Here is a 115,343-nt window from a genome sequence, read left to right as displayed (position 1 = left end):
CACCTCGAGCGGTCTGGGTACGATGGGCTTTGGCCTGCCAGCAGCGGTTGGTGCGCAGGTTGCTCGCCCGAACGATACGGTAATCTGTATCTCCGGTGACGGCTCCTTCATGATGAATGTACAGGAGCTGGGCACCGTAAAACGCAAGCAGTTGCCGCTGAAAATAGTTTTACTCGACAACCAGCGGTTAGGCATGGTGCGACAATGGCAGCAGCTGTTTTTCCAGGAACGTTATAGCGAAACCACCCTTACCGATAACCCCGATTTCCTCATGTTGGCCAGCGCCTTCGGCATACCAGGTCAACACATCACCCGTAAAGACCAGGTTGAAGCGGCACTCGACACCATGCTGAACAGCGAGGGGCCATACCTGCTTCATGTCTCAATCGACGAACTTGAGAATGTCTGGCCTCTGGTACCGCCAGGTGCCAGTAACTCAGAAATGCTGGAGAAATTATCATGATGCAACATCAGGTCGCCGTTGAGGCTCGTTTCAATCCGGAAACGTTAGAACGTGTTTTACGCGTGGTACGCCATCGCGGTTTTCAGGTGTGCTCCATGAATATGGAAGCCGCCAGCGATGCGCAAAATATAAATATCGAATTGACCGTTGCCAGCCCCCGGTCGGTCGACTTACTGTTTAGTCAGTTAAGTAAACTGGTAGACGTTGCACATGTTGCTATCTGCCAGAGCACAACCACATCACAACAAATCCGCGCCTGAGCGCAAAAGGAAGAAAAATGACGACGAAAAAAGCTGATTACATTTGGTCTAATGGCGAGATGATTCGTTGGGAAGACGCGAAGGTTCACGTGATGTCCCACGCGCTGCACTACGGTACTTCAGTATTCGAAGGCATCCGTTGCTACGATTCTCACAAAGGGCCGGTGGTGTTCCGTCATCGCGAACATATGCAGCGTCTGCGTGATTCAGCCAAGATCTATCGTTTTCCGGTTTCTCAGAGCGTTGATGAGCTGATGGAAGCTTGCCGCGAGGTGATTCGTAAAAACAATCTGACCAGCGCCTATATCCGTCCGCTGGTGTTTGTTGGCGACGTGGGGATGGGCGTTAACCCGCCAGCGGGATACACCACTGACGTGATCATCGCCGCGTTCCCGTGGGGTGCTTACCTTGGTGCAGAAGCGCTGGAGCAGGGGATCGACGCGATGGTTTCATCCTGGAACCGCGTGGCGCCAAACACCATCCCTACTGCTGCTAAAGCGGGCGGTAACTATCTGTCTTCGCTGCTGGTGGGTAGCGAAGCGCGTCGTCATGGCTATCAGGAAGGCATTGCGCTGGATGTGAATGGTTACATCTCCGAAGGTGCGGGCGAAAACCTGTTTGAAGTAAAAGACGGCATTCTGTTTACCCCGCCGTTTACCTCTTCCGCGCTGCCGGGTATCACTCGTGATGCGATCATTAAGCTGGCGAAAGATCTCGATATCGAAGTGCGTGAGCAGGTGCTGTCTCGTGAATCACTGTACCTGGCCGACGAAGTGTTCATGTCCGGTACCGCGGCCGAAATCACCCCAGTACGCAGTGTCGATGGTATCCAGGTGGGTGAAGGCCGCTGCGGTCCGGTCACCAAACGCATCCAGCAGGCCTTCTTTGGCCTCTTCACCGGTGAAACGGAAGATAAATACGGCTGGTTGGATTCAGTAAACCAATAACAAAATTAATATTTCCCCAAAATAATTCACGTTGCAGGAAGACGGCAACGCAGCAAGTCCCAGGAGCTTACTGGAGTAAGTGACTGGGGTGAGCGAGGCGGCCAACGCACCTGCGGCGTGAAGTATGCAGGGGAAAGACAGACGGGAGTTAATCAAGCATGCCTAAGTATCGTTCTGCCACCACCACCCACGGCCGCAACATGGCAGGTGCCCGCGCACTGTGGCGCGCCACCGGGATGACCGATGATGATTTCGGTAAACCGATTATCGCTGTGGTGAACTCCTTTACCCAGTTTGTGCCGGGTCACGTCCACCTGCGCGATCTCGGTAAGCTGGTTGCCGAACAAATCGAAGCCTCAGGCGGCGTGGCGAAAGAGTTCAACACCATTGCTGTGGATGATGGTATCGCCATGGGCCATGGCGGCATGCTGTATTCACTGCCGTCGCGTGAGCTGATCGCTGACTCCGTTGAGTACATGGTTAACGCCCACTGCGCCGATGCGATGGTCTGCATCTCCAACTGCGATAAAATCACCCCCGGGATGTTAATGGCCTCTCTGCGCCTGAACATCCCGGTTATCTTCGTTTCCGGCGGCCCGATGGAAGCCGGGAAAACTAAGCTCTCTGACCAAATCATCAAGCTCGACCTGGTTGATGCGATGATTCAGGGCGCTGACCCGAAAGTTTCCGACTCACAAAGCGAGCAGGTTGAACGTTCCGCTTGCCCAACCTGCGGCTCCTGTTCCGGTATGTTCACCGCTAACTCGATGAACTGCCTGACCGAAGCGCTGGGCTTGTCGCAGCCGGGTAACGGTTCGCTGTTGGCGACTCACGCCGACCGTAAAGAACTTTTCCTCACCGCAGGCCAGCGGATCGTCGAGCTGACCAAACGTTATTATGAGCAGGACGATGCTTCCGCGCTGCCGCGCAACATTGCCAGCAAGGCAGCGTTTGAGAACGCCATGACGCTGGATATCGCCATGGGCGGCTCCACCAACACCGTTCTGCACCTGCTGGCGGCCGCGCAGGAAGCGGAAATCGACTTCACCATGAGTGATATCGACAAGCTGTCCCGCAAAGTCCCGCAGCTGTGTAAAGTGGCGCCGAGTACGCAGAAATACCATATGGAAGACGTGCACCGCGCAGGCGGCGTACTGGGTATTTTAGGCGAACTGGATCGTGCTGGACTGCTGAACCGCGACGTGAAAAACGTGCTGGGGCTGACTCTGCCGCAAACGCTCGATCGGTATGACGTGATGTTGACCAAAGACGACGCGGTGAAAAAAATGTTCCGTGCAGGCCCGGCCGGCATTCGTACTACCCAGGCGTTCTCACAGGACTGCCGTTGGGATACGCTGGATGACGACCGCGCTGAAGGCTGCATTCGCTCGCTGGAGCACGCTTACAGCAAAGACGGCGGTCTGGCAGTTCTGTACGGTAACTTCGCGGAAAACGGCTGTATTGTAAAAACCGCTGGCGTGGATGACAGCATCCTGAAATTCACCGGCCCAGCAAAAGTGTATGAAAGCCAGGACGATGCGGTTGAAGCCATCCTCGGCGGTAAAGTGGTGGCTGGCGACGTGGTTGTCATTCGCTACGAAGGGCCGAAAGGCGGGCCAGGCATGCAGGAAATGCTCTACCCAACCACCTTCCTGAAATCGATGGGCCTCGGTAAGGCTTGCGCGCTGATTACCGACGGTCGTTTCTCCGGCGGTACTTCGGGGCTTTCCATTGGTCACGTTTCTCCGGAAGCGGCCAGCGGCGGTAATATCGCGATTATCGAAGATGGTGACATGATTGCCATCGATATCCCGAATCGTGGTATTCAACTTCAACTGAGTGATGCGGAAATCGCTGCGCGCCGTGAAGCGCAGGAAGCTCGCGGTGACAAAGCCTGGACGCCAAAAGATCGTCAGCGTCAGGTCTCCTTTGCACTGCGCGCCTACGCCAGCCTGGCAACCAGTGCCGACAAAGGTGCGGTGCGCGATAAGTCGAAGCTCGGGGGATAATGACCATGGCGGATTCACAACCTCTATCCGGCGCTCCTGAGGGCGCCGAGTATCTCAGAGCGGTACTGCGTGCGCCGGTATACGAAGCGGCACAGGTGACGCCGCTACAGAAAATGGAAAAACTCTCTTCGCGCCTCGACAACGTCATTCTGGTGAAGCGCGAAGACCGTCAACCCGTTCACAGCTTCAAGCTACGCGGTGCCTATGCCATGATGGCGGGCTTGACCGAAGAGCAAAAAGCGCATGGCGTCATTACCGCATCGGCTGGTAATCATGCTCAGGGCGTCGCTTTCTCTTCTGCGCGATTAGGCGTGAAGGCGCTGATTGTCATGCCAACGGCTACCGCCGATATCAAAGTCGATGCCGTTCGCGGCTTCGGCGGAGAAGTGCTGCTGCACGGCGCGAACTTTGATGAAGCCAAAGCCAAAGCGATTGAATTGTCGCAGCAGCAGGGGTTTACCTGGGTGCCGCCGTTCGATCATCCGATGGTGATTGCCGGGCAGGGCACGCTGGCGCTGGAGTTACTTCAGCAGGATGCTCACCTTGACCGCGTTTTTGTGCCAGTTGGCGGCGGTGGTCTGGCGGCGGGCGTGGCAGTGCTGATAAAACAGCTGATGCCGCAAATCAAAGTGATTGCCGTGGAAGCGGAAGATTCGGCCTGTCTGAAAGCGGCGCTGGATGCCGGTCATCCGGTGGATCTGCCGCGTGTTGGTCTCTTTGCCGAAGGCGTGGCGGTGAAACGTATTGGCGATGAAACCTTCCGTCTGTGCCAGGAATACCTCGACGATATTATTACCGTGGATAGCGATGCTATTTGCGCGGCAATGAAAGACCTGTTCGAAGATGTACGCGCGGTGGCGGAGCCTTCCGGGGCGTTGGCGCTGGCGGGGATGAAAAAATATATCGCCCAGCATAATATTCGCGGCGAGCGTCTGGCGCATGTTCTTTCCGGCGCTAACGTTAACTTCCACGGCCTGCGCTACGTTTCTGAACGTTGCGAGCTGGGGGAACAGCGCGAAGCCTTGCTGGCCGTGACCATCCCGGAAGAAAAGGGCAGCTTCCTGAAGTTTTGCCAACTGCTGGGCGGGCGCTCGGTGACCGAGTTTAACTACCGCTTTGCTAATGCGAAAGACGCCTGCATTTTTGTCGGCGTACGTCTGAGCCGTGGGCTGGAAGAGCGTAAGGAAATCCTGCAACTGCTCAATGAGGGCGGCTATAGCGTGGTGGATCTGTCTGATGACGAGATGGCGAAGCTACACGTGCGCTATATGGTCGGTGGACGTCCGTCGAAACCCTTAAAGGAACGTCTTTATAGCTTCGAATTTCCGGAGTCGCCGGGGGCGTTGCTCAAATTCCTGCATACCTTGGGGACGCACTGGAATATTTCATTGTTCCACTATCGCAGTCACGGCACTGACTATGGTCGTGTGCTGGCGGCGTTTGAGTTGGGTGAACACGAGCCTGATTTCGAAACGCGGCTGAATGAACTGGGTTATGACTGTCATGATGAAACACATAACCCGGCGTTCAGGTTCTTCCTGGCGGGTTAACGACAGCCATTAAAAAAGGGTTCATGTAAAAACATGAACCCTTTTTGCTACTGTATCAGCAGATTACAGCGTGATAACGTCGAATTCGACTTCGGTATTCACGTCAGCATCGTAATCCACACCGTCGAGGGCAAAACCGAACAGATTCAGGAATTCCTGCTTGTATCCTGCATAGTCAGTTTCTTGCGCCAGGTTTTCGGTAGTGATCAGCGGCCACAGATCGCGACATGCCTGCTGAATGTCGTCACGCAGTTCCCAGTCATCCATACGGATACGCTGGTTGTCATCAAGCGCCACTTTATCGCCGTACAGGCTGGTGGTCATCAGACGGTTGATCTGCTCAATACAACCTTCGTGAATCCCCTGCGCTTTCATCAGCTTGAAGACCATGGAGATGTACAGTGGCATTACCGGAATCGCAGAAGATGCCTGGGTGATAACGGACTTCAGTACGGCAACGTTAGCGGAACCGTTCAGTGGTGCCAGCTGGTTACGCAGCTCACCCGCCGCGCGATCGAGGTCTTCTTTCGCTTTGCCCAGCGCGCCGTGCCAGTAGATTGGCCAGGTCAGGTCGGTACCGATGTAGGAGTAGGCTACGGTTTTCACACCATCAGCCAGCACGCCCGCTTCGCTCAGCGCGCCCATCCACAGTTCCCAGTCTTCGCCGCCCATGACGGTGACGGTGTTCTGAACTTCTTCTTCGGTTGCCGGCTCAATGCTGGCGGTGATGATCTGATCTTTGTTGGTATCGATCGCTTTAGAGGTGTAAACCTCACCGATTGGCTTCAGCGCTGAACGGACGATTTCACCGGTTTTCGGCATTTTACGCACTGGGGAAGCCAGTGAGTAAACCACCAGGTCAATCTGACCCAGGTCTTCTTTGATCAGTTTGATCACTTCATCACGGCATTCGTCAGAGAACGCATCGCCGTTGATGCTCTTGGAGTACAGACCTTCACGCTTGGCTGCTTCGTCGAAAGCTGCAGAGTTATACCAGCCTGCGGAACCTGGTTTGGTATCCGTGCCCGGTTTTTCGAAAAATACGCCGATAGTGGCGGCACCGCTGCCAAAGGCGGCGGAAATTCTGGAAGCCAGACCGTAACCGGTGGAAGCACCGATCACCAGCACGCGAGACGGGCCGTTCTCGATTTTCCCGTTCTGCTTAACATACTCGATCTGCTTTTCCACGTTGACTTTGCAGCCAGTCGGATGGGTCGTTGTACAGATGAATCCACGAATTTTTGGTTTGATTATCATAATGATGGCTAATTAAGTTTGTATTTTCGCTGTCAAGTGCGCAATGACACCGTCTGTTCTGGCCTGCTTAACGCGATGGTTAACAAGCCCCCCACTACAATGGATCACGACATTATACAGAAAAGGAGCGCCAATACTGAATCTACCACTGATTTTAGACCTGACGCTGGCGCTACTCTGCGGATTTACGTTCCAGAACAATCTTCCAAAACGCGTCGATCAGCGGTTCATGCAGCCGCTTTTTCGGCGCGCAGACGCCAAGCTCGAACGGTGTTTTTTCGTCACTTCGCTCTAAAATCATCACGCGATTACGTACCGGCTCCGGGCTGTTTTCTAGCACCACTTCCGGCAGCAGCGCCACGCCGCAGCCCAGCGCTACCATTGAGACCATCGCTTCGTGGCCACCCACCGTGGCGTAAATCGATGGGTTGCTGATTTTGTGACGGCGGAACCACAGCTCGATACGGCGGCGTACTGGACCTTGATCGGCCATGATAAACGGCACCGTCGACCAGTCCGGCTTATCGACTGATACCTGATTACGCACCGGGCAGGGTAACGCCGGAGCGATCAACACAACCGTCAGATTCTCCAGCATCGAGAACGCCACCGCGCCAGGCAGTGTTTCGGGCTTACCGGCAATCGCCAGATCGGCTTCACCAGTGACCACTTTATCCATCGCATCGGCGGCGTCGCCGGTGGTGAGCTTAATTTCCACTGACGGATGCTCGGCGCGGAAACGGTCAAGGATTGGCGGCAGATGGCTGTAGGCGGCAGTTACCGAACAGAAAATATGCAGTTCGCCTGACAGCGACGGCCCTTGTTGATCGAGAGTGTGGCGTAACTGCTGGTACTGCAACAGCGTCTGTTGGGCAAACACGCGCAGCTCTTCACCGGCTTCGGTCAGCGTAACCGTACGGTTATCGCGCACAAACAGCGGCTGGCCGAGGTCTTCTTCGAGGCGCTGAATCTGTCGGGAAAGCGTGGATGGGCTGACGTGCATTGCCCGCGCGCTGCGGCCAAAGTGACGACTTTCAGCCAAATGCAGGAACATTTTCAGATCGCGTAAATCCACAGACGAGCCTCCGATTTTCTACGTTGCATAAATTGCAATGTGACGTTGTGAATATATCAATTTCCGCAATAAATTTCCTGTTGTAATGTGGATTCAATCTCGCAAATACAAATCTGCGAACCGAATAATAAGCACCACAACACAACATCACGGAGTACACCATCATGGCTAACTACTTTAATACACTGAACCTGCGCCAGCAGCTGGCACAGCTGGGTAAATGTCGCTTTATGGGTCGCGACGAATTCGCCGATGGTGCGAGCTACCTTCAGGGTAAAAAAGTGGTCATCGTCGGCTGTGGCGCCCAGGGTCTGAACCAGGGCCTGAACATGCGTGACTCCGGTCTGGATATCTCCTACGCACTGCGTAAAGAAGCCATTGCTGAGAAGCGTGCTTCCTGGCGTAAAGCGACCGAAAACGGCTTCAAAGTGGGTACCTACGAAGAGCTGATCCCGCAGGCTGATCTGGTGGTTAACCTGACTCCGGACAAGCAGCACTCCGACGTTGTGCGTTCTGTACAGCCGCTGATGAAAGACGGTGCAGCGCTGGGTTACTCCCACGGCTTCAACATCGTGGAAGTTGGCGAGCAGATCCGTAAAGACATCACTGTTGTGATGGTGGCACCGAAATGTCCGGGTACAGAAGTGCGTGAAGAGTACAAACGTGGTTTCGGCGTACCTACGCTGATCGCCGTTCACCCGGAAAACGATCCGAAAGGCGAAGGCATGGCGATTGCTAAAGCCTGGGCTGCGGCCACCGGCGGTCACCGTGCTGGCGTACTGGAGTCCTCCTTCGTGGCGGAAGTGAAATCTGACCTGATGGGTGAGCAGACTATCCTGTGCGGTATGCTGCAGGCCGGTTCTCTGCTGTGCTTCGATAAGCTGGTAGAAGAAGGTACTGACCCGGCATATGCTGAAAAACTGATTCAGTTCGGCTGGGAAACCATCACCGAAGCGCTGAAGCAGGGCGGCATCACCCTGATGATGGACCGTCTGTCTAACCCGGCGAAACTGCGTGCTTACGCGCTGTCCGAACAGCTGAAAGAGATCATGGCGCCGCTGTTCCAGAAACACATGGACGACATCATCTCCGGCGAATTCTCTTCCGGCATGATGGCTGACTGGGCTAACGACGATAAGAAACTGCTGACCTGGCGTGAAGAAACCGGCAAAACCGCGTTCGAAACCGCTCCGCAGTATGAAGGCAAAATCGGCGAGCAGGAGTACTTTGATAAAGGCGTGCTGATGATCGCGATGGTGAAAGCGGGCGTTGAGCTGGCGTTCGAAACTATGGTGGATTCCGGCATCATCGAAGAATCCGCTTACTACGAATCACTGCACGAGCTGCCGCTGATCGCCAACACCATCGCCCGTAAGCGTCTGTACGAAATGAACGTGGTTATCTCCGATACCGCCGAATACGGTAACTACCTGTTCTCTTACGCTTGCGTACCGCTGCTGAAAGAGTTCATGACCACCCTGCAGACCGGCGATCTGGGTAAAGCGATTGCCGAAGGCGCGGTAGATAACGCGCAACTGCGCGACGTGAATGACGCAATTCGCGGCCATGCTATCGAGAAAGTGGGCCAGAAACTGCGTGGCTACATGACTGATATGAAGCGCATTGCGGTCGCAGGATAATTCCTCATAGAGGAATGGCATATCAACAGCGCTTCGTAGGCCGGATAAGCGAAGCGCTATCCGGCAAAAAAAGCCCGGTGTTTAAACACCGGGCTTTCTATTAGTTACGGTACAGCACTTTAATGATGTGGTAACCGAACTGAGTGTGCAGCGGGCCGGTTGGCTCCAGCACAGGGCAGGAAAAGACCACTTTATCGAACGCCGGAACCATCTGGCCCTGACGGAATTCGCCTAAATCACCGCCGCGTTTGCCTGATGGGCAGATGGAGTGTTTCTTCGCCAGTTTGCCGAAGTCGGCGCCGTTTTTAATCTGTTCCAGAAGATCCAGTGCCAGTTTCTCTTCTTTAACAAGGATATGCACTGCTGCTGCTGTTTTTGCCATGATCGTGCCTTCAAAAGGGGGTCTGTAAGGCTCGCGATTTTAGCATGGCTTACCGTCGATACAGCACTTTGATGATGTGGTAGCCAAATTTGGTTTTTACAGGCCCGTAAGGTTTAAGCAGTGGGCAGCTAAACACAGCGGCATCAAATGGTCCCACCATCATCCCCTGTTTGAACTCGCCCAGATCGCCTCCGTTGCGCCCAGAGGGGCAGCGAGAATAGCGTTTTGCCAAATGATCGAAGCTAATACCGCGATCCAGCTTGCTCAGGATCTCCAGAGCTAATTTCTCTTCTTTTACCAGGATATGTAGGGCTGCCGCGCTCTTAGCCATTATTTTGTTCTCATGTCTCAAAGATGTCCCATTACTTTATCACCCGTCTTAGTCGTGGACATATACTCTTCGCCATCGCGGGACAGATGTCTCGCCTGATGTATGGAAACGGGAGATGAGCGACATTTTCTCTGCCGCATTCCCTTTTGCCGGGGACCTCCGTCCTGTCCCTACAGCCATGGAGCGAGATATCATGGATACAATGAAAAAAACTGAATTTTCAGTCGGATGGCTTACCGGGCTGGGTGATATTGTTCGCGATCCACAGCTCTATGAATTATTGAAATATTGCCCTCTGGACATCATGCAGCGCTGGCGTTTTGAAGAGATCCAACGCGGTGCCTTTATCTGTCGGCAAGGGGAAATATGTCAGCGTTTTTCGCTGATTATTGCCGGTGAAGTCGATGTTTTCTATGAGGCTGAAGATGGACGTCGTTATCGTCAAGCCCGCTACCGGAAAGGCGATATGCTGGGCGAACTCGAGATTTTTGAGTCGCGCCATTACATCTGTTCGGTAGTGGCGGTAGGACATGTGCAGCTTCTGAGCTTATCGCAGGAATACTTCAGCCGCTGGCTGGCGTTAGATAACCATTTTAACCAGCGGATGCTGCGCTTCTTTAGTCAGCAATATTACCAGCTGTCGAAAAAGGCCAGCAGCGACAATCTTTACTCGCTGTATCAGCGAGTGTGCCAGGCGTTATGGCTGCGTTATCAACAAGATGGCACAAATGAAATTTTGCTGGATAAGCTAAACCTCAGCGAGGAGCTGGCGGCGACGACCCGTAGTATTAATCGTATTTTACATGATCTGAAAGCGTTACAGATTATTGATACCGATGGTGAAAGCATTGTGTTGTTAGTCCCTGAAAAGTTAAAGCAGGAGGCTGATATCGGATAACCGTAAGAGTGAAGGAGGCGCGAGAATGTCGCTGCAACCCCATATCCAGTTAAGCAAGGAGATGACAGGCGCACGCTATGCGCTGCTGCCGGGAGACCCGTTGCGAGTCGATCGCATCGCCAATTTTCTTGATAACCCAGAATCGCTTGGTCAAAACCGTGAGTTTCGCGCCGCGCGAGGTTGGTATCAGGGGATCGAGATTTTAGTGCTCTCTACCGGAATCGGTGGACCGTCTACGGCTATTGCCATTGAAGAACTGCGTCAAATCGGTGTAAAGACCCTGATTCGTATCGGTAGCTGCGGGGCATTGCAGGATAATCTTGCGCTTGGTGACGTGATTATCGCCCATGCCGCGGTAACGGATGACGGGACCAGCCGTACCTATGCGCCTGCGGGCTATCCGGCCTGCGCCGACCCGCAGTTAACCTGGGAACTGATGGCGCAAGCGCGGCAGATGAATATTCCCGCCACATGTGGCCTGGTGCGCAGCCACGATAGTTTTTATACCGACCGGGAAGCGGAACTGGATGCGCAGTGGTCGGCACTCGGCGTTCTGGGTGCGGATATGGAAAGTGCCGCTTTGATGACCATCGGTGCGCTGCGCGGGTTACGTACGGCGTCATTACTCAATGTGGTGGTTGCCCACAACGGTTGTCTGGATAGCAGTATCAATGATTATGTCCAGCAGGAAACGTTGTGCCAACAGGGCGAAGAACGGCAAATTACCCTGGCGCTACGCGCCATTCATTCCGATAGTCAGCAAGGAGGTCAGTGATGGACTTTTTTAGCATTAACAATGTAATGGTCAACATTCCTCTCGGCGAAGGCGGCTATGCACTATCTTGGATTGAAGCCATTGGTACCGTATTTGGTCTGTTATGTATCTGGTGTGCCAGCCGGGAAAAAATCATCAATTACCTGTTTGGCCTGATTAACGTCACGCTGTTTGCGGCAATCTTTTTCCAGATTCAGCTCTATGCCAGCTTGTTGCTACAGGTGTTTTTCTTCGCCGCTAACATTTACGGTTGGTATGCGTGGAGCCGACAAAACGAGGCGCAGGAAGCTGCGCTCAAGGTACGTTGGCTTTCCCGTCAGCAAACCCTGGTGCTGGGCGGCGTTTGTGCGGTGGCGATAGTTTTGATGACGCTGTTTATCAATCCGGTGTTTGCAGCGCTTACCCGCATTATGATTGCACTGCTACAAATGATAGGTATACCGGTCGCGATGCCTGACCTTCAGCCCGATGCCTTCCCGTTCTGGGATTCCACCATGCTGGTGTTGTCGATTGCGGCCATGGTACTGATGACGCGCAAATTCGTCGAAAACTGGCTGCTGTGGGTGCTTATCGACGTGATTAGCGTGGTTATTTACGCGGTGCAGGGCGTTTACGCCATGTCGCTTGAGTATGTCCTGCTGACGGCAATCGCGGTGATGGGATCCTACAGCTGGATCAAGAGCGCGCAGCGCAACGGCTATACACCACTAGCCGCGACGGCTTCCTGATTGACCCGATTTTCTGGCTACTCACAGGGGTAGCCAGTTACTCTTTTTCTCCCTCTTTCTGCTACAATCCACCTCCCCCGTGTTTACAGATTGAGCAATCCCTTATGCGTTTGAACCCCGGACAACAACAAGCCGTCGAATTCGTCACCGGACCTTGCCTGGTGCTGGCGGGAGCGGGTTCCGGCAAGACGCGTGTTATCACCAACAAAATAGCCCATCTGATCCGTGAATGTGGCTATCAGGCACGACATATTGCGGCAGTGACCTTTACCAATAAGGCTGCGCGCGAGATGAAAGAGCGCGTGGCGCAAACGCTGGGTCGTAAAGAGGCGCGTGGGTTGATGATCTCCACCTTCCACACCCTGGGACTGGATATCATTAAGCGTGAATACGCGGCGCTGGGGATGAAGTCTAACTTCTCGTTGTTTGACGATACTGACCAGGTGGCCTTGCTTAAGGAACTGACCGAAGGGCTAATCGAAGACGATAAGCTTATTCTCCAGCAGCTGATCTCGACGATCTCCAACTGGAAAAACGATCTGATGACTCCGGCGCAGGCGGCAGCCAGCGCAAAGGGCGAGCGCGATCGTATTTTTGCCCACTGCTATGGTCTGTATGACGCGCATATGAAGGCGTGTAACGTCCTCGATTTTGACGATCTGATCCTGCTTCCCACGCTGCTGCTACAGCGCAATGAAGAAGTACGTGAGCGCTGGCAAAACAGAATCCGCTACCTGCTGGTGGATGAATATCAGGATACCAACACCAGCCAGTATGAGCTGGTGAAGTTGCTGGTAGGGAAACGTGCGCGCTTTACCGTCGTGGGCGATGACGATCAGTCGATCTACTCCTGGCGCGGCGCCCGTCCGCAGAACCTGGTACTGTTGAGCAAAGATTTTCCGGCTTTACAGGTGGTGAAGCTGGAGCAAAACTACCGTTCATCAGGTCGCATCCTTAAGGCGGCGAACATCCTCATTGCGAACAATCCACACGTCTTTGAAAAGCGGCTCTTTTCCGAGTTGGGTTACGGTGCTGAGCTGAAGGTACTGAGCGCAAATAATGAAGAGCATGAAGCCGAACGTGTGACCGGGGAATTAATTGCCCATCACTTTGTGAACAAGACGCAATATAAAGACTACGCCATCCTTTATCGCGGCAACCATCAGTCGCGCGTGTTCGAAAAGTTTCTGATGCAGAACCGTATCCCGTACAAAATTTCCGGCGGAACGTCGTTCTTCTCGCGTCCGGAGATTAAAGATCTGCTGGCCTACCTGCGCGTGCTGAGCAACCCGGATGACGACAGCGCATTTTTGCGCATCGTAAACACGCCAAAGCGTGAAATCGGTCCAGCCACGCTGCAAAAGTTGGGTGAATGGGCGATGACGCGTAATAAAAGCCTGTTTACCGCCAGCTTTGATATGGGGCTTAGCCAGACACTGACCGGGCGCGGGTATGACTCTCTGACCCGCTTTACGCACTGGCTGGGTGAAATTCAGCGCCTGGCGGAGCGCGAACCGGTTGCCGCCGTGCGCGATCTTATCCACGGTATTGATTACGAATCCTGGCTGTATGAAACCTCGCCGAGCCCGAAAGCGGCTGAAATGCGTATGAAAAACGTCAATACGCTGTTCAGCTGGATGACGGAGATGCTGGAAGGCAGTGAGCTGGAAGAGCCGATGACCCTGACCCAGGTAGTTACCCGCTTTACCCTGCGCGACATGATGGAGCGTGGAGAGAGCGAAGAAGAGCTGGATCAGGTGCAGTTGATGACGCTGCATGCCTCAAAAGGGCTGGAGTTCCCTTACGTGTTTATGGTGGGAATGGAAGAAGGATTTTTGCCGCACCAGAGCAGTATTGATGAAGACAATATCGACGAAGAACGTCGTCTGGCTTACGTAGGGATTACGCGTGCACAGAAAGAACTCATCTTCACTCTGTGTAAAGAGCGTCGTCAGTATGGTGAGCTGGTGCGTCCGGAACCGAGTCGTTTCCTGCTGGAGCTGCCACAGGATGACGTTATCTGGGAACAAGAGCGTAAAGTGGTGAGCGCTGAGGAGCGGATGCAAAAAGGGCAGGCAAGCATCGCTAATATTCGGGCAATGATGGCGAAAGCCAAAGCAAAGTAGGTATTCTGTAGGCCGGATACGTGTAAACGCGCGCTATCCGGCAACCAACATCTAATGAACGTCCAGCGGCCAGTGGACATAGCTTTGCCACTGACTTTCCTGATCGATTAACTCTTTACCCAGCGGATGATGTTCCAGCCAGCCTTCTGGTAGCGTGACCGTCAGGTGCTCGTTTCTTGCATCCATTTGAATTTCCGGCACAAGATCGTCACGGCGACGGCTGGCGAAGATGATCGCCAAACGTAGCAAACGGCAAAGATGCTCCGCGATGCGCGGTGGCACTGCGTTTTGCTGGTGGAGCGAAGAGAGATCGACGGGGTTGGTCTGGTTGAGTAACAGCGTTGCTAGCAGTTTCTTTTGCGCAGGGGTAAAACCCGGGAGATCGAGATTGCGCACCAGATAAGCGGCATGCTGTGGTGCCTGTTTAAAATCAACGCTCAGGCCAATTTCATGCAGCTGACAGGCACTAATCAGTAGTTCGCGGCTAATCGGTTCAAGATGCCACTTTTTTTCTACCTGATCGAGAAATTTAGTCGCTAAATTGGCAACGCGATGTGCTTGCTCTGTATCGACCATAAAGCGACGCTGGATATTGCGTAATGTGCGGCTACGAATATCCTGATCCACCGCCAGATGCAGCATGCCGTAGACCAGACCTTCACGTAATGCGCCGCCGGCCAGGGTCATGCATTGAATGTTCAGTTCGGTGAAAATAGCAATCAGAATGGCCAGCCCGCTGGGGAAAACCAGCGCACGTTCCAGCGTTAACCCTTCGATTTCCAGCTCTTCCAGACGACCGCAGTGAATGGCGCGCTGCTTAAGCTGCTGAAGTTTGGCCAGCGTAATGCGCTCATCCATACCCTGCGCCATCATGATTTCCTGCAACGCCTGGACGGTACCAGAGGCACCAACGCAAACTTTCCAGCCATGAAAACGCAGTTTGTCGGCGACCGGGCGCAGAACTTCACGTGCGGCCTTCTCTGCCTCGTCAAAGTTTTCCTGTGCCAGATTACGATCGGTAAAATAACGTTCGAGCCAGGTGACGCAGCCCATCGACAGGCTGAACAGAGAGGTGGTTTGTGCGCCGGAACCGGTGACTAATTCAGTGCTGGCGCCACCAATATCCACAACCAGACGCTGATCGGCACCGCCGGTTGTGTGGGCCACACCTTGATAAATCAGTCGCGCTTCTTCTTCACCGCTAATTACCTGGACAGGGCAGCCAAGGATCTCTTGCGCTTTAGCAATAAACACATCGGCATTTACGGCGATGCGTAATGTTGCCGTGGCGACCACGCGGATTTGAGGATGCGGAATATCCTGCAGACGTTCTGCAAACAAGCGCAAGCATTGCCAGCCGCGCTCCATCGCTTCAACAGAGAGCTCGTTGTCACCGTTGAGTCCAGCGGCCAGACGCACTTTGCGTTTGATACGCGTGAGCGTCTGGATGCTTCCTGCCACCTCGCGTACAACCAGCATATGAAAACTATTCGAGCCGAGATCGATTGCTGCATACAGCGAAGTAGAATTCATACACTTCATCCTTCAACCTGTATCTGTGTTGGCTGCGTTCTCTCACCCGAATCATTTACTAAAATAAGCTCATCGGGATTCGTTTTCTTGCCGCCTTGATACAGGCTGAATGATTTTGTGTATGGCATAACTTTTCTTAACCTGAACGACGACGATTACGCGGAGCACCACCGGTACGGCGTGGGCCATTGCCTGTACGTGGGCGCGTTAAGCGCAACGGCTTCGGCAGATCGGTCATCAGCGCATCCGGGTTATATTTGCTGACCGGAATCGAGTGGCCGATATAGGTCTCGATTGCGGGTAAATTCAGCGCGTACTCTTCACAGGCCAGGCTGATAGAGTGACCGCTTGCGCCAGCACGTCCGGTACGACCGATTCGGTGAACGTAATCTTCACAGTCATCCGGCAGGTCATAGTTAAATACGTGCGTTACTGCTGGGATATGCAGGCCACGCGCAGCGACATCCGTCGCAACGAGAATGTCGAGATCGCCACGGGTGAACTCATCAAGAATACGCAGACGTTTTTTCTGTGCTACGTCACCGGTCAGCAGACCGACGCGATGACCGTCCGCAGCAAGGCTGCCCCAGATATCTTCACAACGATGCTTGGTGTTAGCAAAAACAATGGCGCGATCTGGCCACTCTTCTTCAATCAGCGTTTGCAGCAAACGCATTTTCTCTTCGTTGGAAGGGTAGAAGAGCTCTTCTTTAATGCGGTGGCCAGTTTTCTGTTCCGGTTCGACTTCAACGTACTCAGCGTTATTCATCTGTTCGAACGCCAGTTCGCGAACGCGGTATGAGAGGGTTGCAGAAAACAGCATGTTCAGACGTTGGGTGGTTGGCGGCATACGACGGAACAGCCAACGGATATCTTTAATAAAGCCCAGATCGTACATACGATCGGCTTCATCCAGCACCACGACCTGAATCGCGCCCAGATTAATGTGGTTCTGTTTTGCATAGTCGATGAGACGACCGGTCGTGCCGATAAGAATATCGACGCCGCTTTCCAGCACTTTCAGCTGTTTATCGTAACCGTCGCCGCCATACGCCAGGCCTAATTTCAGGCCAGTGGTCTGTGCCAGCGGCTCGGCATCGGCGTGGATCTGCACGGCTAATTCACGCGTTGGCGCCATAATTAACGCACGCGGTTGGTTCACCTTGCGATCGGCAATCGCGGGATGAGAGAGAAGATAATGAAACGTTGACGTCAGGAACGCCATCGTTTTTCCGGTACCGGTTTGCGCCTGCCCGGCAACATCACGACCAGCCAGCGTTAGCGGCAGCGCGAGGGCCTGAATGGGCGTACAGTTATGAAAGCCTTTATTTTCAAGGGCTTCTATCACCTTTGGGTGCAGGGCGAAGTCGGAAAACTTCTGTTCTGTTAAATGTGTTTTGCTCATAGTGTGGTAGAATATCAGCTTACTATTGCTTTACGAAAGCGTATCCGGTGAAATAAAGTCAACCTTTAGTTGGTTAATGCTACATCAACACGTCGTTGATTAATGCTACACCAATGCACCAGGCTTATTCCTGTGGAGTTATTATGAGCGATAAAATTATTCACCTGACTGACGACAGTTTTGACACGGATGTACTCAAAGCGGACGGAGCAATCCTCGTTGATTTCTGGGCAGAGTGGTGCGGTCCGTGCAAAATGATCGCTCCGATTCTGGATGAAATCGCTGACGAATATCAGGGCAAACTGACGGTTGCTAAACTGAACATTGACCAAAACCCAGGCACCGCGCCGAAGTATGGTATCCGTGGCATCCCGACCCTGCTGCTGTTTAAAAACGGCGAAGTTGCGGCGACGAAAGTCGGCGCGCTGTCCAAAGGTCAGTTGAAAGAATTCCTCGACGCTAATTTAGCGTAAGGAAGTCTCATGATCGGGCGACCCTACTTCGAAATGATTCGGATGACTGGACGCCCGACTTGAGTCGTGCTAAGTTAGTGTTGACTTCGTATTAAACATACCTTATTAAGTTTGAATCTAGTTATATCCAATACTTCCCGTTGTTTCTCGCGCGAGGAGTGGACAGATTCCTGGCTTGTCACTCAATCCGTCTTGTCGTTTCAGTTCTGCGTACTTTCCTGTGACCAGACAGCGAACAGACATGAGTTGATGGCCGTAAACAGGCATGGATGACCCTGCCATACCATTCACAACATTAAGTTCGAGATTTACCCCAAGTTTAAGAACTCACACCATTATGAATCTTACCGAATTAAAGAATACGCCGGTTTCTGAGCTGATCACTCTCGGCGAAAATATGGGCCTTGAAAACCTGGCTCGTATGCGCAAGCAGGACATTATTTTTGCCATCCTGAAGCAGCACGCAAAGAGTGGCGAAGATATCTTTGGTGACGGTGTGCTGGAGATATTGCAGGATGGATTTGGTTTCCTCCGCTCTGCAGACAGCTCCTACCTCGCCGGTCCTGATGACATCTACGTTTCTCCCAGCCAAATCCGCCGTTTCAACCTCCGCACTGGTGATACCATTTCTGGTAAGATTCGCCCGCCGAAAGAAGGTGAACGCTACTTTGCGCTGTTGAAAGTTAACGAAGTTAACTACGACAAACCAGAAAACGCCCGTAACAAAATCCTCTTTGAGAACTTAACGCCGCTGCACGCAAACTCTCGTCTGCGTATGGAACGTGGTAACGGTTCTACTGAAGACTTAACGGCGCGTGTACTGGATCTGGCATCGCCGATCGGTCGTGGCCAACGTGGTCTGATTGTTGCTCCGCCGAAAGCGGGTAAAACCATGCTGCTGCAGAACATCGCGCAGAGCATTGCATACAATCATCCTGACTGCGTGCTGATGGTGCTGCTGATTGACGAACGTCCGGAAGAAGTTACCGAGATGCAGCGTCTGGTGAAAGGTGAAGTGGTTGCCTCTACCTTTGACGAACCAGCCTCCCGCCACGTTCAGGTTGCGGAAATGGTTATCGAGAAGGCGAAACGTCTGGTTGAACACAAGAAAGACGTTATCATTCTGCTTGACTCCATCACCCGTCTGGCGCGTGCATATAACACCGTGGTTCCGGCTTCCGGTAAAGTACTGACCGGTGGTGTGGACGCCAACGCCCTGCATCGTCCTAAGCGTTTCTTTGGTGCTGCACGTAACGTGGAAGAGGGCGGTAGCCTGACCATCATCGCGACTGCGCTGATTGATACCGGCTCTAAAATGGATGAAGTTATCTACGAAGAGTTTAAAGGTACCGGCAACATGGAACTGCATCTCTCTCGTAAGATTGCTGAAAAACGCGTCTTCCCGGCTATCGACTACAACCGTTCCGGTACCCGTAAAGAAGAGCTGCTCACTACCCAGGAAGAGCTGCAGAAAATGTGGATCCTGCGCAAAATCATCCATCCGATGGGTGAAATCGATGCAATGGAATTCCTCATTAACAAATTGGCGATGACCAAGACCAACGACGACTTCTTCGATATGATGAAGCGTTCCTGATTCGGGCATCATCTGAAAACGCCACGTTTTTACGTGGCGTTTTGCTTTTGTGGATGTAATCTTAACGACACAATAATAATAATCCGGTATGACATACCGCCTGGCGACGAAGGGTTGTAATTCGTATTTTGTGGTTAATAATCATACAGAACCACCTGATATGGAATCGGGTTTCTCTTCTGAATAATCGCCTGGATGGTTATACTTCATATATTGATATTCTTTGAGAGTATGTATAGTGAATTTACTGACAGCAAGTACTGATCTCATCAGTATTTTTTTATTCACAACGCTGTTTCTTTTCTTTGCCCGCAAGGTTGCGAAAAAGATAGGATTGGTGGATAAACCCAACTTCCGCAAACGTCATCAGGGACTGATTCCGTTGGTTGGGGGGATTTCGGTTTACGCAGGCATTTGCTTTACGTTCCTCATCGCCGATTATTATATCCCGCATGCAACTCTCTACCTGGCTTGTGCCGGTGTACTGGTGTTTATCGGTGCGCTGGACGACCGCTTTGATATCAGTGTAAAAATCCGTGCGACCATCCAGGCTATCATCGGCATCATTATGATGGCGGTAGGTAAGCTCTATCTGTTGAGCCTTGGGTTCATTTTTGGCCCTTGGGAAATGGTGCTCGGTCCTTTTGGCTATTTCCTTACCCTTTTCGCCGTTTGGGCTGCAATTAACGCCTTTAACATGGTGGATGGGATTGATGGTCTGTTAGGCGGGCTATCCAGCGTATCATTCGCCGCAATGGGGCTTATCTTGTGGTTTGACGGCCAGACAAGCCTGGCTATCTGGTGTTTTGCCATGATCGCCGCCATTCTGCCTTACATCATGCTGAACCTGGGTATTCTCGGACGTCGCTATAAGGTCTTTATGGGTGATGCGGGGAGTACGCTGATTGGCTTTACGGTCATCTGGATCCTGCTGGAGACCACTCAAGGTAAAACGCATCCTATTAGCCCGGTCACCGCACTGTGGATTATTGCCATTCCGTTAATGGATATGGTGGCGATCATGTATCGTCGTTTACGTAAAGGTATGAGCCCTTTCTCCCCGGACCGCCAACATATTCACCATTTAATTATGCGCGCCGGGTTTACCTCCCGACAGGCTTTTGTCCTGATTACGCTGGCTGCTGCGATCCTGGCCTCTATCGGCGTGTTGGCTGAATATTCTCGGGTCGTTCCGGAATGGGTGATGCTGGTGCTCTTTTTACTGGCATTTGTCTTGTACGACTATTGTATTAAACGTGCCTGGAAGGTAGCGAGATTTATCAAACGCTGGAAGCGCAAGTTGCGTAGAAACCGTGACAGTAAACCAAACTTAACCAAATAAATTGAGGGTACGATGACACAACCATTACCGGGGGAACATGCCATGAGCGCTGAAAATGAACTGGACATCCGTGGGTTGTTTCGTACTTTGTGGACAGGGAAGGTGTGGATCGTCGGTATGGCTCTCGCCTTCGCGTTAGTCGCTCTCGCCTATACGTTTTTTGCTCGTCAGGAGTGGAGCGCGACGGCGATTTCAGACAGGCCAACGGTTAATATGTTGGGCGGCTATTACTCTCAGCAGCAGTTCTTACGTAACCTGGACATCAAGGCCAGTCTTGCATCTGCGGATCAGCCGTCAGTGATGGATGAGGCCTATAAAGAATTTATCATGCAGCTTGCCTCATGGGATACGCGCCGTGAATTCTGGCAGCAGACTGATTATTACAAGCAACGTATGGTGGGGAACAGTAAAGCCGATGCGGCGATGCTGGATGAACTGATTAATAACATTCAGTTTATGCCCGGCGATGCGGTTCGTAATACCAATGACAGCGTGAAGCTGATTGCCGAAACGGCACCTGATGCCAACAATCTGTTGCGTCAGTACGTCGCGTTTGCCAGTCAGCGTGCGGCGCGTCATCTGAACGACGAGTTAAAGGGAGCCTGGGCTGCGCGCACTGTGCAGATGAAGGCGCAGGTTAAACGCCAGGAAGAAGTGGCGAAATCGATTTTCTCTCGCCGAGTTCACAACATTGAGCAGGCTCTCAAAATTGCTGAACAGCATAATATTTCGCGTACTTCCACTGACGTTCCGGCTGAAGAGCTACCCGATTCTGAACTGTTTTTGCTTGGACGTCCTATGCTGCAGGCGCGACTCGAAAACCTGCAATCTGTTGGTCCCGATTTCGATCTGGACTACTTCCAAAACCGAGCCATGCTTAACACACTGAACGTTGGGCCAACTCTGGATCCGCGTTTTCAGACCTATCGTTATTTGCGTACGCCGGAGGAACCGGTAAAACGTGACAGCCCTCGTCGTGCCTTCCTGATGATTATGTGGGGCATCGTTGGGGCTCTGATCGGTGCTGGTGTCGCGTTAACCCGTCGCCGCACGATTTAGCAATATCGTTGCAGTGAGGGGCTGGGCCCTCACTGCCAATCCGAAGAGAATCGATGTGAAAGTACTGACTGTATTTGGCACGCGACCGGAGGCCATAAAAATGGCACCTCTGGTTCATGCGCTGGCAAAAGATCCTGATTTTGAGGCAAAAGTTTGCGTCACGGCGCAGCATCGGGAGATGCTCGATCAGGTGTTGAACCTCTTTTCCATTGTACCTGACTACGATCTCAATATTATGCAGCCAGGTCAGGGACTAACAGAAATTACCTGCCGAATACTGGAAGGATTAAAGCCAATTCTGGCTGATTTTAAACCTGACGTTGTGTTAGTTCACGGCGATACCACAACCACCATTGCTACTAGCCTGGCCGCGTTCTATCAGCGCATCCCGGTAGGGCATGTGGAGGCAGGCTTACGTACAGGCGATCTCTACTCTCCCTGGCCGGAAGAGGCGAACCGTACGCTGACCGGGCATCTGGCGATGTATCATTTTGCACCAACAGAAAACTCGCGCCAAAACCTGTTACGGGAAAACATTTCTGATAACCGCATCTTCGTTACAGGTAATACGGTTATTGATGCGTTGATCTGGGTACGCGATCGCGTACTGGCGAGCGATGCATTACGAGCTGAACTGGCAGAGCATTACCCATTCCTGAGCTCGGATAAAAAGATGATACTGGTGACCGGTCATCGTCGGGAAAGCTTCGGTCGTGGTTTTGAACACATTTGTCATGCGCTGGCGGAAATTGCCGCGGCCAATCAGAACGTACAGATTGTCTATCCGGTGCACCTGAATCCTAACGTCAGCGAACCGGTTAATCGCATTCTGGGTCACGTTGAAAACGTCATCCTGATTGAACCGCAGGATTACATGCCGTTTGTCTGGCTGATGAATCACGCCTGGCTGATCCTTACCGACTCTGGCGGGATTCAGGAAGAAGCCCCATCTCTGGGGAAACCGGTACTGGTGATGCGCGAAACGACGGAACGTCCGGAAGCGATTACTGCAGGCACAGTACGTCTGGTAGGGACCGACCCGCAGCGTATTGTCGAAGAAGTCACGCGTTTGCTGCATGACGACAATGAATATCAGACCATGAGCCGCGCCCATAATCCGTATGGTGACGGGCAGGCATGTGGCCGCATTTTACACGCGTTAAAAAATAATCGGATATCGCTATGAGTTTTACGACCATTTCTGTCATTGGGCTGGGTTATATCGGACTGCCGACGGCGGCTGCCTTTGCTTCCCGTCAGAAGCATGTGATTGGCGTAGATGTAAATCAACACGCGGTGGATACCATTAATCGCGGTGAAATTCATATCGTTGAGCCAGATTTGGGCGCAGTGGTGAAAACGGCGGTCGAAAATGGATTTCTGCGTGCGACCACAACCCCTGTAGATGCGGATGCCTATCTGATTGCTGTGCCTACTCCGTTTAAGGGGGAGCACGAACCCGATATGGTTTATGTGGAAGCCGCGGCTAAATCTCTTGCGCCGGTGCTGAAAAAAGGCGCGTTGGTGATCCTTGAATCGACGTCGCCTGTCGGGGCCACTGAACAGATGGCCACATGGCTTGCAGAAATGCGGCCTGACCTGACTTTCCCGCAGCAAGTCGGTGAACACGCGGACGTTAACATTGCTTATTGCCCAGAGCGCGTGCTGCCGGGCCAGGTGATGGTTGAACTGATTAAAAACGACCGCGTGATTGGGGGAATGACCTCCGTCTGTTCCGCGCGTGCTAGCGAACTGTACAACATTTTCCTGGAGGGCGAATGTGTCGTGACCAACGCCCGTACGGCGGAAATGTGCAAACTGACTGAAAATAGCTTCCGCGACGTCAATATCGCCTTCGCCAACGAGCTGTCGCTGATTTGCGCCGATCAGGGGATCAACGTCTGGGAACTGATTCGACTGGCAAATCGCCATCCGCGCGTGAATATTTTGCAACCGGGTCCGGGGGTTGGCGGGCACTGTATCGCGGTTGATCCGTGGTTTATCGTGGCGCAGAACCCGCAGCAGGCGAAATTGATTCGCACCGCGCGTGAGGTAAACGACGGTAAGCCTCATTGGGTGGTTGATCAGGTAAAAGCTGCCGTGGCCGACTGTCTGGCGGATACCAATAAACGGGCCAGCGAAGTGAAAATTGCCTGTTTTGGTCTGGCATTTAAACCGAATATTGATGACTTACGTGAAAGCCCGGCGATGGGAATTGCGCAAAGCATCGCGCATTGGCACAAAGGCGAAACATTGGTGGTGGAACCGAACATCCATCAACTGCCAAAAAAACTGGACGGTCTGTGCCAACTGGCAGCGCTGGATGATGCTCTGGCAAGCGCCGATGTGCTGGTCTTGCTGGTCGACCATAATGAATTTAAAGCCATTAAAGGCGATGCGGTTCACCAGCAATATATCGTTGATACCAAAGGGGTCTGGCGCTAATGAAACGAATTCTGGTTACCGGTGGAGCGGGATTCATCGGCTCGGCGGTTGTACGGCATATCATTCAGGAGACTCAGGATGCGGCAATTGTGGTCGATAAGCTGACCTATGCCGGAAACCTGATGTCGCTGGAGCCGGTTGCACAGAATCCTCGTTTTACCTTTGAGAAAGTCGATATCTGCGATCGAGCTTCGCTCGACAGGGTGTTTCAACACTATCAGCCGGACTGCGTGATGCATCTGGCGGCAGAAAGCCACGTCGATCGCTCAATTGATGGTCCGGCCGCCTTTATCGAAACTAACATTGTGGGAACCTACACGCTGTTGGAAGCGGCGCGCGCTTACTGGGGTGATTTAACCAGCGAGAAAAAATCAGCGTTTCGTTTCCACCATATCTCGACTGACGAGGTGTATGGCGACCTGCATTCTACGGATGATTTCTTCACTGAAACCACACCGTATGCACCGAGCAGCCCTTATTCCGCGTCGAAAGCCAGCAGCGATCATCTGGTTCGCGCCTGGCTGCGTACCTACGGTCTGCCAACGCTGATAACCAACTGTTCTAACAACTATGGTCCGTACCATTTTCCGGAAAAACTGATTCCGCTGATGATCCTTAACGCATTGGCGGGGAAGCCGTTGCCGGTTTACGGCAATGGGCAACAGATCCGTGACTGGTTGTATGTAGAAGATCACGCCAGGGCGCTCTATTGTGTGGCGACAACGGGCGCGGTGGGAGAAACCTATAATATCGGTGGTCATAACGAGCGTAAAAACCTGGAAGTTGTCGAAACGGTTTGCAGCCTGTTGGAAGAGCTGGCACCGCAAAAGCCGCAGGGTATCGCGCAGTATCGCGACTTGATCGCTTTTGTGGACGATCGCCCGGGTCATGATTTGCGTTACGCCATTGACGCGTCGAAAATTGCGCGTGAACTAGGCTGGATGCCGCAAGAAACGTTTGAAAGCGGAATGCGCAAAACCGTGCAGTGGTATCTGGCTAATCAGGCATGGTGGAAACCCGTGCAGGACGGCAGTTACCAGGGCGAACGTTTAGGTCTGAAGGGCTAACAGCCTGGTTTTGGCTCCCGGAGGAGACAACGCATGAAAGGTATCATTCTGGCGGGTGGCTCAGGTACTCGCCTGTATCCCATTACGCGTGGCGTATCGAAGCAGCTATTGCCTATTTACGATAAGCCGATGATTTACTACCCGTTATCAGTATTGATGCTGGCGGGAATTCGCGAAATCCTGATTATCACTACACCGGAAGATAAAGGCTATTTCCAGCGCTTACTGGGCGATGGATCTGAGTTCGGCATTGAATTGCACTATGCTGAGCAGCCCAGTCCGGATGGATTAGCACAGGCGTTTATCATTGGTGAAACGTTCCTTAACGGGGAACCATCATGTCTGGTGTTAGGAGACAATATCTTCTTTGGTCAGGGATTCAGTCCAAAACTGCGTCACGTAGCCGCCAGAACGCAAGGCGCGACGGTGTTTGGTTACCAGGTGATGGATCCTGAACGTTTTGGTGTCGTGGAGTTTGACGACAATTTTCGAGCTATCTCGCTGGAAGAGAAGCCGAAAGCACCAAAATCAAACTGGGCGGTGACCGGTCTCTATTTCTATGACAGCAAGGTGGTGGAATACGCAAAACGCGTAAAACCTTCTGAGCGTGGGGAGCTGGAGATTACGTCTATCAACCAGATGTATCTTGATGACGGACATCTGACGGTAGAATTGCTCGGGCGTGGCTTTGCCTGGCTGGATACCGGTACGCACGACAGTCTTATCGAAGCGAGTACTTTTGTGCAGACGGTGGAAAAACGCCAGGGCTTTAAAATAGCCTGTCTGGAAGAAATCGCCTGGCGTAACGGTTGGCTGGATGACGAAGGCGTGAAGCGTGCTGCCAGTTCACTGGCCAAAACGGGTTATGGTCAATACCTGCTGGAGCTGCTCCGTGCTCGTCCGCGCCAGTATTGAGCCGCTTAGCTGGGAAAATACGTTCTTTGGCGTGAATAGCGCCATTGTGCGTTTTGACCAACGCGCGCCGGTTCTGACTGCGGATGTGTTGCAGCCCTGGTCGCGGGTACAGGCAAAAATTCCTGCCGCCAATACCCATGAATTAGATGCCCTGCAACAGTTGGGCTTCTCACTGGTTGAAGGTGAAGTGGATTTTGTGCTGCCGGTGATGTGTGCGCATGGCGACCCCGGTGCGCAGGTAGCACAAACTACGGATATCCCTGCATTACGCCAACTGGCAGGACAGGCGTTCGCGCAAAGTCGTTTTCGCGCTCCGTGGTATGCCGCAGATGCCAGCACGCGTTTTTATGCGCAGTGGATTGAAAACGCGGTGCTGGGGACGTTCGATCATCAATGCCTCGTTTTTCGTACACCGGCAGGTGATATTCGTGGCTATGTCTCGCTGCGTGAACTGAATGCGACCGATGCGCGAATTGGCCTGCTGGCCGGGCGTGGGGCGGGAGCAGAACTGATGCAGGCTGCCCTTTGCTGGGCGCAGGCTCGCGGTAAAAAAACATTGCGCGTGGCGACCCAAATGGGCAATACCGCCGCGCTTAAACGTTATATACACAGTGGTGCGAATGTGGAAAGCACCGCGTATTGGTTATACAGGTGACACGATGATTCCATTTAACGCACCGCCGGTGGTGGGCACTGAACTCGATTACATGCAGTCTGCGATGAACAGCGGCAAACTGTGTGGCGACGGTGGTTTTACCCGTCGCTGCCAACAGTGGCTGGAACAGCATTTTGGCAGCGAGAAAGTATTGCTGACGCCTTCCTGCACCGCATCGCTTGAGATGGCGGCATTGCTGCTGGATATCCAGCCTGGCGATGAAGTCATTATGCCGAGTTATACGTTTGTCTCCACGGCCAATGCTTTCGTGCTGCGCGGCGCGAAAATTGTCTTTGTTGATATCCGGCCGGATACCATGAACATTGACGAAACGCAGATTGAAGCGGCGATCACCGACAAGACCCGCGCTATCGTTCCGGTGCATTACGCGGGCGTAGCCTGTGAAATGGATACCATCATGGCGCTGGCGACCAAACATAACCTGTTTGTCGTGGAAGATGCGGCCCAGGGCGTCATGTCGACTTACAAAGGTCGGGCGCTGGGGACGATTGGTCACATCGGTTGCTTTAGCTTCCATGAGACCAAAAACTATACCGCAGGCGGTGAAGGTGGAGCGACGCTGATTAATGATAAAAAATTAGTCGAACGTGCAGAGATCATCCGTGAAAAAGGAACTAACCGCAGCCAGTTTTTCCGCGGTCAGGTGGATAAGTATACCTGGCGTGATATTGGCTCCAGCTATCTGATGTCCGATCTGCAGGCTGCTTATCTGTGGGCACAACTGGAAGCGGCTGACCGTATTAACCAGCAGCGTCTGGCGCTGTGGCAGAACTACTATGATGCTCTCGAACCGCTGGCGCGTGCCGGACGCATTGATCTGCCTTCTGTCCCGGAAAACTGCGTGCAGAATGCCCATATGTTTTATATCAAGCTGCGCGATATCGACGATCGCACGGCGTTGATTAACTTCTTGAAAGAAGCTGAAATTATGGCGGTGTTCCACTATATCCCGCTACATGATTGTCCGGCTGGCGATAAATTCGGCGTATTTGCCGGTGTTGATCGTTTCACCACTAAAGAGAGCGAGCGTCTGCTGCGCTTGCCGCTGTTTTACAACCTGTCGCCAGTAAACCAGCGAACGGTCATTTCGACCTTACTCAACTACTTCGCCTGATATGTCGCTTGCTAAAGCGTCCTTATGGACGGCAGCCAGTACGCTGGTAAAAATTGGTGCAGGTTTGCTGGTCGTGAAGCTGCTGGCGGTATCGTTTGGTCCGGCAGGCGTGGGGCAGGCGGGTAACTTCCGCCAGATGGTCACCGTGCTTGGTGTCCTGGCGGGGGCCGGCATTTTCAACGGCGTCACGAAATATGTTGCGCAGCATCATGACGATCCGACCCGGCTCCGTAAGGTAGTCGGTACATCTTCCGCGATGGTGCTCGGATTCTCTACGCTGATGGCGGTGATTTTTCTGCTGGCGGCCGCGCCAATCAGTCAGGGATTGTTTGGCCATACTCATTATCAGGGGCTGGTAAGACTGGTTGCGCTGGTGCAGATGGGTATTGCCTGGGCGAACCTGCTGCTGGCGTTGATGAAGGGCTTTCGCGATGCGGCGGGTAACGCTCTGTCGTTGATTGTGGGTAGCCTGGTAGGCGTGGTGGCTTATTATGGCTGTTATCGCCTGGGAGGGTATGAAGGCGCTTTGCTGGGTCTGGCGTTAGTGCCCGCGTTGGTCGTTATCCCCGCCGCTATTATGCTGATTAAGCGTGGGTCAATTCCCCTGCATTACCTGAAACCCTCGTGGGATAACGGCCTGGCTGGACAGCTAAGCAAGTTTACCCTGATGGCGCTGATTACCTCCGTAACGCTGCCTGTGGCATACGTGATGATGCGAAACCTGCTGGCGGCGCAGTACAGTTGGGATGATGTGGGGATTTGGCAGGGAGTAAGCAGTATCTCTGATGCTTATCTGCAATTCATTACCGCCTCATTCAGCGTTTACTTGCTTCCGACGTTGTCTCGACTGACCGAAAAGCGCGACATTACGCGCGAGGTGGTTAAGTCGCTGAAGTTCGTGTTACCGGCGGTTGCCGCGGCGAGTTTTACTGTTTGGTTGCTGCGTGATTTTGCGATCTGGCTGCTTTTCTCCGCAAAATTCACCGCCATGCGCGATCTGTTTGCCTGGCAACTGGTCGGCGATGTACTGAAAGTTGGGGCGTATGTCTTTGGGTATCTGGTGATCGCGAAAGCATCGCTGCGGTTTTATATTTTGGCTGAAATTAGCCAGTTCATGTTATTGACGGTGTTTGCTCACTGGCTGATCCCTGCACACGGTGCGCTGGGAGCGGCACAGGCTTATATGGCAACGTACATCGTCTATTTTTCTCTTTGTTGTGGCGTGTTTTTACTCTGGCGTAGGCGGGCATGACTGTACTGATTCACGTTCTGGGATCGGATATCCCTCACCATAACCAAACCGTGTTGCGGTTTTTCAACGACTCGCTGGCCGCGACGAGCGAGCATGCGCGCACGTTTATGGTTGCCGGTCAGGATGCGGGACTCAGTGAGAGCTGCCCGGCGTTATCGCTAAGCTTCTACAGCGGGAAAAAGGCGCTTGCTGACGCTGTGATCGCGAAAGCAAAAGCGGATCGCCAACAGCGTTTCTTCTTCCACGGTCAGTTCAACACCAGCCTGTGGCTGGCGCTGCTGAGTGGTGGGATTAAACCGGCGCAGTTTTACTGGCATATCTGGGGCGCTGATTTATACGAAGTCTCCAGTGGACTGAAATTCCGCCTGTTTTACCCGATTCGCCGCATGGCGCAGAATCGTGTGGGCTGCGTGTTTGCCACACGGGGCGATTTACGTTATTTCGCAGAGCAACATCCCCGTGTGCGGGGTGAGTTGCTCTATTTCCCAACGCGAATGGATCCTTCACTCAATAACATGAGCAATGATTGCCAGCGCAGCGGCAAGATGACGGTGCTGGTTGGCAACTCTGGCGATCGCAGCAATGAGCATGTTGCCGCGCTTCGTGCCGTCCATCAGCAGTTTGGTGACACGGTGAATGTGATTGTGCCGATGGGTTATCCCGCCAATAATGCGGCCTATATCGACGAGGTTCGCCAGGCTGGCCTGGCGTTATTTAGCGCAGATAATCTGCAAATTTTGAGTGAAAAGCTGGAATTTGATGCCTATCTAACATTATTGCGGCAGTGTGATTTGGGTTACTTTATTTTTGCCCGTCAACAGGGAATCGGTACCCTGTGTTTGCTGATCCAGGCGGGTATCCCATGCGTGCTCAACCGTGAAAATCCCTTCTGGCAGGATATGGTGGAACAAAATCTTCCGGTGTTATTTACCACTGATGATCTCAATGAAGGCGTCGTACGTGAAGCGCAGCGCCAGTTGGCATCGGTAGATAAAAATACTATTACCTTCTTTAGCCCGAATTATCTGCAGCCGTGGCACAATGCGCTGCGCATTGCTTCAGGAGAAACCGTATGAGCCTGATGCAATTCAGCGGTCTTCTGGTGGTCTGGCTGCTCTCCACCTTGTTTATCGCCACGCTGACCTGGTTTGAGTTCCGCCGCGTGCGTTTTAACTTCAATGTTTTCTTCTCATTGTTGTTCTTGCTGACGTTCTTCTTCGGATTCCCGTTAACCAGCATCCTGGTGTTCCGCTTTGATGTGGCAGTGGCTCCGCCGGAGATCCTGCTACAGGCCTTGCTGTCAGCCGCCTGTTTCTATGCCGTCTACTACGTGACGTATAAAACGCGCTTGCGCAAACGAGTAGATGATAAGCCGCGCAGGCCGCTGTTTACCATCAATCGTGTTGAAGCCCATTTGACCTGGGTTATCCTGATGGCGATTGCGCTGGTAAGCGTGGGCATCTTCTTTATGCACAACGGATTCCTGCTGTTCAGACTGCAATCCTATAGCCAGATTTTTTCCAGTGAAGTCTCTGGCGTCGCTCTGAAGCGTTTCTTCTACTTCTTCATTCCGGCAATGCTGGTGGTTTATTTCTTGCGTCAGGACAGCAAAGCGTGGGTGTTCTTCCTGGTGAGTACCGTCGCGTTTGGTTTGCTGACCTATATGATTGTGGGTGGGACGCGTGCCAATATCATTATCGCGTTTGCCATCTTCTTGTTTATCGGCATTATTCGCGGCTGGATTTCGCTGTGGATGTTGGCCGCTGCAGGCGTGTTGGGCATTGTCGGGATGTTCTGGCTGGCGTTGAAGCGCTACGGAATGAGCGTTAGCGGCGATGAGGCGTTCTATACGTTCCTGTACCTTACGCGCGACACCTTCTCACCGTGGGAGAACCTGGCGCTATTGCTGCAGAATTACCACAATATTGAGTTCCAGGGGCTGGCGCCGATCGTCCGTGACTTCTACGTCTTTATTCCCTCCTGGCTGTGGCCTGGGCGGCCGAGTATTGTACTCAACTCAGCGAACTACTTTACCTGGGAAGTGTTGAACAACCACTCAGGACTGGCGATTTCGCCGACGTTAATTGGTTCACTGGTCGTGATGGGCGGGGCGCTGTTTATACCATTAGGCGCGATTGTTGTTGGGCTCATCATCAAGTGGTTCGACTGGTTGTATGAGCTTGGCAATCGCGAAACCAATCGCTATAAGGCGGCGATTTTGCACAGTTTCTGTTTTGGCGCCATTTTCAATATGATCGTTTTGGCACGTGAAGGGCTGGATTCGTTTGTCTCACGAGTGGTCTTTTTCCTTGTGATTTTCGGCGTTTGCCTACTGGTGGCAAAACTGCTGTTCTGGCTGTTTGATAGCGCGGGACTCATTCATAAACGAATCAAATCGCTGCCCCGGACACAGATTGAAGGATCGTAATGACAGATAACACAACTGCGCCGCTGTATTCGCTGCGCGGATTACAACTGATTGGCTGGCGCGATATGCAACATGCGCTGAATTACCTGTTTGCCGAAGGACACCTCAGGTCAGGAACGCTGGTGGCTATCAACGCTGAGAAGATGCTGACTGCAGAAGATAACCCTGAAGTGAGGGAGCTGATCAACGCCGCGGAGTTCAAGTATGCGGATGGGATTAGCGTGGTGCGTTCGGTGCGCAAAAAATTCCCACAGGCGCAGGTTTCACGCGTGGCCGGAGCTGACCTTTGGGAAGCGCTGATGGCGCGAGCTGGGCAAAACGGAACGCCAGTTTTCCTGGTTGGCGGCAAGCCTGAAGTTCTGGCACAAACAGAAGCAAAACTACGTGCGCAGTGGCGCGTGAACATTGTGGGTAGTCAGGACGGTTATTTTACCCCAGAGCAGCGTCAGGCGTTGTTTGAGCGTATTCACGCCAGCGGTGCGCAAATTGTGACGGTGGCGATGGGCTCGCCAAAACAAGAGATCTTTATGCGTGATTGCCGCAAGACTCACCCTGACGCGCTGTATATGGGCGTAGGGGGCACCTACGACGTCTTTACCGGTCACGTTAAGCGTGCGCCTAAAATCTGGCAAAATCTGGGGCTGGAGTGGCTGTATCGCTTATTGTCGCAGCCGAGCCGTATCACCCGTCAACTTCGTTTGTTGCGCTATCTCCGCTGGCACTATACCGGCAACCTCTGACGCTCTCTCCTCTGATAAGTAGCGTGATCTGCTAGTTACGCTACTTATTCACAACATAATCGCTGCTTTCTCGCACAATCTATTCATTTTTTGAATGCTTTAATTGCCATTTAAGCGATTTTAGGAAACCATTCGCAACAATCATTGCAGTGCCGTGGTGTTTTTGGCGCCAACCGTAAAGCGGTCGGTGCCGCATGGCCTGTTATGGCATAACAAGATGTACCCATAACGAGAACCGGTAATACCGGACAGCATGCAAACACATCAAGAGGATTTATGGCTGAGAACAAACCTGAGCTACAGCGTGGGCTGGAGGCTCGTCACATCGAATTAATTGCCCTTGGGGGCACTATTGGCGTTGGGCTATTTATGGGGGCCGCCAGTACCCTGAAATGGGCGGGACCTTCGGTTCTGCTGGCGTATATCGTCGCCGGGCTGTTCGTGTTTTTCATTATGCGTTCTATGGGGGAGATGTTATTCCTCGAGCCGGTTGCAGGTTCATTCGCTGTTTACGCTCACCGTTATATGAGCCCCTTCTTTGGCTATCTCACCGCCTGGTCATACTGGTTTATGTGGATGGCTGTAGGGATCTCAGAGATTACCGCCATCGGGGTGTATGTGCAGTTCTGGTTCCCGGAAATGGCGCAATGGATACCCGCACTGATCGCGGTCGGACTGGTTGCGTTGGCAAACCTCGCTGCGGTTCGCTTGTATGGTGAAATTGAGTTCTGGTTTGCCATGATCAAAGTGACCACCATCATTGTGATGATCGTCATTGGGGTTGGGGTGATTTTCTTCGGCTTTGGCAATGGCGGCCAGGCGATTGGTTTTGGCAACCTGACCGAGCACGGCGGCTTCTTTGCTGGGGGCTGGAAGGGCTTCCTGACGGCATTGTGTATTGTTGTGGCGTCTTACCAGGGCGTGGAGCTGATCGGCATCACTGCAGGAGAAGCGAAGAATCCACAGGTCACGCTGCGTAGCGCGGTGGGTAAAGTGCTGTGGCGCATTCTGATTTTCTACGTTGGTGCGATTTTTGTCATCGTCACTATTTTCCCGTGGAATGAGATTGGCAGCAACGGTAGCCCGTTTGTTCTCACCTTTGCCAAGATTGGTATTACTGCTGCGGCAGGGATTATTAACTTTGTGGTACTGACGGCGGCGCTGTCTGGCTGTAACAGCGGCATGTACAGCTGTGGGCGTATGCTCTACGCGCTGGCAAAGAATCGCCAGCTTCCTGCCGTTGTTGGAAAAGTATCACGCCATGGCGTGCCGGTTGCCGGAGTGGCTATTTCTATCGCGATCCTGCTGATTGGCTCATGCCTGAACTACATTATTCCTAACCCGCAGCGCGTGTTTGTTTATGTCTATAGCGCCAGCGTGTTGCCGGGGATGGTGCCGTGGTTTGTGATCCTGATAAGCCAGCTGCGTTTCCGTCAGGCGCATAAAGCGGCGATTGCCAGTCATCCATTCCGCTCCATTCTGTTCCCGTGGGCGAATTATTTGACGATGGCGTTCCTGATTTGCGTATTAATTGGCATGTACTTTAATGAAGATACCCGAATGTCGCTTTTTGTTGGCATGGGTTTCTTACTGGCCGTGACGCTCATTTATAAGGTTTTTGGTCTGAATCGTCATGGCACAGCCCATAAATTGCGGGAATAAGCGACAAAACGCACAAACCATGACCAAACGATAATTTATTTTAAAAAAGCACTAGACAGAAGACCGAGACCTCCGTAATATCCAGCCCCGCAACGGCGCTAAGCGCCCGTAGCTCAGCTGGATAGAGCGCTGCCCTCCGGAGGCAGAGGTCTCAGGTTCGAATCCTGTCGGGCGCACCATTTAGTAGGGTGCCAGAGCTGCGGTGGTTTTAATACCGCGTAAAAGATTTGCAGTGGTGGCTATAGCTCAGTTGGTAGAGCCCTGGATTGTGATTCCAGTTGTCGTGGGTTCGAATCCCATTAGCCACCCCATTAATTTAAAGTTGTGAAATGCGAAGGTGGCGGAATTGGTAGACGCGCTAGCTTCAGGTGTTAGTGTCCTTAGGATGTGGGGGTTCGAGTCCCCCCCCTCGCACCACGACTTAAAGAATTGAACTAAAAATTCAAAAAGCAGTAAAACGGCGAGTAGCGCAGCTTGGTAGCGCAACTGGTTTGGGACCAGTGGGTCGGAGGTTCGAATCCTCTCTCGCCGACCAATTTTGAACCCCGCTTCGGCGGGGTTTTTTGTTTTCTGATTTCCCTTCTTAGCCTTCGCATCTGCGAATTTCCTGAAGTCTTAAAAAGTCCGAATACCTGGTTTTTGCAGTGCAATCGTGGCATGCGTTGTGCAATAATATGCGGGTAGATGCTCATTCCATCTCTTATGTTCGCCATCTGGCCTCATAAACTCAGGAATGATGCAGAGCCGTTTACGGTGCTTATCGTCCACAGACAGATGTCGCTCAGGCCTCATCAAACACCATGGACATAACGTTGAGTGAAGCACCCATTTATGTTGTCATACAGACCTGTTTAACGCCTGCTCCTTACCGAGCGGGCGTTTTTTTATGCATAAACAAAATCCTTCGAGCGACTTCTCGAAGGATTTTGTTTATACGATTGAAAAATATGTAGGCCCGGTAAGCGAAAGCGCCACCGGGCATTCAGGAGTTACTGCGGGGGATTGTTGTTCTGCAGCGTCAACATCAGGCCATCACGGCGCATGGTGGCGGCTTCTTCCGGCTGGTGCAGTCTGTCCAGCGCGTCAGCAAGCCAGGCGTAGTCATAGGCATCCGGGCGCTGTTTGAGAGCGGCACGGAAGGCGAGCGTAGCTTCCTGCCATTCCCCATGCTTCATTAACGACTGACCCAGCGTACTCCACAGCAACGGGCGATCGCCCACGGCTTTAATCTGCTGGCGCAGCACTTTTTCTATCTGTTCCGGATTATTGGTTTTCAGACGCGGGATCGGCAGCACCAGGCGGTCATCGTACTGACGTTTCAAACCATCAATGATGACCTGCTGCGCCGTATCGTGATCGTCACACTCAATCAGATGTTCAGCCATCGCCACCTGCAGGGCAACCTGATGACGGGTTTTACGGCTCTGGTTTTTCCACCATGCACGCAGCCCCTCGCTGCCCTGATCGGCGCGGACTTGATCCATCAAGCCAACCCATGCCTGTTGTTCCAGCATGGCGCGGTGCTCGTCATCACCCACATGCGCTTTTGCCATGGATGGGATGATATCCAGCAAGGAACTCCATGCGCCGGTGCGTATGTAGGCCTGCTCAGCCAGACGCAGCACTTCCGGATGGCGCGGCGTCACTTCCAGCAGTTTGTCTACGCTGTGGCGTGCAGCGTGATTTTCATTACGCGCCAGTTGCAGGCGAACGCGAGCGATTTCTACCGGGATCGTATCATTTCCGGCCAGTTCGGCAGCACGCTCAAGGTGTTGGTTGGCGCGCGCTTCGTCACCGCGCTGCTGAGCCGCTTCTGCCGCCAGCAGGTAATTCACTACCGGCTGTTCTGCATGATCGGCATTTTTCGACATCAGCTTCTCAACCTGCTGATAGTCACCTTCTGCCAGTTTGAGTAGGGCCTGTTCGGTCTGCTTACGGGCGCGACGGCGCTTACGACCCACAAACCACCCACGGGTATGTGCGCCGGTGCGGAAAATTCGGCGCAACAGCCATTCAATCGCAAACAGGACGACCATGGCGACGATCAGGATGATCACCAGGCCCGTCACGCTGGTTTCGATATTGTAGTTATCCGTCTGGATCAGCACGTAACCCTGATGACCAGCTATCATCGGACCGACGACGATCCCGCCGATCAACAGCACAAAGAGCAACAATACTTTTAGCATCATTATTCTCCTTGCGGCGCGGTTGCCGGAGCGTCTGTCGAAGGCGCTGGCGCTGCTGCTACCGGTGCTGTGGCAGGCTGCGCCAGTAAATTACGTACGCGGGTCTGCATTAACTTGTCGAGAATAGCCTGGCTCTGCAGCGTTTCCGGAACATCCATACTGATGCTTTGCTGGCTCAGTTGGTCTACTTCTTCAAGGAACGCTTTGGTCGCTGCATCGTCGGTGTCGTAGTAAGCACGCACCCATGTGGAGACATTTTCCAGCGCCTGGCGGTATGTCTCTTCCTGATGACGCGGCACGGCCTGTGCGGCCACTAACAGACGAGAACGGATGTTCTCACGTAAGTAAACGTCCTGGTTCGGTGCCAGCAGCGGGACGGCGGTTTCATCACGACGACGAATAGTGATGAAGCTGTCCATAAAGTTCTGCCAGCTTTTTTGCAGATTGACGCGCCATTCGCTAATCGAGCTGGAAAGCTCGCTGCTGTCGGAGTCCATTGGTGAATCGTCGGTGTCGTTGTCGGCCAGACGCAGGTTATCAATCTGATTAGAGAGCTGATTCACTTTCAGGATAATGCCGTCATAGTCGACCTGAGTCACCGCGGAGAGGCTCGCGATGTCGTCAGTAATCGCACGTCGCGCGGTAATTAAGCTCGGGTCGTTCATATCTGCCAGACTGGCGTCGGCGCTTTTCAACAGCGCCGCGGCGGTGGTGACGTCCTGATCGCTCCATAATTTACGACCGGCCAGTTTCACCAGAAAATCAGCCTGCGCCAGCAGCCATGTGCCAGCATCGCTGCCGGAGATGGTGGCGACTTTTTGCTGGACCTCATCAAGCTGTTTGACCAGCGCGGCCTGCTGGCGAGTGGCTTCATCCAGCTGTGTTGCCTGCTGTTTAATAATGCCTTCCAGCTCAGCTTTTTGGCTTTCCTGCGCTTTTTGCAGCGCCGTCAGCTGGTTCGCCAGCGCATCGCTGGTTGCCGTTTGTGTTGTTGCCTGTTGTTTCCCCCAGCCGTACAGCCCAACGCCTGCAGCCAGCGCAATAGCAATCGCCACAGCGCTCAGAATCAGCGCCGTGCTGTTCTTACTCTTTTTTTCAGTATTAACTGGCTGTGACGTGGTTTCCACGGCCTCCCTGGTCTCTTCAACCACGGCGGAGGATTTTTCTTGTTCCGTCATTATGGCATCCCATTATGAGAGTTATTGTAATGCGCGTAGTAGCGCATCGTTGTCGGCGTTATCAGCGACCTTAATATCTTGCCAGCCCAGTTCCCGGGCGAGGTGCGCCAGACGCTCACTGACGACCAACAGCCGACAGCGTAGTAACCAGTGCTCACGATACCACTGCGGAATGAGCGACCAGAGCTGTTGTAGCATCTCTCCGCTGGTGACAACCACCGTGGTTACGCCACGAGATTGCCAGCGCATAGCTTCTTCCGCACCATCGTAATGTTTTGCACTGCGTTGATAACATTCACAAAAATCGACATCGGCTCCGCGTGCCGTCAGGGTTTCACCTATCAGCTCCCGGCCACCGTTGCCGCGTAATATAAGCGCGCGTTTTCCCGCAATATTTTGTAATTCAGGTAATTGTAGCAAGACTTCGCTAATTTCCCGATCCAGAGGGTAGTGAATATTGAAGCCGCTAACAGTATGCAGCGCCAGCGCCGTTGTACGGCCAATGGCAAAATAACGCGGAAGGGATGGCCAGCTTTTCTCTTGCTGGCGAAGCTCGGCATCTGCAAAGGTGACGGCGTGCTGCGAGAGAGCGAAGACCAGATCGTTCTCCGTCAGCGCCGACAGTCGGGAAGCAACCGTTGCCAGTTCCCGACCAGGTGAAAACTCGATGAGCGGAAAACTCCAGGCCACCTGCCCCAGTGTGCGCAGTCGGCTCACTAACTCTTCCCCTGCGGGAGACGGGCGGGTGACCAGAATACTCATGCGGGGGCTTCTCCGTTATAAACTTCCGCCAGAATGGCGCGCGCACCGTTCTCCAGCAGTTCTTCTGCCAGAGAGATGCCCATCTGTTCGGCATCTTGTGTAGCGCCGCGACGTTCTCCGCATACCATCTGTGAACCGTCTGGCGCGCCGACCAGCGCACGTAGCCAAATCTCACCGTCGATGATTTCGGCATAGCTACCAATAGGTACCTGACATCCCCCTTCCAGGCGGGTGTTCATGGCGCGTTCTGCTTTGACGCGTAGCGCGGTCTCTTCATGGTTGAGCGGCGCTAACAGCGCCTGAGTGCGCATATCATCCAGTCGACATTCTATGCCTACTGCGCCTTGCCCGACAGCGGGCAGGGAGACTTCCGGCGGCAGAGCGGTGCGGACTCGCGACTCAAGACCTAAACGTTTTAATCCGGCGACTGCCAGAATAATGGCGTCATAATCGCCGTTATCCAGTTTGCTGAGGCGCGTGCCTACGTTGCCGCGCAGCGAACGGATGACGAGATCCGGGCGACGCTTCGCCAACTGGCACTGGCGGCGCAAACTGGATGTCCCGACGATGCTGCCTGCGGGGAGTTCATCCAGCGAGTTGTACTTATTTGAGACGAAAGCATCACGCGGATCCTCTCGCTCACAAATGGTGACCAGTCCAAGACCGTCAGGGAATTCAACCGGCACATCCTTCATGGAATGCACAGCGATATCGGCGCGTTTTTCCAGCAGCGCGACTTCCAGCTCTTTAACAAACAACCCTTTCCCCCCAACCTTCGCCAGCGGGGTATCAAGGATCACATCGCCACGGGTTACCATAGGAACCAGTTCCACGATCAGACCGGGGTGGTTTGCCATTAAGGCGTCTTTGACATAATGTGCCTGCCAGAGCGCAAGGGGGCTTTGGCGTGTGGCAATTCTCAAAACATTGTCTAACATGCTTGTTACCGTCATTATCAATCATTGACCATCCTAACATCCTTATCAAAGGGATGTCAGCGTTACGCTCAAACGTAAGTGAGAGGAAAAGGCGCTGCATCATCACTGGCAGTGAATAATGACGAGAAACCTCCCGACCGTATGAAGGAATTTACACGTAACGAACGGTGCTACACTTGTATGTAGCGCATCTTTCTTTACGGTCAATGAGCAAGGTGTTAAATTGATCACGTTTTAGACCATTTTTTCGGCTGAACAGCATAAAAAAATATGGGCGAAAAACAGGTAACGGTTATTTTTGACATACGGTTTATCCGAATTGATGGCGATTATTGTGCGCGCTTGCGCCGCGGCAATCGACAACATGACGGATAGCAACATCAGGCGATACGTCTTGTACCTCTATATTGAGACTCTGAAACAGAGACTGGATGCCATAAATCAACTGCGTGTGGATCGCGCGCTTGCTGCCATGGGACCTGCCTTCCAGCAGGTATACAGTCTGCTGCCGACATTATTGCACTACCACCATCCGCTAATGCCGGGTTACCTCGATGGTAACGTTCCCAAAGGCATATGCTTTTACACGCCTGATGAAACCCAACGCCACTACCTGAACGAACTGGAACTGTACCGCGGTATGTCGCCGCAGGATCCTCCCAAGGGCGAACTGCCGATCACCGGCGTTTACTCAATGGGTAGCACCTCTTCGGTAGGGCAAAGCTGTTCCTCTGACCTTGATATCTGGGTCTGCCATCAATCCTGGCTGGATAGCGAAGAGCGCCAGCTGCTGCAGCGAAAATGTAGCCTGCTGGAAAGCTGGGCCGCCTCGCTGGGCGTAGAAGTCAGTTTCTTCCTGATTGATGAAAACCGTTTCCGTCACAATGAAAGCGGCAGTCTGGGTGGTGAAGACTGTGGCTCGACGCAGCATATCCTGTTGCTTGATGAATTCTATCGCACCGCTGTGCGCCTCGCGGGTAAACGTATTCTGTGGAATATGGTGCCGGGCGACGAAGAAGAGCATTACGACGATTACGTCATGACGCTCTACGCACAGGGGGTGTTAACGCCAAACGAATGGCTGGATCTCGGCGGGCTCAGTTCGCTTTCCGCCGAAGAGTACTTTGGCGCCAGCCTCTGGCAGTTGTACAAGAGTATCGACTCCCCGTACAAAGCGGTGCTGAAAACGCTGCTGCTGGAAGCCTATTCCTGGGAATACCCAAATCCACGCCTGTTGGCGAAAGATATTAAACAGCGCCTGCATGACGGCGAGATCGTCTCTTTTGGTCTCGATCCTTACTGCATGATGCTGGAGCGCGTTACCGAGTACCTCACGGCGATCGAAGATCCGACGCGCCTGGATTTAGTGCGTCGATGTTTCTACTTAAAAGTGTGTGAGAAACTGAGCCGTGAGCGCGCCTGCGTGGGCTGGCGTCGTGAAGTATTAAGTCAGTTAGTGAAAGAGTGGGGCTGGGATGACGCCCGTCTGACCATGCTGGATAACCGTGCTAACTGGAAGATTGACCAGGTACGCGAAGCACATAACGAACTGCTCGATGCGATGATGCAGAGCTATCGTAACCTGATCCGCTTTGCGCGGCGCAATAACCTCAGCGTCAGCGCCAGCCCGCAGGATATCGGCGTGCTGACCCGTAAGCTGTATGCCGCGTTTGAAGCGTTGCCGGGTAAAGTCACGCTGGTGAACCCACAGATATCTCCGGATCTCTCGGAACCGAATCTGACCTTTATCCATGTACCGCCGGGTCGTGCCAACCGTTCAGGTTGGTATCTCTACAACCGCGCGCCTAACATGGACTCGATCATCAGCCATCAGCCGCTGGAATATAACCGCTATCTCAACAAGCTGGTGGCGTGGGCCTGGTTCAATGGCCTGCTGACCTCGCGTACGCATTTGTTTATTAAGGGCAACGGCATTGTTGATTTGCCGAAGCTGCAGGAAATGGTCGCCGACGTGTCGCACCACTTCCCGCTGCGACTGCCTGCACCAACGCCGAAAGCGCTCTATAGCCCATGCGAAATTCGCCATCTGGCGATTATCGTTAACCTCGAATATGACCCAACGGCCGCATTCCGTAATCAGGTGGTACATTTTGATTTCCGTAAGCTGGACGTCTTCAGCTTTGGCGAAGAGCAAAATTGCCTGGTAGGAAGCGTCGACCTGCTGTACCGCAACTCGTGGAATGAAGTGCGTACGCTGCACTTCAACGGCGAGCAGGCGATGATTGAAGCGTTAAAAACGATTCTGGGCAAAATGCACCAGGATGCCGCGCCGCCAGATAGCGTCGAGGTCTTCTGCTATAGCCAGCATCTGCGCGGTTTAATTCGCACCCGCGTCCAGCAACTGGTGTCTGAGTGCATCGAACTACGCCTCTCCAGCACCCGTCAGGAAACCGGACGTTTCAAAGCGCTGCGTGTTTCCGGCCAGACGTGGGGATTGTTCTTCGAACGCCTGAACGTTTCGGTACAGAAGCTGGAAAACGCAATTGAATTCTATGGCGCAATTTCACATAACAAACTGCACGGGCTTTCCGTCCAGGTTGAGACCAACCATGTGAAACTGCCGTCGGTGGTCGACGGTTTTGCCAGCGAAGGGATTATTCAGTTCTTTTTCGAAGAAACGGGTGATGAGCAGGGCTTTAATATCTACATTCTGGACGAAAGCAATCGGGCCGAGGTGTATCACCACTGCGAAGGTAGCAAAGAGGAGTTGGTACGCGACGTCAGCCGTTTCTACTCATCGTCGCACGATCGTTTTACCTACGGCTCCAGCTTCATCAACTTTAACCTGCCGCAGTTCTATCAGATTGTGAAAACCGACGGGCGCGCGCAGGTGATTCCGTTCCGCACCCAGCCGATTAGCGCTGTCCCGCCAGCCAGTCAGGACAACGACACGCCGCTGTTACAGCAGTATTTCTCGTGAGTTAACTTGCCCGGTGGCGCTATGTTTACCGGGCCTACAGTAGGCCGGATAAGCAAAGCGCATCCGGCAAATAAATCAACGGAAGCTCACCTCTTCACCCGCCTGCTGCGTTGCCGCCTGTTCCAACAGATCCCAGAACGTTTCGCCGCTCCGGTCGCAGATCCACTCGTCGCCTTTCAGGTCAAAGTGGTAGCCGCCCTGTTTGGTCGCCAGCCACACCTGGTGCAGCGGCTCCTGACGGTTAATGATAATTTTGCTGCCGTTTTCGAAGCTGATGGTCAGCACGCCGCCGTTGATCTCACAATCGATATCGCTGTCGCCATCCCAGTCATCCAGACGTTCTTCAATGGTCATCCACAGGGTGTCAGCAAGGCGATGAAATTCACTGTCGTTCATTTTCTTATCCTATTTTTCGTGATGCCCGCAGTATAACGTGGAATAAATCGCGATGCAGTTTTTAGCCAAACTCTTGCTTTTACGCCTTCTCCTGCGATGATAGAAAACAGAAAGCATGAACTTTACAGGCAATCCATAATGAAAAACGTGTTAAAGCCACTCGCTGTCATTTTTACTCTGTTCAGCCTGACGGGCTGTGGGTTAAAAGGCCCGCTCTATTTCCCGCCAGCTGATAAAACCGCGCCGCCTCCGACCAAGAGCGTTCAGCCGCAATCGCAATCCACCACGCCTGAGAAAAACGATCGTGGGATTAGTGATGGGCCTTCTCAGGTGAATTACTAACGGCAGGAATAGATTTTACATTTCTGTACCCGCGTGAACGGAGTGAATGATGCAATTCTCTAAAATGCATGGCCTTGGCAACGATTTTATGGTCGTCGACGCGGTAACGCAGAATGTCTTTTTCTCACCAGAGCTGATCCGCCGCCTGGCCGACAGACATCTCGGCGTTGGATTTGATCAGCTGCTGGTGGTTGAGCCTCCGTATGATCCGGAGCTGGATTTCCACTACCGTATTTTTAATGCCGACGGCAGTGAAGTGTCACAGTGTGGCAATGGCGCCCGCTGTTTTGCCCGTTTTGTTCGCCTGAAAGGGCTGACTAATAAACGTGATATTCGCGTCAGTACCGCGAATGGTCGTATGGTATTAACCGTAACCGACGACGAGCTGGTGCGGGTGAATATGGGCGAACCCAATTTTGAACCCTCGCAGGTTCCTTTTCGCGCTAACAAAGCAGAGAAGACCTATATTATGCGCGCGGCCGAACAGACAGTATTGTGCGGCGTGGTTTCAATGGGGAACCCGCACTGCGTGATTCAGGTTGATGATGTTGATACGGCCACGGTAGAAACACTGGGACCGGTTCTGGAAAGCCACGAACGCTTCCCTGAACGCGCCAATATCGGATTTATGCAGGTGGTAAAACGCGAGCATATCCGACTGCGCGTCTATGAGCGCGGCGCGGGTGAAACGCAGGCCTGCGGCAGCGGTGCGTGCGCTGCCGTTGCGGTCGGTATCCAGCAGGGTCTGCTGGCAGAAGAAGTGAGGGTGGAATTACCGGGCGGTCGACTTGATATCGCCTGGAAAGGTCCGGGTCATCCGCTGTATATGACTGGCCCGGCGGCACATGTCTACGACGGATTTATTCACTTATGAAGCAACCAGGGGAAGAACTACAGGAAACGCTCATGGAGCTGGACGACCGGGCGGTCGTCGATTACCTGCAACGTAATCCTGAGTTTTTTATCCGTAATGCCCAGGCCGTTGAAGCGATGCGAGTTCCGCACCCAGTGCGGGGCACGGTCTCTTTAGTGGAATGGCATATGGCGCGGGCGCGTAATCATATTAACGTGCTGGAAGAGAACATGGCGTTGTTGATGGAACAAGCCAACGCCAATGAAAGCCTGTTCTATCGTCTGTTAAATCTGCAAGGGCGGCTGGTGTCGGCCAGCAGTCTTGACGACATGCTGATGCGATTTCATCGCTGGGCGCGTGAGTTAGGGCTGGCCGGAGCGACGGTTCGTCTGTTCCCGGATCGCTGGCGACTTGGCGCGCCATCAAAATTCACCCATCTGGCATTAAGCCGTCAGGCTTTTGAACCGCTGCGTATCCAGCGTCTGGGTCAGTCACAGCACTATCTTGGGCCGCTCAATGGTCCGGAATTGCTGGTCATGATGCCGGAGGCGAAAGCCATAGGCTCGGTGGCGATGTCGATGCTCGGGCAAGATGGCTCTCTGGGCGTGATGCTGTTTAGCAGCCGTGACGTTAATCATTACCAGCAGGGGCAAGGCACGCAATTGCTGCAGGAAATCTCGCTGATGTTGCCGGAACTGCTGGAGCGCTGGATTGAACGCGTATGACCGATTCACCCCTTTCTCAGGATGTGGCGCGCTTTTTGCGCTATCTGGGCGTTGAGCGTCAGCTTAGCCCGGTCACATTGCTTAATTATCAGCGTCAGCTTGATGCCATCATTGCGTTATCCGGAGAGACCGGTCTGCAAAGCTGGCAACAATGTGATGCTGCGATGGTACGTAGTTTTGCTGTTCGCAGCCGTCGTAAAGGACTGGGGCCGGCGAGTCTGGCACTGCGTCTCTCCGCGTTACGCAGTTTCTTCGATTGGCTGGTTAATCAGGGCGAGCTGAAAGCTAATCCGGCAAAAAGCGTTTCCGCGCCGAAAGCACCGCGTCATCTCCCTAAAAATATCGATGTCGACGATGTTAATCGTCTGCTGGATATCGATCTCAACGATCCCCTTGCTGTGCGCGATAGAGCAATGCTGGAAGTGATGTACGGCGCGGGTCTGCGTTTATCTGAGTTGGTTGGGCTGGATATTAAACATCTCGACCTCGACACCGGCGAAGTGTGGGTGATGGGTAAGGGCAGTAAAGAGCGTCGTCTGCCGATTGGCCGCAACGCGGTGGCTTGGATTGAGCACTGGCTGGATCTACGCGGGCTATTTGGCAGCGATGACGATGCGCTATTTCTGTCCAAACTGGGCAAACGTATCTCGGCGCGTAACGTGCAGAAACGATTTGCTGAATGGGGTATCAAGCAGGGGCTGAACAGCCACGTACATCCCCACAAATTGCGTCACTCCTTTGCGACGCATATGCTTGAGTCGAGCGGCGATCTGCGCGGAGTGCAGGAGTTATTGGGGCATGCCAATCTCTCCACGACCCAAATCTATACCCATCTTGATTTTCAACACCTGGCTTCAGTGTACGATGCGGCGCATCCGCGCGCCAAACGGGGGAAATAATGCGTTTTTACCGGCCTTTGGGGCGCATTTCTGCGCTCACCTTTGACCTTGATGACACCCTTTACGATAACCGTCCCGTTATCACACGCACCGAGCAGGAAGCGCTCGCGTTTGTACAGAATTACCACCCGGCGTTGAATTCGCTGCAAAATAGCGACCTACAGCGCTTACGTCAGGCCGTTCGCGACGCTGAGCCGGAAATCTATCACGACGTTACCCAATGGCGTCACCGCGCCGTAGAGCGCGCTATGCTGGAGGCGGGGTTGTCAGCGGCAGAAGCCAGAATGGGGGCGAATGCGGCGATGATGAATTTTGCCAAATGGCGTAGCCGCATTGAAGTCCCGCAGACGACGCATGACACGCTGAAGGCGCTGGCTCGCAAATGGCCGCTGGTGGCGATCACCAACGGTAACGCGCAGCCGGAACTGTTTGGCCTGGGTGATTACTTTGAGTTTGTGCTGCGCGCCGGTCCCGACGGGCGATCAAAACCCTTTAGCGACATGTACACCTTGGCGGCGGAAAAACTGAAAATGCCTGTGGGTGAGATTCTGCACGTGGGTGATGACCTGACGACGGACGTCGCGGGCGCCATCCGTTGTGGTATGCAGGCCTGCTGGATCAAACCGGAAAATGCCGACCTGATGCAAACCGCAGACAGTCGTTTGCTTCCGCATATCGAAATTTCACAGTTGGCATCTCTGACCTCGCTGATATAATCACCAGCAGAACTCTGTATATATACCCAGCTTTTTGGCGGATGGCGCTACGCTAATCCGCCTTACCTACTTTTACGCGGCGGTGCCAATGGACGTTTCTTACCTGCTCGACAGCCTTAATGATAAACAGCGTGAAGCGGTGGCCGCGCCACGCAGCAACATGCTGGTTCTGGCAGGCGCGGGGAGTGGTAAAACGCGCGTGCTGGTGCACCGTATCGCCTGGTTACTGACGGTTGAGAATAACTCGCCGTACTCCATTATGGCGGTGACCTTTACCAACAAAGCGGCGGCGGAAATGCGCCACCGTATCGGCCAGATCATGGGAACCAGCCAGGGCGGTATGTGGGTGGGGACATTCCACGGTCTGGCGCACCGTCTGCTGCGCGCGCACCATATGGATGCGAACCTGCCGCAGGATTTTCAGATCCTCGACAGTGAAGACCAACTGCGTTTGCTCAAGCGTCTGATCAAAGCGATGAACCTTGATGAGAAGCAGTGGCCACCGCGTCAGGCGATGTGGTTCATCAACAGCCAGAAAGACGAAGGGCTGCGTCCGCATCATCTGCAAAGCTACGGCAACCCGGTTGAGCAAACCTGGCAGAAAGTGTATCAGGCTTACCAGGAAGCGTGTGACCGCGCGGGGCTGGTGGATTTCGCCGAGCTGCTGCTGCGCGCCCACGAGCTGTGGCTCAACAAACCGCATATCCTGCAGCACTACCGCGAACGTTTTACCAATATCCTGGTGGACGAATTTCAGGATACCAACAACATTCAGTACGCGTGGATCCGCCTGCTGGCGGGCGATACCGGCAAGGTAATGATCGTCGGCGATGACGATCAGTCAATCTACGGCTGGCGCGGAGCGCAGGTGGAGAACATCCAGCGCTTTCTCACGGATTTCCCCGGCGCAGAAACTATTCGCCTGGAGCAGAACTACCGCTCGACTAACAATATCCTCAGCGCGGCCAACGCCCTGATTGAAAACAACAACGGGCGTCTGGGTAAAAAGCTGTGGACCGATGGCGTCGACGGCGAGCCGATCTCGCTGTATTGCGCGTTCAACGAACTCGATGAAGCGCGCTTTGTGGTCAATCGTATCAAGACCTGGCAGGACAACGGCGGTGCGCTGGAACAATGCGCCATTCTGTATCGCAGCAACGCCCAGTCGCGCGTACTGGAAGAGGCGTTGTTACAGGCCAGCATGCCGTATCGGATTTATGGTGGGATGCGTTTCTTCGAACGCCAGGAAATCAAAGATGCGCTCTCTTACCTGCGCCTGATCGCCAACCGCAATGACGACGCCGCATTTGAGCGCGTGGTGAATACGCCCACCCGCGGGATTGGCGATCGTACTTTAGATGTGGTGCGTCAGACCTCCCGCGACCGCCAGCTAACGCTGTGGCAGGCCTGTCGTGAGTTGTTGCAGGAAAAAGCCCTCGCGGGGCGCGCCGCCAGCGCCTTACAGCGCTTTATGGAGCTGATTGACGCACTGGCGCAGGAGACCGCCGATATGCCGCTGCACGTGCAGACTGACCGGGTGATTAAAGACTCCGGCCTGCGCATGATGTACGAGCAGGAAAAAGGCGAGAAAGGCCAGACGCGTATCGAAAACTTAGACGAACTGGTGACGGCAACGCGCCAGTTCAGCTACAACGAAGAAGATGAAGACTTAATGCCGCTGCAGGCGTTCCTGTCTCACGCCGCGCTGGAAGCGGGCGAAGGGCAGGCGGATACCTGGCAGGATGCGGTACAGCTGATGACGCTGCACTCGGCGAAAGGTCTGGAGTTCCCGCAGGTGTTTATCGTGGGGATGGAAGAAGGTATGTTCCCCAGCCAGATGTCGCTGGACGAAGGTGGTCGCCTCGAAGAAGAGCGCCGCCTGGCTTACGTAGGCGTGACCCGTGCAATGCAAAAGCTGACGCTGACCTACGCCGAAACGCGTCGTCTGTACGGCAAAGAGGTTTACCATCGTCCGTCGCGCTTTATCGGCGAACTGCCGGAAGCGTGCGTTGAAGAGGTTCGCCTGCGCGCCACTGTCAGCCGACCGGTGAGCCATCAGCGGATGGGTACGCCAATGGCGGAAAATGATACCGGCTATAAGCTCGGCCAGCGCGTGCGCCACGCTAAATTTGGCGAGGGCACCATCGTCAACCTGGAAGGAAGCGGCGAACACAGTCGTTTGCAGGTCGCGTTCCAGGGGCAGGGGATCAAATGGCTGGTTGCCGCCTACGCCAGACTGGAAACGGTATGATCGCCTGATGTCGCTGCGCTTATCAGGCCTACGCGGAACGTAATATTTTGATTTGTAGGCCGGATAAGGCGAAGCCGCCATCCGGCTATCTGTCGGTTAATATTCTGAAATCATAGATAAATAATTCCCCTCTGCTAACCTTTCTGTATAAGGGGAAATTATTACTTTTTCGCCATCCGTTGCGTGTTGACGTCAAAATTTTGCTGGCGTAACATGCGCGCACGATTACGCTAAGAGGACATTCGCCTTGGACACACCCAGTAGATACTGGCTCATTATCCTGTCATCCAGGATCAACTCCTAAGGCTATCCCTTTTTGCTGATAGCCTTCGCGGTTGTCAGCGACCTTCTGTTTTTTCCCGTCGCGCTGAGTCAGGCTGTTTAATGGTCTGAAACCCAATTTGTTTCTGTGTGCCCTCCGAACTGTCCGATAATTTTTTGCATTGGGAGTCCCGGTCATGCTGAGCGCATTTCAACTGGAAAACAATCGTTTAACTCGCCTTGAGGCAGACGAGATCGAGCACCTGGCCAGTTCGGTTTGGGTCGATTTAGTCGAGCCGGATGACGAAGAACGAAACCGTGTGCAAAAGGACTTGGGCCAGAATCTGGCTACGCGCCCTGAACTGGAAGACATCGAAGCATCCGCACGTTTTTTTGAAGACGAAGACGGTCTGCACATCCACTCCTTCTTCTTTTACGAAGACGCCGACGATCACGCGGGTAACTCAACCGTCGCATTTACCATTCGCGAAGGCCGCCTGTTTACTCTGCGCGAGCGCGAACTGCCGGCCTTCCGCCTGTACCGCATGCGTGCGCGTAACCAGGCGATGGTGGATGGCAACGCCTACGAGCTGTTGCTCGACCTGTTCGAAACCAAAATTGAACAGCTGGCAGATGAGATCGAAAACATCTACAGCGACCTGGAAAAACTCAGCCGTGTGATCATGGAAGGGCGTCAGGGCGATGAGTATGACGAAGCGCTGTCGACGTTGGCGGAACTGGAAGATATCGGCTGGAAGGTACGTCTGTGTCTGATGGATACCCAGCGCGCGCTGAACTTCCTGGTGCGTAAAGCGCGTTTGCCGGGCAGTCAGCTGGAGCAGGCGCGTGAGATCCTGCGCGATATCGAGTCACTGCTGCCTCATAATGAATCGCTGTTCCAGAAGGTTAACTTCCTGATGCAGGCGGCGATGGGTTTTATCAACATCGAGCAGAACCGCATCATCAAGATCTTCTCGGTGGTTTCTGTGGTATTCCTGCCGCCGACGCTGGTGGCTTCCAGCTACGGGATGAACTTTGAGTTTATGCCGGAATTGCACTGGAGCTTCGGTTACCCGGGCGCGATTGTCTTTATGATGCTCGCGGGTCTGGCGCCGTATCTGTACTTTAAGCGCAAGAACTGGCTGTAATAACTGTACTTATCCGGCCTACGGCGATGTGCTTTTGTAGGCCGGATAAGCGAAGCGCCATCCGGCACTCCCCTAGCTCCGACGAACCCGTCGTTGCGTATAAATCGCATCCATCACGAAAATCGCCAGCGCCACCCAGATAAACGCAAACGTGACCATTTTATCCGTTCCCGGAACTTCACCATAGAAGGTGACGGCCAGCAGGAACATCAGCGTAGGCCCGATATACTGGAAGAATCCCAGCGTTGACAGACGCAGGCGGGTTGCCGCGCCGGTAAAGCACAGCAGCGGAATAGTGGTCACGACACCCGCGGCAATCAGCAGCAGGTTGAGCGAGATGGGGTTTTGCCCCATATGGCTGGTTGAGCTGTCCGCAATGCCAAACAGATAGATGGCGGCGACAGGTAAAAGCCACAGGGTTTCGATCAGCATGCCGGTTTGTGCTTCGACGGCAATCTTCTTGCGCACCAGCCCATAGAACGCAAAGCTGAACGCCAGTCCCAGCGCGATTATTGGCAGCGATCCGAAGGTCCACAGCTGTACCAGCACGCCGCAGGCGGCTAACAGTACCGCCAGCCACTGCATGCGACGAAAGCGCTCACCGAGGAATAGCATTCCCAGCACAATATTCACCAGTGGGTTAATAAAATAGCCGAGGCTGGCTTCCAGCATATGGTGATTATTGACCGCCCAAATGAACAGCAGCCAGTTTCCGCCGATGAGCACTGCAGAGAGCGCCAGCAGGAAGATCTTCTTTGGCGTTTGTAGCAGCGTTTTGACGCCTGACCACTGGCGGCTGATGCTCATCAGTACCACCATAAAGAAAAATGACCAGATGACGCGGTGCGTCAGGATCTCATCCGCCGGAACATAGTAAATCAGCTTGAAGTAGGCGGGAGCGATACCCCAAATAAAATAAGCAGCAAGAGCGAGTAGCACGCCCTGCCGCGTTTGTTTAGCATCCATCGGGAAAACTCATTGCAGAAATGTAACAGCAGTTTACCTTTTTTTAGGCACTTACCCCACCATATAAGTGGCGGTTGCGCTGGCAATATAAAGCTGTTCTTCGTTATGCAATTCCACGCGCGCAACAGCGACTTTATTACCCGCCCGCAGCAGGCTGCTGGTGGCGGTAAAGCGATTCCCTCTTCCGGGGCGCAGATAATCAACGCGCAAATCGATTGTTCCCATGCGTGACATCCGCTGACGCAGTTCGTCCTCGCTGATCGTCTCATGGCGGGTCAGCGTACTCCCAACGCATACCAGCCCGGCGGCGACGTCCAGCGCCGAGGCGATCACGCCGCCATGCAGAATGCTTTGCGCCCAGTTGCCGACCATCATCGGTTGGTTATTAAAGGCTAATTGAGCAAATTCTTTCTCATAGCGTTCGAGCTCCAGTCCCAGCGCCCGGTTAAACGGCATATGATAGACAAACATTTCACCCACTAACTTCAGCGCTTCCTCAGCAGTAAGTACGGCAGACATACGATCCCTACATCTCGGTGGTTAATGAAATGTTGATATTATGCTTATTATTTGTTGTTTTCTACTTTAGGACGGGATAACTAACGAGGAACTAGCTAAGTATGTAGAATACTTGCCAGATAATTATACAATTCATCAATATTTTGGTTCAGGAGAACATTACCGATGCGGGCGATTCTGGGATGGTTACTACCAGCAATTATGCTGCCGTTGACCGCTTATGCGCAGGAAGCGACAGTGAAAGAGATTCATGATGCACCGGCGGTTCGTGGCAGTATTATCGCCAATATGCTGCAGGAACATGACAACCCTTTCACGCTTTATCCTTATGACACCAACTATCTTATTTACACCAATACCAGCGACATGAACAAAGAGGCGATCAGCAGTTATAGCTGGTCCGAAAATGCGCGCAAAGATGAGGTTAAGTTTCAGCTAAGCCTGGCGTTTCCGCTCTGGCGCGGGATATTAGGCCCAAACTCGGTACTTGGCGGTTCCTATACCCAGAAGTCCTGGTGGCAGCTTTCGAACAGTGAAGAGTCTTCACCGTTTCGCGAAACCAACTACGAACCGCAGTTGTTCCTCGGTTTCGCCACCGACTATCGCTTTGCCGGTTGGACGCTTCGTGATGTCGAAATGGGTTATAACCATGACTCCAACGGCCGTTCCGATCCCACGTCACGTAGCTGGAACCGTCTTTATACCCGTCTGATGGCTGAAAATGGTAACTGGCTGGTGGAAGTTAAGCCGTGGTACGTGATTGGTAGCACCGACGATAACCCTGATATCACTAAATACATGGGCTACTATCAGCTGAAAATGGGGTATCACCTGGGGGACGCGGTTATCAGCGTGAAAGGCCAGTACAACTGGAATACCGGCTACGGCGGCGCAGAGCTGGGGGCCAGTTACCCCATCACGAAGCATGTGCGTCTATACACTCAGGTCTACAGTGGTTACGGCGAATCGCTGATTGACTACAACTTCAATCAGACGCGTGTCGGTGTGGGCGTGATGCTCAACGATATCTTCTGATAAGTATTGAGAGTATTTTAATCATTGCAGTTTCTCTCTCAGGCGCTGAAAATAGCGCCTGTTTTTATTTCGGGCGAATGGGGTTAATGTGGCGCAGGCGGAAGTGTTGAATCTGGAAATGGGCGCTAAACAGGTTTTGCAGGAAACCTTTGGCTACCAACAGTTTCGCCCCGGTCAGGAAGAAATCATTGATACCGTGCTCTCTGGTCGCGACTGCCTGGTCGTTATGCCGACCGGCGGCGGTAAATCCCTGTGCTATCAAATTCCCGCATTATTGCTAAACGGACTCACCGTTGTTGTTTCCCCGCTGATTTCCCTGATGAAAGATCAGGTCGATCAACTGCTAGCCAACGGCGTGGCGGCGGCGTGCCTGAATTCTACTCAAAGTCGTGAACAACAGCTTGAGGTGATGGCGGGCTGTCGCAGCGGGCAGATTCGCTTACTGTATATTGCGCCCGAACGCCTGATGCTGGATAACTTCCTTGAGCATCTGGCGCACTGGAATCCGGTGCTGCTGGCGGTTGATGAAGCGCACTGTATTTCGCAGTGGGGGCATGATTTCCGCCCCGAGTACGCTGCGCTGGGCCAGTTACGTCAGCGTTTCCCGACGCTGCCGTTTGTGGCGCTGACCGCGACCGCGGATGAGACAACCCGGCTGGACATTGTGCGTCTGCTGGGACTGAACGATCCGTTAATTCAGATCAGCAGCTTTGACCGCCCGAACATTCGCTACATGCTGATGGAGAAGTTTAAGCCGCTCGATCAGCTGATGCGCTACGTGCAAGAGCAGCGCGGTAAGTCTGGCATTATCTATTGTAACAGTCGCGCCAAAGTCGAAGACACCGCCGCGCGTCTGCAAAGCCGTGGCATCAGCGCCGGGGCTTATCATGCCGGGCTGGAAAACGCCGTACGCGCCGAGGTGCAGGAGAAATTCCAGCGTGATGACCTGCAAATCGTAGTGGCGACCGTGGCGTTCGGTATGGGGATCAACAAACCTAACGTACGCTTCGTGGTGCATTTCGATATTCCGCGCAATATCGAATCCTATTACCAGGAAACCGGCCGCGCCGGGCGTGATGGCCTGCCTGCGGAAGCCATGCTGTTTTACGATCCGGCTGATATGGCATGGCTACGCCGTTGCCTCGAAGAGAAACCCGCTGGGCAACTGCTGGATATCGAACGGCATAAGCTCAATGCGATGGGGGCGTTTGCCGAGGCGCAGACCTGTCGTCGTCTGGTGCTGCTGAACTATTTTGGCGAAGGGCGTCAGGAGCCGTGTGGTAACTGCGACATCTGCCTCGACCCGCCAAAACAGTACGACGGACTTATGGATGCGCGCAAAGCGCTGTCGACGATTTACCGTGTTAACCAACGCTTCGGCATGGGGTACGTCGTGGAAGTGCTGCGCGGAGCGAATAACCAGCGTATTCGCGAACTGGCTCATGACAAACTGCCGGTCTATGGCATTGGTCGCGAGCAAAGCCACGAACACTGGGTGAGCGTTATTCGCCAGCTTATTCACCTGGGCCTGGTGACGCAGAATATTGCTCATCACTCCGCGTTACAGCTAACAGAAGCCGCGCGTCCGGTGTTGCGCGGTGACGTTGCGTTACAGCTTGCTGTACCACGTATTGTGGCGCTGAAACCGCGTGCGATGCAGAAATCCTTCGGTGGTAACTACGACCGCAAACTGTTCGCCAAATTGCGTAAGCTGCGTAAAGCCATTGCCGACGAAGAGAACATTCCGCCGTACGTGGTGTTCAACGACGCCACGCTGATTGAAATGGCGGAGCAGATGCCGGTTTCACCGAGTGAAATGCTAAGCGTCAACGGTGTGGGGATGCGGAAACTTGAGCGTTTCGGTAAAGAGTTTATGGCGCTTATTCGCGCACACGTTGATGGTGACGACGAAGAGTAGTCAGCCGGGCAAAAAAGTGCCAGGATGGTGACTCACTGAACTATTCCCCCGCGAGTCATTTTTATGTTAACGCTATTTTTCACCGTTGCGTTGGTGCATATCGTTGCGCTGATGAGCCCCGGTCCCGATTTCTTTTTTGTTTCTCAAACTGCGGTTAGCCGTTCGCGCAAAGAAGCTATGATGGGTGTGCTGGGCATTACCTGCGGCGTCATGGTCTGGGCTGGCGTGGCACTGCTCGGCCTGCATCTGATTATCGAAAAAATGGCCTGGCTGCATACCATTATTATGGTAGGCGGGGGGCTGTATCTGTGCTGGATGGGTTATCAGATGCTGCGCGGCGCGTTTAAAAAACAGGATGTTGCCGCGCCCACTCCGCAGGTGGAGCTGGCGCAGAGCGGACGCAGCTTTTTGAAAGGTCTGCTGACCAACCTGGCGAACCCTAAAGCCATTATCTATTTTGGCTCCGTCTTCTCATTGTTCGTTGGCGACAACGTGGGAACGGGCGCGCGTTGGGGGATCTTTGCTCTGATTATCGTGGAAACGTTGGCGTGGTTTACCGTGGTCGCCAGCCTGTTTGCGCTCCCGAAAATGCGTCGTGGCTATCAGCGTCTGGCGAAGTGGATTGATGGTTTTGCCGGTGCGCTGTTCGCAGGCTTCGGTATCCATCTGATTATTTCGCGCTAAGTTTGTTGCCCGCCTGGGAGTCCCAGGCGGTATGCGGCTTATTGCGCAAGCTTCTGTAGCTCATCCTTCGAAAGGCCGGTCATTTCCATAATCGCGTCGGTATCAAGACCTCGCTTGAGCATCGCTTTTGCTACATCAGTAAGGGCAATGCGCCTCCCTTCTTCACGGCCTATCTGCTTTAGTTGATCCGCCATTGTCATCAGTTTTTCTCCATGCTGCGGCACCCGCTGTGCCAGCTTATACAATAATGTCTGAACATCTTGTGTATTCCCTGCTTGCACCATGTAGTTTACCAGCACGGTTATTTGTTGTCCGCTCATCTTCTCCAGCATAAACAGGCGGGTAAGTTTATCCAGCAACTGCGCCATGTCGCGCTGGCGAATGTGTTTTTGTACTAATGTCAGCGCTGCCATACTGCGATGCTGCATGATCTCATCATCTGGAATAACCGTCACATCCACCAACGGAAATGGTGTGCTGTAAAGTTGAAGGGCGGTTCCAGAATCCTCAAAGTGATCCAGCCAGTTCATTGAGCCTTGCCATGGGCTTTGCTTGCCATGGTAAAAGAGCACTGGAATAACCAGCGGTAACGTGTCGTTTCCCGCCTCAAGATGACGTTGCATCGCTGCGATAGCGTAGCGCATCAGGCGAAATGACATGTGTTTATCCGGTGAGCTTTGATGCTCAATGAGCACGTGTACATAGCCATGCCCGCTGGTGGTTTCCAGTGAGTAGAGAATATCACTGAAATAGGGACGCAGTTCGTCCTCCACAAAACTGCCTGATTCCAGACGGAGCGTATCCAGTTTGCAGATTTTGATCAGCGAGGGCGGAAGATGAAGTTCGATAAAGTCCCGCGCGGTTTCCACGCGGGAGAGGAAGGTTTTAAATACTGCGTCATGTGGTGTTGTTACTTCCGCCTTCGTTAATCATCCGTGAGTGGTGAATATGGCAGCATTCTGGCATTAGCAATCAACGTCTAACAGTACAGGATAAAAGGCTTTTCTCCCTTTGCGGCGAAGTACGAAAAGCCATGTTCAGAGGCTCTTACAGATAGCATTTCATTGCGAGCGACGTTCCATTTGCTAGGCATGCCTTGCCGATGCCAGCAGGGCGCCTATCAGCATAAACAGCGAGCCAAACACTTTGTTGAGCGCCTTCATTTGCTTTGGCCCTTTAATCCAGCCAGCAATGCGCGTGGCCAACGTCGCGTAACCGATCATCACAATGATATCGACCACGATGGTCGTGACGCCAAGTACCACGTACTGCATCAACTGTGGTTCCTGCGGCAGGATGAACTGCGGGAACAGAGCGGCAAGAAAAACTATGCTCTTGGGATTGGTCAGATTAACAAAGACCGCGCGTTTGAACAGCCGGCTGCGCGATTGCGTATTCGCCATGGTATTCAGATCGATAGCACCCGCCGCGCGCCATTGCTGAATACCCAGCCAAATCAGATAGGCCGCTCCCGCCCACTTCAGCACCTCAAATGCGATCACTGAACGTGAAAATAGCGTTCCCAGTCCTACGCCAACCAGAACGATATGAATACCCAACCCGGTCTGCAAACCCGCAATCGACGCGCTGGCACCGCGATATCCGTGGCTGATGGCGGTGGTCATGGTATTGATTGCGCCAGAGCCTGGGGACAAGCTCAAAATAATAGAGGTCAGCAGGTAGGCGAACCACCATTCAAAGGTCATGAGAAACTCCCGGATTGTCTATTTTTATGCCACAATACGCTACTGCCGTTAGGTTGTGTCAGTGACGGCGAAAAAAACGATTTTACTTGGTCAGCGAGGCTGGATACCCGATGTTTCAGCAGCAAAAAGACTGGGAAACAAGAGAAAACGCGTTTGCTGCTTTTTCCATGGGGCCACTGACAGATTTCTGGCGTCAGCGGGAAGAAGCGGAATTTACGGGCGTGGATGATATTCCCGTACATTTTGTTCGTTTTCATGCAGAAAAAAACGATCGCGTCATCGTCGTCTGTCCTGGACGCATTGAAAGCTACGTGAAATACGCTGAACTGGCGTATGACCTGTTTCATTCTGGTTTTGACGTTCTCATTATCGATCACCGTGGCCAGGGGCGTTCCGGGCGTATGCTTTCGGATCCGCACCGCGGTCATGTCGATAACTTTAATGATTATGTCGACGATCTAACCGCCTTCTGGCAGCAGGAAGTGCTACCCGGCCCGTGGAGAAAACGCTATATCCTGGCGCATTCAATGGGCGGGGCGATTGCCACGTTATTCCTGCAACGCCACCCGAATCAGTGTGATGCCATCGCGCTTTGCGCACCGATGTTTGGTATTGTGATGCGCTTTCCCGACTGGATGGTGCGCCATATACTGGACTGGGCCGAAGGGCATCCGCGGATCCGCGAAGGCTATGCGATGGGAACCGGGCGCTGGCGGGCGCTGCCGTTCGGTATGAATGCGTTAACCCATAGTCGACAGCGCTATCGGCGCAATCTGCGCTTTTATGCTGATGAGCCGCGGTTGCGCGTTGGCGGTCCCACCTATCACTGGGTACGTGAAGGGATTCTGGCTGGCGAACAGGTTTTGGCTGGCGCCGGGGATGATGCGACGCCGACGCTGCTGATTCAGGCTGAAGAAGAGCGTGTGGTAGATAACCGCATGCACGATCGTTTTTGTGAACTCCGCGCCGCAGCAGGCCATCCTGTAGAAGGGGGGCAGCCGCTTGTCATTAAAGGCGCGTACCATGAGATCCTTTTTGAAAAGGACGCCATGCGCTCAGTCGCGCTTAACGCTATTGTTGAATTTTTCGACAAGCATAACTCATCCAGCGGAACCCGCTTTGCCTAGAGGTTGAATTTTCTTATGTATCAGGTTGTTGCGTCTGATTTAGACGGTACGCTGCTTTCTCCCGACCATACTCTGTCCCCTTATGCCAAAGAGACGCTGAAGTTATTGACCGCTCGCGGCGTTAACTTCGTGTTTGCGACTGGCCGTCATCATGTTGATGTGGGGCAAATTCGCGATAACCTCGGCATTAAAACCTACATGATCACGTCCAACGGCGCGCGCGTGCATGATTCTGACGGGAATCTGGTGTTTTCCCATAACCTGGATCGCGATATTGCCAGCGACCTGTTTGGCGTAGTGAATGCAAACCCGGACATCGTGACCAACGTATATCGTGATGATGAGTGGTTTATGAATCGCCATCGTCCGGACGAAATGCGTTTCTTCAAAGAAGCGGTGTTTAACTATTCACTGTTTGAACCTGCATTACTGGAGCCTGAGGGCGTCAGCAAAGTGTTCTTCACCACCGACTCTCACGAAAGGCTACTGCCGCTGGAGCAGGCGATCAACGCCCGCTGGGGCGATCGCGTCAACGTCAGCTTCTCTACGCTTACCTGTCTGGAAGTCATGGCTGGCGGCGTATCGAAAGGTCATGCGCTGGAAGCGGTAGCAAAAGCGATGGGCTACAGTCTGAAAGACTGCATCGCCTTTGGCGATGGGATGAACGATGCGGAAATGCTCTCCATGGCAGGTAAAGGCTGCATCATGGGCAACGCCCACCAGCGCCTGAAGGATCTGCACCCGGAACTGGAAGTCATTGGTCTTAATGCCGACGATGCCGTGCCACACTATCTGCGTGAACTGTTTTTGCAGTAACCTTCTGTTCGTTAGCTGACCAGTTGTCAACTAAAAACTCCGCTACAATGGGTGTACCTTTTGTTAAGAGACATCCATTGTGGCGTTACTCATCATTACCACAATTCTGTGGGCCTTTTCCTTTAGCCTGTTTGGCGAGTACCTTGCCGGCCATGTCGATAGCTATTTTGCGGTGCTGGTGCGCGTTGGGCTGGCGGCGTTGGTGTTCCTGCCGTTTTTACGTACTCGTGGGCACAGCGTAAAAACGATCGGGCTGTATATGCTGGTGGGGGCCATGCAGCTTGGCATTATGTACATGCTGAGTTTTCACGCCTATCTGTACCTGACGGTTTCAGAACTGCTGCTCTTTACCGTGCTGACGCCGCTCTACATTACGCTGATTTATGATCTGATGAGCGGACGTCGTCTGCGCTGGAGTTACGCCTTTAGTGCGTTACTGGCGGTGATTGGCGCGGGGATCATTCGTTACGATCAGGTGACCAGCCACTTCTGGACCGGTCTGCTGCTGGTGCAGTTGTCCAATATCAGCTTTGCCATTGGTATGGTGGGCTATAAACGTCTGATGGAGACGCGGCCAATGCCGCAGCACAACGCCTTTGCCTGGTTTTATATGGGCGCCTTTATGGTGGCTGTCGTGGCCTGGTTCATGCTGGGCAATGCGCAGAAAATGCCTGCAACCACGCTACAGTGGGGAATTCTGGTCTTTCTTGGCGTGGCGGCGTCCGGCATTGGTTACTTTATGTGGAACTACGGCGCGACCCAGGTGGATGCGGGCACGCTGGGCATCATGAACAATATGCATGTCCCTGCCGGACTGCTGGTTAACCTGGCTATCTGGCATCAACAACCTCACTGGCCAAGCTTCATCATTGGTGCGGCTGTGATAGTGGCTTCACTGTGGGTACATCGAAAGTGGGTCGTTCCGCACTCCGTACAAACGGTAGGTGATCGCAGGCGTGATTCCGCGCTGAGCGAATAAACGCTTCTGTGACCGGCTGTCGCTGCTCGCCATCACGCACGGCGGCGTACAGTCGGCTCCACAATCCATCACCCAGGGTTTTGGTCACTACCAGGCCCTGGCGTTCAAAACTCTCCACCACCCAGTGCGGTAATGCCGCGATACCCATTCTGGCTGCAACCATCTGAATCAGCAGCAAGGTGTTATCCACGCTTTTCAGCGACGGACTAACGCCTGCAGGCTGCAGAAAATGCCGCCATACATCCAGTCGACTCCGCTGTACCGGGTAAATCAGCAGCGTCTCGCTGGCCAAATCTTCCGGTGTGATTTGAGTTTTGCTGGCCAACGGATGGTCAGGCGCCAGTACCAGGCGGACTTCAAAATCAAACATCGGTGAGTAGTGCAATCCGCTGCGCGGCAGGATGTCGGAGGTTAACACCAGATCCAGCTCATCCTGCTGTAGCGCTGGTTGCGGATCGAACGTCACGCCGGATTTAAAGTCCATCTCCACCTGCGGCCAGTTGGCTCGAAAATTCTCCAGCGCGGGCGTCAGCCATTGAATACAACTGTGACATTCAATCGCGATTCGCAGCCGGGTTTGCTGCGGTTCGTTGCAGGCCTGCAGCGCACGACCAATTTGCGGCAACACCTGATTGGCTAACTGCAGCAGGATTTCTCCCTGCGGCGTAAAGCGCAGAGGCTGGCTTTTACGGATAAAAAGTCGAAAGCCAAGGCGCTGCTCCAGATCGCTGAACTGGTGAGAAAGGGCGGATTGGGTCTGATGCAACGTCGCCGCTGCGGCTGCCAGAGAACCACTATTCCGCAACGCCTGGAGCGTTTTCAGGTGTTTAATCTCGATCATGAAAGTCCTTCACTTCGGCATGAACAAATTGCGCTTGAGGAATATACAGTAACCGCCAATTATGGATGTGTAAACATCTGGACGGCTAAAATCCTTCGTCTTTTAAATTTATGGTGCGTTGGCTTCGTTTCCCCACCCCAGTCACTTACTTCAGTAAGCTCCTGGGGATGAGTAAACTTGCCGCCTTCCCTAAATTCAAAATCCATAGGATTTACATATAATTAGAGGAAGAAAAATGACAATATTGAATCACACCCTCGGTTTCCCTCGCGTTGGCCTGCGTCGCGAGTTGAAGAAAGCGCAAGAAAGCTACTGGGCGGGAAATTTTTCCCGTGAAGATTTGCTGACCGTTGGCCGCGAGCTGCGTGCCCGCCACTGGGATCAGCAGAAGCAGGCGGGCGTTGACCTGCTGCCGGTGGGTGATTTTGCCTGGTACGATCACGTGCTGACTACCAGCCTACTGCTCGGCAACGTTCCGGCTCGCCATCAAAATAAAGACGGCTCGGTCGATATCGATACCTTATTTCGCATTGGCCGTGGCCGCGCACCAACGGGTGAACCCGCGGCGGCGGCAGAAATGACCAAATGGTTTAACACCAACTATCACTACATGGTGCCAGAGTTCACTAAAGGTCAGCAGTTTAAACTGACCTGGACCCAACTGCTGGATGAAGTGGACGAAGCGCTGGCGCTCGGTCACAAGGTGAAGCCTGTGCTGCTGGGGCCGGTAACCTACCTGTGGTTGGGTAAAGTGAAAGGCGAACAGTTTGACCGCCTGAGCCTGTTGAACGACATTCTGCCGGTTTACCAGCAGGTGCTGGCCGAGCTGGCGAAACGCGGTATTGAGTGGGTGCAGATTGACGAACCCGCTCTGGTGCTGGAATTGCCGCAAGCGTGGCTGGACGCCTTCAAACCAGCTTATGACGCGCTGACGGGTCAGGTGAAGCTGCTACTGACCACTTACTTCGAAGGCGTAACGCCAAACCTGGATACCATTACCGCCCTGCCGGTACAGGGGCTGCACGTTGACTTCGTGCACGGCAAAGATGATGCAGCCGAGCTGCACACGCGTCTGCCAGCCGACTGGCTGCTGTCAGCGGGGCTGGTGAACGGCCGCAACGTCTGGCGTGCCGATCTCAGCGAAAAATACGCACAAATCAAAGATATCGTCGGGAAACGTAACCTGTGGGTGGCTTCTTCCTGCTCCCTGCTGCATAGCCCAATCGATCTCAGTGTGGAAACCCGCCTTGATGCAGAAGTGAAGAGCTGGTTTGCCTTCGCGTTGCAAAAGTGCGGCGAGCTGGCGCTGCTGCGCGATGCGTTGAATAGCGGTGATACGGCAGCAATTGTCGAGTGGAGCGCACCGATTCAGGCTCGTCGTCACTCTACCCGCGTACACAACGCCACAGTGGAAAAACGTCTGGCGGCAATCACCGCCCAGGACAGCCAGCGCGCTAACGCTTACCCGGTTCGTGCCGAGGCGCAACGTGCCCGCTTTAATCTGCCGGCATGGCCGACTACGACTATCGGTTCATTCCCGCAAACCACAGAAATTCGCGGCCTGCGCCTGGACTTCAAAAAGGGCAACCTGGATGCTGGTAACTATCGCACTGGAATTGCGGAACATATTAAACAGGCGATTGTTGAACAGGAACGTCTTGGTCTCGACGTGCTGGTACACGGTGAAGCCGAGCGTAATGACATGGTCGAATACTTTGGCGAACACCTGGACGGCTTCGTCTTTACCCAGAACGGTTGGGTGCAGAGCTACGGCTCTCGCTGCGTGAAGCCGCCGGTGGTGATTGGCGACGTCAGCCGCCCGGAAGCGATCACCGTGGAGTGGGCGAAATATGCCCAGTCGCTGACCGACAAACCGGTAAAAGGCATGCTGACCGGTCCGGTGACCATTCTCTGCTGGTCATTCCCGCGTGAAGACGTGACGCGTGAAACCATCGCGAAGCAGATCGCGCTGGCGCTGCGTGATGAAGTGGCGGATCTGGAAGCGGCGGGTATCGGCATCATCCAGATTGATGAACCGGCACTGCGCGAAGGTTTACCACTGCGTCGCAGCGACTGGGCGGCGTATCTGGAGTGGGGAGTGGAGGCCTTCCGCATTAACGCGGCGGTAGCGAAGGATGAAACCCAGATCCACACCCACATGTGTTATTGCGAGTTCAACGACATCATGGACTCCATTGCGGCGCTGGATGCGGACGTGATCACCATTGAAACCTCGCGCTCTGATATGGAGTTGCTGGAATCGTTTGAAGAGTTCGACTATCCGAATGAAATCGGGCCGGGCGTATATGATATTCACTCGCCGAACGTTCCGAGCGTGGAGTGGATTGAAGCCCTGTTGAAGAAAGCTGAGCAGCGCATTCCAGCAGAACGTCTGTGGGTGAACCCGGACTGCGGCCTGAAAACCCGCGGCTGGCCGGAAACCCGTGCCGCGCTGGCGAACATGGTCAAAGCGGCGCAGAATCTGCGTCAGGCGTAATTCGGTGCCCGGGAAGCGCTGGTGCTTACCCGGGTTACAGGAAATCGCAATAGTTGTAGGCCCGGTAAGACGTCGCTGCCACCGGGCAATTAACGTTTATTTCTTCCCACCGTATTGCACGAACCACTCCAGCATTCTCTGCCAACCGTCTTTCGCGGACTCTTCGTGATAGCTCGGGCGATAATCGGCGTTGAACGCATGTCCGGCATCGGGATAGACCACGATTTCCGCTTTAGCATTGGCGGCGCGTAGCGCCTGGCGCATTGTTTCAACGGTATCTTGCGGAATGCTGGTGTCCTGGCCGCCATAAAGCCCCAAAACGGGGGCGTTAAGATCGGTTGCGATATCAACGGGATGTTTTGGCGAGTTGAGGGTTTTGTCACCCACCAGTTTGCCATACCACGCCACGGCCGCTTTTAACTGCGGATTATGTGCGGCATACAGCCAGGTGATGCGTCCACCCCAGCAAAATCCGGTGATCATCAACTGGTGCGCATCTCCTCCGTTGCGGGAGGCCCAGCTAGCGACGTGGTCCAGATCGGCCAGTACCTGAGAGTCAGGCACTTTGGCGACAAGGCCACTAAGCAGCGTAGGGATATCGGCAAAGTCATTGGGATCGCCTTCGCGAAAATAGAGTTCTGGTGCGATAGCCAGATACCCTTCCAGAGCCAGACGACGGCAAACGTCACGAATGTGCTCATGAATACCAAAAATCTCCTGCACGACAATGACTACGGGCAGCAGGCCATCAGTCTGTTTTGGTCGTGCGTGATACGCTGGCATATCATCGCCTTGTGAAGGTATAGACGTTACACCGGCGATAATTGCATTATCCGGGGTGTGAACCGTGGTAGACGTCGGTGGAGATACAGCAGGTGCAAAGCCAGATTGTCGTGTTGTCATGGTATTCTCCGTACCCTTAAATATTCAGCAAAAAAGCGCATTGTTAACTATAGACACATGCAACGAACCACATTGCCTTAAACGGTCTATCTTTTGTGCAGGGCTTACTTATATCGCATCATTTATGTGATAAAGATCACTATTTAATGGTAATCGAATGCAATTGATTTACATCATAGTGATGACTGTCACGAAAATATGTTTATGCCTTCGGTAAAGTATGTTTTTGCTTCTTCTGACAAAACCGATTCACAGAGGAGTTTTTATGTCTAAGTCTGATGTTTTTCATCTCGGCCTCACTAAGAACGATTTACAAGGGGCTACGCTTGCTATCGTCCCTGGCGACCCGGAGCGTGTGGAAAAGATCGCCGCGCTGATGGATAAGCCGGTTAAGCTGGCATCTCATCGCGAGTTCACCACCTGGCGTGCTGAGCTGGATGGTAAAGCCGTGATCGTTTGCTCTACCGGTATCGGCGGCCCGTCCACCTCTATTGCCGTAGAAGAACTGGCACAGCTGGGCATTCGTACCTTCCTGCGTATCGGTACGACTGGCGCTATCCAGCCGCATATCAACGTGGGTGATGTACTGGTTACCACTGCGTCTGTTCGTCTGGACGGTGCAAGCCTACACTTCGCACCAATGGAATTCCCGGCCGTTGCGGACTTCGAGTGCACCACCGCGCTGGTGGAAGCGGCGAAATCTATCGGCGCCACCACTCACGTGGGTGTTACTGCGTCTTCTGACACCTTCTACCCAGGCCAGGAGCGTTATGACACCTTCTCTGGTCGCGTCGTGAGCCGTTTCAAAGGCTCAATGGAAGAGTGGCAGTCTATGGGCGTCATGAACTACGAAATGGAATCTGCTACGCTGCTGACCATGTGCGCAAGCCAGGGTCTGCGTGCCGGTATGGTCGCAGGTGTTATCGTGAACCGTACTCAGCAAGAGATCCCTAATGCGGAAACGATGAAACAAACGGAAAGCCACGCGGTGAAAATCGTGGTAGAAGCCGCGCGTCGTTTACTGTAATTCTCCCTTCTATTCAAAAAGGCCGACGCGTTCGGCCTTTTTATTTTGCGTAGTGCCTCGCAGGAAATTCCTTTTAAACTGGACGTTTATACAGCACAATTCTATTTTGAGCGGGTAAGTCGTTGCTGTAAGGGGGCGTTGTGGATATTTCAATTATGATGAGTGCCATGTTGGCGTTAGCCGCAGGGCTACTGGTAGGGTGGCTGGCGACAAAAGCACGCGCCGATCAAATCCGTGCCGACCTCATCGAAGAGCGACGTGAACTGGATATTGCGCTAAGCGCCGCTCGCCAGCAGCTCTCGCAGGAAGCTCACTGGCGTGATGAGTGCGAACTACTCAATAACGAATTACGCAGTCTGCACAGTATCAACACCTCTCTGGAAGCCGATCTCCGTGAAGTCACTACCCGGCTGGAAGCAACGCAACAGCATGCGGAAGATAAAATCCGCCAGATGATCAACAGCGAACAGCGTCTGAGCGAACAGTTTGAAAATCTGGCGAATCGTATTTTTGAGCACAGCAACCGCCGTGTTGATGAGCAAAATCGCCAAAGTCTGAACAGCCTGCTTGCGCCGCTTCGTGAACAACTGGACGGTTTTCGTCGCCAGGTTCAGGATAGCTTTGGTAAAGAGGCGCAAGAACGCCATACCCTGGCACACGAAATTCGTAATCTCCAGCAACTGAATGCGCAGATGGCGCAGGAAGCGGTAAACCTGACGCGGGCATTAAAAGGCGATAACAAAACGCAGGGTAATTGGGGAGAGGTCGTACTCACGCGGGTACTCGAAGCCTCTGGTCTGCGTGAGGGTTATGAATATGAAACCCAGGTCAGCATCGAAAACGACGCCCGTTCGCGAATGCAGCCTGATGTCATCGTTCGGCTACCGCAGGGTAAAGATGTGGTGATCGATGCGAAAATGACGCTGGTCGCCTATGAGCGCTATTTTAACGCAGAAGATGAATACACCCGCGAAAGTGCATTGCAGGAGCACATCGCCTCGGTGCGCAACCATATTCGACTACTGGGGCGCAAAGATTATCAGCAGCTTCCTGGGCTGCGTACGCTTGACTATGTGTTGATGTTTATCCCCGTTGAGCCCGCTTTTTTGCTGGCGCTCGACAGACAGCCCGAACTGATTACCGAAGCGCTTAGAAATAACATTATGCTGGTGAGCCCTACCACGCTGTTGGTGGCATTGCGCACGATCGCCAACCTGTGGCGCTACGAGCATCAGAGTCGTAATGCGCAACAAATTGCCGATCGGGCCAGCAAACTTTATGACAAGATGCGGTTGTTTGTGGATGATATGTCGGCAATAGGTCAAAGCCTGGACAAAGCCCAGGACAACTACCGACAGGCGATGAAAAAACTCTCTTCCGGTCGTGGAAATGTCCTGTCGCAGGCAGAAGCGTTTCGTAGTTTAGGCGTGGAAATTAAGCGCGAGATAAATCCTGAGCTGGCTGAACAAGCGACTACACAGGATGAAGAATACCGCTTGCGCTCGGTCCCTGAGACGCAACAAGATGCGTCTTACCCCGAGGATGAAGCGGCAAATCAGCAATCAAACTAGTCCATTTGGGGTAGTTGAACCCGGCAGAAGGGTAGGGCAAATTGGCCCAATCTGTTACACTTCTCGAACATTTTTTGGATGAGCAGGCACTGAGATGGTGGATAATTCACAAGAAACGACGCACTTTGGCTTTCAGACCGTCGCTAAAGAGCAGAAAGCTGACATGGTGGCCCACGTTTTTCATTCTGTGGCGTCTAAATATGACGTTATGAATGACTTAATGTCATTTGGCATTCATCGTTTGTGGAAGCGCTTCACCATTGATTGCAGTGGCGTGCGTCGCGGGCAAACCGTTCTCGATTTAGCAGGCGGTACCGGCGATCTGACGGCGAAATTCTCTCGCATGGTTGGTGAAACCGGCAAAGTTGTGCTGGCGGATATCAATGACTCAATGCTCAAAATGGGTCGCGAAAAGCTGCGTAATATTGGCGTGGTAGGTAACGTTGAGTACGTTCAGGCGAATGCGGAAGCATTACCTTTCCCTGACAACACGTTTGACTGCATCACCATCTCTTTCGGTCTGCGCAACGTAACGGATAAAGACAAAGCATTACGCTCCATGTACCGCGTATTGAAGCCAGGCGGACGTCTACTGGTGCTGGAATTCTCCAAACCCATCATCGAACCGTTGAGCAAAGCCTACGACGCATACTCTTTCCATGTTCTGCCTCGCATAGGTTCAATGGTAGCAAGCGATGCGGACAGCTACCGTTATTTGGCGGAGTCCATCCGTATGCATCCCGATCAGGACACCTTAAAAGCAATGATGCAAGATGCCGGGTTCGAAAGCGTTGATTACTACAACCTGACAGCAGGTGTCGTTGCGCTGCATCGTGGTTACAAGTTCTGACAGGAGAGTGGGGATGCCTTTAAAACCCTTAGTAACCGCAGGCGTTGAAAATCTGCTCAACACCTTTCTGTACAGTTCTCCTGCGCTGAAGTCAGCCCGAACGCGTTTACAGGGTAAGGTGCTGCGTGTTGATCTCAAAGGATTTTCAACACCGTTAGTCCTGGTATTTAGCGAGCGCCAGGTCGATGTGCTGGGGGCATGGGAAGGCGAAGCCGATTGCACCGTAATCACATATGCCAGTGTGTTACCGAAATTGCGTGATCGACAGCAACTCACCACGCTTATCCGCAGCGGTGAGCTGGAAGTCCAGGGCGATATCCAGGTAGTACAGAACTTTGTTGCGCTGGCCGATCTGGCGGAGTTGGATCCTGCAGAACTGTTAGCACCCTATACCGGCGATATCGTCGCGGAAGGGGTCAGCAAAGTCTTGCGTGGTGGAGCGAAGTTCCTGTGCCATAACTTTCAGCGCCAGCAGCGCTATGTCGCCGAAGCGATCACTGAAGAGTGGCGCATGGCTCCTGGTCCACTAGAGGTTGCATGGTTTGCTGAAGAAACAGCAGCCGTTGAGCGCGCGGTTGAATCTCTGGCCAAACGGCTGGAAAAACTGGAGGCCAAATGACGCCAGGTGAAGTACGGCGCCTTTATTTCATCATTCGCACTTTTTTAAGCTACGGTCTTGATGAACTCATCCCCAAAATGCGAATCACGCTGCCGCTTCGGTTGTGGCGTTACTCGTTGTTCTGGATGCCCAACCGACATAAAGACAAACCGCTGGGAGAAAGGCTGAGACTGGCTTTACAGGAACTCGGCCCGGTGTGGATCAAATTTGGGCAAATGCTCTCTACCCGTCGTGACCTTTTCCCTCCGCACATCGCCGATCAGCTTGCGCTATTGCAGGATCGGGTTGCCCCGTTCGATGGGCTTAGAGCGAAAAAACAAATCGAAGAGGCTATGGGCGGGCTGCCCGTTGAGGAATGGTTTGATGATTTTGAAATCACGCCACTGGCATCTGCGTCTGTTGCTCAGGTCCACACTGCGCGATTGAAATCGAATGGCAAAGAGGTGGTGATCAAAGTTATTCGCCCGGACATACTTCCGGTCATCAAAGCGGATTTAAAACTGATCTACCGCCTGGCTCGTTGGGTTCCTCGTCTGCTGCCAGATGGGCGTCGCCTGCGACCAACAGAAGTCGTCCGTGAATATGAAAAAACGTTGATCGATGAACTGAATCTGCTGCGCGAATCGGCGAACGCCATTCAGCTACGACGTAATTTTGAAGATAGTCCGATGCTGTACATCCCGGAAGTGTATTCCGACTACTGCAGTCAGAACATGATGGTGATGGAGCGCATTTACGGCATCCCGGTTTCAGATGTCACCACGCTTGAGAAGAACGGCACCAATATGAAACTGTTGGCCGAGCGTGGTGTTCAGGTCTTCTTTACTCAGGTATTCCGCGACAGCTTTTTCCATGCGGATATGCACCCCGGGAACATTTTTGTCAGTTATGAGCACCCTGAAAACCCGAAATACATTGGTATTGATTGTGGGATTGTGGGCTCTTTAAACAAAGAAGATAAGCGCTACCTGGCTGAAAACTTCATTGCGTTCTTTAACCGCGATTACCGCAAAGTTGCTGAACTGCACGTGGATTCTGGTTGGGTTCCGCCGGATACCAACGTAGAAGAGTTTGAATTTGCCATTCGTACCGTGTGCGAGCCGATTTTTGAAAAGCCGCTGGCGGAGATTTCCTTTGGTCACGTGCTGTTGAATCTGTTCAACACTGCGCGCCGCTTCAATATGGAAGTTCAGCCTCAACTGGTATTGCTCCAGAAGACGCTACTGTACGTTGAAGGTGTCGGACGACAACTCTACCCTCAGTTAGATTTGTGGAAAACGGCTAAGCCATTCCTCGAATCCTGGATTAAAGATCAGGTCGGTATTCCGGCGCTCGTTAGGGCATTTAAAGAAAAAGCACCGTTCTGGGTCGAAAAAATGCCAGAAATACCTGAACTGGTGTATGACAGTTTGCGCCAGGGCAAATATTTACAGCACAGTGTTGATAAGATTGCCCGCGAGCTTCACGCGAATCATGTACGCCAGGGACAATCCCGTTATTTATTGGGCATTGGCGCAACATTGTTGCTAAGTGGAACATTCCTGCTGGTAAGCCGCCCTGAGTGGGGGCTTATGCCGGGCTGGTTAATGGCGGGAGGCGTCATAGCCTGGTTGATCGGCTGGCGCAAAATGCGCTGAATTTTTCATCGCCCAAGGCAGGTCGTGTAACGTATACTACGGCCTTATTAATTCATCATCTATGACAGAGGAACATGTATGGGTGGTATCAGTATTTGGCAGTTGTTGATCATTGCCGTCATCGTTGTACTGCTATTTGGCACCAAGAAACTCGGCTCCATCGGTTCCGATCTTGGCGCGTCGATCAAAGGCTTCAAAAAAGCGATGGGTGATGATGAGCCTAAGCAAGATAAAACCAGCCAGGACGCTGATTTTACTGCTAAATCCATCACCGATAAGCAGGGTGAAGTGAAAAAGGAAGACGCCAAAAGCCAAGATAAAGAGCAGGTATAATCCGTGTTTGATATCGGTTTTAGCGAACTGTTATTGGTGTTCGTGATCGGCCTCATTGTTCTGGGGCCGCAACGATTACCTGTAGCGGTAAAAACGGTTGCTGGCTGGGTTCGCGCTTTGCGTTCCCTTGCAACTACTGTTCAGAATGAACTGACCCAGGAGCTTAAGCTTCAGGAGTTTCAGGACAGCCTGAAGAAAGTAGAGAAAGCGAGCCTGACAAATCTGACCCCGGAGCTGAAAGCGTCAATGGATGAGCTGCGTGAAGCGGCGGAATCGATGAAGCGTTCTTACAGCGTGCACGATCCTGAGAAAGCGAGCGATGAAGCGCACACTATCCATAATCCGGTGGTGAAAGAAGGTGAAGCGCAGCGAGAAGGGGTAACCCCTGCCGCCGCTGAAAACCAGGCCAGTTCGCCGGAGCAAAAACCGGAATCCACGGGTGCTAAAACGCCAGAGCAGACGGAAAACACTTCCGCCACGTTGATGGATGCAGAAAAGAAAGCTGCCGCACCTGTTGTCGAATCCTCCCCCTCGTCGAGTGATAAACCGTAAACATGGCTGTAGAAGATACCCAACCGCTCATTACGCATCTTATCGAGCTGCGTAAGCGACTCCTGAACTGCATTATTGCGGTTATCGTGATCTTTCTGGCGTTGGTTTACTTTGCCAACGACATTTACCATATGGTTGCGGCACCGCTGATTAAACAGATGCCGCAAGGTGCAACGATGATCGCCACCGATGTGGCCTCACCGTTCTTTACCCCTATAAAGTTAACCTTCATGGTGTCGCTGATCCTGTCAGCGCCAGTGATCCTCTACCAGGTATGGGCATTTATTGCGCCTGCTTTGTACAAACATGAACGTCGCCTGGTTGTGCCGCTGCTGGTCTCCAGCTCGTTGTTGTTCTACATCGGCATGGCATTCGCCTATTTTGTCGTCTTCCCGTTGGCGTTTGGTTTTCTGGCTAACACGGCTCCGCAAGGCGTGCAGGTATCGACGGACATTGCCAGCTATCTCAGCTTCGTCATGGCGCTATTTATGGCTTTCGGTGTCTCTTTTGAGGTCCCTGTCGCCATTGTGCTGCTATGCTGGATGGGCATTACGACACCTGAAGATTTACGTAAGAAACGACCTTACGTTGTGGTGGGAGCATTCGTCGTCGGGATGTTACTGACCCCGCCAGATGTCTTCTCGCAAACGTTGTTGGCGATACCGATGTACTGCCTGTTTGAAGTGGGCGTTTTCTTCTCTCGTTTCTATGTCGGTAAGCGACGTACGCGAGATGAGGACAACGAGGCTGAAGAAGCAAAAGAAGCCGAAGCCACCGAGAAAACAGAAGAGTAAATTCAACCGCCCGTCAGGGCGGTTGTCATATGGGAGGTAGCATGTTTGATATTGGCGTTAATTTAACCAGTTCACAATTTGCGAAAGACAGGGATGATGTTGTGGCGCGCGCCTTTGCTGCGGGCGTAAACGGTATGCTTCTGACCGGAACAAACCTGCACGAAAGCCAGCAGGCGCTGAAGTTGGCGCAACATTATCCGCATTGCTGGTCCACGGCTGGCGTGCACCCGCATGACAGTAGCCAATGGCAATCCTCAACGGAAGACGAGATTATCGCGCTGGCAAACCAGTCTGAGGTGGTCGCTATTGGCGAGTGCGGTCTGGATTTCAATCGCAATTTCTCCACGCCACAGGAGCAGGAACGTGCTTTTGAGGCACAACTGCGCATTGCCGCTGAACTGCAGATGCCGGTTTTCATGCATTGTCGGGATGCCCATGAGCGTTTTCTGACGTTGCTGGAGCCGTGGCTGGATAGTCTCCCGGGCGCGGTGCTGCACTGTTTTACCGGAACGCGGCAGGAGATGCAGGATTGTGTGGACCGAGGGCTTTATATTGGTATTACCGGCTGGGTCTGTGATGAGCGCCGTGGGATGGAACTGCGGGAACTGCTGCCGTTTATTCCGGTAGAAAGACTACTGATCGAAACCGATGCGCCTTACCTACTTCCTCGCGACTTAACGCCTAAACCGACGTCACGGCGCAATGAACCGGCGCACCTGCCACATATTCTTGAGCGTATTGCCCACTGGCGCGGAGAAGATCCTCAATGGCTGTCAGCAACCATTGATGCTAACGTCCGAACGTTGTTCGAAGTGACCTTCTAAACGGCTTAAATTTTTCGAAAACCGGTATTTTTCACGCTCTGCTTAACTTCTTTATTCAACAGGTTAAGCAGTAGCATGGAACGCGTTTCGCCATCCGGTTCGGTGAAGATCGCTTTTAGCCCCTCAAATGCCCCTTCAGTAATAATCACGCTGTCCCCTGGCTGAGGAGTTTGCGGGTCCACAATACCTTCAGGCTTGTAGATAGAAAGCTGGTGAATAACGGGAGAAGGGACGGTCGCAGGCGTCGCGCCAAAACGGACGAAATGGCTGACACCACGCGTGGCATTGATAGTGGTGGTGTGGATCACTTCCGGGTCGAACTCGACAAACATGTAATTAGGGAATAGTGGTTCACTGACTGTGGTACGTTTACCGCGCACTATTTTTTCCAGGGTGATCATAGGCGTCAGACAGTTCACCGCCTGTCTTTCCAGGTGTTCCTGGGCTCTCTGAAGTTGCCCACGTTTGCAGTACAGTAAATACCAGGATTGCATAATAACTCTTATCCGCTTGTTCTGAGCGCAAGCATAGCAAAAGCCATGCGTTAAGTTAATTATACCCACCTCAATGCAGGCTGAAACCCAATGGGTATATACGCCCGGGGCTTATATGTATCGCCAGAGTTCACGCTAATTTAACAAAAATACAGCATCACAATGATGAACGCCGTATAATGAAGCGCTTACGAAGAGGCCACAATGGACGCCATGAAATATCACGATTTACGCGACTTCCTGACGCTGCTTGAACAGCAGGGCGAGCTCAAACGCATTTCGCTTGAGGTGGATCCCCATCTGGAAATTACTGAAATTGCCGATCGCACTCTGCGTGCCGGTGGGCCTGCGTTACTGTTTGAGAATCCGAAAGGCTATTCAATGCCGGTGCTGTGTAACCTGTTTGGCACACCAAAGCGTGTTGCGATGGGGATGGGACAAGAAGATGTCTCGGCGCTACGAGAAGTCGGTAAACTGTTGGCGTTTTTGAAAGAGCCAGAGCCACCGAAAGGATTCCGCGATCTGTTTGATAAGCTGCCGCAGTTTAAGCAGGTGTTGAACATGCCGACTAAGCGGTTGCGCGGTGCGCCTTGTCAGCAAAAAATCTACTCGGGCGATGACGTTGATTTAAACTGCATTCCGATTATGACCTGCTGGCCGGAAGATGCCGCGCCGCTGATTACCTGGGGGCTCACCGTGACGCGTGGTCCGCATAAAGAGCGGCAGAATCTGGGCATCTATCGTCAGCAGCTGATTGGCAAAAACAAGCTCATTATGCGCTGGCTGTCCCATCGCGGCGGCGCGCTTGATTACCAGGAGTGGTGCGCAGCGCATCCGGGCGAACGCTTCCCGGTTTCTGTGGCGTTAGGAGCAGATCCTGCGACCATTCTGGGGGCCGTGACGCCGGTCCCTGATACATTATCCGAGTACGCATTTGCCGGGCTGTTGCGCGGAACCAAGACCGAAGTGGTTAAATGTATTTCCAACGACCTGGAAGTGCCTGCCAGCGCTGAAATCGTGCTGGAAGGGTATATTGAACCGGGCGAGCTGGCTCCGGAAGGGCCGTATGGCGATCATACCGGCTACTACAACGAAGTAGATAGCTTCCCGGTCTTTACCGTCACGCACATTACCCAGCGTGAAGATGCAATTTATCACTCTACCTATACCGGACGCCCGCCAGATGAACCCGCGGTGCTCGGCGTGGCGCTGAACGAAGTCTTCGTGCCTATTCTGCAAAAGCAGTTCCCGGAAATCGTCGATTTTTATCTACCTCCGGAAGGCTGTTCTTATCGCCTGGCCGTCGTGACGATGAAAAAACAGTACGCTGGTCATGCCAAACGCGTCATGATGGGCGTTTGGTCGTTTTTGCGTCAGTTTATGTACACCAAATTTGTTATTGTTTGCGATGATGACGTCAACGCACGCGACTGGAATGATGTGATTTGGGCAATTACTACCCGTATGGACCCGGCCCGGGATACGGTACTGGTAGAGAATACGCCAATTGATTACCTGGACTTTGCCTCGCCGGTTTCCGGCCTTGGTTCAAAAATGGGGCTGGATGCCACAAATAAATGGCCGGGCGAAACCCAACGCGAATGGGGACGTCCGATTAAAAAGGATCCTGAAGTGACTGCGCGCATTGACGCAATTTGGGATGAACTGGCCATCTTTAATGACGGCAAAAGCGCCTGAGGCGCGATCGTTTTGCCTATTGATCCGACAGAGAGAGCGCATGACAACCTTAAGCTGTAAAGTGACCTCGGTAGAAGCTATCACTGACACCGTATATCGCGTTCGTTTAGTGCCAGACGCGGCGTTTTCCTTTCGTGCTGGCCAGTATTTAATGGTCGTGATGGATGAAAGGGATAAGCGTCCGTTCTCCATGGCATCAACGCCGGACGAGCAAGGATTCATTGAGCTGCATGTTGGCGCCTCTGAGCTAAATCTTTACGCCATGGCTGTGATGGACCGTATTCTGAAAGACCGGGAAATCAAGGTCGACATTCCGCATGGCGAAGCCTGGCTGCGAGATGAAGACGAGCGCCCGCTGATCCTGATTGCCGGTGGTACAGGTTTCTCTTACGTGCGTTCTATTCTGCTTACCGCGCTGGCGCGTAATCCAAATCGCGATATCACCATTTACTGGGGTGGTCGCGAGGAGAAGCATCTCTACGATCTCTCCGAGCTGGAAGCGCTGTCTGTGAACCACCCGAATCTGCGCGTTGAGCCGGTGGTGGAACAGCCTGAAGACGGCTGGCGTGGTCGTACGGGAACCGTGTTAACGGCAGTATTGCAGGATTACGGCACCCTGGCGGAGCATGATATCTACATTGCCGGGCGTTTTGAAATGGCCAAAATCGCGCGCGATCTCTTCTGTAATGAGCGCAGTGCGCGTGAAGATCGCCTGTTTGGCGACGCTTTCGCGTTCATTTAAGCGCTGTGCGCCGGAGTCCTTCCGGCGCATTCCTCACCAACCTTACTTCTTCTAACAGGGTGCAAGCCCGGTCTCGTTGTTTCTCTTTTTCACCACGTTTTTTAGTAAACATGTTTTTCCTATCTATTAATCACAAATCTTAGCTTTTGTGACAGGTCTCTTTTTGTTTAGTAAACAAAATTGGCAAACTAGACGCAATCAAATTGCAAGGCGCAAACGAGGAAGACCATGAGACTCGGACTGGATATTGGCGGGACTAAAATCGAAGCGGTGGTGATTGATAACGCGGGTGAAATTGTTTACCGCGAGCGATGCGCGACACCAAAGCAGAGTTACGGTGATTTTTTCCAGGCCGTGACGGAGATGATTGCTAAGGCCAGACTGGCCGTTAATCAGCCTTTCTCGGTTGGCGTTGGGGTGCCCGGTGCGGTGGATAGCGAGGGGTTAATTAAGAACTCCAACATCCTGGTGCTGAATCAACAGGCCTTTGCGCAAGACCTTGAGCGAGCATCAGGAATGCCAGTGCCGGTTACCAATGATGCCAACTGCTTTACCTTGTCGGAAGCGATGGACGGTAGCGGACACGGGCATAGCGTGGTATTTGGCGTGATCCTCGGTACCGGTTGCGGCGGTGGACTATGCATCGATAACCGCTTGATCTCTGGACCTAACGCCTGCGCAGGAGAGTGGGGGCATAATGCCTTGCCGCGTTATCATGAATCCCGGGATGGGGCCGCAGTGACATGCTATTGTGGGCAGTTGAACTGCATCGAGAGCTTTATTTCTGGCAGCGGCCTGGAACGCCAGTATTTGAATCACACCGCGCAACATGCGGGTGTGCCACAAATTATGCAACAGGTAGAATCGGGTGATGCAGATGCCTGTTTGTTATGGGAACGCTATTGCGATCAACTGGCGCGTGCGTTGGCAAGCGTGGTGAATACGCTCGATCCCGATGTCATTGTGTTGGGGGGCGGGGTATCTAATATCGATTTACTGTATTCGGGTTTACAGGCGCGAGTGGCGCAGTACGTATTTGGTAAGCAGTGCCGCACACCGATAGTTCGGGCCCGTCACGGCGACAGCAGCGGCGTACGCGGCGCGGCCTGGCTGGGGGCGCAACAAGCCATAGTAGAATCAATGAGAGTGAAATGACGAAACCTGTACGTATCAGAGATATTGCCGAAGCTTGTGGTGTTTCAGTTGGTGCAGTTTCCCGCGCCCTAAAAGGGCAGCCGGGGCTGCGTGAAGACACCCGGCTGCGCATTATTTCTGTGGCGCAGCAGCAGGGTTATGATTTTTCCCGTCTGCGCACTGACAAGATCAAACGCGTCCTGTTTTTGCTTCACCGCCAGCACAATATCAGCCGGGCATTGCCATTTTATTCTCAACTGCTGCTGGGCATAGAAGATAATTGTCGTGACCATGGTATTGCGCTGAGCTTTCTCTCCATTGGCCCAGGCGATGCAGTAAGTGAGCAGGCGCTGCTGCACCAGCCTGATGCACTGATCTGTGCCGGATTTTTTGAGCCTGAATTACTTGGTTTGCTGCAACAGATGAAGCTGCCGTTGGTGCTGGTGGATCTCTGGGCGCCGGACCTGCCTTGCGTGAATCCGGACAACACCCAGGGCGGTTATCTGGCTACACAACATTTGATTGCACAAGGTCGCAGCCGTATTGCTTTTCTTGCCAGCACGCTTGCGCACTACAGCATCCGTCAGCGCGAGAAGGGTTACCGTCAGGCATTGTATGAGGCCCGTTTGCTGATGCCGCCAGAGTATGAAGCCATTGCGCCGCCGCTGCTGGATACCGAGCAATCTTTGGTGGAGGCGGTGAATGAATTGCTCAGTCTGCCAGAGCCGCCCGACGCTATTTTTGCCTATAACGATGCGGCAGCGCTGGTTGTTCAACGGGTGTGTGCGCAGCAGGGTATACGTATCCCGGAAGATCTTGCGCTGGTTGGGTTTGATGATATCGATGCTGCGGCCTGGTCACATCCACCACTCACCACCATTGCGGTTGATAAACAACAATTGGGGCGTGAAGCGCTGCGTTTATTGCTGGAAGAAAATCAGGAAGAGAATCTGCTGTTGCCGGTGCAGTTAGTGGTACGTGGTAGTTCAGAGAAATAAAAAACCCGCCCCTGACAGGCGGGAAGAACGGCAACTAAATTGTTATACAATGGCATTTGTGTTGTAGGCCGGATAAGACGTATCAGCGTCGCCATCCGGCATAGTCGCCGGGGGCGCTTCGCTTGCCCGGCCTACAATAAGTCACATGCTTTGATTAAACTCGCTCAAATACCGTCGCGATGCCCTGGCCTAACCCGATACACATCGTCGCCAGGCCAAACTGTACGTCTTTGCGTTCCATCAGATTGAGCAGGGTGGTGCTGATACGCGCCCCAGAGCAACCCAACGGATGGCCCAAAGCGATCGCCCCGCCGTTGAGGTTGATCTTCTCATCGATCTGCTCCATCAGCCCCAGATCTTTAATGCACGGCAGGATCTGAGCGGCAAAGGCTTCGTTCATCTCAAACAAACCGATATCGCTGGTGGAGAGTCCCGCTTTTTTCAGCGCCAGTTTTGAGGCCGGAACCGGACCATAACCCATAATTGAAGGGTCGCAACCAACAACAGCCATCGAACGAATACGGGCACGCGGCGTCAGACCCAGCTCACGGGCGCGGCTTTCGCTCATGACCAGCATCGCCGCTGCGCCGTCGGAGAGCGCGGAGGAGGTACCGGCAGTAACCGTTCCGCTAACCGGATCGAACGCCGGGCGCAGGGTGGAGAGCGCTTCAACGGTTGTCTCAGGACGGATAACCTCATCGTAGTTAAACTGCTTCAGTACGCCGTCGGCATCATGGCCGCCGGTCGGGATGATTTCGTTTTTAAATGCGCCAGACTGTGTTGCAGCCCAGGCGCGAGCATGTGAACGCGCGGCGAAGGCGTCCTGCATTTCACGGCTGATGCCGTGCATACGAGAGAGCATTTCCGCGGTCAGACCCATCATTCCCGCGGCTTTTGCCACGTTGCGGCTCATGCCCGGGTGGAAATCAACGCCGTGACTCATTGGCACATGGCCCATATGCTCCACGCCGCCAATCAGGCACGCCTGAGCATCGCCGGTCATGATCATGCGTGCCGCATCGTGCAGCGCCTGCATGGACGAACCGCACAGGCGGTTGACCGTGACGGCTGGAACGGAGTGCGGAACTTCCGCCAGCAGCGCGGCGTTACGGGCGATGTTGAAACCCTGCTCCAGCGTTTGCTGCACACAGCCCCAGTAAATATCATCAAGCGCGGATGGCTCCAGCGCAGGATTTCGCGCCAGCAGGCTACGCATTAAGTGTGCGGAGAGATCTTCTGCCCGCACGTTACGAAACGCGCCCCCTTTCGAACGGCCCATCGGGGTACGGATCGCATCAACAATTACAACCTGTTCCATTGTGACTCCTTAAGCCGTTTTCAGGCTGCCAACCGGGCGGGCAGGCTCAACCTGGGGATAATACGGTTCGTTATGGCGCGCCTTATCACGCAGACCAGCCGGAACTTCATACAGTGCTCCGAGGTGCTGATACTGCTGGGCCATATCGAGATACTTCGCGCTGCCGAGCGTATCCAACCAGCGGAACGCGCCACCATGGAACGGAGGGAAGCCCAGGCCATAAACCAGCGCCATATCGGCTTCTGCCGGGCTGGCGATAATGCCTTCTTCCAGACAACGCACCACTTCGTTGACCATTGGGATCATCATGCGAGCAATAATCTCTTCATCACTGAAGTCGCGTTTCGGCTGGCTGACTTCTGCCAGTAGATCGTCAACGGTGGCATCCTCTTCTTTCTTCGGCTTGCCCTTGTTGTCTTCTTTATAACGCCAGAATCCAAGACCGTTTTTCTGTCCGAAACGGTTCGCATCAAACAGGGCGTCTATCGCGTCGCGATAATCTTTCTGCATACGCTGAGGGAAGCCTGCGGACATCACTGCCTGCGCGTGATGTGCGGTATCAATTCCCACCACGTCCAGCAGATAAGCCGGGCCCATCGGCCAGCCAAACTGTTTTTCCATGACTTTGTCGATTTTGCGGAAATCCGCCCCATCGCGCAGCAGCTGGCTGAAACCGGCAAAATACGGGAACAGCACGCGGTTCACGAAGAAACCAGGGCAGTCGTTGACCACAATTGGGGTTTTGCCCATCTGGCTTGCCCAGGCGACAACTTTGGCGATGGTTTCATCCGAGCTTTTCTCGCCGCGAATGATCTCAACCAGTGGCATGCGGTGTACTGGGTTAAAGAAGTGCATCCCACAGAAGTTTTCCGGGCGCTTGAGCGCGCTGGCCAGCTCGTTGATTGGGATGGTGGAGGTATTTGAAGCCAGTACGGTGTCCGGGCGTACCTGATCTTCGGTTTCTGCCAGTACCGCTTTTTTCACTTTCGGGTTTTCCACGACAGCTTCAACCACCACGTCCACACGCTCAAAACCGCTATAGTCGAGGGTTGGATGAATAGTGGAAATCACGCCCGCCATTTTCAGACCGTCAATTTTGCCGCGCCCAAGCTGTTTGTTCAGCAGCTTGGCCGCTTCGGTCATGCCCAGCGTTAATGATTTGTCATTGATATCTTTCATGACAACCGGCACGCCTTTCCAGGCTGACTGGTAAGCGATGCCGCCGCCCATAATGCCCGCGCCCAGCACCGCAGCTTGCTTCGGTGCTTCAATATTTTTGGTGAGTTTTTTGGCTTTGGCTTTGACGAACTGATCGTTAAGGAAGATCCCAACCAGCGCGCGAGCTTCACTGGTGTGCGCCAGTGGAACAAAGCTTTTATTTTCCAGATTCAGCGCTTCTTCACGGCCAAAACGGGCCGCTGCTTCAATGGTTTTTACCGCGGTAATCGGCGCGGGATAATGCTTCCCTGCCGTCTGTGCCACCATGCCTTTAGCGATGGTAAAGCTCATAGCCGCTTCAATTTTGCTGAGTTTCAACGGCTCCAGCTTCGGCTGACGTTTGGCCTTCCAGTCGAGGTCGCCGTTAATCGCCTGACGTAATACCGCTATCGCGCCATCAAGCAGTTTGTCTTGCTTCACTACGCCATCGACCAGGCCGATTTTTAGCGCCTGCTCGGCACCAACATCCTTACCTGCCGCAATAATTTCCAGCGCGCTGTCCGCACCCAGCATACGTGGCATACGCACAGAGCCGCCAAAGCCCGGCATAATGCCCAGCTTGGTTTCCGGCAGGCCAATGCGCAGGTCCGGCGTTGCCAGACGATAATCGGTTGCCAGAACACACTCGCAGCCGCCACCCAGCGCGTAGCCGTTTACCGCTGAAAGGGTCGGAACAGGCAGATCTTCGAGGCGATTAAAGACGCTGTTGGCAAAATGCAGCCACTGGCTCAGTTGTTCTTCAGGCACGAGGAACAGTGAAAGGAATTCGGTGATATCGGCACCAACAATAAAGGCTGCTTTGTTAGAACGCAGCAGCAGTCCTTTTAAATTCGGTTGTTTTTCCAGCACATCAAGCGCATGGCCCAGGCTGGCAACGGTGGCCGTGTCGAGTTTATTGACCGAACCAGGGGCATCGAACACCAGTTCGGCGATGCCATCTTCCAGCCAGTCGAGGTACAGGGTGTCGCCTTTGTAAAGCATGTCAGTCTCCTGAATCCGCAAGGTGATCTGGTCATACCAGATGAATCGAGTGTGTGTTTTATGTTAATAAAATGCAAACAAATGATTAAAGAAATGACGATTCGATCACGCTCGGCAGAAATCACGCACTCACAAAGCGATGTGCTAAGATGCGGAGACTTGAGGTCAAAAAACAGAAGGATAGAAAATGGAATCGCTGGCCGCACTCTATAAAAATCATATCGTTACCTTACAGGAACGGACGCGCGACGCGCTGGAACGCTTCAAACTGGATGCGTTACTTATTCACTCTGGCGAACTTGTTAACGTCTTTCTCGACGATCATCCATATCCGTTTAAGGTCAATCCACAATTTAAAGCCTGGGTGCCTGTAACGCAGGTTCCTAACTGCTGGTTGCTGGTGGATGGCGTGAACAAGCCGAAACTGTGGTTCTACCTGCCGGTCGATTACTGGCACAACGTTGAGCCGCTGCCGACCTCCTTCTGGACGGAAGAAATTGAGATCATCGCGCTGCCAAAAGCGGATGGTATCGGTAGCCAACTGCCTGCTGCTCGCGGCAATATCGGTTACATCGGCCCGGTTCCGGAACGTGCGCTGCAACTGGACATCGCGGCCAGCAACATCAACCCGAAAGGGGTGATCGACTACCTGCATTATTACCGCGCCTATAAAACGGATTACGAACTGGCCTGTATGCGCGAAGCGCAGAAAATGGCGGTAAATGGACACCGTGCCGCAGAAGAAGCGTTCCGTTCCGGAATGAGCGAGTTTGACATCAACCTCGCTTACCTGACTGCCACCGGTCACCGCGACACAGACGTGCCATATAGCAACATCGTGGCGCTTAACGAGCATGCTTCGGTTCTTCATTACACCAAGCTGGATCATCAGGCACCGTCTGAAATCCGCAGCTTCCTGCTCGATGCTGGTGCGGAATACAACGGTTATGCGGCAGATCTGACGCGTACCTGGTCGGCGAAAAGCGACAATGACTATGCGCATCTGGTGAAAGACGTTAACGACGAAGAGCTGGCGCTGATTGCCACCATGAAAGCAGGCACCAGCTACGTGGATTATCACATTCAGTTCCATCAGCGCATCGCGAAGCTGCTGCGTAAGCATCAAATCATCACCGATATGAGTGAAGAGGCGATGGTGGAAAACGATCTTACCGGGCCGTTTATGCCGCACGGTATCGGTCACCCGCTGGGTCTGCAGGTACATGATGTCGCTGGCTTTATGCAGGACGACAGCGGTACTCATCTGGCCGCGCCGTCGAAGTATCCTTACCTGCGTTGCACCCGCGTACTGCAACCAGGCATGGTTCTGACCATCGAACCGGGCATTTACTTCATTGAATCTCTGTTGGCACCATGGCGTGAAGGACAGTTCAGCAAGCACTTCAACTGGCAGAAAATTGAAGCACTGAAACCGTTCGGCGGTATTCGTATTGAAGACAACGTGGTGGTCCACGAAAACAATATCGAAAACATGACGCGGGATTTGAAACTGGCGTAATGGACAGTTGGTTAATCCCTGCGGCGCCGGTTAGCGTCGTCGAAGAGATCAAAAAAAGCCGCTTCATTACGCTGCTCGCCCATACGGACGGCGTAGAAGCGGCAAAAGCGTTTGTTGAGTCAGTCAAAGCGGAACACCCGGACGCCCGACACCATTGTGTGGCGTGGGTGGCGGGTGCGCCCAATGACTCGCAGCAGCTGGGATTTTCAGACGATGGCGAACCGGCGGGTACGGCAGGTAAACCGATGCTCGCGCAGCTGATGGGGAGCGGCGTCGGTGAGATTACCGCTGTAGTCGTGCGCTACTACGGCGGTATCCTTCTCGGTACTGGAGGGTTGGTAAAAGCCTACGGTGGCGGTGTGAATCAGGCGTTGCGCCAGTTAACGACACAGCGCAAGACGCCATTAACCGAATATACTTTGCAGTGTGAGTACGGTCAGCTGGCAGGCATTGAAGCCTTGCTGGGGCAGTTTGACGGTAAAGTCGTTGCCAGTGATTACCAGGCTTTTGTTCGGCTCAGGGTGGCGCTTCCTTTTGCCAAAGTGGATGAGTTTTCGGCAAAACTGGCGGATTTTAGTCGTGGTTCATTGCAATTGTTAGCGATTGAAGAATAATCCCCACCTCATTTTAAAGAACTAAGGAAGCGGCAGAGATGCATTTTCGCGCCATCACCCGAATCGTTGGACTACTGGTCATCTTATTCTCGGGGACAATGATTATCCCCGGACTGGTAGCGCTCATCTACCGCGATGGGGCTGGGCGTGCATTCACCCAAACTTTCTTCGTTGCTCTGGCGATCGGCTCCATGCTGTGGTGGCCAAACCGTAAAGAGAAGGGTGAGCTGAAATCGCGTGAAGGATTTCTGATTGTCGTTTTGTTCTGGACCGTTCTGGGCAGTGTGGGTGCGCTACCGTTCATCTTTGCTGAAAGCCCTAACCTGACGATAACCGACGCTTTTTTTGAATCCTTTTCCGGATTAACCACTACAGGTGCGACGACGCTGGTGGGGCTGGATTCATTGCCACACGCGATTCTCTTTTATCGCCAGATGCTGCAATGGTTCGGTGGGATGGGGATCATCGTGCTGGCGGTGGCTATCCTGCCTATTCTTGGTGTTGGTGGGATGCAGCTCTATCGTGCAGAAATGCCGGGGCCGCTGAAAGATAATAAAATGCGCCCGCGTATTGCCGAAACGGCGAAAACGCTGTGGCTAATCTATGTATTACTGACGGTGGCGTGCGCGCTGGCGCTATGGTTTGCCGGGATGCCCGCGTTTGACGCCATTGGGCACAGTTTTGCCACAATCGCCATCGGTGGTTTTTCCACACACGATGCCAGCGTGGGGTATTTCGACAGTCCCACGATTAACACCATCATTGCTATCTTCTTGCTGATCTCCGGTTGTAACTATGGTCTGCACTTCTCTTTATTAAGTGGGCGTAGTCTGAAGGTCTACTGGCGGGATCCGGAATTCCGCATGTTTATCGGCGTGCAGTTGACGCTGGTGGCAGTCTGTACGCTAGTGCTATGGATACACAATACCTATGGCTCGGCGCTCACAACGATCAACCAGGCCTTTTTCCAGGTGGTATCGATGGCGACGACCGCCGGATTTACCACGGACAGTATTGCCCGCTGGCCCCTGTTCCTGCCAGTGCTGTTGCTGTGTTCTGCTTTTATCGGCGGTTGTGCCGGGTCGACGGGCGGTGGCTTGAAGGTGATTCGTATCCTGCTGCTGTTTAAGCAGGGTAACCGCGAATTGAAACGACTGGTCCATCCGAATGCGGTTTACAGTATCAAACTGGGTAACCGTGCGTTGCCGGAGCGAATTCTTGAAGCCGTATGGGGATTCTTCTCTGCCTATGCGCTGGTCTTTATTATCAGTATGCTGGCGATTATTGCGACCGGTGTTGATGACTTCTCCGCGTTTGCCTCTGTTGTGGCAACGTTGAATAACCTGGGGCCTGGACTGGGGGTTGTCGCCGACAACTTTGCCAGTATGAACCCTGTGGCGAAGTGGATCCTGATTGCCAATATGCTGTTTGGTCGTCTGGAGGTCTTTACTCTGCTGGTGCTCTTTACCCCTACCTTCTGGCGTGAATAATGGAGTAACACGTGAAAACACTGATTCTTTTTTCTTCCCGGGACGGACAAACGCGTGAAATCGCTGAGTATCTGGCTTCTGAACTCAAAGAGCTGGGCGTTTGGGCAGATGTTGTTAATTTGCATCGTACCGCGGAGCCGGACTGGCAAAATTATGACAGCGTGGTAATTGGCGCCTCGATTCGCTACGGTCATTACCATGCTGCTTTTCAGGAGTTTGTGAAAAAGCATGCCACACGGCTGAATTCGATGCCGAGCGCGTTCTACTCCGTAAACCTGGTTGCCCGTAAACCGGAGAAACGTACGCCGCAAACCAACAGCTATGCGCGTAAGTTCTTGATGAGTTCGCCGTGGCGACCAGACCACAGCGCAGTCATTGCGGGTGCTTTGCTGTATCCACGCTATCGCTGGTATGACCGCGTTATGATCCAACTGATAATGAAGATGTCAGGCGGTGAAACGGATACGAATAAAGAAGTGGTATATACCGATTGGGAACAGGTTGCGAGATTCGCGCGAGAAATAGCCCAATTAACCAACAAAGCGTTGTTAAAATAAGCGCAAAGAATAAAAAATACGCACTCGGAAGATTATTTTAAATTTCCCCTTGTCAGCCTGAAATAACTCCCTATAATGCGCCTCCACTGACACGGAACAACGGATTACAAGCCGCCGGGTCAGCGGGGTTCCACTGAGAACTCCGGCGAAGAAAGCGAAATTAAATGCTTGACTTCGTAGCGGGATGGCGTAATATGCACACCCCGCGCCGCTGAGAAAAAGCGAAGCGGCACTGCTCTTTAACAATTTATCAGACAATCTGTGTGGGCACTCGAAGATACGGATTCTTAACGTCGCAAGACGAAAAATGAATACCAAGTCTCAACGAGTGAACACGTAATTCATTACGAAGTTTAATTCATTGAGCATCAAACTTTTAAATTGAAGAGTTTGATCATGGCTCAGATTGAACGCTGGCGGCAGGCCTAACACATGCAAGTCGAACGGTAGCACAGAGGAGCTTGCTCCTTGGGTGACGAGTGGCGGACGGGTGAGTAATGTCTGGGAAACTGCCCGATGGAGGGGGATAACTACTGGAAACGGTAGCTAATACCGCATAACGTCGCAAGACCAAAGAGGGGGACCTTCGGGCCTCTTGCCATCGGATGTGCCCAGATGGGATTAGCTAGTAGGTGGGGTAACGGCTCACCTAGGCGACGATCCCTAGCTGGTCTGAGAGGATGACCAGCCACACTGGAACTGAGACACGGTCCAGACTCCTACGGGAGGCAGCAGTGGGGAATATTGCACAATGGGCGCAAGCCTGATGCAGCCATGCCGCGTGTATGAAGAAGGCCTTCGGGTTGTAAAGTACTTTCAGCGAGGAGGAAGGTGTTGTGGTTAATAACCGCAGCAATTGACGTTACTCGCAGAAGAAGCACCGGCTAACTCCGTGCCAGCAGCCGCGGTAATACGGAGGGTGCAAGCGTTAATCGGAATTACTGGGCGTAAAGCGCACGCAGGCGGTCTGTCAAGTCGGATGTGAAATCCCCGGGCTCAACCTGGGAACTGCATCCGAAACTGGCAGGCTAGAGTCTTGTAGAGGGGGGTAGAATTCCAGGTGTAGCGGTGAAATGCGTAGAGATCTGGAGGAATACCGGTGGCGAAGGCGGCCCCCTGGACAAAGACTGACGCTCAGGTGCGAAAGCGTGGGGAGCAAACAGGATTAGATACCCTGGTAGTCCACGCCGTAAACGATGTCGACTTGGAGGTTGTGCCCTTGAGGCGTGGCTTCCGGAGCTAACGCGTTAAGTCGACCGCCTGGGGAGTACGGCCGCAAGGTTAAAACTCAAATGAATTGACGGGGGCCCGCACAAGCGGTGGAGCATGTGGTTTAATTCGATGCAACGCGAAGAACCTTACCTACTCTTGACATCCAGAGAACTTAGCAGAGATGCTTTGGTGCCTTCGGGAACTCTGAGACAGGTGCTGCATGGCTGTCGTCAGCTCGTGTTGTGAAATGTTGGGTTAAGTCCCGCAACGAGCGCAACCCTTATCCTTTGTTGCCAGCGATTCGGTCGGGAACTCAAAGGAGACTGCCAGTGATAAACTGGAGGAAGGTGGGGATGACGTCAAGTCATCATGGCCCTTACGAGTAGGGCTACACACGTGCTACAATGGCATATACAAAGAGAAGCGACCTCGCGAGAGCAAGCGGACCTCATAAAGTATGTCGTAGTCCGGATTGGAGTCTGCAACTCGACTCCATGAAGTCGGAATCGCTAGTAATCGTGGATCAGAATGCCACGGTGAATACGTTCCCGGGCCTTGTACACACCGCCCGTCACACCATGGGAGTGGGTTGCAAAAGAAGTAGGTAGCTTAACCTTCGGGAGGGCGCTTACCACTTTGTGATTCATGACTGGGGTGAAGTCGTAACAAGGTAACCGTAGGGGAACCTGCGGTTGGATCACCTCCTTACCTTAAAGAACCTGCCTTTGTAGTGCTCACACAGATTGTCTGATGAAAATTAGCAGTAAGAAAATCTCTGCAGGCTTGTAGCTCAGGTGGTTAGAGCGCACCCCTGATAAGGGTGAGGTCGGTGGTTCAAGTCCACTCAGGCCTACCAAATTCTTTCTGATACCGCGTTGTGAAACGACTCGCATACTTCAGTATGCTTCGCCGCTCCACGCCTTGTCTCAGCAAGAATTAAGGTGAATGAGATAACTACGATGGGGCTATAGCTCAGCTGGGAGAGCGCCTGCCTTGCACGCAGGAGGTCTGCGGTTCGATCCCGCATAGCTCCACCATCCCTTACTGCAAAAACACAAGAAAACTTCAGAGTGTACCTGAAAAGGTTCACTGCGAAGTTTTGCTCTTTAAAAATCTGGATCAAGCTGAAAATTGAAACGACACACTGTTTCATTTCTCCGTAATAAGAAATGAAAAGCGGTGTGTTCGAGTCTCTCAAATTTTTGCAAGTCGATGATGAATCGAAAGAAACATCTTCGGGTTGTGAGGTTAAGCGACTAAGCGTACACGGTGGATGCCCTGGCAGTCAGAGGCGATGAAGGACGTGCTAATCTGCGATAAGCGTCGGTAAGGTGATATGAACCGTTATAACCGGCGATTTCCGAATGGGGAAACCCAGTGTGATTCGTCACACTATCATTACGTGAATACATAGCGTAATGAAGCGAACCGGGGGAACTGAAACATCTAAGTACCCCGAGGAAAAGAAATCAACCGAGATTCCCCCAGTAGCGGCGAGCGAACGGGGAGCAGCCCAGAGTCTGAATCAGCATGTGTGTTAGTGGAAGCGTCTGGAAAGTCGCACGATACAGGGTGAAAGTCCCGTACACAAAAGTGCATGTGTTGTGAACTCGAAGAGTAGGGCGGGACACGTGGTATCCTGTCTGAATATGGGGGGACCATCCTCCAAGGCTAAATACTCCTGACTGACCGATAGTGAACCAGTACCGTGAGGGAAAGGCGAAAAGAACCCCGGCGAGGGGAGTGAAAAAGAACCTGAAACCGTGTACGTACAAGCAGTGGGAGCACCCTTTGGGGTGTGACTGCGTACCTTTTGTATAATGGGTCAGCGACTTATATTCTGTAGCAAGGTTAACCGAATAGGGGAGCCGAAGGGAAACCGAGTCTTAACTGGGCGTTAAGTTGCAGGGTATAGACCCGAAACCCGGTGATCTAGCCATGGGCAGGTTGAAGGTTGGGTAACACTAACTGGAGGACCGAACCGACTAATGTTGAAAAATTAGCGGATGACTTGTGGCTGGGGGTGAAAGGCCAATCAAACCGGGAGATAGCTGGTTCTCCCCGAAAGCTATTTAGGTAGCGCCTCGTGAACTCATCTTCGGGGGTAGAGCACTGTTTCGGCTAGGGGGTCATCCCGACTTACCAACCCGATGCAAACTGCGAATACCGAAGAATGTTATCACGGGAGACACACGGCGGGTGCTAACGTCCGTCGTGAAGAGGGAAACAACCCAGACCGCCAGCTAAGGTCCCAAAGTCATGGTTAAGTGGGAAACGATGTGGGAAGGCACAGACAGCCAGGATGTTGGCTTAGAAGCAGCCATCATTTAAAGAAAGCGTAATAGCTCACTGGTCGAGTCGGCCTGCGCGGAAGATGTAACGGGGCTAAACCATGCACCGAAGCTGCGGCAGCGACACTATGTGTTGTTGGGTAGGGGAGCGTTCTGTAAGCCGTTGAAGGTGTGTCGTGAGGCATGCTGGAGGTATCAGAAGTGCGAATGCTGACATAAGTAACGATAATGCGGGTGAAAAACCCGCACGCCGGAAGACCAAGGGTTCCTGTCCAACGTTAATCGGGGCAGGGTGAGTCGACCCCTAAGGCGAGGCCGAAAGGCGTAGTCGATGGGAAACAGGTTAATATTCCTGTACTTGGTGTTACTGCGAAGGGGGGACGGAGAAGGCTATGTTAGCCGGGCGACGGTTGTCCCGGTTTAAGCATGTAGGCGGAGGTTCCAGGTAAATCCGGTACCTTTTAACGCTGAGGTGTGATGACGAGGCACTACGGTGCTGAAGTAACAAATGCCCTGCTTCCAGGAAAAGCCTCTAAGCATCAGGTAACACGAAATCGTACCCCAAACCGACACAGGTGGTCAGGTAGAGAATACCAAGGCGCTTGAGAGAACTCGGGTGAAGGAACTAGGCAAAATGGTGCCGTAACTTCGGGAGAAGGCACGCTGATATGTAGGTGAAGTGATTTACTCATGGAGCTGAAATCAGTCGAAGATACCAGCTGGCTGCAACTGTTTATTAAAAACACAGCACTGTGCAAACACGAAAGTGGACGTATACGGTGTGACGCCTGCCCGGTGCCGGAAGGTTAATTGATGGGGTTATCCGTAAGGAGAAGCTCTTGATCGAAGCCCCGGTAAACGGCGGCCGTAACTATAACGGTCCTAAGGTAGCGAAATTCCTTGTCGGGTAAGTTCCGACCTGCACGAATGGCGTAATGATGGCCAGGCTGTCTCCACCCGAGACTCAGTGAAATTGAACTCGCTGTGAAGATGCAGTGTACCCGCGGCAAGACGGAAAGACCCCGTGAACCTTTACTATAGCTTGACACTGAACACTGGTCCTTGATGTGTAGGATAGGTGGGAGGCTTTGAAGTGTGGACGCCAGTCTGCATGGAGCCATCCTTGAAATACCACCCTTTAATGGCTGGTGTTCTAACGTAGACCCGTAATCCGGGTTGCGGACAGTGTCTGGTGGGTAGTTTGACTGGGGCGGTCTCCTCCTAAAGAGTAACGGAGGAGCACGAAGGTTAGCTAATCCTGGTCGGACATCAGGAGGTTAGTGCAAAGGCATAAGCTAGCTTGACTGCGAGAGTGACGGCTCGAGCAGGTGCGAAAGCAGGTCTTAGTGATCCGGTGGTTCTGAATGGAAGGGCCATCGCTCAACGGATAAAAGGTACTCCGGGGATAACAGGCTGATACCGCCCAAGAGTTCATATCGACGGCGGTGTTTGGCACCTCGATGTCGGCTCATCACATCCTGGGGCTGAAGTAGGTCCCAAGGGTATGGCTGTTCGCCATTTAAAGTGGTACGCGAGCTGGGTTTAGAACGTCGTGAGACAGTTCGGTCCCTATCTGCCGTGGGCGCTGGAGAATTGAGGGGGGCTGCTCCTAGTACGAGAGGACCGGAGTGGACGCATCACTGGTGTTCGGGTTGTCATGCCAATGGCATTGCCCGGTAGCTAAATGCGGAAGAGATAAGTGCTGAAAGCATCTAAGCACGAAACTTGCCCCGAGATGAGTTCTCCCTGACCCTTTAAGGGTCCTGAAGGAACGTTGAAGACGACGACGTTGATAGGTCGGGTGTGTAAGTGTAGCGATACATTGAGCTAACCGATACTAATGAACCGTGAGGCTTAACCTTACAACGCCGAAGATGTTTTGGCGAAAGAGAGATATTTTCAGCCTGATACAGATAACATCGACATGCAAAAGCGTGTTGATAGACAGAATTTGCCTGGCGGCTGTAGCGCGGTGGTCCCACCTGACCCCATGCCGAACTCAGAAGTGAAACGCCGTAGCGCCGATGGTAGTGTGGGGTCTCCCCATGCGAGAGTAGGGAACTGCCAGGCATCAAATAAAAGCGAAAGGCTCAGTCGAAAGACTGGGCCTTTTGTTTTATCTGTTGTCTGTCGGTGAGCGCTCTCCTGCCCAGGACAAATCCGCCGGGAGCGGATTTGAACGTTGCGCAGCAACGGCCCGGAGGGTGGCGGGCAGGACGCCCGCCATAAACTGCCAGGCATTAATTAAAGTGAAGAAGCCCATCCTGACGGATGGGCTTTTTTGCGTCTGTGTGGAATGAAAACCGCGGACTGAACGTATTTTGTAGGCCTGATAAGCGCAGCGCATCAGGCACATCATAACAACACGGTTACCATCTTATCCATTGCGTAACAAAATCAGCAAGTTGCTGTATGTCGTTGATATCTAACAATGGAACATCTACCGCCAGCGGAACATCACTGGCAACTGCGATAACATATTCGTCTATCGCCAATTCTTCAGGACTATGCCCGCAACCGTCGCGAAAAAGCACGATCTTAGCGACAGGTTCATGCTTAAACCCTTCAACCAGCACCAGGTCCAACGTTGCTGCATCCATCCGGCTTACCAGATACGCTAAATCCAGTTCGGGCTCTTCCGGTGTTTCTACCATTAATGCCCAACGTTGCTGGCTGGCGACCAGCGTTTGTGCTGCACCGGCTTTACGCAGTTCATAGCTATCTTTACCGGGCTTGTCGACATCCATATTGTGATGAGTATGTTTAATCAATCCGGGACGTATACCTCTGACACGTAGCTCCGGGATCAACTTTTTGAGCAGCGTGGTTTTTCCCGTGCCGCTCCATGCCGCAATGGCGAGTAATGGGATCATGATTTATCCTGCCATTTTGCAAGCTCTTCGGGGGTGTTCACGTTTACGAACGCATCTTTATGATCGCTGAAATCGACAGCATGGCCGCCAGCCAGACGCATAAAGACCATGACACGTCGTTCACCGGACTGAAGATAATCCTGCAGCAAAGGCTGCATCGAGCGGTGCATCAACGCAATGGTTGGGTGATCTCTTTCCCCATCATGCACCCAGACAACCGGTGCAGCTTTGCGCTGTTCTTTTAAACGAGCGACCAGATTGTGAGGAATATAGGGCATATCGCACGGGCAAAACAGAAACCACTCCCCCGTTTGCTGCAGGAATACCGATAGCATCCCGGCCAGTGGGCCAGGGAAATCGGCCAAGGAATCGGGAATAACTTTCAGGCCGCTTTGCTGGTATATATCCCGGTGGCGATTGGCATTAACCACCACGGTTTCGACCTGCAAAGCGAGAATGTCGGCCACATGCCGCCAAAGAGGTTTACCGTCCAGTTCAAGCAGACCTTTATCGGTTCCACCCATCCGTCTGGCCTTACCGCCAGCCAGCACAACCCCTGTTATTGCACTATCCAGAATCACTGATATCGCCTCTTTTAATGTGGGATTGACCCTGCTAACGTATCTGTATTGAGCCTAAGGAGCACAACCATGAAATGTAAACGTCTGAATGAAGTTATTGAACTCCTCCAGCCTGCCTGGCAGAAGGAACCCGATCTTAACCTGATGCAATTTTTGCAGAAACTGGCGCAAGAGTCAGGTTTTGACGGCGAACTGGCGGATTTAACTGATGACATTCTGATCTATCACCTGAAAATGCGAGACTCAGCGAAGGATGCTGTCATCCCAGGTATTCAGAAAGATTATGAAGAAGATTTTAAAACCGCACTACTCCGCGCTCGTGGTGTAATTAAAGAGTAAAAGCTTGTAATCGCCGCCACCGAAAGCGCTGCGAAATGATATCCTGAATCATTCGTAGTATTTTCCGGATGATGGGATGAACGACAACGCTTTTAATTTCCAGACGCTACACCCGGATACCATCATGGATGCACTGTTTGAGCAGGGGATCCGGGTGGATTCCGGGCTTACCCCTCTTAACAGCTATGAAAACCGTGTCTATCAATTCCAGGACGAAGACCGTCGACGCTTTGTCGTTAAGTTTTATCGCCCTGAACGTTGGTCTGTCGATCAGATCCAGGAAGAGCACCAGTTTGCTCTGGAACTGGTAAGCGATGAAGTCCCGGTAGCTGCGCCGTTGGTACTGAACGGCCAAACGCTGTTAAGCCATCAGGGTTTCCATTATGCGATCTTCCCCAGCGTCGGTGGACGACAGTTTGAAGCCGACAACATCGATCAGATGGAGGCGGTGGGGCGCTATCTCGGGCGTATGCACCAGACCGGATGCAAGCGTACTTTTACCTTCCGACCGACGATTGGCCTTGAAGAATACCTGACTGAGCCGCGTAAAGTTTTTGAACACGCACAGCTTATCCCATCAGGGCAAAAAGCGGCTTTCCTGAAGGCAACGGATGCGCTTATCGCGGTGGTTACCGAACGCTGGCATACTCGTTTTACTACGTTACGCCTGCACGGTGATTGTCATGCCGGTAATATTCTGTGGCGCGATGGCCCGATGTTTGTCGATTTAGATGATGCCCGCAATGGTCCGGCTATTCAGGATTTATGGATGCTCCTCAATGGTGATAAAGCTGAACAACGCATGCAGCTAGAAACCATTATCGAGGCTTATGAAGAGTTTAGTGAGTTCGACATCTCTGAAATCGGACTGATAGAACCTTTACGCGCTATGCGTTTAGTTTATTATCTTGCCTGGCTGATTCGACGTTGGGCTGACCCTGCGTTCCCAAAAAACTTCCCGTGGTTAACCGGGGAAGATTACTGGCATCGTCAGACCGCGACCTTTATTGAGCAGGCAAAAATTCTGCAAGAGCCCCCCTTACAATTAACGCCAATGTATTAATCGGAGAAACTTGAACATGAAAAAAATATGGCTGGCGCTGGCTGGTATGGTCTTAGCTTTTAGCGCATCTGCAGCGCAGTTCCAGGATGGTAAACAATACATCACCCTGGAGAAGCCTGTTGCGGGTGAACCGCAAGTGTTGGAGTTCTTCTCCTTCTACTGCCCGCACTGCTACCAGTTTGAAGAAGTGCTTCATGTATCTGATAACGTGAAGAAAAAACTGCCTGAAGGCACCAAGATGACCAAATACCACGTCGAGTTTCTCGGGCCGTTGGGCAAAGATCTGACGCAGGCATGGGCGGTTGCTATGGCGCTGGGTGTTGAAGATCAGGTTACTGTTCCGCTGTTTGAAGGCGTTCAGAAAACGCAGACCGTTCAGTCTGTTGCTGACATCCGTAAAGTGTTTGTCGATGCGGGTATTAAAGGCGAAGACTATGATGCGGCATGGAACAGCTTCGTAGTGAAATCTCTCGTGGCACAGCAGGAAAAAGCAGCGGCTGATTTACAGCTGCAGGGCGTTCCGGCGATGTTCGTGAATGGCAAATATCAGGTCAACCCGCAGGGCATGGATACCAGCAGCATGGATATCTTTGTACAACAGTATGCGGATACCGTGAAATACCTGGTCGGTCAGAAGTAAAAGTAAAAGCCGGTCACTGACCGGCTTTTTTATTTGCGGCTTTAATCGCGTCGAGCTGCGCGTCTTTCTCACTCCACAGCGTATTCAACCACAGCTGAAAGCGGCGCTTGAATACCTTATCGTTCACGTAATCACCGTGTAACTCTTCATGGATTGGCTCCAGATTCACCCGCACGACAATCCTCGTTAGCTTACCGCTCAGCATGTCGTAGAAAGGCCGACTGCTGTTTTCCGGATAGCATAACGTGACGTTCAACATTTTATCGAACTGTGACCCCAGTACGTTTAATGCCATCGCAATACCTGCCGCCTTGGGTGGGAGCAGGTTTTGATAGGGTGAGCGGGTTTGCTCACGTTTATCTTTGGTAAAGCGCGAACCTTCGACAAAATTCACAATGGTTGTCGGGTGTACGCGAAACTTCTCGCAGGAACGACGGGTTGTTTCGACATCTTTACCACGGCGTTCCGGATGGCGAAGCAGATAGCCACGTGAATAGCGTTTCATAAACGGCATATCCAGCGCCCAGCAAGCCAGGCCAATAAAGGGCACCCAGGCCAGCTGTTGCTTGAGGAAATATTTATTCATCGGGATGTGCTTACGGAACAGAACGCAAAGCACAACGATATCGGCCCAGCTGTAATGATTACAAATGAGCAGATACCAGTTTTTCTTGCTAAGACCTTCCAGTCCTTCAACATCCCACTTCAGCCGTGGATTAAGGTGCAGCAGTAGCGCAAGACCTTCACACCAGCAGTACATCATGAAATTACAGAAGACAGAAACCTTGCGCCAGACGACAGGAATGGGCAAAAGGAGTTTCACAACCCCGGCAAGGATGATCGGCACAGAACAAAAAATCGTGACCAATATGGTCAATACGATACTCAGCAACAGCGTTATCGCAGCGAGTATTCTCGTCATAATTAAATTATTCAAAAGGTTAGCCATAGACAGTGCGCGAAAGAGGCGCAAGGGGCTGATTTTATCAGAAAACGAACCAAATGATGGATCTTCCCTGAATAGAAAAAAAGAGAATATCTATCCACATCAGGATATAAGCTGTAAAAATGGAATAAAATGCCGTGAGTTTATTTAACCAATTGAAATTGTTGTATAAATAAAATGGAGCATTAATTGCCTTGCTATATTTAAAGAGCTGAAAATTATTTATTCACAAAGTTATCCACAGCTGTCTTTGCGAGCAAAGCAGAAGATCTGCAAAAGTTTTTCGACAAATGCGGCGAAAAACTCATGTTTTCATCCTGTCTGTGGCATCCTTTACCCATAATCTGATAAACAGGCACGGACATTATGGTTCAGATCCCAGAAAACCCACTTATCCTTGTAGATGGCTCATCTTACCTGTATCGCGCATACCACGCGTTCCCACCGCTGACTAACAGCGCAGGAGAACCTACGGGCGCGATGTACGGTGTCCTCAACATGCTGCGTAGCTTGATTCTGCAATATCAACCAACCCATGCAGCGGTGGTATTCGACGCCAAGGGTAAAACCTTCCGTGATGAATTATTCGAACATTATAAGTCTCACCGCCCACCGATGCCGGACGATCTGCGTGCGCAGATTGAACCTCTGCATGCGATGGTACAGGCGATGGGGTTGCCACTGTTGGCTGTTTCTGGCGTGGAGGCGGACGATGTTATCGGTACGCTGGCGCGGGAAGCAGAGAAGATCGGTCGCCCGGTGCTGATTAGCACCGGTGATAAAGATATGGCTCAGTTGGTGACGCCGAATATCACCCTTATCAACACCATGACCAATACGATCCTCGGCCCGGATGAAGTGGTGAATAAGTACGGCGTCCCGCCGGAACTGATCATCGATTTCCTGGCGCTGATGGGGGATTCCTCAGATAACATTCCTGGCGTTCCAGGCGTAGGCGAAAAAACCGCTCAGGCACTACTGCAGGGGCTGGGTGGGCTGGATACCCTCTATGCCGAATCAGACAAAATAGCGGGGCTGACCTTCCGTGGTGCGAAAACCATGGCAGGCAAACTTGAGCAGAACAAAGAGGTGGCGTACCTCTCTTATCAATTGGCTACCATCAAAACGGATGTTGAGCTGGAATTGACCTGTGAGCAGCTTGAAGTGCGTCAGCCCGCTGCAGAAGAACTGCTTGGCCTGTTTAAACAGTATGAATTTAAACGTTGGGTTACCGACGTTGAAGCGGGTAAATGGCTACAGGCGAAAGGGACGAAGCCGGCGGCAAAACCGCAAGAAACTATTGTCGTCGATGAAACGCCTGAGGAGCCGGCCACGGTTCTTTCGTATGAAAACTATGTGACGATTCTGGACGAAGCGACGCTGGAAGCGTGGATCGCTAAGCTGAAAAAAGCACCTGTCTTTGCCTTCGATACTGAAACTGACAGCCTGGACAACATTTCCGCGAATCTGGTTGGCCTGTCTTTTGCCATTGAACCGGGTGTGGCGGCGTATGTTCCTGTTGCCCACGATTACCTGGATGCCCCTGACCAGATCGCGCGCGACCGCGCGCTGGAGCTGCTGAAGCCGCTGCTGGAAGATGAGAACGCGCACAAAGTCGGGCAAAACCTGAAGTACGATCGCGGCATCCTGGCGAACTATGGCATCGAGCTGCGCGGCATCACCTTTGACACCATGCTCGAATCCTACATTCTTAACAGCGTCGCTGGACGACACGATATGGACAGCCTGTCGGACCGCTGGCTGAAACATAAAACCATCACCTTTGAAGAGATCGCCGGAAAAGGCAAAAACCAGCTGACCTTTAACCAGATAGCACTGGAAGAGGCTGGTCGTTACGCTGCGGAAGACGCCGACGTTACGCTACAGCTGCATCTGAAGATGTGGCCAGAATTGCAGCAGCATAAAGGGCCGTTGAACGTCTTTGAAAATATCGATATGCCGCTGGTGCCGGTTTTGTCTCGCGTTGAGCGCAACGGTGTGAAAATCGATCCGGCTGTTCTGCACAAGCATTCAGAAGAGCTGACGCTGCGTTTGAATGAGCTGGAGCAAAAAGCGCACGAGATCGCCGGAGAAGCGTTTAACCTCTCTTCCACTAAGCAACTGCAAACTATCCTGTTTGAAAAGCAGGGTATTAAGCCGTTGAAGAAAACCCCTGGCGGCGCGCCATCAACGTCGGAAGAGGTACTGGAAGAGCTCGCGCTGGATTACCCATTGCCGAAAGTGATCCTGGAATATCGTGGTTTAGCAAAACTGAAGTCGACCTATACGGATAAGCTTCCGTTGATGATTAACAAGAAAACCGGGCGCGTGCACACCTCCTACCATCAGGCGGTTACTGCCACCGGGCGCTTGTCTTCAACGGATCCAAACCTGCAAAACATCCCGGTACGTAATGACGAAGGACGTCGTATTCGTCAGGCGTTCATTGCGCCAGAAGACTACCTGATTGTCTCTGCGGACTACTCACAGATTGAACTGCGTATCATGGCGCACCTTTCACGTGATAAAGGTCTGCTTACCGCGTTTGCCGAAGGGAAAGACATTCACCGCGCAACGGCGGCAGAAGTCTTTGGTTTACCGCTTGATTCTGTGACCAGCGAGCAACGCCGCAGCGCTAAAGCCATTAACTTCGGTTTGATCTACGGGATGAGCGCCTTTGGTTTGGCACGCCAGTTGAATATTCCGCGCAAAGAAGCACAGAAGTACATGGATCTCTACTTCGAACGCTACCCTGGTGTGTTGGAATACATGGAACGCACCCGCGCGCAGGCGAAAGAGCAAGGCTATGTAGAAACGCTGGAAGGTCGCCGTCTCTATTTACCGGATATTAAATCCAGTAATGGTGCTCGTCGCGCTGGTGCTGAACGTGCGGCTATTAACGCCCCGATGCAGGGAACTGCCGCAGACATTATCAAACGAGCCATGATTGCCGTGGATGGATGGCTGCAAACCGAGCAACCGCGCGTGCGCATGATCATGCAGGTACACGATGAACTGGTGTTTGAAGTGCACAAAGATGATCTGGAAAGCGTCTCCAAAAAGATCCACCAACTGATGGAAAACGAGACTCAGATTGACGTGCCGTTGCTGGTGGAAGTCGGGAGTGGTGAAAACTGGGATCAGGCGCACTAAGGGTTTACTTAATAACGCGCCTTTTTCGTAACTAAGCAACATAAGAGAGAGCTTTTTGTGATGTCCATTAGAATTCCCTATGTAAGGAATGAAAAAAAATTACAAAAAGTGCTTTCTGAGCTGCTCAAAAAAGAGTAAAGTTATTCTCGTAGGGTACAGAGGTAAGATGTTCTATCTTTCAGACCTTTTACTTCACGTAATCGGATTTGGCTGAATATTTTAGCCGCCCCAGTCAGTAATGACTGGGGCGTTTTTTATTGTGCGAAAGAAAAGTTTTGCACATGCTGTAGGCCGGATAAGACGCGCAGCGGCGTCATCCGGCATATCGGTGGGTTATTCCCCTTCCTGCACCTCTTCAACCGGTGCCAGTTCACTAAACCAGCTATCCAGTTTTTGCCGCAGTTTGTCCACACCCAGTTTTTTCAGCGATGAAAATGCTTCTACCTGCACATCACCGTTAAATGCCAGTACGGCTTCACGTACCATATTCAGCTGCGCTTTGCGTGCACCGCTGGCCAGCTTATCTGCTTTAGTCAGCAGTACCAGAACCTGAACGTTGCTCTCAACTGCCCATAGGATCATCTGTTGATCGAGATCTTTTAACGGATGACGAATATCCATCAGCACTACCAGACCTTGCAGGCTCTGACGCTTTTCCAGATATTCAGCCAGCGCGCGCTGCCATTTACGCTTCATTTCTTCTGGAACTTCGGCATAACCGTATCCTGGCAAATCGACCAGGCGTTTGCCGTCAACGGCTTCAAACAGGTTGATGAGCTGAGTACGACCCGGCGTTTTAGATGTACGCGCCAGACCTTTTTGATTCGTCAGGGTATTTAGCGCACTGGATTTGCCTGCGTTGGAACGGCCAGCAAAAGCCACTTCGATACCGGTATCGGAAGGTAAGTGGCGAATATCAGGCGCACTCATCACAAAGTGCGTCTGTTGATAATTCAAGTTAGTCAAAGCAGTCCTCTCCATCAATCAGGGCTTTGCAGCGATTATACCTGAACCCCAGCAAAAGGCTGGTTTTTCGACGAGTGGGCTGTGTAAGTAAAAACCTCGCGCTTTGTGAGACATTGCCGACAGTTTCTATACGAGATGACAGAGTAAAAAATGACAGAACTAAAATAAATCATATGGTTACATTTGGGCGCTATTCTTAAAATCAGAAATTGTTACCCAGGTTACTTGTACGTTTAAACCAAAACGGTAAAGTAGCGTCCATAGCGAGGAAGCTGAAAGGATAGACGACTCAGGATGAGGGTCAGGAGCGCCAGGAGGCGAAGACACAGGATTGTCAGGAAGACAAACGTCCGGAGACGTTAGTAAAAGGAAATGGAAACAACACGGAATGTTAGAGGCTAAGGGAAAAACAGGGTGTGTTGATAGCCAACAGGGATTGTAGAGCCCGTAAGGGTTGAGAGTCAGGAAAAAAGGCGACAGATTACTCTGTCGCCTTTTTTCTTTATTTCTGCTAGATTCCGGCGCAATTATATACTGAATAAAAACAGCCAAAGACGAATCATGATGAAACCAACTTCTACACCACGCGGTAAAGGTCCTGCAAAAGCGCGTCGTAAAACACGCGAAGAAATTAACCAGGAAGCTCGCGACCGTAAGCGCCAGAAAAAACACCGTGGTCATGCGGCAGGTAGCCGTGCGTCCGGTAGCGAAGGCGCATCTGGTGGCGGAAACCAAAATAAGCAAAAAGATCCTCGTATTGGCAGCAAAACCCCCATTCCATTGGGCGTGACCGAAAAAGTCACCAAACAGCACAAACCGAAGAGTGAGAAACCTATGCTTTCACCACAGGCTGAGTTGGATTTACTGGAAACGGATGAGCGCCTGGATGCGCTGCTGGAGCGTCTTGAAGCAGGAGAAACCCTGAGCGCGGAAGATCAGTCCTGGGTTGATGCCAAGCTGGATCGCATCGATGAGCTGATGCAAAAGCTGGGTCTTTCTTACGATGACGAGGAAGAAGAGGAAGAAGAAGAAAAGCAGGAAGACATGATGCGCCTGCTGAAAGGCGGCAACTAACGGTTTTACACCGTGGGTCTTCCCGTCCTGCTTATAACCCTTCCGGTTATATGTTATCTGGTGTGGTTATTCGTTAAACTACAGCGGTTGTCGCGGCGACAGAAGTGGCTGCGCAACCGACTTATCACCCGTACTGGGGTTAAGTCGGTACGCCGTACCCGCCAGAGACGCCATCGGAAGGAGTGAGCATGTCAGAGCAGTTAATAGACTGGGACCTGGCCCTGATCCAGAAATATAACTATTCCGGGCCACGATATACCTCGTACCCGACCGCGCTGGAGTTTTCTGAAGACTACGGCACTGAGGCATTTCTAAAGGCCGTGGCGCGTTATCCTGAGCGTCCTCTCTCGCTGTACGTTCACATCCCGTTCTGCCACAAGCTGTGCTACTTCTGCGGCTGTAACAAGGTCGTGACTCGCCAGCAGCATAAAGCCGATCAATACCTCGATGTCTTAGAACAAGAAATTATTCATCGCGCACCGCTGTTCGCCGAACGCCATGTCAGTCAGTTGCACTGGGGCGGCGGCACGCCAACGTACCTGAATAAAGCGCAAATCAGCCGTTTGATGTCGCTGCTGCGTAGCAACTTTAACTTTAACGACGACGCTGAAATCTCGATCGAAGTGGATCCGCGTGAAATTGAGCTGGATGTGCTCGATCATTTACGTGCTGAAGGTTTTAACCGCCTGAGCATGGGGGTACAGGACTTCAACAAAGAAGTTCAGCGCCTGGTGAACCGTGAGCAGGATGAGGAGTTTATCTTTGCGCTGCTGAATCATGCGCGGGAGATTGGTTTTACCTCAACAAATATCGATCTGATTTATGGCCTGCCAAAACAGACGCCGGAAAGTTTTGCCTTTACCCTGAAACGCGTTGCTGAGCTGAATCCAGACCGACTGAGCGTCTTTAACTACGCGCACCTGCCAACGCTGTTTGCCGCTCAGCGCAAAATTAAAGATGCCGACCTGCCCAGCGCGCAGCAGAAGCTGGATATCCTGCAGGAAACCATCTCTTCACTGACCGAAACTGGCTATCAGTTCATTGGCATGGATCATTTTGCCCGCCCGGATGACGAATTGGCCATTGCACAACGCGAGGGTGTTCTGCATCGCAATTTCCAGGGCTATACCACCCAGGGTGATACCGATCTGCTGGGAATGGGCGTGTCAGCCATTAGTATGATTGGTGACAACTACGCGCAGAACCAGAAAGAGCTGAAGCGCTATTATCAGCAGGTAGACGAGCAGGGGAACGCGCTGTGGCGCGGAATCGCCCTGACCCGCGACGACTGCATTCGTCGGGATGTTATTAAGCTCCTGATCTGCAACTTCCGCCTCGACTATGCCGCTGTGGAACAGCAATGGGATCTGCACTTCGCTGACTATTTTGCCGAAGACCTGAAACTGCTGGCACCGCTGGCGAAGGATGGGCTGGTAGATGTCGATGAGAAGGGGATTCAGGTCACGCCGAAGGGCCGTCTGCTGATCCGTAATATTTGCATGTGCTTCGATGCGTATCTGCGCCAGAAAGCGCGGATGCAGCAATTCTCGCGGGTGATTTAACGCTTTACCGGGTGGCGCTTCGCTTACTGTGCCTACGAAAATCTCAATACGTAGGTCGGGTAAGCGAAGCGCCATCCGGCGAACCCGCTAACTGAACAGCCCAACCAGCGCTGCGCACAATACTGCGGCGACCGCAGTTTGTGGCGTATGGCTTTCGACCGCACCGCTCGACAGCAGATTAATGATTGATTCCAGCATGATGACTTCCCCCGTTAGTCGGGCACGATCATACTTAACTCATCGGAACAGTAAAGCGCAAAATAGCAGCTATTTGCGCTCAATTATTAATCTTTACACAGTGACGATATGTCACTCCATTCCGAGTTCTTTTAGCTTACGCGTCAAGGTATTACGACCCCAACCGAGCAAGCGTGCCGCTTCCTGTTTATGCCCCTGGGTATGACGTAGCGCGGTAGTCAATAGCGTACGCTCCATCTCTGGTTGGGCCTCAGAAAGCAAGTTTTGATGACCGGAGCGTAATGCCCGATCCGCCCACTGTGCCAATAGCGTCGCCCAACTATCCGGCTGCATATGGGACGGTGCGTCTGGCACAGAGGTTTCAAACAGCTCGGTTGGTAAGTCCTGAATCAGTACTTCCTGCCCGGCGGCCATGACGGTTAACCAGCGGCAGGTGTTCTCAAGCTGACGTACGTTACCTGGCCAGGCCAGACGGGTGAGCGCAGCCTCGGTTTCCGGGTGTAATTGTTTGGCTTCCACCCCCAGTTCGCGGGCTGCCTCCTGCAGGAAATGACGCGCCAGGCGGGGGATATCTTCCCGACGTTCGCGCAGTGGCGGCAGATGTACCCGGATGACGTTCAAGCGATGGAATAAGTCCTCACGGAATTTGCCTTCCTGTACGCGCAGTTCAAGGTTTTGGTGCGTGGCGGCGATAATGCGCACATCCACTTTCACCGGTGCGTAACCACCCACGCGGTAAAACTGTCCATCGGCTAATACGCGCAATAAACGCGTTTGCACGTCCAGCGGCATATCGCCAATTTCATCGAGGAACAGCGTACCGCCATCTGCCTGTTCAAAGCGCCCCTGACGAATGGTATTCGCCCCGGTAAACGCGCCTTTCTCATGACCGAACAGTTCAGACTCGATCAAATCTTTCGGGATAGCCGCCATGTTCAGCGCAATAAACGGCGCTTTGACGCGTGGGCTGTGACGGTGCAACGCATGGGCGACCAGCTCTTTACCGGTTCCTGACTCCCCATTAATCAATACGCTGATTGAAGATCGGGACAGGCGACCAATAATGCGAAAGACGTCCTGCATTGCTGGCGCTTCGCCGATAATGTCGGTTGTGGGGCCATTGATCTGAACATTACGCGGCTGCTGCTGTTCCTGATAATGACTGATGGCGCGCTCGACCAACGCCACGGCTTCATCAATATCAAAAGGTTTGGGCAGATAATCAAACGCCCCTTGCTGATAGGCGCTGACGGCGGCATCCAGATCGGAGTGCGCGGTCATTATGATGACCGGAAGCATCGGATGCCGCTGTTTAATCTGTTTTAACAGCGTCAGGCCGTCCATACCCGGCATGCGGATATCCGACAACAGCACGTCCGGCGTTTTGCTGGCCAGCGCGTCCAGTACCTCTTTACCACTTTCAAATGTGGTACAGCTTAGCCCTGCCCCTGCGAGCGCACGTTCAAGCACCCAACGGATGGAACTATCGTCATCAACGACCCAGACTATTCCTCGTTGCATAAACGTCACCTTATTTCCTGATAGGCAGGTAAACCGAGAACTCGGTATGACCCGGCCAACTGGTAAATTCAATTTTGCCGGAATGTTGATCAATCAAATTACGGGCGATAGATAATCCAAGGCCGGTACCGCCTTCGCGACCGCTAACCATTGGGTAGAACAGCGTATCCTGCAAATGCGAGGGAATACCTGGACCGTTATCCTCTACATCAATTCGTGCCGCCAGACGGTAACGCATGCCGTGTAGCGTGAGCTGAAACGCGGTGCGGGTGCGCAGAATGATCTCGCCGCCTTCCGGTCCCAGCGCCTGCAAAGCATTGCGTACGATGTTCAGCAAAACCTGCTCGATCTGGTCCGGGTCGTGCAGTAATTCGGGCAGACTTGGGTCGTAATCCCGGATTAGCGTGACGTTTTCCGGCAGCTCCATCGAGACCAGCGCCACCACGCGTTCCGCCACTTTGTGAATACTTTCCGTGATGTGCATGCCGGGCTGTTGTGGCCCCAGCAGACGGTCGACCAGATTACGCAGGCGGTCCGCCTGTTCAATAATGACTTTGGTATATTCGGTCAGCGCCGGGTCCGGAAGCGCTTTACTGAGAAGTTGCGCCGCACCGCGTAATCCGCCCAGCGGGTTTTTAATTTCATGTGCCAGACCACGCACCAGATCGCGAGCGGCAATCTGCTGGGCGTGCTGGAGCTGTTCCTGACTCAGACGGCGCTGGTTATCCATAGGGGCCATCTCCAGCAAGATAAGGCCATCAGGCAGCCTCTGAGCGGTCACAGAGAGGATATGTGAGTGGCTGTCTATCACCAGCGTCACTTCGTTATCCGTAAAGCCCTGGCCTGCTTCCAGGCTCTCTCGCATCAGTCCGATGTTTAAGGAGAAATAACTCAACAGATCGGGAAGCGGTGTACCAAACAGTTTGCGGGAGCTTTGGGCGAGCAACTGCTGTGCCGCCGGGTTGGCGTAATGTACAGCCAGCTCATCGTCGACGAGTAAGATGCTGTTGATTAAAGAATTGAGGATCTGCCCAGCATCGGGCAGCGTGCCGGTTGCCATTCAGCAGTCTCCTGAAAAGTGTTGCACCAATTTAGTGCATTATAGCTTTTTACATCAAAAAAGCGCGAAAAAGCAGGTTGTTAGTGGAGAAAAAAGCCCATCCGGGGATGGGCTACAGATGACTGGCAAACATAGATGCCGGATGGCGGCTTTGCCTTATCCGGCCTACAAGGTAATGTTACCCTCCAGGCCTGATAAGTTTGCGCCATCAGGCGTCCTATCATTCACCATCGATCTCAAGCCTGCCTGAGCAGGCTAAAAGTTCCACGGCAACTCAAACGATTAAACGCTGTAGTACAGCTCAAACTCTACCGGGTGCGGAGTCATACGCACGCGGTCATCTTCTTCGCGACGCAGCGCAATGTACGCATCGATCGCTTCATTGGTGAACACGCCGCCTGCGGTCAGGAACTCGCGGTCCAGATCCAGTTCTTTCAGTGCTTCTTCCAGAGAACCAGCAACCTGTGGGATCTCTTTCGCTTCTTCCGGCGGCAGGTCGTACAGGTTTTTGTCCATTGCTTCGCCCGGGTGGATCTTGTTCTTAATACCGTCAAGACCAGCCATCAGCAGCGCTGCGAAGCACAGGTATGGGTTAGCAGCCGGGTCCGGGAAACGCACTTCGATACGACGCGCTTTCGGAGAAGCAACTACCGGGATACGGATAGACGCAGAACGGTTACGGGCAGAGTAAGCCAGCATTACCGGTGCTTCGTAACCCGGGACCAGACGTTTGTAGGAGTTGGTGGTCGGGTTAGCCAGGGCGTTGATCGCTTTAGCGTGCTTGATTACGCCACCGATGTAGTACAGCGCCTGCTCAGAGAGACCCGCATATTTGTCACCGGAGAACAGGTTTACGCCGTTCTTGGACAGGGACATGTGGCAGTGCATGCCGGAACCGTTATCGCCAAACATTGGTTTTGGCATAAAGGTTGCGGTTTTACCGAAACGGTGAGCGACGTTGTGAACGACATATTTGTAGATCTGAATTTCGTCCGCTTTTTTGGTCATGGTGTTAAAGCGGGTCGCGATTTCGTTCTGACCAGCAGTCGCCACTTCGTGGTGATGCGCTTCAACAACCAGGCCCATTTCTTCCATGATCAGACACATGGTAGAACGGATATCCTGAGAAGAATCTACCGGAGGAACCGGGAAGTAACCGCCTTTCACGCCTGGACGGTGACCTTTGTTACCACCTTCGTATTTGGTGGAGGAGTTCCATGCGCCTTCGATGTCATCGATAGCCACGTGGGAACCGGAAATAGTTGCGCCGAAACGGATGTCGTCAAACAGGAAGAATTCTGGCTCTGGTCCGAACAGAACGGTGTCTGCGATGCCGGTAGAACGCAGATACTCTTCAGCACGTTTAGCAATGGAGCGCGGGTCACGGTCGTAGCCCTGCAGCGTACCTGGTTCCAGGATATCGCAACGGATGATCAGGGTAGACTCTTCAAAGAACGGGTCGATGAGAGCAGTAGACGCATCTGGCATCAGAACCATGTCTGATTCGTTAATGCCTTTCCAGCCACCGATTGAGGAGCCGTCAAACATTTTGCCTTCTTCAAAGAATTCGGCATTTACCTGATGAGCAGGAATAGTGACGTGCTGTTCTTTACCTTTGGTATCAGTGAAGCGTAAATCAACAAACTTCACTTCGTGTTCGTTCAGCATCGTCAAAACGTGTTCAGCGGACATACTTACTCTCCCGGATTGGTCATTGTCGTCGTGGTAACGAAGTCTTCAATTCTGCAAAAATTGGCCGTGTCGCCATAAAAAATATAAAGCGAAATCTGTGCCAACTTTTAAATTGCCCCTAAAAGGCGTTATCATGCGCACCATCGTGCAAAGGGGCTGCACCATGAAGGTTGTATTGCACCATTATAGTGCTTTAATGTGAACATTAAGCACCATATTGGTGCAAAGCATGTCAGATTACCCCTTTTAACGCTCCGTGAATGTGATCACAAAGAAACTCTGCAATACTTGTTTGCGGAGGATGTTTGTGATCCTGTTTTGTACTGCGATTAATCCGTGTACAATAACGCGCTATTTCTAAAATGCCTGAGGCAAAGTTGTGATCGAAAATTTGCGTAACATCGCCATCATCGCGCACGTAGACCATGGTAAAACGACCCTGGTAGACAAGCTGCTCCAACAATCCGGTACGTTCGATGCGCGTGCTGAAACCCAAGAGCGCGTGATGGACTCCAACGATTTGGAGAAAGAGCGTGGGATTACCATCCTCGCTAAAAACACCGCTATCAAATGGAATGACTACCGTATCAACATCGTTGATACCCCGGGGCACGCCGACTTCGGTGGTGAAGTTGAACGTGTAATGTCCATGGTCGACTCTGTGCTGCTGGTGGTGGATGCAATGGACGGTCCGATGCCGCAGACGCGCTTCGTGACCAAAAAAGCCTTTGCCCATGGCCTGAAGCCAATTGTTGTTATCAACAAAGTTGACCGTCCTGGCGCGCGTCCTGACTGGGTTGTTGATCAGGTATTTGACCTGTTCGTTAACCTCGACGCTACCGACGAGCAGCTGGACTTCCCGATCGTTTACGCTTCTGCGCTGAACGGTATCGCGGGTCTGGATCACGAAGACATGGCTGAAGACATGACTCCGCTGTATCAGACTATCGTTGATCGTGTACCGGCTCCGAGCGTAGATCTTGATGGCCCGCTGCAGATGCAAATCTCTCAGCTGGACTACAACAACTACGTTGGCGTAATCGGTATCGGCCGCATCAAACGCGGTAAAGTTAAACCGAACCAGCAGATCACTATCATTGATAGCGAAGGCAAAACCCGTAACGGTAAAGTCGGTAAAGTTCTGACCCATCTGGGTCTGGAACGTATCGAGAGTGATATTGCCGAAGCAGGCGATATCATCGCGATCACCGGCCTGGGCGAACTGAACATCTCCGACACCATCTGCGATCCGCAGAATGTTGAAGCGCTGCCAGCTCTGTCCGTTGATGAACCGACCGTTACCATGTTCTTCTGCGTAAACACCTCTCCGTTCTGCGGTAAAGAAGGTAAATATGTTACCTCTCGTCAGATCCTTGACCGCCTGAACAAAGAGCTGGTGCACAACGTTGCGCTGCGCGTTGAAGAAACCGAAGATGCGGATGCGTTCCGTGTATCCGGTCGTGGTGAGCTGCACCTGTCTGTTCTGATCGAAAACATGCGTCGTGAAGGTTTCGAAATGGCGGTTTCCCGTCCGAAAGTAATCTTCCGCGAAATCGATGGCCGTAAACAAGAGCCGTTCGAAAACGTAACGCTGGACGTTGAAGAGCAGCATCAGGGTTCTGTGATGCAAGCTCTGGGTGAGCGTAAAGGCGACCTGAAAAACATGAATCCAGATGGCAAAGGCCGCGTACGTCTTGACTACGTGATCCCAAGCCGTGGTCTGATCGGCTTCCGTTCAGAATTCATGACCATGACTTCCGGTACCGGTCTGCTGTACTCCACCTTCAGCCACTACGACGATGTTCGTGCGGGTGATGTGGGTCAGCGTCAGAACGGCGTACTGATCTCCAACGGCCAGGGTAAAGCAGTTGCGTTCGCACTGTTCAGCCTGCAGGACCGCGGTAAGCTGTTCCTGGGTCACGGTGCTGAAGTTTACGAAGGCCAGATCATCGGTATTCACAGCCGCTCTAACGACCTGACTGTAAACTGCCTGACCGGTAAGAAACTGACTAACATGCGTGCGTCTGGTACTGACGAAGCAACGGTTCTGGTTCCGCCGGTTAAGATGACTCTGGAGCAGGCTCTGGAATTCATCGATGACGACGAACTGGTAGAAGTAACACCAACCTCTATCCGTATCCGTAAGCGTCACCTGACTGAAAACGATCGTCGCCGTGCAATGCGTGGCGCGAAAGAAGAGTAATTAACACTCTTTTTCAGGTAAGCACAAAAAAGCCGCTGATTATCAGCGGCTTTTTTATTTCGGAAAGATTAGAAGAAATACTTTGCCCCGACACGAATCTGGTTTTGTTCACGATGATAGGGCTCAACATTGCGATCTAACCAGCGTAATTCCAGATAGGGCAGCCAGTGTTCATTAATACGATACTTAAAGGTATTAGTAATTTCCCAGTGATGATCTTTTCCATTGCTGCTATTGAAGTCATTGACGCGCATAAAATAGTGCGGTTCAAAGGTGTAGGAGAATTTATCGGTAATGGTAAAGTTCCAGTAGTTACCTATTTCATAGGTGTCATTATTATCCAGATCACCATTTAAATCGGTTGAACTGTAGTTATTATGGTTATATCGATTCCGCACGGTAAGATTAAACCACGGAGTAAATTTATAGTTAACATCCAGATAAGCCGCACCACCGGAACCCGTACTCTTATCATTTATCAACCCACCTGGCTGGATAGTTAATTTATCTGTCGGTTTAAATAACGGATACCAGCCCTCTATTTCATTATAGCCGTGTTTTAACTCATCCTTGCGTTGCATGGTGTAGGTGTTGGTGAGCATGATACCCGCGCCCATATCGGAGTTATAGCCAACACGCATCATCACTTCTATCTGATCTGACGCCAGATTATATGCCTCGCGGTTCTCGACATAGGCACCCGCAAAAACAGAGGTAGAAGCAACCGAAGATAAGAGAATTATTGTTGTTAACTTTTTCATAATAAATCCATTTTTTAAGCGTAGGGAGGCCGCCATCCATTAAGATGGAATAGGCGGCTATTATTTTTATACGTTTACAGCAGAGGTATTATTTTTAGTGGTAACAGGATCCGATAGAGCATTGTTTTTCTTCCGTTGGCTGATTTCCTCAATAATAAAAGCAAAGCGAGTTTCGTTGAGCTTATAAAATAAACCCATCGTGAATGCAGCGATAATGGCCAATCCACAAGGCCAAAGGAAAATAAGCTGACGCAGGCCGAGCAAAGTTGCATCGCTTTGAGTTATGTTGGGGATATAACCGATTTGCGTCAGCATGATGCCCGGCAGGAAACCAGCGAGCGCAGCGGAAATTTTGCGCGAAAAGGTATAACCCGTATACACCGAACCTTCCGCGCGGATCCCTGTTTTCCATTCGCCATAATCGACCGTATCCGGAACCAGCGCCCAGTTCAGGCTGTTAACAAAAGCGGTTCCGAAGAAGGCCATACAGGAGAATGTCACGAACAAAAATGATGTGTTGCCCCAGAAAAAGTTCAGTACATCGCCGATAGCCCATAATGCCAGACCGCCGAGGTAAACCTGCTTTTTACCGAAGCGTTTCACCGCAGCGGGAACCAGCAGTACCCCAACCAGAATGCATCCCATGCTGAAGAACCCCATCCATGACAGCAGATGAATATCATTGAGCACGTACTGGGTGTAGTACACCTGGATTGCCAGCTTGATGTTGAATGCCGCCAGCGTGCATAAGTTGGCGACACACAGCACCAGCAGAGGAGGGTTACGGAAAATGGCACAGAACGATTTGAGAATGCTGGGCTTATGGTGATCCGGCACGATTTCAATGTAGCGTTCCTTCACTCCGCTGAAACACCACCACATGCTGAACAGCCCGCAGACTGAAAAGATCAGTGCGGCGATCAGATAACCCAGCGAGGATGAACTGACAAATAGCGCTTGAATCGGCATAAAGCCAACGGTGCACAGTAACAGACCAACGGTAGCGCCGCCCTGACGCCAGGCGGCGAGCTGAGCGCGTTCATTCGGGTTTTTAGTGATCGCAGGCACCATCGCGCCGTAGGAGCAGTTCATCAGGCTATAGAACAGACCGAACAGCATAAACAACACCGTTGCCAGTCCGGTTTTCACCGTTAGCGTAAAATCTGTCGCCAAAAACTGCGCGCTGGCAACAACTGCGACAGGAAATGACGCATACAAAATAAAAGGTCTGAATTTACCTTTTGCGCCAATATTACGCCTTGAGTCCAGCAATACACCGGTCAACATATCAGTGAAGGCGGTGAAGAACTTCGCCACCAGAAAGATAATCCCACCGTAATACGCCGGCATCCCTAGTTCATCGGTATAAAATTTAAGCAGATACAGTGTGCCGATACACAGCATCAAATTTGAGCCGAAGTCACCCACTCCGTAGGCGAATTTTTCACGCAGGCTCAGTTTTAGCGTTAGCGGATCATGAAAAGACATAATCGCTCCTCAATAGCGCCCCGTAGAGCGCTATTCATTATTATTATCAAACGGGTTGTTTACGCGCTTCTATCTCTTCAACGATGCGGACATACATCTTCTCGTTAAGGTTGTAGAAACAGCCCATAGCCACAATGGTGATCACCGCTAAAGCGCAGGGATAAATAAAGATCAACTGACGCAAACCTTCGACCGTACTTGCTGATTGCACCACGTTGGGAACGTAGCCGATTTGCGTCAGCATCCAGCCGGGGAAGAATCCTGCCAGCGCTTGTGAAACTTTACGAAAGAAGGTGAAACCGGTGTATACCGTGCCTTCAGAGCGTACGCCGGTTCGCCATTCGCCATATTCCACCGTATCGGAGACCAGCGCCCAGTTCAGGCTGTTAACGAATGCTGAGCCGAAGAACGCCAGGCAGGAGAAGGCGACAAAGCTGACGGAACCGCCACCAAAGAAGTAGTTAAGCAAATCCCCCGCAACCCAAATTAGCAAACCGCCAATGTAGACTTTTTTCTTGCCGAAACGTCTAACCATTCCTGGCATCAAGAAGACGCCGATGAAGATACAGCCCATGCTGAAAAAGCCCATCCAGGAAAGGAGGATTGGGTCATTCAGTACGTACTGGGTGTAATAGACCTGAATTGCCAGCTTAACGTTAAATGCGCCAAGCGTACAAAGGTTGGCAACGCACAGAATAAACAGAGGGCGGTTACCGGCGATGGCGCGGAAGGATTGCAATAATCCCGGTTTTTGCGCGGCATCCACGGGTTTCACTTCCACGTAGCGTTCTTTTACCCCGGCATAGCACAGCCACATAAACAGCAGGCCAAACAGCGAGAACAACGTGGCGGCGAAGATATAACCCAGCTGTGAATTGCCTTCGATCAAGTTCATTACCGGTACAAAGCCGACTGTACATAGCAACAAACCCAGGGTTGCGCCCCCTTGTCGCCAGGCTGCCAGTGAAGCGCGCTCGTCCGGATTTTTCGTAATCGCGGGAACCATTGCACCATAGGAGCAGTTCATCATGCTGAAGAACAGTCCGTACAGCATAAACAGCACCGTTGCCATCACCGTTTTACCGGTTACTTCAAACGGTGTACCGACAAAGTTGGCAATCGCCAGCAAGGTAACTGGAAATGCGGCGTAAAGAACGAACGGACGGAATTTCCCTTTCGGGCCGATTTTGCGGCGGGAATCGAGCATAATCCCGGTGCCCATATCGGTAAACGCGGTAAAAAATTTGGCGATAAGGAAAATGATGCCGCCATAAGTACCTGGTAAACCAAGGACATCGGTATAAAACTTGAGTAAATAGAGGGTACCAATGTCCAACAGGATATTGGAGCCTAAATCACCCATCCCATAGGCGAGTTTTTCTTTGAACGGCAAGCGTAGGGTTGCCGGATTAGAGGAATTCTGACTCATTATTATTCTCCATTTGCCCGCGAGTTGCCCCGCGGGCGAGCCGTGTTAGATGTTGCGTAAAGTGGCAAACAGTGACGCCCATTCACTCTTCGCGCGATAAAACACCGGAGGTTTGCCAATAGGCGTATCTACGGTAATTTCACCGCCAAGGTAAGTTTCCCCAGTCCAGACGTTTACCCAGCTATCCTCTGGCAGATACAGCGTCCAGTTTTGCTGGCCCTGTTCGTGAACCGGCGCGACCAGCAAATCTTGTCCCAGCAGATACTGATATTTCAGGGTATAGGTCCGAGCATCGTCTTCGTAATGCAGGAACAGCGGGCGCATCACCGGCAGACCGGTAGTGCTGTTTTGCGCGACAGCCTGTTTTAGATACGGTTTCAGGGTGGTAAAGACGGTGGTCATACGGGCAAAGTGGGCGATGGTTTCAGCATCACCATCAAACTGCCAGTTATCGCCAGGGCGGTTACCTTCGTGGGTGCGCATCATCGGCGTGAAGGCGCTGAAGTCACACCAGCGCAGTAGCAGTTCTTTGCTGCGTTTCATGTCAAACAGGGTGGTGTAGCCGCCGATATCGCTGTGGTGCAGACCGTGACCGGTCATCGCCAGCGACAGCGCCGCAGGAACGACGGAAGCCAGACCGTCGTCGAGGCTCCAGTCAACGTTCTGATCGCCTGCCCACATCATGGTGGAGTACTTCTGGCTGCCGGTGTAGCCCGCACGCATAAAGAACAGGATTTCGCCGAGTTTGCCGGTCTCCTGTAACGCTTCATAGTTGCATTTCGCCCACAGTGCGGGCCAGGCGTTATGCATAATTTCAGCGCTGACGCCGTTGTGCAGATACGTATCGGTTGGCAGATATTCGCCAAAGTCGGCCATCCAACCACCGCAGCCCAGCTCAATCATGTTCTTTTTGATGACTTCTTTGAACCAGTCGTAGGCTTCGGGGTTGGTCAGATCGACCACACCGCCGTAAAACTCGCCGAACTCAACCAGATAGTCAGCGCCTGAGGCATCTTTCGCCAGATAACCGCGTTCAGCCGCTTCGGCACAGAGATCTTTGTCGCTGGCGACGTACGGGTTGATATAGGAGAGGAACTGCACGCCTTCTTCTTTCCACTGCTTAATACGGTTATCCAACTGCGGATAGTTGTCGCTGTCCCACTTCCAGTTCCACATCACGCGCTTGCCAAAGGAGGTCATGCGGATCCCGGACCAATCCTGCGCCCAGATGCCGTTTACTTTCACGCCTGCGTTACGCATGGTATCCAGTTTGTTCTGGCAAATCTCAGTACCGCCCTGAATACCGAGCGTGACGCCATCGTAGATCCAGTCAGGCAGCTCCGGTTGGCGTCCTAACAGCGCAGTCAGTTTTTCCAGCAGAGAGATATAGGTTTCGGCGCACTCAATACGCAGAGTGGTTTTGTCTTCCCACAGAGCGAGTTCGTGATACTCCGGCGCGCTGAAATCGAAATTCATATAGCAACTGTTAGCAACGTGGCAGTAGTACTTCTGTGTGCTGACGAAGGTTGGCTGCGGAAAGAAGGTCCAGTAATAGTCACCGCCGGCATTTTCTTTGCAGTCGGCCTGCCAGGTGACATAGCTGTTTTTGTTGCGGCCCACGCCCTGTTCGCTGGTCCACAGCGGGAACGGTTTACCGCGTAAGTCGAAATAAGAGAACTGTTCGCCGCAGCCGTAAATATGATCGTCCGGGTTGGCCGCCAGACGCAGCCAGATACGGTTATGGCTGAGTTCCTCGTTATGGAGGTCGAGCTTCAAACGACCCTGATCATCGGTAGAGATGTGTAGCGTGGCGTTGATGGTATTACCGCGGCTGAAATGTACCAGCCAGCCATCAGGTGACTCGCTAACCGTGGCGTCGGTCAGAGCAATCTTCTCATTGAGTTTGTCTTTGATGCTGAAGTTGCCGCGAAACATGTCAATGTCGGCAACGCCAGTGCCGATCCACAGACAGGGGGTTTCTGTGCTGTGACGTAAAATCAGGCGCTGGTGGTATGTTAAAGCAAATCCATCAGGTAATGATGTGAGTTCTAAGGCGGTTGACCGTTGTTGTAGCGAATTCATTATCGTCTCCGTAAAAATAGGGTAATTCGGTAATTTGTCGGAAATCTGTTATTCACTGCCGATTAAAAAATGCATTTGATGTGTTTCTCCGGGCGCGAGATGAATCAGGCTAATTCCGGAGTTAAAGGCGTCTGGCGGGCAGGTCATCGGTTCAACCGCCAGGCCACGCCGTGCTAATTTTTCGCCGGTGTACACCTGTAGCCAGGGCTGGTGGCTGCGTAAAAAAGTGGACATGTTTTGCGATGGGCTGGTTATCCTGACTTCCCACTCAGCATCAGGTGGCATGGTCCTGAACGTATGATCGATAGTGGTCTGCGCAATGCGTCGCTGCGTTGTGAAATCCCGTTCATCGCATGTTTCTTCACTCGCTGGGAGTGTTAATTCACAGTCATCGATAGGATGCAGATTGCAGGTCAAGTAGGGATGTGCTCCCGCGCCATACGGGGCAATTTCGTCACCCACATTCTGTGTCCGAATAATGACGTGCAATCCGCTGTCTGCCTCCAGTCGGTAAATCACCTCTGAAACCAGCGCAAAGGGATAGCCATAAGAGGGCGGCAGAAAAATCGTCAACGACACTTCCGTGTTCGACAGTTGATTAATCTGCCAGTCCCGCCAGGCCAGCAATCCATGGATGGCGGTATGTGAAACATGGTCGTTAACGGCAAGTTGGAAGGTCTTGCCGTTATGTTGATAGCAGCCATCTGCAACGCGGTTTGGCCAGGGAACCAACACTTTTCCTAAATGTGCCAGCGGCATCTCTTCCGGCTCATGTGGAATCACAATGTGACGCCCACGGTGCGTCAATTCTGCTAGTCCAGCACCAACCGTGACGATTTTCGCCTGGAAGTTTCCGGCTTGAAGATGAATGGTTTTTCCACCGTTATGCATGGCTGCTCACCTTGTTACTTATTTAGCGTTGATATCCAGCAGACCGGCAGCTACTGCCGGTGCAAGGCCCGGAGCCAGCGGTAGACGCGGGATTACCAGGCAGTGCAGTAGGTGATAAATGTCCTGCTTACCGTCCCAGACTTTGGTAGTCACCTTGTTATCGGTGTCCAGTTCCTGCCACCATGAACCGGTCTCGTAGTCCATCAGATATGTGATGCAGTAATCCCACCACTTCTGGTACCAGGCTTCGTATTGGCTGTCGCCGGTGAGGGTATACAAGGCATAGGCGGTACCCATGGCTTCGACTATCGGCCAACGCACTCTTTCGCGAACGATGGGTTTACCATCCCAGTCCACCGAATAGACAAAACCATCTGCGCCGTCCGGTGCCCAGGCATCACGGATGGTGGCGTGGAACAAACCTTTGGCATCTTCCAGCAGCCATTTGGGAGGCGTTTCAAAACGGGCTTCCAGCGCGGCATGCAGATGAAGCATCAGGCGGCCCCATTCGATCCAGTGGCCCGGCGTGCCGCCGTAGGCGCGGAAACGGTGAGCTGGGTTATCCTTGTTGTAATCGCGGATTGGGTTCCACTGTGAATCGAAGTGTTC

The 115,343-nt window shown here is 52.7% G+C and carries 102 protein-coding genes, 6 tRNA genes, 3 rRNA genes and 1 pseudogene (2 of these 112 cut by a window edge); 78 read left to right on the top strand and 34 right to left on the bottom strand.

Going from position 1 to position 115,343, the window contains the following annotated elements; all coding sequences use genetic code 11:
• From ilvG to ilvA, 5 genes are all read left to right on the top strand, one after another.
• Nucleotides 1–463, top strand: the 3' portion of a protein-coding gene (ilvG, locus tag LY264_RS24400) for an acetolactate synthase 2 catalytic subunit (RefSeq protein ID WP_048227383.1). It extends 1,184 nt beyond the left edge of the window; only the last 463 of its 1,647 coding nucleotides appear in the window; its start codon lies off the left edge, out of view; its stop codon occupies nt 461–463.
• On the top strand, nt 460–723 hold the full coding sequence (ilvM, locus tag LY264_RS24395) for an acetolactate synthase 2 small subunit (protein ID WP_003018017.1): 264 nt from the start codon (nt 460–462) through the stop codon (nt 721–723). The genes ilvG and ilvM overlap by 4 nt, the downstream gene beginning before the upstream one ends.
• Nucleotides 724–740: 17 nt before the next feature.
• Complete coding sequence (locus tag LY264_RS24390) at nt 741–1,670, top strand: branched-chain amino acid transaminase (protein WP_003829030.1); 930 nt, start codon at nt 741–743, stop codon at nt 1,668–1,670.
• A gap of 158 nt (nt 1,671–1,828) precedes the next feature.
• Complete coding sequence (ilvD, locus tag LY264_RS24385; protein WP_008787065.1) at nt 1,829–3,679, top strand: dihydroxy-acid dehydratase; 1,851 nt, start codon at nt 1,829–1,831, stop codon at nt 3,677–3,679.
• 5 nt (nt 3,680–3,684) lie between these two features.
• Nucleotides 3,685–5,229, top strand: a complete 1,545-nt coding sequence (gene ilvA / locus LY264_RS24380) for a threonine ammonia-lyase, biosynthetic (RefSeq protein ID WP_048227443.1) — start codon at nt 3,685–3,687, stop codon at nt 5,227–5,229.
• A gap of 63 nt (nt 5,230–5,292) precedes the next feature.
• On the opposite strand, the gene fabV is transcribed toward ilvA, so the two are convergent.
• Together fabV and ilvY are read right to left on the bottom strand one after the other, a co-directional pair.
• Entirely contained in the window at nt 5,293–6,486 is a 1,194-nt protein-coding gene (gene fabV, locus LY264_RS24375; RefSeq protein WP_008787067.1) for an enoyl-ACP reductase FabV, read from the bottom strand.
• Nucleotides 6,487–6,658: 172 nt separating this feature from the next.
• Nucleotides 6,659–7,561, bottom strand: coding sequence for an HTH-type transcriptional activator IlvY (gene ilvY, locus LY264_RS24370; RefSeq protein WP_003829023.1), 903 nt, complete (start codon nt 7,559–7,561; stop codon nt 6,659–6,661).
• A gap of 164 nt (nt 7,562–7,725) precedes the next feature.
• Here ilvY and ilvC point away from each other — a divergent pair, with 164 nt between their 5' ends.
• Nucleotides 7,726–9,201 (top strand): ketol-acid reductoisomerase, encoded by a 1,476-nt coding sequence (ilvC, locus tag LY264_RS24365; protein ID WP_048227382.1) that lies wholly within the window; start codon nt 7,726–7,728, stop codon nt 9,199–9,201.
• Between the two features lie 100 nt (nt 9,202–9,301).
• Here the strand turns inward: ilvC and ppiC (LY264_RS24360) are convergent, their stop codons facing one another.
• Together ppiC (LY264_RS24360) and ppiC (LY264_RS24355) are read right to left on the bottom strand one after the other, a co-directional pair.
• Entirely contained in the window at nt 9,302–9,583 is a 282-nt protein-coding gene (gene ppiC, locus LY264_RS24360; protein ID WP_003017999.1) for a peptidylprolyl isomerase PpiC, read from the bottom strand.
• 49 nt (nt 9,584–9,632) lie between these two features.
• Nucleotides 9,633–9,914: a peptidylprolyl isomerase PpiC gene (ppiC, locus tag LY264_RS24355; protein WP_038634595.1), complete on the bottom strand. Its 282-nt coding sequence runs from the start codon at nt 9,912–9,914 to the stop codon at nt 9,633–9,635.
• A 193-nt stretch (nt 9,915–10,107) separates the two neighbouring features.
• Between ppiC (LY264_RS24355) and LY264_RS24350 the strand changes: the two genes are divergently transcribed.
• From LY264_RS24350 to rep, 4 genes are all read left to right on the top strand, one after another.
• Complete coding sequence (locus tag LY264_RS24350) at nt 10,108–10,812, top strand: Crp/Fnr family transcriptional regulator (RefSeq protein WP_048227558.1); 705 nt, start codon at nt 10,108–10,110, stop codon at nt 10,810–10,812.
• Nucleotides 10,813–10,837: 25 nt separating this feature from the next.
• A complete protein-coding gene (locus LY264_RS24345; RefSeq protein ID WP_048227515.1) occupies nt 10,838–11,587 on the top strand; it encodes a nucleoside phosphorylase in 750 nt (249 codons plus the stop codon).
• Nucleotides 11,587–12,315, top strand: a complete 729-nt coding sequence (pnuC, locus tag LY264_RS24340) for a nicotinamide riboside transporter PnuC (RefSeq protein ID WP_048227516.1) — start codon at nt 11,587–11,589, stop codon at nt 12,313–12,315. The genes LY264_RS24345 and pnuC overlap by 1 nt, the downstream gene beginning before the upstream one ends.
• A gap of 104 nt (nt 12,316–12,419) precedes the next feature.
• Nucleotides 12,420–14,441 carry a DNA helicase Rep gene (gene rep, locus LY264_RS24335; RefSeq protein ID WP_003829018.1) on the top strand — a complete coding sequence of 674 codons (2,022 nt, stop codon included), beginning with the start codon at nt 12,420–12,422 and terminating at the stop codon, nt 14,439–14,441.
• Between the two features lie 51 nt (nt 14,442–14,492).
• On the opposite strand, the gene gppA is transcribed toward rep, so the two are convergent.
• Both gppA and rhlB read right to left on the bottom strand, forming a co-directional pair.
• Nucleotides 14,493–15,974 (bottom strand): guanosine-5'-triphosphate,3'-diphosphate diphosphatase, encoded by a 1,482-nt coding sequence (gppA, locus tag LY264_RS24330; protein ID WP_003829016.1) that lies wholly within the window; start codon nt 15,972–15,974, stop codon nt 14,493–14,495.
• A 136-nt stretch (nt 15,975–16,110) separates the two neighbouring features.
• Nucleotides 16,111–17,379 carry an ATP-dependent RNA helicase RhlB gene (gene rhlB / locus LY264_RS24325; RefSeq protein WP_003829013.1) on the bottom strand — a complete coding sequence of 423 codons (1,269 nt, stop codon included), beginning with the start codon at nt 17,377–17,379 and terminating at the stop codon, nt 16,111–16,113.
• 143 nt (nt 17,380–17,522) lie between these two features.
• Here rhlB and trxA point away from each other — a divergent pair, with 143 nt between their 5' ends.
• From trxA to LY264_RS24225, 20 genes are all read left to right on the top strand, one after another.
• Nucleotides 17,523–17,852, top strand: coding sequence for a thioredoxin TrxA (gene trxA / locus LY264_RS24320; RefSeq protein WP_001280776.1), 330 nt, complete (start codon nt 17,523–17,525; stop codon nt 17,850–17,852).
• A 130-nt stretch (nt 17,853–17,982) separates the two neighbouring features.
• The gene (locus LY264_RS24315) at nt 17,983–18,102 is read left to right on the top strand and encodes a rho operon leader peptide (protein WP_049259789.1); all 120 of its coding nucleotides are present in this window, start codon (nt 17,983–17,985) and stop codon (nt 18,100–18,102) included.
• 87 nt (nt 18,103–18,189) lie between these two features.
• Nucleotides 18,190–19,449 carry a transcription termination factor Rho gene (gene rho, locus LY264_RS24310; protein WP_002437993.1) on the top strand — a complete coding sequence of 420 codons (1,260 nt, stop codon included), beginning with the start codon at nt 18,190–18,192 and terminating at the stop codon, nt 19,447–19,449.
• Between the two features lie 238 nt (nt 19,450–19,687).
• On the top strand, nt 19,688–20,791 hold the full coding sequence (gene wecA, locus LY264_RS24305; protein ID WP_032945680.1) for a UDP-N-acetylglucosamine--undecaprenyl-phosphate N-acetylglucosaminephosphotransferase: 1,104 nt from the start codon (nt 19,688–19,690) through the stop codon (nt 20,789–20,791).
• A gap of 12 nt (nt 20,792–20,803) precedes the next feature.
• Nucleotides 20,804–21,850: an ECA polysaccharide chain length modulation protein gene (gene wzzE / locus LY264_RS24300; protein ID WP_003829003.1), complete on the top strand. Its 1,047-nt coding sequence runs from the start codon at nt 20,804–20,806 to the stop codon at nt 21,848–21,850.
• A gap of 55 nt (nt 21,851–21,905) precedes the next feature.
• A complete protein-coding gene (gene wecB / locus LY264_RS24295) occupies nt 21,906–23,036 on the top strand; it encodes a non-hydrolyzing UDP-N-acetylglucosamine 2-epimerase (RefSeq protein ID WP_048227517.1) in 1,131 nt (376 codons plus the stop codon).
• A complete protein-coding gene (wecC, locus tag LY264_RS24290; RefSeq protein WP_008787073.1) occupies nt 23,033–24,295 on the top strand; it encodes a UDP-N-acetyl-D-mannosamine dehydrogenase in 1,263 nt (420 codons plus the stop codon). Before wecB ends, wecC begins: the two co-directional genes overlap by 4 nt.
• Nucleotides 24,295–25,362 carry a dTDP-glucose 4,6-dehydratase gene (rffG, locus tag LY264_RS24285; protein ID WP_048215226.1) on the top strand — a complete coding sequence of 356 codons (1,068 nt, stop codon included), beginning with the start codon at nt 24,295–24,297 and terminating at the stop codon, nt 25,360–25,362. The genes wecC and rffG overlap by 1 nt, the downstream gene beginning before the upstream one ends.
• Nucleotides 25,363–25,395: 33 nt before the next feature.
• Complete coding sequence (gene rfbA / locus LY264_RS24280) at nt 25,396–26,277, top strand: glucose-1-phosphate thymidylyltransferase RfbA (protein WP_032945685.1); 882 nt, start codon at nt 25,396–25,398, stop codon at nt 26,275–26,277.
• On the top strand, nt 26,255–26,932 hold the full coding sequence (gene rffC / locus LY264_RS24275) for a dTDP-4-amino-4,6-dideoxy-D-galactose acyltransferase (protein ID WP_048227518.1): 678 nt from the start codon (nt 26,255–26,257) through the stop codon (nt 26,930–26,932). The genes rfbA and rffC overlap by 23 nt, the downstream gene beginning before the upstream one ends.
• A gap of 4 nt (nt 26,933–26,936) precedes the next feature.
• Entirely contained in the window at nt 26,937–28,067 is a 1,131-nt protein-coding gene (gene rffA / locus LY264_RS24270; protein WP_048227519.1) for a dTDP-4-amino-4,6-dideoxygalactose transaminase, read from the top strand.
• Between the two features lies 1 nt (nt 28,068).
• Nucleotides 28,069–29,319: a lipid III flippase WzxE gene (gene wzxE, locus LY264_RS24265; protein WP_048227520.1), complete on the top strand. Its 1,251-nt coding sequence runs from the start codon at nt 28,069–28,071 to the stop codon at nt 29,317–29,319.
• Nucleotides 29,316–30,395 carry a TDP-N-acetylfucosamine:lipid II N-acetylfucosaminyltransferase gene (locus LY264_RS24260; RefSeq protein WP_048227521.1) on the top strand — a complete coding sequence of 360 codons (1,080 nt, stop codon included), beginning with the start codon at nt 29,316–29,318 and terminating at the stop codon, nt 30,393–30,395. The genes wzxE and LY264_RS24260 overlap by 4 nt, the downstream gene beginning before the upstream one ends.
• Nucleotides 30,392–31,747, top strand: a complete 1,356-nt coding sequence (wzyE, locus tag LY264_RS24255) for an ECA oligosaccharide polymerase (RefSeq protein ID WP_020996101.1) — start codon at nt 30,392–30,394, stop codon at nt 31,745–31,747. The genes LY264_RS24260 and wzyE overlap by 4 nt, the downstream gene beginning before the upstream one ends.
• Nucleotides 31,747–32,487 carry a lipopolysaccharide N-acetylmannosaminouronosyltransferase gene (wecG, locus tag LY264_RS24250; protein WP_003017964.1) on the top strand — a complete coding sequence of 247 codons (741 nt, stop codon included), beginning with the start codon at nt 31,747–31,749 and terminating at the stop codon, nt 32,485–32,487. Before wzyE ends, wecG begins: the two co-directional genes overlap by 1 nt.
• A gap of 276 nt (nt 32,488–32,763) precedes the next feature.
• On the top strand, nt 32,764–34,149 hold the full coding sequence (gene thrP, locus LY264_RS24245; protein WP_003828980.1) for a bifunctional threonine/serine APC transporter ThrP: 1,386 nt from the start codon (nt 32,764–32,766) through the stop codon (nt 34,147–34,149).
• A 102-nt stretch (nt 34,150–34,251) separates the two neighbouring features.
• A tRNA-Arg gene (locus LY264_RS24240) sits at nt 34,252–34,328 on the top strand.
• A gap of 56 nt (nt 34,329–34,384) precedes the next feature.
• A tRNA-His gene (locus LY264_RS24235) sits at nt 34,385–34,460 on the top strand.
• Between the two features lie 20 nt (nt 34,461–34,480).
• A tRNA-Leu gene (locus LY264_RS24230) sits at nt 34,481–34,566 on the top strand.
• A gap of 41 nt (nt 34,567–34,607) precedes the next feature.
• Nucleotides 34,608–34,684 (top strand) — tRNA-Pro (locus LY264_RS24225).
• 454 nt (nt 34,685–35,138) lie between these two features.
• Here the strand turns inward: LY264_RS24225 and hemY are convergent.
• From hemY to hemC, 4 genes are read right to left on the bottom strand one after another with little or no spacing between them, the layout of a single operon-like run.
• Nucleotides 35,139–36,338, bottom strand: coding sequence for a protoheme IX biogenesis protein HemY (gene hemY / locus LY264_RS24220; RefSeq protein ID WP_048227522.1), 1,200 nt, complete (start codon nt 36,336–36,338; stop codon nt 35,139–35,141).
• A 2-nt stretch (nt 36,339–36,340) separates the two neighbouring features.
• A complete protein-coding gene (gene hemX / locus LY264_RS24215) occupies nt 36,341–37,516 on the bottom strand; it encodes a uroporphyrinogen-III C-methyltransferase (protein ID WP_003828975.1) in 1,176 nt (391 codons plus the stop codon).
• 21 nt (nt 37,517–37,537) lie between these two features.
• Nucleotides 37,538–38,278 carry a uroporphyrinogen-III synthase gene (gene hemD / locus LY264_RS24210; protein WP_003828974.1) on the bottom strand — a complete coding sequence of 247 codons (741 nt, stop codon included), beginning with the start codon at nt 38,276–38,278 and terminating at the stop codon, nt 37,538–37,540.
• The gene (hemC, locus tag LY264_RS24205) at nt 38,275–39,216 is read right to left on the bottom strand and encodes a hydroxymethylbilane synthase (protein ID WP_003828972.1); all 942 of its coding nucleotides are present in this window, start codon (nt 39,214–39,216) and stop codon (nt 38,275–38,277) included. Before hemC ends, hemD begins: the two co-directional genes overlap by 4 nt.
• 394 nt (nt 39,217–39,610) lie before the next feature.
• On the opposite strand from hemC, the gene cyaA reads away from it, so the two are divergent.
• A complete protein-coding gene (cyaA, locus tag LY264_RS24200) occupies nt 39,611–42,157 on the top strand; it encodes a class I adenylate cyclase (RefSeq protein ID WP_032934207.1) in 2,547 nt (848 codons plus the stop codon).
• A 75-nt stretch (nt 42,158–42,232) separates the two neighbouring features.
• On the opposite strand, the gene cyaY is transcribed toward cyaA, so the two are convergent.
• Complete coding sequence (gene cyaY / locus LY264_RS24195) at nt 42,233–42,553, bottom strand: iron donor protein CyaY (protein WP_003828967.1); 321 nt, start codon at nt 42,551–42,553, stop codon at nt 42,233–42,235.
• 138 nt (nt 42,554–42,691) lie between these two features.
• Between cyaY and lptM the strand changes: the two genes are divergently transcribed.
• The 8 genes from lptM to corA all read left to right on the top strand — a co-directional run bounded on the left by lptM (nt 42,692) and on the right by corA (nt 49,748).
• Nucleotides 42,692–42,895 (top strand): LPS translocon maturation chaperone LptM, encoded by a 204-nt coding sequence (lptM, locus tag LY264_RS24190; RefSeq protein WP_003017937.1) that lies wholly within the window; start codon nt 42,692–42,694, stop codon nt 42,893–42,895.
• Between the two features lie 49 nt (nt 42,896–42,944).
• Nucleotides 42,945–43,769 carry a diaminopimelate epimerase gene (dapF, locus tag LY264_RS24185; RefSeq protein ID WP_003017933.1) on the top strand — a complete coding sequence of 275 codons (825 nt, stop codon included), beginning with the start codon at nt 42,945–42,947 and terminating at the stop codon, nt 43,767–43,769.
• Nucleotides 43,766–44,473, top strand: a complete 708-nt coding sequence (locus LY264_RS24180; protein ID WP_008787084.1) for a DUF484 domain-containing protein — start codon at nt 43,766–43,768, stop codon at nt 44,471–44,473. Before dapF ends, LY264_RS24180 begins: the two co-directional genes overlap by 4 nt.
• Nucleotides 44,470–45,372, top strand: coding sequence for a tyrosine recombinase XerC (gene xerC / locus LY264_RS24175; protein ID WP_048227524.1), 903 nt, complete (start codon nt 44,470–44,472; stop codon nt 45,370–45,372). The genes LY264_RS24180 and xerC overlap by 4 nt, the downstream gene beginning before the upstream one ends.
• Nucleotides 45,372–46,088, top strand: coding sequence for a 5-amino-6-(5-phospho-D-ribitylamino)uracil phosphatase YigB (gene yigB, locus LY264_RS24170; protein ID WP_032945701.1), 717 nt, complete (start codon nt 45,372–45,374; stop codon nt 46,086–46,088). The genes xerC and yigB overlap by 1 nt, the downstream gene beginning before the upstream one ends.
• An 88-nt stretch (nt 46,089–46,176) precedes the next feature.
• Entirely contained in the window at nt 46,177–48,339 is a 2,163-nt protein-coding gene (gene uvrD, locus LY264_RS24165; RefSeq protein ID WP_003828957.1) for a DNA helicase II, read from the top strand.
• A gap of 247 nt (nt 48,340–48,586) precedes the next feature.
• Nucleotides 48,587–48,643 carry a YsgD/CorL family protein gene (ysgD, locus tag LY264_RS24160; RefSeq protein ID WP_212723238.1) on the top strand — a complete coding sequence of 19 codons (57 nt, stop codon included), beginning with the start codon at nt 48,587–48,589 and terminating at the stop codon, nt 48,641–48,643.
• A 154-nt stretch (nt 48,644–48,797) separates the two neighbouring features.
• Nucleotides 48,798–49,748, top strand: coding sequence for a magnesium/cobalt transporter CorA (corA, locus tag LY264_RS24155; RefSeq protein WP_003017920.1), 951 nt, complete (start codon nt 48,798–48,800; stop codon nt 49,746–49,748).
• Between the two features lie 72 nt (nt 49,749–49,820).
• On the opposite strand, the gene rarD is transcribed toward corA, so the two are convergent.
• Both rarD and yigI read right to left on the bottom strand, forming a co-directional pair.
• Entirely contained in the window at nt 49,821–50,714 is an 894-nt protein-coding gene (gene rarD / locus LY264_RS24150) for an EamA family transporter RarD (protein ID WP_048215218.1), read from the bottom strand.
• 51 nt (nt 50,715–50,765) lie between these two features.
• Nucleotides 50,766–51,233: an acyl-CoA thioesterase YigI gene (gene yigI / locus LY264_RS24145; RefSeq protein WP_003017917.1), complete on the bottom strand. Its 468-nt coding sequence runs from the start codon at nt 51,231–51,233 to the stop codon at nt 50,766–50,768.
• A gap of 165 nt (nt 51,234–51,398) precedes the next feature.
• On the opposite strand from yigI, the gene pldA reads away from it, so the two are divergent.
• From pldA to rhtC, 3 genes are all read left to right on the top strand, one after another.
• Entirely contained in the window at nt 51,399–52,268 is an 870-nt protein-coding gene (pldA, locus tag LY264_RS24140) for a phospholipase A (RefSeq protein ID WP_003828947.1), read from the top strand.
• An 88-nt stretch (nt 52,269–52,356) separates the two neighbouring features.
• Nucleotides 52,357–54,186, top strand: coding sequence for an ATP-dependent DNA helicase RecQ (gene recQ, locus LY264_RS24135; protein ID WP_008787089.1), 1,830 nt, complete (start codon nt 52,357–52,359; stop codon nt 54,184–54,186).
• Between the two features lie 63 nt (nt 54,187–54,249).
• Entirely contained in the window at nt 54,250–54,870 is a 621-nt protein-coding gene (gene rhtC, locus LY264_RS24130; protein WP_003828942.1) for a threonine export protein RhtC, read from the top strand.
• Nucleotides 54,871–54,908: 38 nt separating this feature from the next.
• On the opposite strand, the gene LY264_RS24125 is transcribed toward rhtC, so the two are convergent.
• Complete coding sequence (locus LY264_RS24125; protein ID WP_048227525.1) at nt 54,909–55,739, bottom strand: Rpn family recombination-promoting nuclease/putative transposase; 831 nt, start codon at nt 55,737–55,739, stop codon at nt 54,909–54,911.
• 216 nt (nt 55,740–55,955) lie between these two features.
• Nucleotides 55,956–56,576 (bottom strand): homoserine/homoserine lactone efflux protein, encoded by a 621-nt coding sequence (gene rhtB, locus LY264_RS24120; RefSeq protein ID WP_003828938.1) that lies wholly within the window; start codon nt 56,574–56,576, stop codon nt 55,956–55,958.
• A gap of 110 nt (nt 56,577–56,686) precedes the next feature.
• On the opposite strand from rhtB, the gene pldB reads away from it, so the two are divergent.
• The 3 genes from pldB to LY264_RS24105 all read left to right on the top strand — a co-directional run bounded on the left by pldB (nt 56,687) and on the right by LY264_RS24105 (nt 59,498).
• Complete coding sequence (gene pldB / locus LY264_RS24115; protein WP_003017911.1) at nt 56,687–57,703, top strand: lysophospholipase L2; 1,017 nt, start codon at nt 56,687–56,689, stop codon at nt 57,701–57,703.
• A gap of 15 nt (nt 57,704–57,718) precedes the next feature.
• Nucleotides 57,719–58,519 carry a sugar/pyridoxal phosphate phosphatase YigL gene (yigL, locus tag LY264_RS24110; protein ID WP_008787091.1) on the top strand — a complete coding sequence of 267 codons (801 nt, stop codon included), beginning with the start codon at nt 57,719–57,721 and terminating at the stop codon, nt 58,517–58,519.
• Nucleotides 58,520–58,598: 79 nt separating this feature from the next.
• On the top strand, nt 58,599–59,498 hold the full coding sequence (locus LY264_RS24105; protein WP_008787092.1) for a carboxylate/amino acid/amine transporter: 900 nt from the start codon (nt 58,599–58,601) through the stop codon (nt 59,496–59,498).
• Here LY264_RS24105 and metR read toward each other — a convergent pair.
• On the bottom strand, nt 59,386–60,339 hold the full coding sequence (gene metR, locus LY264_RS24100) for an HTH-type transcriptional regulator MetR (protein ID WP_003017908.1): 954 nt from the start codon (nt 60,337–60,339) through the stop codon (nt 59,386–59,388). The genes LY264_RS24105 and metR overlap by 113 nt on opposite strands.
• A 235-nt stretch (nt 60,340–60,574) precedes the next feature.
• Between metR and metE the strand changes: the two genes are divergently transcribed.
• On the top strand, nt 60,575–62,836 hold the full coding sequence (gene metE, locus LY264_RS24095; RefSeq protein ID WP_048227526.1) for a 5-methyltetrahydropteroyltriglutamate--homocysteine S-methyltransferase: 2,262 nt from the start codon (nt 60,575–60,577) through the stop codon (nt 62,834–62,836).
• Between the two features lie 96 nt (nt 62,837–62,932).
• On the opposite strand, the gene LY264_RS24090 is transcribed toward metE, so the two are convergent.
• Entirely contained in the window at nt 62,933–63,739 is an 807-nt protein-coding gene (locus tag LY264_RS24090) for a dienelactone hydrolase family protein (protein WP_003828924.1), read from the bottom strand.
• 265 nt (nt 63,740–64,004) lie between these two features.
• Here LY264_RS24090 and udp point away from each other — a divergent pair, with 265 nt between their 5' ends.
• From udp to tatD, 9 genes are all read left to right on the top strand, one after another.
• Entirely contained in the window at nt 64,005–64,766 is a 762-nt protein-coding gene (gene udp / locus LY264_RS24085) for a uridine phosphorylase (protein WP_003828923.1), read from the top strand.
• Between the two features lie 140 nt (nt 64,767–64,906).
• A complete protein-coding gene (gene rmuC / locus LY264_RS24080; RefSeq protein WP_122984006.1) occupies nt 64,907–66,337 on the top strand; it encodes a DNA recombination protein RmuC in 1,431 nt (476 codons plus the stop codon).
• Between the two features lie 94 nt (nt 66,338–66,431).
• Nucleotides 66,432–67,187 (top strand): bifunctional demethylmenaquinone methyltransferase/2-methoxy-6-polyprenyl-1,4-benzoquinol methylase UbiE, encoded by a 756-nt coding sequence (gene ubiE, locus LY264_RS24075; protein WP_003017897.1) that lies wholly within the window; start codon nt 66,432–66,434, stop codon nt 67,185–67,187.
• 13 nt (nt 67,188–67,200) lie between these two features.
• Nucleotides 67,201–67,806 carry a ubiquinone biosynthesis protein UbiJ gene (gene ubiJ / locus LY264_RS24070; protein WP_048227527.1) on the top strand — a complete coding sequence of 202 codons (606 nt, stop codon included), beginning with the start codon at nt 67,201–67,203 and terminating at the stop codon, nt 67,804–67,806.
• A complete protein-coding gene (gene ubiB / locus LY264_RS24065) occupies nt 67,803–69,443 on the top strand; it encodes a ubiquinone biosynthesis regulatory protein kinase UbiB (RefSeq protein WP_003828916.1) in 1,641 nt (546 codons plus the stop codon). The genes ubiJ and ubiB overlap by 4 nt, the downstream gene beginning before the upstream one ends.
• 78 nt (nt 69,444–69,521) lie before the next feature.
• Entirely contained in the window at nt 69,522–69,776 is a 255-nt protein-coding gene (tatA, locus tag LY264_RS24060; RefSeq protein WP_003017888.1) for a Sec-independent protein translocase subunit TatA, read from the top strand.
• A gap of 3 nt (nt 69,777–69,779) precedes the next feature.
• The gene (gene tatB, locus LY264_RS24055) at nt 69,780–70,328 is read left to right on the top strand and encodes a Sec-independent protein translocase protein TatB (RefSeq protein WP_048227528.1); all 549 of its coding nucleotides are present in this window, start codon (nt 69,780–69,782) and stop codon (nt 70,326–70,328) included.
• A 2-nt stretch (nt 70,329–70,330) separates the two neighbouring features.
• Nucleotides 70,331–71,122, top strand: coding sequence for a Sec-independent protein translocase subunit TatC (gene tatC, locus LY264_RS24050; RefSeq protein ID WP_003828911.1), 792 nt, complete (start codon nt 70,331–70,333; stop codon nt 71,120–71,122).
• A gap of 41 nt (nt 71,123–71,163) precedes the next feature.
• On the top strand, nt 71,164–71,946 hold the full coding sequence (gene tatD, locus LY264_RS24045) for a 3'-5' ssDNA/RNA exonuclease TatD (protein WP_032945714.1): 783 nt from the start codon (nt 71,164–71,166) through the stop codon (nt 71,944–71,946).
• A 5-nt stretch (nt 71,947–71,951) separates the two neighbouring features.
• Here tatD and rfaH read toward each other — a convergent pair whose 3' ends face one another.
• Nucleotides 71,952–72,440 (bottom strand): transcription/translation regulatory transformer protein RfaH, encoded by a 489-nt coding sequence (gene rfaH / locus LY264_RS24040; RefSeq protein ID WP_048227529.1) that lies wholly within the window; start codon nt 72,438–72,440, stop codon nt 71,952–71,954.
• Between the two features lie 204 nt (nt 72,441–72,644).
• Between rfaH and ubiD the strand changes: the two genes are divergently transcribed.
• The 4 genes from ubiD (at nt 72,645) to LY264_RS24020 (ending at nt 77,012) form a co-directional block, all read left to right on the top strand.
• The gene (gene ubiD / locus LY264_RS24035) at nt 72,645–74,138 is read left to right on the top strand and encodes a 4-hydroxy-3-polyprenylbenzoate decarboxylase (RefSeq protein ID WP_048227530.1); all 1,494 of its coding nucleotides are present in this window, start codon (nt 72,645–72,647) and stop codon (nt 74,136–74,138) included.
• A 40-nt stretch (nt 74,139–74,178) separates the two neighbouring features.
• Entirely contained in the window at nt 74,179–74,880 is a 702-nt protein-coding gene (gene fre, locus LY264_RS24030; RefSeq protein ID WP_003828903.1) for an NAD(P)H-flavin reductase, read from the top strand.
• A 228-nt stretch (nt 74,881–75,108) separates the two neighbouring features.
• Nucleotides 75,109–76,035 carry an ROK family protein gene (locus LY264_RS24025; RefSeq protein ID WP_048227531.1) on the top strand — a complete coding sequence of 309 codons (927 nt, stop codon included), beginning with the start codon at nt 75,109–75,111 and terminating at the stop codon, nt 76,033–76,035.
• Entirely contained in the window at nt 76,032–77,012 is a 981-nt protein-coding gene (locus tag LY264_RS24020) for a LacI family DNA-binding transcriptional regulator (protein WP_048227532.1), read from the top strand. The genes LY264_RS24025 and LY264_RS24020 overlap by 4 nt, the downstream gene beginning before the upstream one ends.
• Nucleotides 77,013–77,166: 154 nt before the next feature.
• Here the strand turns inward: LY264_RS24020 and fadA are convergent, their stop codons facing one another.
• The gene (gene fadA, locus LY264_RS24015; protein ID WP_003828895.1) at nt 77,167–78,330 is read right to left on the bottom strand and encodes an acetyl-CoA C-acyltransferase FadA; all 1,164 of its coding nucleotides are present in this window, start codon (nt 78,328–78,330) and stop codon (nt 77,167–77,169) included.
• A 9-nt stretch (nt 78,331–78,339) separates the two neighbouring features.
• Nucleotides 78,340–80,529, bottom strand: coding sequence for a fatty acid oxidation complex subunit alpha FadB (fadB, locus tag LY264_RS24010; RefSeq protein ID WP_048227533.1), 2,190 nt, complete (start codon nt 80,527–80,529; stop codon nt 78,340–78,342).
• Nucleotides 80,530–80,716: 187 nt separating this feature from the next.
• Between fadB and pepQ the strand changes: the two genes are divergently transcribed.
• The 9 genes from pepQ to rrf all read left to right on the top strand — a co-directional run bounded on the left by pepQ (nt 80,717) and on the right by rrf (nt 90,282).
• Complete coding sequence (gene pepQ / locus LY264_RS24005; RefSeq protein WP_032950648.1) at nt 80,717–82,048, top strand: Xaa-Pro dipeptidase; 1,332 nt, start codon at nt 80,717–80,719, stop codon at nt 82,046–82,048.
• On the top strand, nt 82,048–82,662 hold the full coding sequence (locus tag LY264_RS24000; protein WP_003017851.1) for an IMPACT family protein: 615 nt from the start codon (nt 82,048–82,050) through the stop codon (nt 82,660–82,662). The genes pepQ and LY264_RS24000 overlap by 1 nt, the downstream gene beginning before the upstream one ends.
• Before the next feature lie 38 nt (nt 82,663–82,700).
• A complete protein-coding gene (gene trkH / locus LY264_RS23995; protein ID WP_003017848.1) occupies nt 82,701–84,152 on the top strand; it encodes a Trk system potassium transporter TrkH in 1,452 nt (483 codons plus the stop codon).
• Between the two features lie 11 nt (nt 84,153–84,163).
• Entirely contained in the window at nt 84,164–84,709 is a 546-nt protein-coding gene (gene hemG, locus LY264_RS23990) for a menaquinone-dependent protoporphyrinogen IX dehydrogenase (protein ID WP_032945724.1), read from the top strand.
• 378 nt (nt 84,710–85,087) lie between these two features.
• A 16S ribosomal RNA gene (locus tag LY264_RS23985) occupies nt 85,088–86,629 on the top strand.
• A 71-nt stretch (nt 86,630–86,700) separates the two neighbouring features.
• Nucleotides 86,701–86,777 (top strand) — tRNA-Ile (locus tag LY264_RS23980).
• 105 nt (nt 86,778–86,882) lie between these two features.
• Nucleotides 86,883–86,958: transfer RNA gene (locus LY264_RS23975), tRNA-Ala, on the top strand.
• 209 nt (nt 86,959–87,167) lie between these two features.
• A 23S ribosomal RNA gene (locus LY264_RS23970) occupies nt 87,168–90,074 on the top strand.
• A 92-nt stretch (nt 90,075–90,166) separates the two neighbouring features.
• A 5S ribosomal RNA gene (rrf, locus tag LY264_RS23965) occupies nt 90,167–90,282 on the top strand.
• Together the 16S, 23S and 5S rRNA genes with 2 tRNA genes alongside form the textbook arrangement of a ribosomal RNA operon.
• Nucleotides 90,283–90,581: 299 nt before the next feature.
• On the opposite strand, the gene mobB is transcribed toward rrf, so the two are convergent.
• Both mobB and mobA read right to left on the bottom strand, forming a co-directional pair.
• Nucleotides 90,582–91,085, bottom strand: coding sequence for a molybdopterin-guanine dinucleotide biosynthesis protein MobB (mobB, locus tag LY264_RS23960; protein WP_048227535.1), 504 nt, complete (start codon nt 91,083–91,085; stop codon nt 90,582–90,584).
• Entirely contained in the window at nt 91,082–91,609 is a 528-nt protein-coding gene (mobA, locus tag LY264_RS23955; protein WP_240949892.1) for a molybdenum cofactor guanylyltransferase MobA, read from the bottom strand. The genes mobB and mobA overlap by 4 nt, the downstream gene beginning before the upstream one ends.
• A 126-nt stretch (nt 91,610–91,735) precedes the next feature.
• On the opposite strand from mobA, the gene LY264_RS23950 reads away from it, so the two are divergent.
• The 3 genes from LY264_RS23950 (at nt 91,736) to dsbA (ending at nt 93,708) form a co-directional block, all read left to right on the top strand.
• Nucleotides 91,736–92,005: a YihD family protein gene (locus LY264_RS23950; protein WP_003028616.1), complete on the top strand. Its 270-nt coding sequence runs from the start codon at nt 91,736–91,738 to the stop codon at nt 92,003–92,005.
• A 76-nt stretch (nt 92,006–92,081) separates the two neighbouring features.
• A complete protein-coding gene (locus tag LY264_RS23945) occupies nt 92,082–93,068 on the top strand; it encodes a serine/threonine protein kinase (protein WP_048215210.1) in 987 nt (328 codons plus the stop codon).
• Between the two features lie 16 nt (nt 93,069–93,084).
• Nucleotides 93,085–93,708: a thiol:disulfide interchange protein DsbA gene (dsbA, locus tag LY264_RS23940; protein ID WP_003028621.1), complete on the top strand. Its 624-nt coding sequence runs from the start codon at nt 93,085–93,087 to the stop codon at nt 93,706–93,708.
• Between the two features lie 13 nt (nt 93,709–93,721).
• On the opposite strand, the gene LY264_RS23935 is transcribed toward dsbA, so the two are convergent.
• Nucleotides 93,722–94,576 carry an acyltransferase gene (locus LY264_RS23935; RefSeq protein WP_249418579.1) on the bottom strand — a complete coding sequence of 285 codons (855 nt, stop codon included), beginning with the start codon at nt 94,574–94,576 and terminating at the stop codon, nt 93,722–93,724.
• Between LY264_RS23935 and LY264_RS23930 the strand changes: the two genes are divergently transcribed.
• From LY264_RS23930 to spfP, 3 genes are all read left to right on the top strand, one after another.
• Nucleotides 94,470–94,805: a hypothetical protein gene (locus LY264_RS23930; protein ID WP_230320052.1), complete on the top strand. Its 336-nt coding sequence runs from the start codon at nt 94,470–94,472 to the stop codon at nt 94,803–94,805. The two genes, LY264_RS23935 and LY264_RS23930, sit on opposite strands and share 107 nt — an antisense overlap.
• Before the next feature lie 215 nt (nt 94,806–95,020).
• Complete coding sequence (gene polA / locus LY264_RS23925) at nt 95,021–97,807, top strand: DNA polymerase I (protein WP_048227538.1); 2,787 nt, start codon at nt 95,021–95,023, stop codon at nt 97,805–97,807.
• A gap of 166 nt (nt 97,808–97,973) precedes the next feature.
• Complete coding sequence (spfP, locus tag LY264_RS26080; RefSeq protein ID WP_071892919.1) at nt 97,974–98,021, top strand: small protein SpfP; 48 nt, start codon at nt 97,974–97,976, stop codon at nt 98,019–98,021.
• 119 nt (nt 98,022–98,140) lie between these two features.
• Here spfP and yihA read toward each other — a convergent pair whose 3' ends face one another.
• Nucleotides 98,141–98,773: a ribosome biogenesis GTP-binding protein YihA/YsxC gene (yihA, locus tag LY264_RS23920; protein ID WP_071692609.1), complete on the bottom strand. Its 633-nt coding sequence runs from the start codon at nt 98,771–98,773 to the stop codon at nt 98,141–98,143.
• A gap of 209 nt (nt 98,774–98,982) precedes the next feature.
• Here yihA and LY264_RS23915 point away from each other — a divergent pair.
• The 3 genes and pseudogenes from LY264_RS23915 to hemN all read left to right on the top strand — a co-directional run bounded on the left by LY264_RS23915 (nt 98,983) and on the right by hemN (nt 101,409).
• A pseudogene (locus LY264_RS23915) lies at nt 98,983–99,168 on the top strand (hypothetical protein).
• Between the two features lie 169 nt (nt 99,169–99,337).
• Nucleotides 99,338–99,847 carry a Der GTPase-activating protein YihI gene (gene yihI / locus LY264_RS23910; RefSeq protein WP_003028627.1) on the top strand — a complete coding sequence of 170 codons (510 nt, stop codon included), beginning with the start codon at nt 99,338–99,340 and terminating at the stop codon, nt 99,845–99,847.
• Between the two features lie 188 nt (nt 99,848–100,035).
• Entirely contained in the window at nt 100,036–101,409 is a 1,374-nt protein-coding gene (gene hemN / locus LY264_RS23905; RefSeq protein ID WP_048227539.1) for an oxygen-independent coproporphyrinogen III oxidase, read from the top strand.
• An 87-nt stretch (nt 101,410–101,496) separates the two neighbouring features.
• On the opposite strand, the gene LY264_RS23900 is transcribed toward hemN, so the two are convergent.
• The 4 genes from LY264_RS23900 to glnA all read right to left on the bottom strand — a co-directional run bounded on the left by LY264_RS23900 (nt 101,497) and on the right by glnA (nt 105,880).
• Nucleotides 101,497–101,607, bottom strand: a complete 111-nt coding sequence (locus LY264_RS23900; RefSeq protein ID WP_020996121.1) for a YshB family small membrane protein — start codon at nt 101,605–101,607, stop codon at nt 101,497–101,499.
• Between the two features lie 111 nt (nt 101,608–101,718).
• Complete coding sequence (gene glnG / locus LY264_RS23895; protein ID WP_003825317.1) at nt 101,719–103,128, bottom strand: nitrogen regulation protein NR(I); 1,410 nt, start codon at nt 103,126–103,128, stop codon at nt 101,719–101,721.
• Between the two features lie 10 nt (nt 103,129–103,138).
• Nucleotides 103,139–104,188: a nitrogen regulation protein NR(II) gene (gene glnL / locus LY264_RS23890; RefSeq protein WP_008786986.1), complete on the bottom strand. Its 1,050-nt coding sequence runs from the start codon at nt 104,186–104,188 to the stop codon at nt 103,139–103,141.
• Nucleotides 104,189–104,470: 282 nt separating this feature from the next.
• On the bottom strand, nt 104,471–105,880 hold the full coding sequence (gene glnA, locus LY264_RS23885) for a glutamate--ammonia ligase (RefSeq protein WP_008786987.1): 1,410 nt from the start codon (nt 105,878–105,880) through the stop codon (nt 104,471–104,473).
• A gap of 379 nt (nt 105,881–106,259) precedes the next feature.
• Between glnA and typA the strand changes: the two genes are divergently transcribed.
• Nucleotides 106,260–108,083 (top strand): ribosome-dependent GTPase TypA, encoded by a 1,824-nt coding sequence (gene typA, locus LY264_RS23880; protein ID WP_008786988.1) that lies wholly within the window; start codon nt 106,260–106,262, stop codon nt 108,081–108,083.
• A gap of 68 nt (nt 108,084–108,151) precedes the next feature.
• On the opposite strand, the gene ompL is transcribed toward typA, so the two are convergent.
• From ompL to yihS, 6 genes are all read right to left on the bottom strand, one after another.
• A complete protein-coding gene (gene ompL / locus LY264_RS23875; protein ID WP_048227540.1) occupies nt 108,152–108,844 on the bottom strand; it encodes a porin OmpL in 693 nt (230 codons plus the stop codon).
• 66 nt (nt 108,845–108,910) lie between these two features.
• Nucleotides 108,911–110,332, bottom strand: coding sequence for an MFS transporter (locus tag LY264_RS23870; RefSeq protein ID WP_048227541.1), 1,422 nt, complete (start codon nt 110,330–110,332; stop codon nt 108,911–108,913).
• Nucleotides 110,333–110,378: 46 nt separating this feature from the next.
• Nucleotides 110,379–111,761, bottom strand: a complete 1,383-nt coding sequence (locus LY264_RS23865) for an MFS transporter (RefSeq protein WP_048227542.1) — start codon at nt 111,759–111,761, stop codon at nt 110,379–110,381.
• Between the two features lie 45 nt (nt 111,762–111,806).
• Nucleotides 111,807–113,843 carry an alpha-glucosidase gene (locus LY264_RS23860; RefSeq protein WP_048227543.1) on the bottom strand — a complete coding sequence of 679 codons (2,037 nt, stop codon included), beginning with the start codon at nt 113,841–113,843 and terminating at the stop codon, nt 111,807–111,809.
• A gap of 48 nt (nt 113,844–113,891) precedes the next feature.
• Entirely contained in the window at nt 113,892–114,734 is an 843-nt protein-coding gene (locus LY264_RS23855) for an aldose-1-epimerase (protein WP_048227544.1), read from the bottom strand.
• Nucleotides 114,735–114,752: 18 nt separating this feature from the next.
• On the bottom strand, nt 114,753–115,343 hold the end of the coding sequence (yihS, locus tag LY264_RS23850) for a sulfoquinovose isomerase (protein WP_048227545.1). It continues 651 nt past the right edge of the window; only the last 591 of its 1,242 coding nucleotides appear in the window; the start codon falls outside the window, past its right edge; the stop codon is at nt 114,753–114,755.

The sequence above is a fragment of the Citrobacter portucalensis genome (genome assembly GCF_023374935.1).
GTDB lineage: Bacteria > Pseudomonadota > Gammaproteobacteria > Enterobacterales > Enterobacteriaceae > Citrobacter > Citrobacter portucalensis.
This window is presented reverse-complemented; position numbering and strand designations above follow the sequence as displayed.

Coding starts and splice junctions, on each gene's coding strand:
- ilvM (WP_003018017.1), top strand. CDS start 460: ATGATGCAACATCAGGTCGCCGTTGAGGCTCGTTTCAATCCGGAAACG.
- LY264_RS24390 (WP_003829030.1), top strand. CDS start 741: ATGACGACGAAAAAAGCTGATTACATTTGGTCTAATGGCGAGATGATT.
- ilvD (WP_008787065.1), top strand. CDS start 1,829: ATGCCTAAGTATCGTTCTGCCACCACCACCCACGGCCGCAACATGGCA.
- ilvA (WP_048227443.1), top strand. CDS start 3,685: ATGGCGGATTCACAACCTCTATCCGGCGCTCCTGAGGGCGCCGAGTAT.
- fabV (WP_008787067.1), bottom strand. CDS start 6,486: ATGATAATCAAACCAAAAATTCGTGGATTCATCTGTACAACGACCCAT.
- ilvC (WP_048227382.1), top strand. CDS start 7,726: ATGGCTAACTACTTTAATACACTGAACCTGCGCCAGCAGCTGGCACAG.
- ppiC (WP_003017999.1), bottom strand. CDS start 9,583: ATGGCAAAAACAGCAGCAGCAGTGCATATCCTTGTTAAAGAAGAGAAA.
- ppiC (WP_038634595.1), bottom strand. CDS start 9,914: ATGGCTAAGAGCGCGGCAGCCCTACATATCCTGGTAAAAGAAGAGAAA.
- LY264_RS24350 (WP_048227558.1), top strand. CDS start 10,108: ATGGATACAATGAAAAAAACTGAATTTTCAGTCGGATGGCTTACCGGG.
- LY264_RS24345 (WP_048227515.1), top strand. CDS start 10,838: ATGTCGCTGCAACCCCATATCCAGTTAAGCAAGGAGATGACAGGCGCA.
- pnuC (WP_048227516.1), top strand. CDS start 11,587: ATGGACTTTTTTAGCATTAACAATGTAATGGTCAACATTCCTCTCGGC.
- rep (WP_003829018.1), top strand. CDS start 12,420: ATGCGTTTGAACCCCGGACAACAACAAGCCGTCGAATTCGTCACCGGA.
- gppA (WP_003829016.1), bottom strand. CDS start 15,974: ATGAATTCTACTTCGCTGTATGCAGCAATCGATCTCGGCTCGAATAGT.
- rhlB (WP_003829013.1), bottom strand. CDS start 17,379: ATGAGCAAAACACATTTAACAGAACAGAAGTTTTCCGACTTCGCCCTG.
- trxA (WP_001280776.1), top strand. CDS start 17,523: ATGAGCGATAAAATTATTCACCTGACTGACGACAGTTTTGACACGGAT.
- rho (WP_002437993.1), top strand. CDS start 18,190: ATGAATCTTACCGAATTAAAGAATACGCCGGTTTCTGAGCTGATCACT.
- wzzE (WP_003829003.1), top strand. CDS start 20,804: ATGACACAACCATTACCGGGGGAACATGCCATGAGCGCTGAAAATGAA.
- wecC (WP_008787073.1), top strand. CDS start 23,033: ATGAGTTTTACGACCATTTCTGTCATTGGGCTGGGTTATATCGGACTG.
- rffG (WP_048215226.1), top strand. CDS start 24,295: ATGAAACGAATTCTGGTTACCGGTGGAGCGGGATTCATCGGCTCGGCG.
- rfbA (WP_032945685.1), top strand. CDS start 25,396: ATGAAAGGTATCATTCTGGCGGGTGGCTCAGGTACTCGCCTGTATCCC.
- rffA (WP_048227519.1), top strand. CDS start 26,937: ATGATTCCATTTAACGCACCGCCGGTGGTGGGCACTGAACTCGATTAC.
- wzxE (WP_048227520.1), top strand. CDS start 28,069: ATGTCGCTTGCTAAAGCGTCCTTATGGACGGCAGCCAGTACGCTGGTA.
- LY264_RS24260 (WP_048227521.1), top strand. CDS start 29,316: ATGACTGTACTGATTCACGTTCTGGGATCGGATATCCCTCACCATAAC.
- wzyE (WP_020996101.1), top strand. CDS start 30,392: ATGAGCCTGATGCAATTCAGCGGTCTTCTGGTGGTCTGGCTGCTCTCC.
- wecG (WP_003017964.1), top strand. CDS start 31,747: ATGACAGATAACACAACTGCGCCGCTGTATTCGCTGCGCGGATTACAA.
- thrP (WP_003828980.1), top strand. CDS start 32,764: ATGGCTGAGAACAAACCTGAGCTACAGCGTGGGCTGGAGGCTCGTCAC.
- hemY (WP_048227522.1), bottom strand. CDS start 36,338: ATGCTAAAAGTATTGTTGCTCTTTGTGCTGTTGATCGGCGGGATCGTC.
- hemX (WP_003828975.1), bottom strand. CDS start 37,516: ATGACGGAACAAGAAAAATCCTCCGCCGTGGTTGAAGAGACCAGGGAG.
- hemD (WP_003828974.1), bottom strand. CDS start 38,278: ATGAGTATTCTGGTCACCCGCCCGTCTCCCGCAGGGGAAGAGTTAGTG.
- hemC (WP_003828972.1), bottom strand. CDS start 39,216: ATGTTAGACAATGTTTTGAGAATTGCCACACGCCAAAGCCCCCTTGCG.
- cyaY (WP_003828967.1), bottom strand. CDS start 42,553: ATGAACGACAGTGAATTTCATCGCCTTGCTGACACCCTGTGGATGACC.
- lptM (WP_003017937.1), top strand. CDS start 42,692: ATGAAAAACGTGTTAAAGCCACTCGCTGTCATTTTTACTCTGTTCAGC.
- dapF (WP_003017933.1), top strand. CDS start 42,945: ATGCAATTCTCTAAAATGCATGGCCTTGGCAACGATTTTATGGTCGTC.
- LY264_RS24180 (WP_008787084.1), top strand. CDS start 43,766: ATGAAGCAACCAGGGGAAGAACTACAGGAAACGCTCATGGAGCTGGAC.
- xerC (WP_048227524.1), top strand. CDS start 44,470: ATGACCGATTCACCCCTTTCTCAGGATGTGGCGCGCTTTTTGCGCTAT.
- yigB (WP_032945701.1), top strand. CDS start 45,372: ATGCGTTTTTACCGGCCTTTGGGGCGCATTTCTGCGCTCACCTTTGAC.
- uvrD (WP_003828957.1), top strand. CDS start 46,177: ATGGACGTTTCTTACCTGCTCGACAGCCTTAATGATAAACAGCGTGAA.
- corA (WP_003017920.1), top strand. CDS start 48,798: ATGCTGAGCGCATTTCAACTGGAAAACAATCGTTTAACTCGCCTTGAG.
- rarD (WP_048215218.1), bottom strand. CDS start 50,714: ATGGATGCTAAACAAACGCGGCAGGGCGTGCTACTCGCTCTTGCTGCT.
- yigI (WP_003017917.1), bottom strand. CDS start 51,233: ATGTCTGCCGTACTTACTGCTGAGGAAGCGCTGAAGTTAGTGGGTGAA.
- pldA (WP_003828947.1), top strand. CDS start 51,399: ATGCGGGCGATTCTGGGATGGTTACTACCAGCAATTATGCTGCCGTTG.
- rhtC (WP_003828942.1), top strand. CDS start 54,250: ATGTTAACGCTATTTTTCACCGTTGCGTTGGTGCATATCGTTGCGCTG.
- rhtB (WP_003828938.1), bottom strand. CDS start 56,576: ATGACCTTTGAATGGTGGTTCGCCTACCTGCTGACCTCTATTATTTTG.
- pldB (WP_003017911.1), top strand. CDS start 56,687: ATGTTTCAGCAGCAAAAAGACTGGGAAACAAGAGAAAACGCGTTTGCT.
- yigL (WP_008787091.1), top strand. CDS start 57,719: ATGTATCAGGTTGTTGCGTCTGATTTAGACGGTACGCTGCTTTCTCCC.
- metR (WP_003017908.1), bottom strand. CDS start 60,339: ATGATCGAGATTAAACACCTGAAAACGCTCCAGGCGTTGCGGAATAGT.
- metE (WP_048227526.1), top strand. CDS start 60,575: ATGACAATATTGAATCACACCCTCGGTTTCCCTCGCGTTGGCCTGCGT.
- LY264_RS24090 (WP_003828924.1), bottom strand. CDS start 63,739: ATGACAACACGACAATCTGGCTTTGCACCTGCTGTATCTCCACCGACG.
- udp (WP_003828923.1), top strand. CDS start 64,005: ATGTCTAAGTCTGATGTTTTTCATCTCGGCCTCACTAAGAACGATTTA.
- ubiE (WP_003017897.1), top strand. CDS start 66,432: ATGGTGGATAATTCACAAGAAACGACGCACTTTGGCTTTCAGACCGTC.
- ubiJ (WP_048227527.1), top strand. CDS start 67,201: ATGCCTTTAAAACCCTTAGTAACCGCAGGCGTTGAAAATCTGCTCAAC.
- ubiB (WP_003828916.1), top strand. CDS start 67,803: ATGACGCCAGGTGAAGTACGGCGCCTTTATTTCATCATTCGCACTTTT.
- tatA (WP_003017888.1), top strand. CDS start 69,522: ATGGGTGGTATCAGTATTTGGCAGTTGTTGATCATTGCCGTCATCGTT.
- tatC (WP_003828911.1), top strand. CDS start 70,331: ATGGCTGTAGAAGATACCCAACCGCTCATTACGCATCTTATCGAGCTG.
- tatD (WP_032945714.1), top strand. CDS start 71,164: ATGTTTGATATTGGCGTTAATTTAACCAGTTCACAATTTGCGAAAGAC.
- rfaH (WP_048227529.1), bottom strand. CDS start 72,440: ATGCAATCCTGGTATTTACTGTACTGCAAACGTGGGCAACTTCAGAGA.
- ubiD (WP_048227530.1), top strand. CDS start 72,645: ATGGACGCCATGAAATATCACGATTTACGCGACTTCCTGACGCTGCTT.
- fre (WP_003828903.1), top strand. CDS start 74,179: ATGACAACCTTAAGCTGTAAAGTGACCTCGGTAGAAGCTATCACTGAC.
- LY264_RS24025 (WP_048227531.1), top strand. CDS start 75,109: ATGAGACTCGGACTGGATATTGGCGGGACTAAAATCGAAGCGGTGGTG.
- LY264_RS24020 (WP_048227532.1), top strand. CDS start 76,032: ATGACGAAACCTGTACGTATCAGAGATATTGCCGAAGCTTGTGGTGTT.
- fadA (WP_003828895.1), bottom strand. CDS start 78,330: ATGGAACAGGTTGTAATTGTTGATGCGATCCGTACCCCGATGGGCCGT.
- fadB (WP_048227533.1), bottom strand. CDS start 80,529: ATGCTTTACAAAGGCGACACCCTGTACCTCGACTGGCTGGAAGATGGC.
- pepQ (WP_032950648.1), top strand. CDS start 80,717: ATGGAATCGCTGGCCGCACTCTATAAAAATCATATCGTTACCTTACAG.
- LY264_RS24000 (WP_003017851.1), top strand. CDS start 82,048: ATGGACAGTTGGTTAATCCCTGCGGCGCCGGTTAGCGTCGTCGAAGAG.
- trkH (WP_003017848.1), top strand. CDS start 82,701: ATGCATTTTCGCGCCATCACCCGAATCGTTGGACTACTGGTCATCTTA.
- mobB (WP_048227535.1), bottom strand. CDS start 91,085: ATGATCCCATTACTCGCCATTGCGGCATGGAGCGGCACGGGAAAAACC.
- mobA (WP_240949892.1), bottom strand. CDS start 91,609: ATGGGTGGAACCGATAAAGGTCTGCTTGAACTGGACGGTAAACCTCTT.
- LY264_RS23950 (WP_003028616.1), top strand. CDS start 91,736: ATGAAATGTAAACGTCTGAATGAAGTTATTGAACTCCTCCAGCCTGCC.
- LY264_RS23945 (WP_048215210.1), top strand. CDS start 92,082: ATGAACGACAACGCTTTTAATTTCCAGACGCTACACCCGGATACCATC.
- dsbA (WP_003028621.1), top strand. CDS start 93,085: ATGAAAAAAATATGGCTGGCGCTGGCTGGTATGGTCTTAGCTTTTAGC.
- LY264_RS23930 (WP_230320052.1), top strand. CDS start 94,470: ATGAAATTACAGAAGACAGAAACCTTGCGCCAGACGACAGGAATGGGC.
- polA (WP_048227538.1), top strand. CDS start 95,021: ATGGTTCAGATCCCAGAAAACCCACTTATCCTTGTAGATGGCTCATCT.
- yihI (WP_003028627.1), top strand. CDS start 99,338: ATGAAACCAACTTCTACACCACGCGGTAAAGGTCCTGCAAAAGCGCGT.
- hemN (WP_048227539.1), top strand. CDS start 100,036: ATGTCAGAGCAGTTAATAGACTGGGACCTGGCCCTGATCCAGAAATAT.
- LY264_RS23900 (WP_020996121.1), bottom strand. CDS start 101,607: ATGCTGGAATCAATCATTAATCTGCTGTCGAGCGGTGCGGTCGAAAGC.
- glnG (WP_003825317.1), bottom strand. CDS start 103,128: ATGCAACGAGGAATAGTCTGGGTCGTTGATGACGATAGTTCCATCCGT.
- glnL (WP_008786986.1), bottom strand. CDS start 104,188: ATGGCAACCGGCACGCTGCCCGATGCTGGGCAGATCCTCAATTCTTTA.
- glnA (WP_008786987.1), bottom strand. CDS start 105,880: ATGTCCGCTGAACACGTTTTGACGATGCTGAACGAACACGAAGTGAAG.
- ompL (WP_048227540.1), bottom strand. CDS start 108,844: ATGAAAAAGTTAACAACAATAATTCTCTTATCTTCGGTTGCTTCTACC.
- LY264_RS23870 (WP_048227541.1), bottom strand. CDS start 110,332: ATGTCTTTTCATGATCCGCTAACGCTAAAACTGAGCCTGCGTGAAAAA.
- LY264_RS23865 (WP_048227542.1), bottom strand. CDS start 111,761: ATGAGTCAGAATTCCTCTAATCCGGCAACCCTACGCTTGCCGTTCAAA.
- LY264_RS23860 (WP_048227543.1), bottom strand. CDS start 113,843: ATGAATTCGCTACAACAACGGTCAACCGCCTTAGAACTCACATCATTA.
- LY264_RS23855 (WP_048227544.1), bottom strand. CDS start 114,734: ATGCATAACGGTGGAAAAACCATTCATCTTCAAGCCGGAAACTTCCAG.